The organism is Chryseobacterium sp. GM_Chr_2 (assembly GCF_026540445.1).
In the GTDB taxonomy this organism is placed as follows: Bacteria; Bacteroidota; Bacteroidia; order Flavobacteriales; family Weeksellaceae; genus Chryseobacterium.
The window spans coordinates 57,672-173,014 of record NZ_JALNUD010000007.1 but is presented as its reverse complement, the minus strand read 5'-3'; the positions used below and the strand labels follow the sequence as shown (position 1 = coordinate 173,014).

Genomic DNA, 115,343 nt, shown 5'->3' with positions numbered 1-115,343 from the left:
TAAATAGATTCTTTTTTATTTTTGAAACACAGAAATGAAAGAAAAGATCATTAATTTTTTAGCATCATTCGAGAAGGAAGATATTGAAAATTCATTTCCTTTAGGTTGCTGTCTGCCCGTTTATCATTGCGTTTCGGATGATAATTTAGCGCACATCAACAAAGTTATCCAATACAAAAATGTAAAGCAGTTTGAAGAAGATATCGATTATCTTTCGAAGCATTTTCAGTTTATTAATTGGAGTGAGTTTAAAGATGTCGTGAATGGAAATTTTAAACCCAAAAAGAAAATTGCCTTATTAACTTTCGATGACGGTTTCAGAGAGTTTTATGACATCGTAGTTCCGATTTTAGAAAGAAAAGGAATTTATGCCATCAATTTTATTAATCCTGCATTTGTTGATAATCAGGGCTTGATGTATCGATGTAAAGCAAGTTTAATTATTAATGAACTTGAGAAAAATAAAAATATTGATCCTAAAATCTATTCGATTCTTTCTTCCAATGAAGATCTACAACAGCAGGTTTTAAAAATTAAATATGCTCAAACGGATATTTTAAACCAATTGGGAGAAATCCTTGAAATTAATTTCAATTCTTATCTAAGAGAACAAAATCCTTATTTAACCACCCATCAGTTAAATAATTTAACTCAAAAAGGATTCGGAATTTCATCTCACAGTTGGGATCATCCCCTGTATAATCAATTGTCACTATCTGAACAACTTGAAACCACGAACAAAACCTTTGAATATTTAAAGGAAAACAATTTTCTGTATGAAAGTTTTGCATTTCCGTTTACCGATTTTGGTGTGAATAAAGATTTTTTTGATGCCTTGCAAAGCAATAAAGAACTTTTTTGTACGTTCGGAAGTGCAGGAATTAAATTTGACAGTACAGAAAAACATTTTCACAGAATCCCAATGGAAATGGGCGAATCTGCAGAAAAATTACTAAAAAAAGAATTGGCTTACTTCAAATTGAAGAACCTCATTAATAAAAATAAAATTGTGAGAAAATGATACATCTTAAAACCTTACATAAAAAACAGCTTGCAGAATTTATTTCCAGCGGCGATTTCAAGAAGTATGATTTTCTTCCGATTACTGAGCACAGAGCAAAATCTCATATTGAAAATCCGAAAGCAGATGAAGATCAAACCTTACTAATTTTGGCTTTTGATGACGATGAATTGGCAGGATATTTAGGATGTTTTCCTGATCATTTCATGATTGAAGGAAAAAAATTCAATTATGCATGGCTGAGCACTTTATTTATCAGTAATAAATTTCGTGGAAAAAGAATTGCTCAAAGTTTATTAAACAGAGCTTTTGAAGAATATAAAGGGGAAATTGCCATCACTGAATTTACGAAAGAAGCAGAAAGTTTGTATAATAAAATTGGACTGTTTCAATACATTCAACCTAAAAATGGAAAACGTTACTATTTCCAAACAGATTTTGCGAATATTATTCCAACAAAAAAACCAAATACTCAATCTCTAAAACCGGTTTTCAGTATTGCAGATTCAGTCGCTAATTCATTGATCTCTGTAAAAAACTGTTTCATTAAAAAACCTGATTTCAGATTTGAAGTTATTAATAAAATAGATGCTGAAAGCTATGTTTTTCTAGCCCAATTTGAAAGCAACAGAAATGCTTATGAAATCAATTGGCTGATTGAAAATCCTTGGGTTTTGGAGGGCAAAATCAAAGATGAAAAATATTTATTTTCAAGCTATTCGAAAGAATTTAAATATTTCTGGATAAAAATTTACGATAACAATAATCAATTGATAACCTGTTCGCTTTTACTTTTAAGAGACGGGCATTTAAAAATTCCTTACTTATTTTCAAAAACCGATTTGGAGAAATTTATTGATTTTTTAAGTTATTTTATTGTAAAAAATAAAGTCATCACCTTAACCAATTATCAAAATGATTTAAACCAAACAATTGAATTGGTTAAAAATTTTCCAAAAATCCACGAACGAATTATCGAAAGACGATATATGTTTCATAAAGAGCTTATCCAAAAGCTTCCTGAAAATTTTAATCCTAACTTTCAGGATGGCGACGGCGATTGTGCAATGACCTAATTTACAATAACTCAGACAGCGCTTTGATAGCTTCTTCTAAACTTTCCTTAGGAAGCGAACCATAGCTTAAGCGCAAACCATTGATTTGATTATCAAAACTAAAACTATTGGGATTGAGAATTTTAATACTCTTCTTTTGAAGTTCACGATCTATATGATCCCAATCTATTTTATTTTTAGGAACGATCCAAAACGCCATACCGCCTTCTGGCATTGAATAATCAGCTTTGTCTTTTAAGAATTCCTGAAGTTTTTGTGCTGTAAAATCCCGCTTAGATTTGTAATAATTTAGGGCTTTTTTTAGATGCCTTTTAATCGTTCCGTCTTGAATAAGCTGTAAAACCGCCTGCTCCATAATGGTATCGCCCTGCACATCGATAATCTTTCTGAGATCGCCTATTTTTTCAATAAAATCCTGATTATTGCTGATCAGATAACCAATTCTCAAAGCCGGAGCCACCACTTTGCTCATTGTGCCAATATACACATAGTTCTGTAGTTCTGTAAAACTAGCCAAAGGCAATACAGGACGGTATCCAAAGTGAAATTCATTATCATAATCGTCCTCAATAATCGTGAATCCATATTCGTTGGAAAGCTTTATCAGCTCCAGACGACGCTGTAAGCTTAGCGTTACCGTGGTTGGATATTGATGATGTGGTGTGGTGTAAATCGCTTTGATATTTTTATGAATTTTCAAATAGTGGATAACATCTTCGATCATCAATCCATCCTCATCTACACGCACCGGCAAAAGAGTTGCTCCAGCCTTTTCAAAGGCCTTCCAAGCCGGACGATACCCCGGGTTTTCAACCAATACAACATCATTTTTTTTAATCAGAGACTGAGCAGTAAGATACATCCCCATCTGGCTTCCGCGGGTAATGCACATAGAATTTTCATAAGTATAAAGCCCTCGGTGATGATTCAGCATTTGGACGATTGCTTTTCGAAATTCCAAATCGCCATATTCACTGGTATAGCCCATCAATTGCCACTTTGCCTTTCTGTTAAAAATTTGTCGGTAAGCCCTCGCCAATTCAGTAACCGGCGCAATGGCACTATCGGGATATCCATCGTCAAAATTAATTCTGAAAAGTTGTTTTTGTGGCTGTTCATTATTCTTTTTTTGATGAGAAACAGTTCCTTTTATCGTTGGTAAATTTTCAGCAACAAAAGTTCCTTTTCTTTCTAAAGACACCAGCCAGCCTTCATTCAGTAACACATTCAAAGCTTCAATAATCGTATTTCGGTTCACTTTTAAATCTTCAGCCAGTTTCCGACTTCCGGGCAAGGCTGTTCCTTTTTTCAATCTACCGGATTGAATATCATCAATCAAAGCATCTGCAATTTGTAAATAAACTGCTTTTTCTGAATTATAATTGATCTGAATTTCTACTTTCCAAGGTCTTAGCATCTGGACTACCTATTTTTATTAAAACTGCAATATATAAACAGTCCAAAGTTACTCTAATTTTGTCGTGCAATAATGCAGTAAACAATAAATATTTAATAACATGTCAAATACAGAAAACGGTACACAAGGTACTGACAAAAAACAATTTAGTTCAAAAGATTTTCATCAGACTTTTGCGAGACCAGAATACAAAAAACCTTCGCATTTAATTCATAAAAATGTAGAAAATACAGGTGAACACAACCAGTTTTCAACAGAAAGAAAACATCCCGTATTCTTTGTAGATCTTCCCAGTAAAAATGTAAGCATGACCATCGGAGGGCTATTACCAGGACAAAGAACGAACCGTCACAGACACACTTACGAAACCGTTTTATACGTGATTGAAGGTAAAGGCTGGACGGAAGTTGAGGACGAGCGCATAGAATGGGAAGCGGGAGATGCTGTATACATCCCGTCTTGGGCGTGGCACAGACATCAAAATACAAGCGATACCGAATCTGCCAAATACATCGCTTGCGAAAATGCACCACAGTTACAAAATTTGGGTGTTGCTCTAAGAGAAGAAGAAGGCAGAGATTTATAATTTTAATTTAAACTGAGAAAAATATGAAAAATGTACCATTGAAAGGAGTGATCTCCTACCCTATCACGCCTTTTGACGAAGCGGAAAAAGTAGACATCCCTTTATTTAAAAAATTAACGGAACGTTTGATCAGTTCTGGTTCTCATGCCATCGCTCCACTAGGAAGCACCGGAGTTTTACCTTATCTGAGTGATGAAGAAAAAGAAGCCATCACAGAGGCTACCATTCAACAGGTCAACGGAAGAATTCCAACGTTGATTGGAGTTTCTAATCTGACGACCGAGAAAACGGTTTATCATGCTAAATTTGCTGAAAAAGCAGGCGCTACAGCCGTAATGATCATTCCGATGAGCTATTGGAAACTAACCGATGACGAAATCATCAAGCATTATGATACAGTAGCTTCTCAAATATCAATCCCGATTATGGCTTACAATAATCCCGTAACGGGAGGTGTGGATATGTTGCCATCTTTATTAAAAAAGCTCCTTCAAATTCCGAATGTGACGATGATTAAGGAAAGTACGGGAGATATTCAGAGGATGCATTACCTGAAGAAAGAACTGGGGGAAGAGGTGGCTTTTTACAACGGTTCAAATCCTTTGGCACTGGCTGCTTTTTCTGCAGGAGCAACGGGTTGGTGCACGGCCGCTCCCAATCTTATCCCTGAATTGAATATTGCTTTGTATGATGCCGTTCAAAATAATAATATTGAAAAAGCACAGAAAATTTTTTATAAACAATTTAATTTGTTGAAATATATTGTTGAAAAAGGTTTGCCAAGAGCCGTTAAAGCAGGTTTACATATTTTAGGGGAAAATGGTGGAAAATTAAGATCACCTTTACAACCCTTAACAGAAAAGGAAATTTCAGATCTGGAACTCATATTATCGAAGGTAAAAAGTTCAACTTTATCAGCGTAAAAAATTTTCATTAATTTGTTAAAAATTTAGAGGCTGTTTAAATTTTATTGCCAAAAATTTTTATAGCTATTTTGAAATGGATTTTTTGCTTCGTGTTTGCAGATTTAGCGGGCTAAATCAAAAATAGGAAGTGAAAAATACGCTCAAAAGAGCATCAAAATGGAGCAAAGATCAACTTCATTAAGGATAATAAATAAAACGGTAAAATTTTAAACAGGCTCTAAGATTAATTTATCATTTTAAATTCTCAAAATGAATATCCATTTTATACAACATGAAAACTTCGAAGCTCCGGGCGCTTATCTGAATTGGGCGAATGAAAGAAATTATACTTCTACCTTTTCAAAAGTGTATGAAAATAATCCTTTGCCTGAAAGCGTTGATTCTATTGATGTTTTAATTATTTTGGGCGGACCTCAGGATCCTTCCACCACAAAAAATGAATGCCCGCACTTTGATGCTCAGGCAGAAATTACATTGATACAAAAAGCAGTAAATTCAGGAAAAGCCGTTGTAGGAACTTGTCTTGGTGCGCAACTGATCGGAGAATCTTTGGGGGCAACATTTAGAAACAGTCCGGAAAAAGAAATCGGTGTATTTCCTATTCAATTAACGGAAAATGGTGTAAAAGATGATAAAATCAATCATTTTGGTGAAATAATTTCCGTTGGACATTGGCATAATGATATGCCGGGACTTAACGAAAATGCTCAAATTCTGGCGACAAGTAAGGGCTGCCCGAGACAGATTGTTAAATATTCTGATCTTGTCTACGGATTTCAATGTCACTTGGAATTCACTCCTGAAGTTATTGATTTAATGATAGAAACAGATCGTGAATTTTTAATTAATAATACGGAAAATCAATTCGTTCAAACACCTGATCAAATCAGAAGTTTTGATTTTAAAGAAATGAATGAAAAGCTGTATACCTTTCTGGACAAGCTGGTTAAAGCTTACCAAACCATTAATTATTAAAATAAAATTGTCGAAAAAAAAATAGGCTGTCTCAATTGAAACAGCCTATTTTTTTAATGTCCGAAAATATCTTTAATACTTACTTCGGTGAAGGTTCCCATTTGGTTTACCGCCTCCATATTCAGATTTTCTTTTTTACCGATAATCGCGGTATTAAAGTGAATCGGCTTAACTTCCGTCTGATAAAACTCCTTAACATCTTCAAATTTCAGTTGTTCAATTTGCTGATAAATATCTTTCCTAAAATCGTGAGAAATGTTTAATTTTTTCAACTTTAAAGTATTGAAGAAAATATTCGTTCTCGTAATTCTAGTTGAAGCAATTTGTTTTAACGCTGCATTTCTAGCATTCTCAAACTGATTGGTAACCTCCGGAAGTTCATTCATCAGATCATCCATCGTATCCACGGCAATTTGTAGTTTATCCGGCTGAGTTCCGATATAAGTTGTAATATAATCAGGGTGTTCCAATTCTGAATTGGCAGCATAAGAAACGTAAGCAGAATACGCTAAACTCTTACTCTCACGAATTTCTTGGAAAACAATGGAAGATAAACCTCTTCCAAAATATTCATTAAAAACATTGATTTTTCCAAAATTCCCTGTATTTACAAAATGTCCTCTTCCCACTTTGCTCATCTCCATCTGCACCATATCATAATCCGTAAAGTACACATTTCCTTTGGTTTCAGGTTCTGGGTAATATTTAGGTTCAGGAATTTGAAGACTTACATTTTCAATCGAATTGCCGATATATGATTTAAAATTTTCAAAATTCCTACCATAGAAAAAGACCTGATAAGGAAAACTGAACAGCTTTTTCATTCTGTCTGTAAAAACCTCAACATTCGAATTTTCAAGATCTTCTTTTGAAATGATATCTCTGTAACGCGAATCAGAACCTAGTTTTGTATAATTTACCAGCGCTTTCATAATGCTGTTTTTATCTTTTCGCATCGCCGCACGATTTTCAAGAACCGTTTCTACAAATTGCTGATAAACTTCCTGATCCGGCTTTACATCATTCATCCAATGCTGAAGCAGCTCAATTCCTTTTTCAATATTTTCTTCCAGACCACTCAATGAAATGATGATTTGGTCATTGTTTATTTTAAAGGCATTGTTTACTCCGATTTTAAAGAATTCTTTTTTCAGATCTTCAGGCGAAAATTGGCTCGTTCCCAAATATTCCAAAATCTGAGTAGAAATTCCTAAATCTCTGTCGTGATCTGTCCCAAAAGGAAAAATAAAATAGACCTGAGCAATATCGTTGTATTTATTTTTAACGAAACTTACTTTTTTATCTTTAATGAAATCACTCTGAATTTCTTTATCATAATCGATAAATTCAGGCTGAATATCTTCTGTTTTTTCGTCTAAAATCTCCTTTAAAAATTCAGATTGCACCTCACGATTGATTTTGATCGGCGTAATTCCGGGATTATCAACCCTTAATAATTTATCGTTAATTCCCTTTTCTTTATAAACAATGGCATAATTATCTTTAAAAAACTCGTTGGCAAAATCTACCACATCCTGTTTTGTGAACTGTGAATATTCATCCATTTCATTCAGTTCCTGCTGCCAAGTTCTGCCTTTAATATAGGTGTCGTAAAGGTTAGTCGCCAACCCATCTGCCGTTTCCAATGCTTTCATACGTTGTAATTTGAAATCATTGATGATCGCAGGGAGCATCCAGTCTGGGAACTCTCCTTTTTTCACTAATTCGATTTGTTCCAACACCAAATCTTTAGCTTCATCCAAAGTCTGTGTTTCCTTCGGAACAGCAAAAAGTGAAAAATATCCGTATTGCTTTAAGCCTACTGAAAAAGCCTGTCCCCAAAGCAATTTCTGAGTCTGATTGATGTTCAGATCCATCAATCCCGCTTCTCCTCTATTGCTTAAAATATTCACCACAATATCCGCCAGCATAGCCTCTTTCGTTCCATAACTGTCGGTTCTCCAAGCCAGCTGAATCCTAGCCGTAGTCGGACTTTTAACTGTTCTTTCTACAATTTCCGTCATCGGTTTCTCAACAACAGCAGTTTTTGCAGGTAACTCTCTGTAAGGAATCGTTCCAAAATACTGATCGACCAACTGAATTGTTTCATCAAACTCCAGATCTCCCACCAAAACCATTGCATAATTATTAGGAACATAATACTCATCAAAATACTTATGAATGGCTTTCATAGAAGGATTTCTCAAATGTTCAGCTTTTCCTAAAGTCGTTTGCTGACCGTTGGGATGTGTTGGAAAAAGTGCATCCATCAACTCATAATTCACCAATCGCGTGTCATTATCCTGTGCTCGGTTGAACTCTTCATAAACCGATTCCAACTCGGTATGAAAAAGTCTCAAAGTCAATTCAGAAAAACGTTCTTTTTCAACTTTCAGCCATTTTTCAAGCTCATTGTTTGGAACATTATTTTTGTAAACCGTCTCATCAAACCAGGTATGAGCGTTTGTTCCCGTTGCTCCCAATGACGAAATCGCTTTATCATATTCGTTAGCAATCGCAAATTGGCTCGCTTCCTGAGAAACCTCATCTATTTTTTTGTAGATCTCTTTCTTTTTCTCAGTATCCTGTTCGGCTTTATGAGCCTCATACAAATCAGAAATCTGGTTTAATAATTCACTTTCCTTTTCCCAGTTCTGAGTTCCCATTTTAGATGTTCCTTTAAACATCATATGCTCAAGATAATGCGCCAAACCCGTATTATCAGAAGGATCATTATTACTTCCCGTTCTCACAGGAATATAGGTCTGAATTCTCGGAGCATCGAAATTCTGCGCAAGAAAAACCTTTAAACCGTTCTTTAAAGTATAAATTCTTACCTTGTTTTCGTCGTTGGAAATGGTGATATATTCGTAATTATTTTTATCGGTATGAAGTGTTTCGTCGTATCTTTTATCCGTCATAAATAAACTCATTTTCATTCTTACAATTCAGAATGTATACAAATGTAAGGATTCAGAAAAGAACAAATCAAAATTTCCTTATTATTGCATCTATAGTTTTAATTTACAGTAAATAAAATTATAAATCAACACCGATTTATTCTCATAAAAAATGAACATTCAATATCGAAAATTACAATCCGGAGAAAGTAAACTCTACCGAAATATCAGACTGGAAAGCTTACAAAAATTCCCTGAATCTTTTGGCGTGAGCTATGAAGAAGCCACAAAAAATGAAAAATTAAGAATTGAATTCGATATTGAAAATCAGACAAAAGAAAGATTTGTGGTCGGAGCTTTTCATGAAAAACAATTAATTGGAATCTGTACTTTTATTAAAGATGAAAACGATAAAGGAAATATTTATCAAATGTACGTACAATCGGCATTTCAAGGCAATAATATTGGAGCCTGTTTAATAAAAAAAACGATTGAAGAAACAAATAAAAATTTTGGAGTTATTGACATTTTTCTTGAAGTGAAAGTGACCAATCTGAAAGCCTATCATCTTTATAAAAAAATTGGTTTTATAGAAATAAATGAAAATGCAGAAAGTGAAAATAATTCCGTAATCTTAATGAAATATTCTCCAACCCATCAACCCTAGAAACCCACACCCCCCTACAACTCTAAAACACTCCAACCTTATTTATCCAAAATAATTCTCTAAGTTTGCAGAAGTTTTCCAAAATATTACACCATGCACGGAAACATACTGATCATCGATGACGAGATCAAGCTCCTAAAATTATTAGGAATGATCCTTTCCCAAGAAAATTTTAACGTAAAAGAAGCCTCAACCGCACGTTCTGCAATGACGATGCTCGAACAATACGAATTTGATGTTGTTTTGAGCGACGTTCGACTTCCTGATGCATTCGGCGTTGATCTTATAAAATCTATTAAAACAAAACATCCTCATTTGGAAATCATTTTAATGACTGCTTTCGGAAATATTACCGATGCAGTTCAGGCTATGAAAAATGGAGCTTACGATTATTTAGTAAAAGGTGACGATAACGAGAAAATTATTCCGTTGGTGTATAAAGCTTTGGAAAAAGTAAAGGATAATAAATCTAAAATTGTTCAGAAAAGCTCTTATCAAAAAGGATTTGAAACCATTATCGGAAATTCCCCGTTAATTCTTCAGGCTAAAAAACTCGCTGAAAAAGTCGCTTTAACCGATGCAACCGTCCTTTTGACCGGCGAAACAGGAACCGGAAAAGAAGTTTTTGCGAACGCTATTCATGAAGGAAGCGAAAGAAAGAAAAATAATTTTGTGGCAATCAACTGTTCTGCTTTTAGTAAAGAAATTTTGGAAAGCGAACTTTTCGGACATAAAGCCGGAGCCTTTACGGGAGCTATAAAAGACAAAAAAGGTTTGATAGAAGAAGCCAATGGCGGAACTTTATTTTTAGATGAAATTGGTGAAATGCCAATAGAACTTCAGGCAAAATTATTACGGGTTTTAGAAACCAAAGAGTTCATCAAAATGGGTGAAACCAAAGTTTCAAGATCAGATTTCAGGTTAATTGCTGCAACAAACCGTGATCTGGAAGAAGAAATTAAACAAGGGCATTTTCGTGAAGATCTTTATTTTAGATTAAATATTTTTGAAATCCGGCTTCCTGCGCTTCGTGAAAGGAAAGAAGATTTGAAGGCTTTGGCTAAAAATTTCGTTGATGTTTTCTCACAAAAACTGCATATTTCCAATGTTAATGTAACGCCGGAATATTATAAAACCTTAGAAAAAAACGACTGGAAAGGAAATATTCGTGAGCTTAGAAATACGGTTGAAAGAAGTTTAATCTTAATGAATGACAGTATTTTAGACATTGAAAGTTTACCTCATTATACTGAAAAAATTTCTACAGAAAAAGATTCTTTAAGTATAAAATCCTTAGAAAGAGAACATATTTTAAAAGTTTTACAATATACAAAAGGCAACAAAGCAGAAGCGGCAAGATTGCTTGAAATCGGGATTGCAACATTGTATCGCAAATTGGAAGAATATGATTTGAGATAAATTTTAAAATCAAACCATTAAGGTTTATTTAAGAAGTTAAGTTTTATTAAGCTTTAATAAATTCAGTTTTTACTTAAAGCGAAGCTCATTTTAAATATTCTAAACTCCTTAAATAAAAACTTAACGGTTTAAAAATACAATCCTATCATTTTAATAACGAGCCTATCATTTTGATAGGCTTTTCTATTTTCTGGCATAACATCAAAAACCCATAACTAACTATTACAAAATTACTTACACTACAAATTAACAAATTGGACTTTCTTTTGGCATTATCGATTTAGAATAAAATATTTTAAAAATGTCAATTTCAAGAAAAACGTTCAAAAAACGTGAGCACTCAAAGCTGAGCTTGCTGATGATTTCGTATGTAATCTTCACTGTGTTAACCTTAATCGTTGCGTTATGATGTTGGTAAGTTTAATCCTTCTATGTGTCGTATTATTTTGGATGTTATACAAATCCGTTGAATTTTTTGATAAAATATAAAAAATTATGTGGAGTTTATTTTTCCTTTCGATACTCGCCTTTGTGTACATCTGCTATGTTTTAATGAAACCTGAAAAATTTTAATCAAAAATCATGAATACAGAAATTTTAGGCATTATCACAATGTTCGCCATTACATTGGTTATTGGTATTTTCTTAGGAAAATATATTGCTAATATTTATGGTTATAAAAAGACTTTTTTAGATAAAATTTTTCAGCCCGTTGAAAATTTCATTTATAAAATCTCAGGTATCAACCCCAACAGACAAATGACCTGGAAGCAGAATATGTTTGCGATGTTAACCATTAATATTGTTTGGTTTATCATCGGATTTTTTATTTTGTTAAATCAATCCTGGCTTCCTTTAAACCCCGATGGAAACCCGAATATGTCGCCTGATTTGGCTTTTAATACATCAATTTCTTTCTTGGTAAATTGTAATTTACAGCATTATTCGGGAGAAACAGGCGTTTCTTATTTAAGTCAATTATATTTAATGTTTTTGCAATTCGTAACCGCGGCCACAGGAATGGCTGCAATGGCGGTGCTTTTCAAAGCATTTAAAGATAAAACAACGACAGAATTAGGCAATTTTTACGATTTTTTCACCAAATCAATGATCAGAATTTTGGTTCCGATCAGTATTGTTGTTGCCTTTATTCTTTCTTCTAATGGAAGTCCGATGACTTTTGAAGGCAAAGATCATATCACGACTTTGGAAGGTCAGAAAGTTGATGTTTCCAGAGGTCCGGCGGCGGCTTTTATTGCGATTAAGCATTTAGGAACAAACGGAGGCGGATTTTTCGGAACTAACTCGGCTCATCCGCTTGAAAATCCGAATTATCTGACGAATATGACCGAAATGGTTACTCAAATGATTATTCCGTTTGCATTGGTTTTTGCACTTGGATTTTATCTAAAGAAAAGAAAACTCTCATGGACAATTTTTACAGTAATGACCATCGGTTTTCTTGCATTAACCATTCCGAATATCATTAATGAAACTCATGGAAATCCATTAATTACTCAAATGGGAACCGACCCTCATCTTGGTGCAATGGAAGGCAAAGAAATCCGTTTCGGAAGTGCAGCTTCAGCGTATTGGAGCATTGCTACAACAGTGATTTCAACAGGCTCCGTAAATGCAATGCACGACAGCACCATGCCACTTTCAGGAATGAATGAACTTTTAGCCATGATGATCAACTGTTTTTACGGAGGTTGCGGAGTCGGAATTTTAAATTATTTCATTTTCATCATTTTGGCCGTATTTATCAGTGGTTTGATGGTCGGAAGAACGCCTGAATTTTTAGGTAAAAAAATTGAAGCCAAGGAAATGAAAATTGCGATGATCGTCGCTTTATTTCACCCGTTCCTAATTCTTGTTGGAACTGCTTTAACAGCTTATTTTCCTGAATTTGGAACAAAAACCTTGAATAATCCCGGCTTTCATGGCTTCAGTGAAATGTTATATGAATTTACTTCATCTTCCGCCAACAACGGTTCCGGATTTGAAGGCTTGGGCGACAATACGCCTTGGTGGAATATTTCGACAGGAATTGTTTTGCTGTTATCAAGATTTATCCCGATCATCGGTCCGGTTGCGATTGCAGGATTATTAGCCCAGAAAAAATACATTCCGGAAAGTTCGGGAACACTGAAAACAGACACGGCAACTTTTGGATTCATGACTTTAGCTGTGATTCTTTTGATTGCTGCATTGTCTTTCTTCCCAGCGTTGACTTTAGGGCCAATTGCGGAACAGCTTCAATATTTTTCTAAATAAAATTAAATAATTAACCATTAAGGAGATTTAAGAAGTTAAGAATATTAAACTAATCAAATTATTAAGTTTAAAATATTCTTTGAATATTTTCTTAATTCAAGCTTAACTCCTTAAATAAATCTTAATGGTTTAGAAAATAATTCAAATCAAAAAAAAGATGCTTCGACAAGCTCAGCATGACATCGCTAATACTATTTGGTAATGATTATGACTAAGCTTAGCATAAATGAAATTTTCCAAACAATTAAAAATCAATAGTAAACCATTAAGCAAATTAGATTAAGAAACAGCATCACTTTTCATACTCTAATAATATTATCCATTTAATACTTCAAAATTTAGTTTGTCTTAATGGTCATATTGATTTCCAATGATATAACTCTTTCAAAAAATGAAAAATCAATCCCAGACATTGTTTCAAAAAGATTTGGTAAACGAAGCGATTAAACAGTCTTTTGTAAAACTGAATCCGAAAATCATGTTTAAAAATCCTGTCATGTTCTTGGTAGAAATCGGAACAGTGGTGATGTTTATCGTAAGCTTATTCAGCTTAACCGGTGATAAATCACAAGGCAGCTTCAGTTATAATTTTTTAGTATTTATCATCTTATTTTTCACCGTTTTATTTGCAAATTTTGCCGAAGCTATCGCTGAAGCAAGAGGAAAAGCACAAGCAGACACATTAAGAAAAACCCGTGAAGAAACGCCCGCAAAAGTAGTTGTAGACAACAAACAGGGATTTCAGGTAGAAACAGTTTTAAAAAAATCTGCCGACATGAAACTGGGCGATATTTTTCTTTGCGAAGCAGGTGATCAAATCCCTATGGATGGGGAAATTATTGAAGGTTTAGCAACGATTGACGAATCTGCCATCACAGGAGAAAGCGCACCCGTAATCCGTGAAGCGGGAGGCGATAAAAGTTCGGTAACTGGCGGTACAAAAGTACTTTCCGACAGAATAAAAGTGAAAGTGACTACCAAACCCGGAGAATCTTTCTTAGATAAAATGATTGCCCTTGTAGAAGGTGCTTCAAGACAAAAAACACCCAACGAAATCGCATTAACCATACTTTTAGCAGGGTTTACCCTTACATTCATAATCGTTACAGTTACTTTAAAACCCTTTGCAGACTATGCGCAGACGCCAATTACCATTGCGGCATTTATATCACTTTTCGTTTGTTTGATTCCCACAACGATTGGCGGTCTGCTTTCTGCAATCGGAATCGCAGGAATGGACAGAGCCTTGAGAGCCAACGTCATCACAAAAAGCGGTAAAGCTGTTGAAACAGCGGGAGACATCGATGTTTTGCTTCTTGACAAAACAGGAACTATTACGATTGGAAACCGTAAAGCAACCCAATTTCATCCTTCCAACGGAATTCAGCTTGATGAATTTATAAAAGCTTCGGCATTGAGTTCTGTTGCCGATGAAACACCGGAAGGAAAATCCATTATAGAATTAAGCCAGCTAAAATCCGAAGATTTACTCGTTCCCAATCCGGTTTATATCGATTTTACGGCTGAAACCAGAACTTCAGGTATTGATTTTGAAAACACAAGAATCCGAAAAGGAGCCTATGATACGATTAAAAAGCTAACAGAAAAAGCCGGAAATATTTTCCCTCCAGAAACTCAGGAAGCCACGACTAAAATTTCTGAAAATGGCGGAACTCCATTAGTGGTTTCCGTAAATGAGCAGGTTTGGGGCGTGATTGAACTTCAGGATATCATCAAAACAGGAATTCAGGAACGTTTTCAAAGACTGAGAAAAATGGGTGTGAAAACCGTGATGGTGACGGGCGATAATCCTTTAACCGCAAAATTTATTGCAGAAAAAGCCGGTGTTGATGATTTTATTGCCGAAGCCAAACCTGAAGATAAAATGAATTACATCAAAAAAGAGCAACAGGAAGGAAAATTGGTGGCGATGATGGGCGACGGAACGAATGATGCTCCTGCTCTAGCCCAAGCTGATGTCGGCGTTGCAATGAACAGCGGAACTCAGGCTGCCAAAGAAGCCGGAAATATGGTGGATTTGGATAATGATCCGACGAAATTAATTGAAATCGTAGAAATCGGGAAACAGTTATTAATGACTCGCGGAACGTTGACAACTTTTAGTATTGCGAATGATGTTGCTAAATATTTTGCCATAATTCCGGCATTGTTTATCACATTTATTCCCGCACTTCAAAAGCTGAATATCATGAATCTTCACAGTCCGGAATCTGCAATTTTATCGGCGATTATTTTTAATGCGATTATTATTCCTTTTCTAATTCCATTAGCATTGAAAGGCGTTGCTTACAAACCGATCGGAGCAAGTGCATTGTTAAGAAGAAATCTTTTGATTTACGGTTTAGGCGGAATTATTGTTCCATTCATCGGAATAAAATTGATCGACTTGTTTATCAGTTTGTTCTTTTAAAAGCTGGGAGTTTGAAGCTGGAGGCTGGAAGTTGATAACGTAATATTTTAACTTCCATCATCCCTCTCCCATCTTCCATCCAATTAATTCAAAAATTTACTCAAAATGAAAAATCATATTCTATCAGCATTAAGATTGACACTTGTTATGCTTGTTATCGTTGGAATTTATTTAGGTATTGTTTACGCAGGTTCTAAAGTTTTACCAACACAGGGAAATGCTGAAATCATCAATTATAAAGGGCAGAAATTCTACGCAAACATTGGACAGAGTTTTACTTCTCCAAAATATTTTCACGGTCGCCCTTCTGCAGTGAATTACAACGCCGCAGGAAGTGCAGGAAGCAATAAAGGCCCCAGCAATGAAGAATATTTGCAAATTGTTCAAAAGAGAATTGACACTTTACGAATTCAAAATCCAAAAATGCAAAATGTAAAAGTTCCCGTAGAATTGGTAACGGCAAGCGGAAGCGGTCTCGACCCAGACATTTCTCCGGAAGGTGCTTTATATCAAATTAAAAGAGTTTCAAAAATTAGAAATATTTCTATAGAAAAATTAGAAAATTTAATTAAAAATCAAACGGAAACTTCTGTTTTTGGGCCATCTAAAGTGAATGTCTTGAAATTGAATATTGCTTTGGATCAACTTCGATAATTTCTTTTGTCTTAAAACAAAAGAAACAAAAGTTCAAGACTTGGATTTGTCGGCTAAAAATTATTTCTGTTCTCTAAAAATTCTAAAACTCGCGCGGATTCAACATTTCGTTTATTAATAATTTTTTGTCCCGCGCTCAAACAGTAGAATTTTCTTAACGTTCACAGAATTAATTTTCTTAACGCCTCCAACTCCTAAGTCGATTGCATAACGCTTTAAAATTTAACTGTTATCAATATTTATATAATGAAATCAACAACTATTCAGGCTATTTGTTTATTCGGATTATTTGCTTTAAATCCTATCAAAGCTCAGGAAATCAAACAAGATTCTATTTCCCTGCAACCTAAAGATTCTTTAAAAACAAATGATTCTAAAATCCCTTTTGACGGATACGATTTGACTTGGATTAATGGTCAAAATCGCCAGACAGATTTTCCTTTAACTCTAAAAGATAAAGACGGAGAAACGATTTTAACGGGTGTAACTTATGTCGATGCCTATTACAACTACGATTTCCGAAATCCGAAAGATAATACACACACAGTTTCTTCCGCGATTGGACGTTCGAATGAATTCACCATCAATATGGCAAGTATCGGATTAGAAACGAATTACAAAAACATGATTGGTCGTTTGTGGCTTCAGTTCGGACAGATGGGTTCTATCGTTCAGGATTTGGATGGAACGGTGAATCATGGTAAAAATACGAATGTAAATAATTTAAAAAACATCAGAGAAGCGGCGGCTGGTTATCATTTCAACGTAATGCACGGTTTGAATGTCGAAGCCGGAATTTTTATGAGTTATATCGGTTTGGAAAGCTATGTTTTAGGTGAAAACTGGAATTATCAGAGAAGTTTGCCGTGCGATTTTACGCCTTTCTATTTTCAGGGAGCGAGAGTTCAAGCTTATCCTTCGAAAAAATATAAGGTTGAACTTTGGGTGTTGAACGGATGGCAAACCTACAATTCATGGAATAAAGGTCTTGGATTAGGGGTTTCTAATTATTACCGCCCGAATGAAAATCTACAATTGGTTGCGAATTTTTATTTAAATGGAAAAGACACGAGAAACAATCCTGATGTTCGTCGTTTTCACCATGACCACAGCATTGTTGCAAGATATTACCACAATAAGGAAAGTAACGGATTGTCACAAGCGGCGTTTAGTATCAACAACCATTACGGATTTCAGAGTGGTGGCGGCTTGAAGGCAAAAGACAATTATATGATCGGAACTTCGATTGCCAACAGACTTTGGTTCCATCATAACAAAATTGCTCTGACATTGAGAGGAGATGCGGTTTCAAATCCGGGAGCTTATCTTGCGTTCTCCCCTTCTCCTGTTGCTAATAATGATTTTAATGATGCTTTAGCAAAAGGCGAAAAATTAAAAATGTTTCAAGGAACTGCAACCGTTGATTTAATGCCCAATCAATTCGTAACTTTCAGATTGGAATATGGATTCAGAAAAAGTAATATTCCTTATTTCGCAGGACCTGGAGGAACGACAAGTCCGGATGGATGGATCGACACGCCTGTTGATTCCTGGAGACCGGATTTGAGAAAATCGGACAGCAGATTGACTTTGGCTGTGATGTTTAGATTATAGTTAGATTAAAAATTGATCATTTTCTTTTGTCTTAAAACAAAAGAAACAAAAGTTCAAGACTTGGAAACGAAAGGCTAAAAATAATAATACTCTCTAAAAATTCTAAAACTCGCGCGGATTTAACACTGATTTATTAATAAATTTTTGTCCCGCGCTCAAACAGTAGAATTTTCTTAACGTTCGCATCATTTATTTTCTTAACGCTTTCGTTTCCTATGTCGTTTTAGCCTTTGCTGAGTGAAACGCCTTTGCTAACCTAAAAACAGCATATTTGTCAAAAGAGAATCTTTGAGCTCTTTGCGTTTAAAAAATATGAATTCAGAAAAAAAAGAAGCAGAACATTTTTTAAAACTCATTCAGAAATCTCGGAAGGGAAAGTTCAAAATTTACATCGGAATGAGTGCAGGTGTAGGAAAAACTTTTCGTATGCTTCAGGAAGCTCATGCTTTGTTACGGAATGGAATTGATGTAAAAATCGGTTACATTGAAACCCATAAAAGAGAAGAAACCGAAGCTTTGGTTGAAGGAATTCCTGAAATTTCGAGACGGTCTTCTTTTTATAAAGGTAAAAATCTGGAGGAAATGGATCTTCAAGCCATTATCAATATTCATCCCGAAGTTGTTCTCGTGGATGAATTGGCGCATTCTAACATCGAAGGTTCAAAAAATAAAAAACGATGGCAGGATGTTCTGGAAATTCTGGATAACGGAATCAATGTCATCAGTGCGATGAATATTCAGCATATTGAAAGTTTAAATGAAGAAGTTAAAAAAATAACAGGAATTGAAGTTTCTGAACGTGTTCCCGATAAAATTTTAGCCATAGCCGATGAAGTAGTGAATATTGATTTGACCGCCGATGAACTTTTAACACGATTGAAAGAAGGTAAAATTTACAAAAAGGAAAAAATTCAGACTGCTTTAAATAATTTCTTCCAAAGCGGACATATTTTACAGCTTCGTGAACTGGCTTTAAAAGAAGTCGCCACTCACGTTGAACGAAAAGTTGAAACAGAAATCAAAACGGAAAATTTTAAACCTATAAAATTTCTCGCCTGTATAAGCAGTAATGAAAAAATAGCGAAAAATATTATCCGAAAAACAGCAAGATTAGCAAGTTATTACAACAGTCCGTGGACGGTATTATACATTCAGAAGCCCTCTGAAAATCCTGAAAAAATTGCATTGAACAAGCAACGTTTCTTAATTAATAATTTTAATTTAGCACAAGAATTGGGAGCAAAAGTAATTCGATTGAAGGAAAACAGCATCCATAAAGGAATTTTGGATTATGTGATCGAACACAATATCACAACCGTTTGTATCGGAAAACCTCATGCTCATATTTTGCAGAGAATTTTTGGCTATAGCTGGATTTACACCTTAATGAACCGATTGAATGAAAGACAAATCGACATTATTATTTTATCTTAAAACACAATGAAATTAAAAACAAAACTCACACTCGGAGTAGGTCTTTTATTTGTGCTGATCGTTTTACTGTCGGTGATTGGCTCTGTGTACATCAACAAATTAAAATCTGATACCGAAAAAATTCTTACCGCCAATTACAACAGTCTGGAATTCTCCCAAAATATGCTTTTGGCTTTAGATAAAATAAAAACCGACAGTGCCATTGCGATTAAAGATTTTAAGAAAAATAATATTTTACAGGAAAAAAATTTAACTGAATTTGGAGAGAAAGAAGCTACTCAAAATTTAAACCTACATTTCAACAGTTATCTCCAACAACCTTCACCTGAAAAAGAAAAACTAATTCGTGAAGATTTGGTTAAAATTATGTCGTTGAACATGAAAGGCATCGAGCGAAAAAGTGACATCGCCATCATCACCGCCGAAAATGCAACTTTCTGGATTGCCTGTTTGGGAACGATCTGCTTTTTGATTGCTGTTACTTTGCTGTTTAATCTTCCTCAAACGATTGCAGAACCAATCAATCAACTGACTTTCAGTATACGGCAAATTGCGAATAAAAATTACAACGAAAGGGTTCATTTTAAAGGAAGTGAAGAATTTAATGACCTTGCAAATTCCTTCAACGTAATGGCCGAAAAGCTTCAGGAATACGAAAGCAGTACACTTTCCAAGCAATTGATGGATAAAAAACGCATCGAAACTTTGGTGAACAATATGCACGATGCCGTGATTGGCTTAGACGAAAATCATTTCATTTACATGATTAATGATGAGGCTTTGAAAATTACCAATTTAAATAAAGACGAAATTATAGGAAAAACAGTTCATGAAGTTGCTGTAAATAATGATTTGGTAAGGGAATTATTGAAAAATATCGACCATCCTCAAAAAGATCCTATTAAGATTGTTTCAGAAAATAAAGAAAATTATTTCGAGCAGGATATCATTCCGATTAATATTGTAAAGACAGGAGAAAAAGAAAAAAAATACATCGGAAAAGTAATTTTGCTTAGAAATATTACCCCTTTCAAAGAGCTTGATTTTGCGAAAACCAATTTTATTGCTACGATTTCTCATGAATTAAAAACGCCAATTTCGTCAATGAAAATGGGTGTTCAGTTATTAGGAAATCAAAAATTTGGAACATTGAACGAGCAGCAATTGGAATTATTAAACAGCATCAATGAAGACGGGCAGCGTTTATTGGATATAACAGGAGAATTGCTAAATTTATCTCAAGTTGAAACAGGAAATATCCGTTTGAATATTGAAAATTGTTCACCAAAAGATATTGTTCAGACTGCCGTAAAAAATATTGAAAAACTCGCCGAACAGAAAAATATTTCAATCAATACTCAAATTTTGTTGAATGATAACGATTTTGTTTCAGCAGATTTTGACAAAACCGTTTGGGTAATGAATAATTTCCTAAGCAACGCCATAAAACATTCTTTTCAGGATGAAAATATTCAAATTTTAGTTGAGAAAATTGATTCAAAAATAAAATTTAGCATTACAGATACAGGAAAAGGGATTGATGAAAAATATCACCGTCAGATTTTTGACCGTTATTTTCAGGTTCCCGGTGAACATCAGAACGGAACAGGTTTAGGTTTAGCAATTTCCAAAAATTTTATTGAAAAACAACATGGCGAAATTGGAGTAAAAAGTTCGCCGAATCTGGGAAGTACATTTTATTTTGTGTTGCCAATCGCTTAGTTATTTGTTAATCTTGAATTATTAACTCAAAATAGAGATTTAGAAAATTCTTTTGATGGTAAAGTTCCGAAGAATGAGATAGTCAAATTAAAAAACACCATTCAGCCCAATCATATTAGGAGACATATTCAGTTTCCATGCAATTTTTCCGGGTGCTTTATCTTTTTTTCTATGCATATATTTATAAGTTCCTTCTACCACAAAATAGCTGATTGCAGCACTTAGAAACACATCAGAGAAAAAATGAGCGCCATCCCAAACTCTGGATAAAGGCGTAATTATTCCAACGCTGTAAATACCTGCTTTTACCCAAGGATTTGAAAACTGTTTTGCCAATGAAAACATGGTCGTTGCCACCAAAACCGTATGCCCAGACGGAAAAGATCTGTAATCGGCATCACCACTGAAGGGTTTGAAGTAAAATTTTCCCTTCTCCGTTCCCGGTCTTGCTCTTCCAACTAATGTTTTTGAAAAAGTTTGTAACAGTCCCGCTGTAGTTGCCGAAGAAATCATTAAAACACCCGTATCCCGGATTTTATCATTCTTAGTAAAAAGTCCGGTAAGGTAAATGGCACTTGTTATTCCATAATTATTTTGCGGGCCACCAAAATAGTCACCGAATTTTTGGATCACATTAGGAACTTTGTCCCTTCTTTCCCTAAAAAATTTACTGGTATCATGATCCACAGAATAAAAAATAACGGTTCCTAAAGCCACACCGCCCAAATCTACCCAGTTTTTCTTTTCCCAAGAAAGAGGGCTCAGATAACTTTGGGCAATATTATTCACGATTTGTTTTCCATCTACTACCAGCTGTCTTCCAATGCTATTTTTTTTCGGTAAAGCCACAGAATCTTCCACAATAAGAGTATCAACTTCTATACTGTCTAGTTCCTGCGAAAAAAATAAATTAGAAATAAAGAATAACATCAAGGTCAAAATCTGCTTCATTAGGTATTTTTCTTTTAGAATCCACAAATTTACAAATTAAGTACACTTACTTTTTAAGTTTTAATTAAAAAAATAATGATTTCAATTTTACAAGATTTTCACTTTTTTTATTGATTACCTCAAAATTTATTATCTTTAAAAGATGACATCAATCCAAACCATTTATCAGGAAACCATCAAGTTTGCAGCCCAAAAGCATACCGATAAAAATCAGACAATTCCGGGAACCAACCTACCTTATGTTGTTCATATAAGCAATGTTGCGATGGAAATTTTGGTCGCTTTCGAGAAGTCACCTCATTTTAATCTTGAATTTGCAATACAGCTTGCCTTGCTTCATGATTGTTTGGAAGATACCAATACAACATTGGAAGAACTTCAACATCATTTTGGAAAACAGGTGGCTGAAGGAGTTTTAGCTTTAACAAAAAATTCAGACCTTAAAAAAGATGAAAAAATGATGGACAGCCTGCAAAGAATCAAACAACAACCTTCAGAAGTGTGGGCTGTAAAATTGGCAGATCGAATTACCAATCTTCAACCTCCTCCTCTTCACTGGTCTGAGGAAAAAATAAAAAATTATAAAGCAGAAGCTATTATTATTTTAAATGAACTTCGTGGTGGAAACGAATATTTGGAAAACAGATTGAAAGAAAAAATAAAAAATTATGCCCAATAATCAACAGACCGCCAATTTTTTTGAAACACCGGAAAAATTCAGAAAATGGCTTGAGAAAAATCATCATCTTGAAAAGGAATTGCTGGTTGGTTTTTATAAAGTGGGAAGCGGAAAACCTTCTATGAATTGGTCGCAATCTGTCGATCAGGCTTTATGTTTTGGCTGGATTGACGGTGTGAGAAAGTCTATCGATCATGAAAGTTACAGCATCCGTTTCACACCAAGAAAATCAACGAGCATTTGGAGTGCCGTCAATATCAAAAAAATGGAAGAACTCACAAAATCCGGATTGATGAGACCTGAAGGTTTGAAAGCTTTTGAATTAAGAAACCCTGAGAGATCTGCCATTTATTCTCATGAAAAAGAGTTGGCTACGCTTTATCCTAACTACGAAAAGCAATTTAAAGCCAATGAAAAAGCATGGGAATTTTTCAATAGTCAGGCACCGTCTTATAAAAAGGTCATTTTACATTGGATTACGAGTGCAAAACAGGAAAAAACGAGGTTGTCAAGGTTGGAAAAAACGATTAAGGAAAGTGAATTGGGAAAGAGAATTTCATTTTATGGTTGATTCTTAACTTTCATTATTTCTGCATATAGTCAAAAAACATGAATCGCCTTTTATTTACTTTAATCTTATTATTCCTTGTATCTTGCGCAAAACAAGAAAATATTTCATTGAACAAATTTGAGGTTGGAAAAGTAAAATTTGAATATTCTTCCGATTGGAAATTTACAAAATTGAAGGGCATAGATTCTTATTTTTCTTATCTTTCAAAAGATGGGGATACCATTTGGATTGAATATGGAATGTACAATCCAAAAATATACAAGCAATCCATACAAAATAATCTCTTCAAACAAGTTACCATCAATGAAAGAGAAGTTATTTTGGAAGTTTCTAAAGATCCGAAAGTTGGTTTTGCTTCAATGTACATTCCAAAAGTAGACTCCACAAATGGATTGTATATATTTAATAAGAAAGGAAATATTCAAGAGGTTTTGGATATCTATAAAACGATCCAACTAGGAAATTCTACACGAAAATCTTCATTTGAATTTAATTTTAAAGAATTTACAAACAAAAATCATCCACCTGGAATTGTTGCTTATGAAAATAACTGTTTGAGCTGCCATTCTGAATTTCGTTATGAAATAGGTCCACCACTCGATCAAAAATTTCTTCATTTACAAGGTAAATCTTGGCTTGAAAATTATATTTACTCTAAGAAAAAATCTGGCGAATATAATATTGAATGCACTCAGATTTCAAAAAAAGAATCAGAGTCAGTAAATGAAATTTTGAAATATTTATTTCAAAAATAGTTCAATGTATTTTGTTTTTTAGCTTAAAATATTATTATACCTTTGATTTTTCAATAAAGTTTAAAATAATTATGAATACAGGGATATTAGATTTTTGGGTAGGAAATTTCAACAGTGAAGAAGATTTTTATGATTTTGTGGAAGAGGATGAAAAATTTTATCTCGAAGAAGATTCTGATGATGTTTTTGTATCAAAATTTGCAGAAACACAGGATACTATTTGGTTTGATCAGGATTTAATAGAATATGGTTTTGAAGATGGCAATGTGAGTATTTATGAAAAATTTGCCAACTATTCTTTTGCAGAGCAATGGTTGCCCATCTTGATTAACAGATTGAATGAAATTAATCCTGATTTTGATATTAATTCTTTAGTATTTGTAAGCGGCGGACAAGTTCCTAAGCCTGTTTCCGTAGAAAATGATTTCTTCTCGCTGACCTATATTGGCGGGATTGAATATGAATTTTAAATGAAAATATACTCTACAATACAAATTGGTGATTATCATACCAATCAATGTGAAGATGCTTTAGTAATAAAAAATGTTGGAAACGACAGGATTATAATGGCGGTTATGGACGGATGTACGACCGCTATGGAAAGTCATTTTGCATCAACATTGGTCTGTAAAATTTTAAGAAAAATTGCAACAGAAATAAGTTACAGAGAATTATACGAAAAGTCTCTAATAAATTTTAACGCAGATCTTGAACTTCAGGAAATTTTAAAAAGTCTTTTTAAAGAACTCGTTTTGGTAAAAAATCAACTTTTACTGGATGAAAAAGAATTACTAACAACGCTAATCATTGTGCTTTATCACAAGAAAAAAAAGCAAGGTATTGCAATTACGATTGGCGACGGAATAGTATCTATTGACGGAGAAATATTTGATTTTAATCAAGATAACAAACCCGATTATTTAGGATTTCATTTAAAAGAAAATTTTGATGGTTGGTATAATAATCAGACTCAAAAAATATTTTTTAATGATATTAAAGACCTTTCTATTTCAACAGATGGAATATTGACTTTTTCGAAAATAAAAAGGACTGATCATGAAGATTCGATTGATCCGTTACATGATTTATTGATTGACAAAGCGAATAATTCTTCTTATGAAATGCTGAATATGAAAGTAAAAAAACTTGAAAATCATTATGGTTTGAAGCCAACCGATGATATTGCAATAATTCGAATGATCGAAGAATAAAAATGTAAAAACTTCCGCCTTTCAGCGGAAGTTTTCTTGTAAAACCAATATGTTCCTTCAACTATAAAGGAATATGTTCTACGGTCAGTTTTTGTCCATTCACCGTAATGGAATAGATAAAAAGTGACGGCGTTAATGTAACGATATCTACAATTCGCGTAAAAATAATTTCACCCGAACCATTTGTATTTTTTCCAACTAAAATTCTTCTTTTACCATCTGCAGTTATCGACCAATCGCCAATTGATCTCACCGAACCATCAAAATTGGTGATGATATAGGTTCCATCCATCTTATATTCCGCATTACCTACAAAACTCATATTGGATGCCGTAACATCGGCGCCATTAGCATCTTTTACAATGGTTGTTTTCCATTTTTTTGATGCCAAAGTTTGGGAGGGTGTGGTTTCAGAAACATACACAGTATCAGTTCCATTGCATGCAACAATTAAGGAACAAATCGCTGAAAGTGAAAGCACCAGAAACAGTGCGAGTTTAATTATTCTCATCAGTTTTATTTTACGTGTTTTTTTTACAAACTTAAGATTAATTTTTTAACCTCCAAATAACACCAACAAAATGAAAACCAAACTCTTACTCTCGATTTAAATCTACAATCTTAAAATCAAAAATATTTTTTATTAAAACTAAATATTTCTTTTATAAAAGCATATATTATTTATCTTTCAATGAAAAATTTATCTTGAAAATTATTTTTATTTTTTTGAATTGAATTACTTTTACATAAAAAATGCAAAAACTCGCTTTATTCTTACTCTTATTTTCCAATTTACTGATCGCACAAAATGATGGTTGGAATAAAATTAAAGAAGATATCTATCAAAAAACAGTTAAAGAGAATTCTAAAGAGACGGTAAAAGCCCCTGATATTGTTGCATTTACCACTTATGGTTTTGCAAAAGGCGAAACTATTCAGTTGGATCCGGCAAAGCAAATAACCTCTGTACAGACCAGCTTTGAGGATTTAAAAAGCTTCATTAAAAGTGATTTAGACCTTAAAAAAGATTCTAAATATCTCGTTAAAATTCAAATGAAAGAACCTGAAAGTTATAAATACAATATCTTTCTTTTAGATAAAATAACGAAACAAGATAAAGAGAAACTGGAACATTATCTTAAGAAAAATTATGATTTGACAAGCATCCAATATATTTCTAAAGAAGACGCAAAAAATAATGCAAAAAAAGAATTAGGAGTTGAGGAAGGCGATCTATTTGAAGAAGATGTTTTTCCTGCAAGTTTTCAGCTTTACTCTAAAACACCTCTCCAATTAGAACCTATAACAAAGCTTTTTCCAAAAATAGTTGAAGATACGATTGATAATAATCAATTACCTCATTTCATTGTTTTTGATGTAAAGACATAAAAAAACTTCCACCTTTCGTGGAAGTTTTTTCGTTATTGTGAATAAATTATTCTTTTTTGATTTGATAGGATTGGCATCCTATCCTGATATAAGTCTCCACTTCGTGGCTCTCTTAATTTCTAATGCGCTTCCAGCCAGTTATTTCCTACTCCAACTTCCACTAAAAGCGGAACTTGTGTTTCAACAGCATTTTCCATTTCTGTTTTGATGATATTTTTTGCCACTTCAACCTCATCGATTGGGGCTTCAAAAATTAATTCGTCATGCACCTGAAGCAACATTTTGGTCTGTAATTTTTCTTTTTCAAGCTCTTTCTGAATTTTAATCATCGCCATTTTCACCACATCTGCTGCACTTCCTTGAACCGGGGCATTTACGGCATTTCTTTCCGCGTGACCTCTCACGACGAAATTATTAGAATTGATATCTTTCAAATGACGTTTTCTGCCTAATAATGTTTCTACATAGCCTTGCTGACGGGCTTTTTGTACCTGCTCCGCCATGTATTCCTTTAGTTTAGGATAAGTCTCAAAATATGCTTCGATCATCTGTTTGGCTTCCGTCCTCGATAATCCGGTTTGTTCTGCCAATGCAAAAGCTCCCTGTCCGTAAATAATTCCGAAGTTGACCGTTTTTGCCTGACTTCTCTGTGTTTTGGAAACTTCTTCCAACGGAATTTTAAACAATTTCGCCGCCGTAGAAGCGTGAATATCTTCACCTTGCTGGAAGGCTTTAATCATATTATCTTCACCGGAAATTTCAGCAATCAAACGAAGTTCGATCTGTGAATAATCGGCAGAAATAATTTTCTTTCCTTCACCCGAAACAAATGCTCCACGAATTTGCTGACCTCTTAATGTACGGATCGGAATATTCTGCAAATTCGGATTTACACTCGCCAAACGACCTGTTGCTGCCGTAGTTTGTGAAAAGTTGGTATGAACGCGATTATCCGTTTTTTCAATCTGAGAAGGCAATGCATCAACGTAAGTAGATTTCAACTTTTGATACGTTCTGTATTCCAGAATATGTTGGATGATTTCGTGTTTTGAAGCTAATTTTTGCAACACATCTTCCGAAGTCGCGTACTGCCCTGTTTTGGTTTTTTTCGCCTTCGGGTCAAGTTGCATTTTATCAAACAAAATATCTCCCAACTGCCTTGGCGAGTTCATATTAAATTCTTCACCGGAAAGTTCGAATATTTTAGATTCCAATTGTTTTAAATCATTCTCTAAATCAATACTTTCCTGAGCCAGCCATTTTTCATCCAGAGAAATTCCTGAAAGTTCCATTTTAGCTAAAACTTCCATCAATGGCATTTCAATATTGAAGAATAATTCTTCTAAATTTTCTTTTTTCAACTGAGGTGCAAACAGCTCATACAACTGAAAAGTTACGTCTGCATCTTCGGCAGCATAATCGGTTTGGGTTCTCAGATCTGCGTCTCTGAAATTCCCCTGTTTTTTTCCTTTTTTGCCGATAATAGTTTCGATGGAAACTGGCTTATAATTTAAATATACTTCTGAAAGATAATCCATCCCGTGTCTGCCATCCGGATTTAAAAGGTAATGCGCAATCATGGTGTCGAACATTGCTCCTTTCACCGTGATATTATATTTCTGAAGGACTTTATAATCATATTTTAAATTGTGGGCGATCTTCAGCAAGTCTTCTTTTTCGAAAAAAGGTCTGAAAATTTCCAACGTCTGCAATACTTCACCCTGATCTTCCGGTAAGGGAATATAATACGCCAATCCTTTTTTATATGAAAAACTCATTCCTACCAATTCTGCTTCCAGCTCATTTAAAGAAGTGGTTTCTGTATCAAAACAAACGGCTCTTTGCTGCAATAAATTCTGAACTAATATTTTCTGAGCTTTTGGATTATCCACGAACTGATACAAATGATCGTTCTTTTCAATCGTTGATTTTGTGGAAGTTGCCTGATCTAATTCTTCATAGGTCGCAAAAAGATCGAGCTGGCCAACAGCCTGTGCTACTTTCTGCTGAGGAGTAGTTTCCGTAACTGCTACTTCTGCTTCTGTTGCCACAACTTTGGTAACAGCCGGAGCAAAAGCTCGGTAAAGATTTTCATATAATCGGGTGAATTCTATTTCATCGAAAACTTTCTTAGCCTGTTCAAAATCAGGAGTTTCCAGATCATATTGTTCTTGGTGGAATTCAATAGGAGCATCACAGATAATAGTGGCTAATTTTTTAGATAAAATTCCGCGTTCTGCAGAAGCTTCTACTTTTTCTTTTAGTTTTCCTTTTAATTTATCGGTATTGGCTAAAAGATTTTCGATACTTCCGAATTCTTTCAGGAATTTCATCGCCGTTTTTTCACCAACTCCATCTAATCCCGGGATATTATCGACTGCATCTCCCATCATTGCTAAATAATCGATCACCTGTTTCGGATCATCAATTTCATATTTAGCCTTCACTTCTTCTACGCCTAAAATTTCAATATCGCCACCTTTTAAGCCCGGTTTATACATTTTGATTTTATCGGTCACCAATTGGGCAAAATCCTTATCCGGAGTTACCATAAACGTAGTATAGCCTTCTTTTTCAGCTTTGCAGGCAATGGTTCCGATAACATCATCCGCTTCATAGCCTTCAACACCCAAATACGGAATGTGCATTGCCTCCAAAATTCTGTGAATATATGGAACGGCAATCTTGATAGCTTCCGGAGTTTCGCTTCTGTTGGCTTTGTATTCTGCAAAATCTTCAGTTCTTACACTCGCCTGCCCGACATCAAAAACAACAGCCAAATGCGTGGGTCTTTCTCTTCTGATCAATTCAATCAAAGAATTGGTAAAACCAAATATTGCAGATGTGTCTATTCCTGTACTCGTTATCCTCGGACTTCTGATTAATGCATAATATCCTCTGAAAATCATCGCATAAGCATCGATGAGAAACAGTCTTTTATCTTGTATTGCCTCCATATTTTCCATAAGGAACAAATATAAGGATTCTATCTTTTTCTTTTGTGTCGAATTAAAAATTCAGGATTTAATAATAGTTTGAATTGTCATTCTGAAAGAATCTAATCTTCAATTCTAATTAAATATTTTTCTTTTGTCTTGAAACAAAAGAAACAAAAATTCAAGACTTGGAAACTTTCGCTAAAAATTAGTTTTGTTCTCTAAAAATTCTAAACTTGCGCGAATTCAAAATTTGTTCTTCGGTTCGGTAATTGGCTCGCGCTTCAAACACTAGAATTTTTTTGACGTTCACAAAACTATTTCTCTTAATGCTCCATTTTCCGAAGTCGTTTTTGAAGTTTTGGGTTGCCATTTTGATGAAGGAAGAGCCTATAAGAGTATATTTTGGCGAAAGCCTAGTTCTATTGATGTGGATGGATATTTTTTTTCTTTATTTGTGAAAATATTTGTGTGATTTGTGTTTAAAAAGAAAAAGACCCCGAAATCGAGGTCTTCCAATATTTCTTCAAATAAAATTTTAATCTAATTCTGCTCTGGAAAATAAATCCTGAATGGCTAATTCGTCTTCACAGATATTTTTAAAATCTAACACAAATTCTTTTAATTTTTCCGGATTGGTGGAATAGGCGCAGAACATATCTGCTTCGGGATCAAATTTTATTTCATCAGCAATTTCCGGTTTCTTTTCGTTTAAGAAAACTTTTGCCAAAGATGCCCAATCGTAGCCGTTTCCTTCAAAACCTTCATCTTTTCTCCAATCGAAAATATCCGGTTTGTAACTTCCTGCATTTAAACATACTGAAAAAGTTTTTTCTGAGGCTACCCAAAAAAAGGGCTTAATGGTTGTTTCAAAATTGTATGCTTCCATATTTTTTGGTGATTAAAAAATGAAAACTAAAGATAGGTATTTCCTAAAAGTAAGCCACAGATTGAATGCTTAAAAAAGTGTTAAAATAACTTCAAAAATTCTTTAATCTCTTGTATCAAAATTCAAATTATTGAAAGAATTAATCATAATTTGAAGGCATCTTCTGTTCACTTCCCAAAAGTTATTCTGCAAATTAGGTTTTGGACCAATACATTCAAAATAGTACCATCCGATATTTGTTTTAATAATCACAGCAATAAAATTGGCATGGAAGTTTTCACTTTCAGAATCTAAATTTCCAGAAATATCATGTAAATTTTCAATGTGAGGATTTTGAATTTCGTGGGTTTCCAACGCATTAATTTCAGATAAATTAATTTCTAAATCATTAATAATTGTGAAACGACTAATCTGTGAGTTTATTAAATCTTCTACATTTTGGAAGGCATCTACTCTGTAAAAAAAGGAATTGATAGCTCCTTTATTTTTTCCATCTATAGTGTGTTCAAAAATATAATTAACAAAATTGTGATCAGAATTATTATTAAACTTGGCATCCCAGGATTGAGGAACGAAAAATTTTACAGGCTCTATATGCTCATCCATAAAAGGTGTGAGAAGTTCTGCCATTTGCCAGTCTGATTTATTGATTAAATCCCAATTGGTAACAATCTGCAAGATGGTGTGGCTCAATTCTTCATAATCATTTGCTTCACAGGTTGCTTTTATACAAAAATAGTTTGCACCTCCTTTTCTATTATTATAATCCTTCAAAACGGTATAGCGGGAAACAATATCATTTCCTCCAATTTCTCTTTTGCAAAGAACATCTATATAATTACCCGTACTTTTTCCTTTTATAATTCTTTCTGCAACAATTTCTTCTCCCATGATTGCTAGCTTCTTCTTCAACCAGTCTGAAGCATTCATTTCAAACTCATAATGTTCGTAAGCTACCTGAACCTCAAGATAAGGCCCCTCTTTTTCACGAACATACTGACCGATATTCGTTAATGAGAGGTCATTTATTGTAAAAGGTTCCAGCTTATTGGGTTTCACATTATTTGGAAGAATAACCCAATAATGCAAGTTTTCTTCACCATGGGTATAGAGACATTTCCAGAAATTTCCCTGAAGATAATCTTTTGCATACGTTTGTTCTACAGGAAAACTGTAATTAATATTTTTATCAATCATTTTACTTTACATTATAATTCGGATAACAGTAATATTAATATCGCTACAGTAGCTAAAATACCAAAAAAAATAAAAATAAAGGCATTTATCAGTAAAGAATACTTCGACAAAAGGTTATATGGAGACTGATTTTGCTGCCCTCTTACAACTGATTTAGAAATAATAAAATCAAAGATATAAGATACTCCAAAAGTTGTCCATAAATAACCGAATAAGATAATCAGTGGCAGTTGTATTTTCAACAGTGTTTCAGTATCATTCAAAATAAAAACCATTAAGATCGATAATATGGAAAGTATAAAGAAAATAATGGCTAAAATTAATTTACCTCTCATATTATTTTTATTTATTGGAGCCTATCCAAATTCCATAAAACGGTAAGCACTGGCCAAGCACAAAGAAGACTATTTTGGCGATGGTAAGTATTTTTGATCTGTTTTCTACAGCAAATCTCACAGGGTTTCTGCCCAAATTAGCTTGATTATTATTTTGGTGAAAACCGGTAAGGAAATTAATGATATTTTCTACCACGAGAAATACAAACAAATTAAGAAAGAACAGACATAAAAATGATAAAAACAAGGATTTCAATATCTTATCTATTGAATTGATATCTACAGATACCATTTTCGAAACTCCGTAAACAATGGCTGGGCTAATAATAAATAATAGAATGGTAAGACCAATGCCCACACCACAAAAAATGATGATTTTTTTCTTTTCAAAAGTTTCTGATGATTTAAACATGAGAAAAAATGATAACACGATAAAAAAAACTAAAAATATTATTTTCATATAATTAAAATTAACCTATAAATACTGTGGGACAACCCGTTAATATAACACCTTCTACAATGGGAGGAAAAAAGTAATCTTTGATGGAGGTATAAAGATTAACGATTGGTTTTCCGCTAAGGGTAACTTCTACATCGGCCTTTATCCCTATTAAAGCAGCAATTTTACCCCCAACATTGGCACTGATTTCATAATCATCGGTATCCAGATAAAAGCCAGCTTTCCCACCAATCGCAGCCGAGCCACCAGATAAACCTACTTTTGCTTTTGTTTTTAAAATGCCTAAGAAATCTGACTGCCCTTCATAATCAGCCTTTGCAGCCCCCAAATCCCCTGAAAGTTCGCCCTGAAAGCCATATCTGTTATCTGAACCTCCGGTAAACACCTTGGCTTCTGCTTTGCCTTCAATATACGCAATATCTCCCTTTAATTCACTTTTATTATACCAGATTCCTTCTTTACCTATATGTCCTTCCGCATTACCAGACATCATTGAAGCTTTCCCTTCACCTTCAAGGCCATACAATCCGTTGCTTCCATATAAGCCGCCTTTCAATTCTCCTTTATATTTTGAAAAACCTGCACTTCCGCCAACTCCTCCATTCCCTTTTCCTAAAGGCTCATAATCGCCTTTTACATTCATTTCAAAAACACTGAATCCTAATGTTCCATAATCATAATTTCCGTCCTTCGTTTTATCTTCCCGATTGGCATACGCTTCAAAAACTTTTAAAGACAGATTATCTTCTAATTTATGATCTATAGTACCATCACTATTCAATTTATCATTAGGGATAATGCTCCAAAAATTATTATCTACAGGAGCACCGACAGGTCCCGCAGGAGCCGGCTGAGGAGGAGTTCCGCAACTTGTTTTATCTCCCATTCTTGCCGCAGCAATTCCGTTTATAAAAACAGACGAAGATCCTTCTACAATGCTTGCGACCCCGTGAGATGAACAAGTAACAGGATCTCCTTTTCGGGCTGCAGGTTTACCTCCGATAAGTACATTGAAACTTCCTGAAGTAATGGGTCCTGTATGAGCAGCCTGGTCTATAAGTGCTCTTGCCGCCAGTTTTCCCATGATTAACTATTTATTTTTGTTACCGCTGCTTTCAGTTCTGCCAGAAAACTTCCGAAAAGTTTCAAAGTCATTCCTGTAACTCTTGTAAGCATACCGCCTCCTATTTCCGTATTATTTGTTCCTTTAAAAGTAGAATCCATAGAAGTTATCTCAAAGGTATCTGTGCTTTCCATTTTTACATTTTTACCATTCAGGGTAATGGTTCCATCGGCAAGAATTTTTACAATACTTTCACCAATCGTAATTGTGAAACTGGAAGTTCCGTCCAACGTAATATTTCCGGCACTATCCATTTCAAGAATACATTGTGGTGGTGTATCTTTTTTAGCTCCTACATTAATACTATTTTTGCTCCCTGCATTTACAGTATGATTGCTATTGGCATTCGTTGTTGCATTTCCTGCTCCGTCAAATTTCATATTCGCACCGCCCTGATCCGTTAAAAATACAGAACCTTCACCATCATTTAATTCTAATTTGTTTCCACTTCGGCTGCTTAAACTTTTAATATTATTCCCAGATCCTCCTCCGGCTCCGATTGCTCCGTGAAACATTCCTCCCATTACAAAAGGTCTGTCAGGATGCTGATGAACGAAACTTACGATTACCTGATCTCCAATCTCCGGAACAGCCATAAATCCGCGGTTTTTATTCACTTTATTGCTGCTTCCGGCATCGGGAGTCATCACACGGATAAATTCTGTGGTATCCTGACCTTTTTGCCAATCAAACTGTACCTGAACTCTTCCCTGATTCATCGGATCTTTATTAGAGATCACTTTAGCAAACTGTGGTTCGGCTTTAGGCATTAAAAATTCCGGACGGGGAATGAATCCTGTATCTGAGGCGATCGCTTCAAAAGTGCCGTCGTAATAACCGCGGGCATCTACTTCATGAATGACTTCCGTAATCATCAATTTTGTAAAATAAGAAGTATCGTTGGTTTCCGTCTTACGCATCTCGATATCTGCAATACATCCCGGATATAAAAACGGAACAGTGGTGCTTCCGGAAGTTACAAAAACGCCAGCCGCTTTACTGCCTGCCGTTCCTTTTTGGGATGCATCAATATCCATAAATGAAGCCGCCTTTATCGGGGCAACTCTTAAAGAAGGTGTCAGAAATGTTTTTTCTGAAATTTCATAGGCTCTTTTAGCAATATCAGAAGTATGATTTATTTTAGAATTTCCGGTGGTTAGTTTTTCATTTTTACTGCTGTTGTATCCGTAAAAAGTAGGATTCACGTGTTGTGCTTTCATTTTAATTTTAACATCATTCACGCTGCTTCCATAAGTAAGGTTGACTGGTTTTTCCTGCGGAGGAAGTTTTCCGAAATGTAAAACTTCACCATCATAATAAAATTGCTCGCCATACGCTTCTGCTATTCTGGCCAAATAATTATAATGCGTTTCTTCGTATTGCGAACTGTAAGAAACGTTTCCGTGTTGGGAGTCTACTCTGTAATCAAATGTATTTTGTCCTAAACCTTCTTTAATCACCTCATTTGCAATACTATTCAGGCTAATTTGCTGCTTTCCTCCAAAACTTTGAATATGCGGAGCGGCATCTAAAAGAATAGTTGGGCTAAAACCTGTAAGAACTATATTTCCTAAACTTCCTTTTTCCTGACTGAAACCAACTTCCGTAATTACGCCTACAAAATTTCTTTCGGGGCCTTCTTCTACATCTTTATATTTAAAAATGACTGTTATGCGTTTTCCTAAAAAATTTTGAGCTTCCTGAAGATTATGATTTTCGGCATTTCCTAAGCTGTCATAGGCCAACATCAGACTGAATTCATGATGTTTTACCGCACTTTGGGTAAGCTTAAAATGTTTAAAGTGGGTAATTGTTTTTCCTTCGATAACGATTTCCAGCTTCACGACACGATTGATGCCCATAATCTGACTTTGTGGAATCGCCGCGGCATTGTGTATTTTAGAAGTCGGTTGCTTAGACCATACTTTTTCTTTCAAAATGGAAGAGTTATCGTTTCCGGAAATCTGATTCATGAACATATCATGTGTATTCTTCCCTTTTTCCAAATAAGCCTGCTGAGCTGCTGTTGCAGCTGTTTGTTTTAGTTTTCCTACCTCTCCATTTACCTGCTGCAGCCTTTCCTCGGTTGCTTTCACAACTTTCTCTTGTGCCTCACTCTGTACATTCTTCAGAGAATCATTAATATGATTATTTTTTATAGGCGGTAATTTTTTATCCTGAAACATGGATCCTTGTGTTTGTGTTTATTTTTATTATCATTTTCCATTAATAATCCAACAACATATTCACAGCCAACATTTCATTTAATATAAAAATGAATTTACATTAGAAATTTATTAATCCTAAAAAGAACTAATTTCTTAAACAGAAAAACAGAATAGTCAACTCTGAAAAGAGCAACTATTCTGCTTACCAATTTTATTTTTACTAAGATGATTGTAGGTTTTAGTTCCCCGGCCAGATACCTTCGTAAGCAGAATTACCATAATTGATTTTCTCTGCACTGATAATAAAGCTAATCAGCATACTATTTTCATCTACCGCGTCGAAGTCTACTTCGTGTTGAATTACATATCCGTTTTCCCAGTTTAGCGTAATTAAAGTACCTTCTTCGTGAGATTTGTTGAATGTAATTTCACCTTGTGTAGGCTTGTATTTTCCGTTCAATAAACTTTCAAGGATGTCTGATTTTTCAGTAGCTTCTACAGTAAGCTTGATGATTGCATTAGATGGATCTGATGCTACACGTCCTGAAACGTCTGTAGATCTTGATACACTGTAGTTTAGCTTCAATAATTTTTGACCTTCTCCGCCGTTGAATTTTAAGATTCCTCTTGAATTTGCTGCCATGTTTTGTAAATTTTAATCGTTAATATTTTGTGATTTGGTAATAATTTGTGATTTGATTGTGAAACAAAGATATGGTTGATAATTTTATCTGAAAAGCTTTTAAAAGTGAATTTTATTTTTTGTAGTAATTCTACGATTTGGTGTAGTAATTCTACGATATTAGATTTAATTAAAAATATTACTACCTGAAAATCAATATTTTATTACAATAAAATTCAATTTAAAAACAATTAATTTTAACACCATAATGAGAAATATTAAGATTAAATTAAGTTAATTTTAAACTTTCTTAACATATCTTAATTTAATTTTTTGAACATAAAAAAATCTGAAAATTGATATTCTCAGATTTATATTTATTAAATGATTTTTTCTTTTTGAATGCGAAGGGGTTTTACGATCCGCCATTCTTTTTATATAAAGCCAAACATTGCGCTTCATAATCAAAACACAACGCATCACTGAAGTTTTCAAGATATGTTTTCGGAAAAACCATTTTTGATTTAATAGTTGGAATTTTCTGCAATTTTCCTCCCGAAACTTTATAAAAATCGCCCAAATATTCATTGGTTAAAAGATTGATGCTCGATTTTCCTTTGGCTTTTTCACCAAAATCTAAGCGTAAAATATCATCTACTCTTCGCATTTTCACCAGTTGTATTTTCTTTGCTTTCGGATCATATTCGAAAACGCATTGAAAGCCCGATCTGTCGAAATCATTCCAGAATTCAAAACCTTTTTTTGTAGAAACAAGCATGTTTCCAAAATTTAGCTTTTGGATTTTTCCACTTTGGATTTTTTTAAATTTCTGCGTAGATAAAAGGCAAATTAATGTTTTTGAATCGCTGTCGATTCGAATGGTATCTTTTATTAAATCTCCGTCTAAATCTTTTACCAACTTTTGAACCGATTGCCCAAAAACTACCACAGATAAAAAAGCGAAAACTAAAAAGGTTATTTTTTTCATTACAATCAATTTAATTATAATTTACTTTTAACATTCAGAAATTAAGAGTATTGAGCTTAAAAAACTTAATAAAATCAATTTATTGATTCTTAATTGAATACATCTTAATTAACTAAAGTCCTTAATGTTAGGAAAAGAATAAACAAAGTTTATTTTAATTTAGAAAATTAAGAAAGAACTATCAAATTTATTTACAATTCCATGAAATATTTCACAAAAGAATTGGGATTATCAAGCTGATAAAACACCATATTTAAAGTCAATATACAAACAAAAGCAAGGTAAAAAACCATTAAAACAACGATTAAAAAAGATCGGAAACCATTATCTTTTACTGTTCTTATGCAAAGGGTAATGAGCAAATAAATGACCGTTGTTACAATACCGCTGATTAATCCAACTTCTACAATAATCTTGTTAATATTTTTCAAACTAAATTCCTGAGAAAGATGCAGTGCAAAGTATCCACATGTAGAAACAATGACTGATACTATAAAAATGATGAGACTGGATATTATTAATCTAAATTTACTTTTCATATACTATTTTTTCATGTATCCCGGATTTTTCCCCGAGCTGAACGAATTTTTTAATCCAGATTCTACTTCCGGCCAAAACTGAGTGTGACTTAAACTATGAGAAGCCATGGCTAGATAAGGGATTGTTCCTGGGCGCGTCATCATATCTTTATTGGTATCTGCTTCATCTTCGGGAGTCACCAAATCGGCAAAATACTGTTGAACCAACACATGATATCTTTCGAAATTTCCTCTTAAAATTTTAAGCTGTGCATCCAAATTCCCTGTCAGAATATACTCTGCATTGTTAATATAATCAATATATTGCGCCAATTGATCGGGTTTGATGAACTGACTTAGCAACCTCATCAAAACCTCTTCTAGATTATTATTGTGAACCGCAGACGATGCTCCGGAAATGAATTTTTTACAGTTCGCTCTTTTATTTCTGCTGTGATACGGATCTTTATCAAATATCGGAACATGAAGAATCGGCAAACCTTTGGTCTGCTTTTCCGGGCTCCATGAAGTGACTTCAATAGTATCTGTAATTCCTGCATTCGCCTTAAAAACTTTTGCTAATGAACTCAGAATATAACTGTCTTTAACCCCGGATTTTATATCAAACAAAACATTTAAAACTCTCAATCCCTGTGTCAGATTCAGGTTTTTTGCCCATGTTAAACGGCTGTAGCTTCCGCCTTGGATATAATTTCGGTGAACCCCATCCGTCCATTGTAAAAAGCTGTTCAGCAAGGTGATAAATTCACTTTTTTCTTTTGCTAAATTAGAATTCTCAAGTTTTACAGAATTAAGATATTTGATGAATTCGGCGGTAATCATCTTAACGGCTAAAAACGCCTTCGCCATTTCCGCAAAAGCAGCTATTCCTTTCTGTTTTGAAGGTAAACCTTTCAGATATTTCATAATAACATCTCCTTTCACACTTTTTAGAAGGTTAATTCCTCGTTCAAATTCATCCATCTTCAAAGCTTTTATCAACCCTTCAAGATTCACCAAACTGAAATCGGCAATCAGCTGTTGCGTTAAATCATATTCATTATGAACGTTAATGATTTGGCATTGCTTGTGTAATTTAGTATGATTCAGCTGATGTTTATGTTGAAAAAAAGGAGTCGATAAATACGTAATACTCTTTATTTTCCAAGCTTTTGGATATTTAGAATCGGTCGCGATCAATTCTGTAAACTGATTGATAACATTTCCGCCATGTGAATGCCCGATCAGGTGAATATGAACCTCCTGATTTTGCCAGAATTTATACACTCTTAAAAATAAATCTAACAACCTTGTTGCGGCGAGGTTTCTTTCTTTGGTATCATTGTCTCCCGACCAGCTGAAAAAACTTCCTTCGATATGAAGATTCAGAAACTGAGGTTTTAATTCCTTTATTTTGTTCCAAAAATTATCTTTACTCGCCTGCCAGTAATCTGTGTTTGCCTGATGTTTTTCGCCCGTAGTATTAACGGGATCGGTGGTTCCCGCCACAAACATCACTACATCATAAATCTTGTTATTTTTGGGAGGACTTCCCTGCATACCGTACGTCACACCCGTTTCTTTACCTTTCTGAATGACCTGACTTCCGCTATTTTCAATAATATCTTTAGCGTAAGAAAGATTATTTCCTCCGGTAGTTTCCACAATATTTCCTCCTACGAATGTCTGTTTCATAGCCCATTAATAGTTTTTGGATTTCTCTCCGGAATTATTTTGTACTTCTTTATCAGAATGCTGTTCGTAGTTCCCCGTACTTTGGGTGGTAATTTTCCCGTTGCTGGTGCTTACCCTGTCTTTATCAGTATGAGATTCTTTATTTCCCTGAATATATTCTACCATTTCACCCGTAACATTCGTGATAAAATTGGTGCCGACATTTAAAGTATTCAACATGCCGACACTGCCGCTTCTGTTCATGCCTGCAATTTCAGAAATATTCATTCCTACGTTGGTATTCATATTTTCACCTACGTTGATGTTCATATTTTTACAATTCAACGTCATTGTTTCGGGAGCAGTAATCGTAATGTTGCTTCCGGTGGTGTCTAAATGAATTTCATTGCCTGATTTATCGGTAATAATAATGCTTTCGTCTTCCGTAAAAACAACACGGTGACCACTTCTTGTCTGAATCGATTTCACGCGGTTATCCGTTCCGCCACCTAAACCAACGCCGCCATGAAACATTCCGCCCATGACGAAAGGTCTGTCGGGATGGCTGTGCACGAAATTCACCATCACCTGATCTCCAACTTCAGGAATCGCAACATACCCTCTGTTTTGAGTAATTTGATCGGTTCCACCAGCATCGGGGCTCATCATTCGGATAAAGTGGGTCGTATCATTGGTTTGCCAGTCGAATCTTACCTGAACTCTTCCCTGCCCTTCCGGGTCGGTATTTGAAATAACAGTTGCAATTTGAGGTTCGGCTTTTGGCGTTTTAAATTCAGGTTTTGGTAAAAACCCGGTGTCGGAGGCAATGCCTTCAAAACTTCCTGAATATCGACCTATGGTATCAATCTCATGGGAAACTTCGGTCACCATAATTTTTGTGAAATAAGATGATTCGTTGCTGTCTAATTTTCTCATCTGAACGTCTGCAACGCAACCCGGATGAAGAAACGGAACCGTCGTATTTCCCGAAATTGAAAAAACATTCACCGCTTCACTTCCTGATGCACTTTTTTGAGAATATTCAACATCAAGATGAGTGGCAGCCTTTATCGGAGCTACCTGAAGCGCAGGTGTTTTATAAATTTTATCGTTGTGAGAATATGCAGTTTTAGCCAAATCGCCAATATGCTGAATCGGAGTTTCTCCCGACCGTAATTTTTCGTTTTTATTACTGTTGTAGCCGTAAAACTGAGGTTTGGTATGAACCGCTTTTAATTCTACTTTTACATCATTCACATTACTTCCGTAGATTAACTTAATTGGTTTATTCTGAGCCGGAAGTTTCCCGAAATGAAGCACTTCCCCATCATAATAAAACTGCTCGCCATAAGCTTCTGCCATTCTCGCCAGATAATTGTAATGGGTCTCATCATACTGGCTGCTGTAGATGATTTGAGAATAATCATTGGTATCAATTCTTACATCAAATCTACCTTTATCGATTCCCTGTTTGATAACTTCTTCAGCAATAATTCCCATATTTACAGGCTGGCTTCCGCCAAAACTCTGAATATGAGGTGCGCCATCAAGCAAAACTGTAGGACTATAACCTGAAAGGACAATATTTCCCAACGTCATTTGCTCCTGACTAAAACCAACGCCTGTAATCACTCCAACGAATGTTCTTTCCGGGCTGCTTTCAATATCTTTATAAGAAATAACGGCTGTTAAACGTTTTCCTAAAAATTTATTCGCCTCTTCCAAAGAATGCGTCTGACGATCTCCCAAAGCATCGTGCGCCAGGGTGAGAGAAAACTCGTGATGTCGTTTTGCGCTTTGTGTCAGCTTAAAATGCTTGTAATAGCTGATAACTTTTCCTTCGATCACCAAAGATAATTTCACCAAACGATTGATTCCTGTGTGATGACTTTGAGAAACTCCGTCGGCATTCTGTGACGGACGGAACGAAGGGCTTTTCAATATATTTTGTGATTCTGTATTCATATTACCTGTGATTTGGATAGGTTAAACATGAGTGCTTAGTGTTATAATTATTTTATTCCTTCCTTTACAGAGCGGGAAAGAATTTTATTTTTTCTTAATAAAAAGTCGGGCATCAGATCTGTCGGAAGATACAACGTGCTTTCGCCTTTGCTTTGAAGTTCTTCATTAATTCCGGGATTCCAAGACATTAATTTTTCTACTTCTACATCCAATTCATCGGCAATGATATTTAAATTAAATCCTGCATTAATTTCCGTTTCCGACAGATTAGAACCGTGTGTTTTCGCTCCCGAACCTGCCAGAAATACGGTATTCATTCTCGATGAATTATAGTTACTTAAAACCGTTGGCAATTCTCCGGTTGCATAACACGCATTGAGGTATTTTTTAACATGATTAATGGTTTCTAAAGGCAAAAATTTAGAAAAAACATGATATTGAGAAGATCCTGCCGCAGCCATTGCTTTGGCAATATTTCCTTCGCCACAGTTATAAGCCGCCACCACCGTTACCCAATTATTATATTTTTTATACAGATTGGTAAGGGAAACCACGGCCGTTTTGGTACTTTTATACAAATCATTTCTGTTTTGCTGTGAAAGCCCATATTGATTGGCGTGAGAGGTCATAAATTGCCAAACGCCCACTGCGCCGGCTCCTGAAGTGATATTTCTGTTGAAATGAGATTCTATTAATGCTAAATTTCTCAAGTGTCGGGGCAGCCCTTTTTCAGCAAGAGAATATTCAATAAAATCTACAATTTCTTTATTAGCATTAATGATGCGCTGATACTTTTTCACACTGCTTTCCGAAGTATCGGAAGCATCGAGAAACTGTGCATTCATAAGGCATGAACACGATAGTAAAACCAGCGTTAGTACAATATTTCTGAAATTTGGTGTCATCGTTTTTATTTTTTAAGCGAATGAGCAAATTAAAATTTCCCCATTCGCTTTCTTTGCATTTACTCTACTTTCCAGCTCAGTTTTTCCTCTTCAGCATTCCAGTCTACATGGATTGTCTGTCCGGATTTTACTTCTTCTCTCACAATCATTTTCGAAATCGGTCTTGCCAACTGAGATCTAATCACTCCGGAAATCTGTCTTGCTCCATATTTACTGCTGAATCCGCCTAATGCTAAGTTTTTCACCGCTTCATCAGAAATTTTTAAACTCATTCCTAATCTCGTTAAAGAATTATGAAGTGATTTTAACTGAATATTAAAAATTCTCTCCGCAATAGATTCTGTAATTGGTGCAAAAGGAATAATTTCCGTGATTCTTGCCAAAAATTCTGGTCTGAAACGTCCTGAATTCGACATGATTTGCATTAACGATTTCGATTCCGGAATTTTACCTTCTTCAAACTGCTTTACAATTTCCTCACTTCCTATATTTGACGTAAACAAAATTAAGGCATTACTGAAATCTCCTTCTTTTCCAAGCTTATCATGAACTTTTCCTTCGTCCATGATCTGTAAAAAGACATCAAAAACCGAGTGATGCGCTTTTTCAATTTCATCAAACAAAACCACTGTGTAAGGCTGTTGACGGATTTTATTCACCAACATACCACCTTCTTCATATCCGACATATCCCGGAGGCGCTCCGTATAAAAGTGCCGCTGAATGTTCTTCTTTAAACTCTGACATATCAAAACGAACCATTGCCTTTTCATCATTGAAAAGTAATTCTGCCATAGATTTTGCCAACTCTGTTTTCCCTGTTCCTGTTGGACCAAGAAGGAAGAATGAACCAATTGGCTGTCCCGGTTTGTTTAATCCACTTCGGTTTTCAACAATCGCATCAGAAAGGATTTTCAAGGCATGATCTTGTCCGACAACTCGGTTCATCAAAAGACCTTCCATATTCAGCAATTTTTCTTTTTCCTGAGCCTGAATTTTCCCGATCGGAATGTTTGTTTTTGCAGCCATTACAGCTGCCAACTCCAAGCGATCTACCTTTTCTCTCTTTATCGCTGCGTGCTGTAAAAGCTCTGCGTAAGTATCTTCAATAATCTTCTGAATAGCATCTACAGGCATTGAATTGTCAATTTGCGGTTGCTCGCTCAAAGAGCCCCACAAAATTGGACTGATTTTATCTCTCAATAAATTATAATTCCAGATCAGTTCGTCTGCTTTATCTTTTTCATCCAAATATTCTTCAGCCTGTAATACTTCATAAGTTGTTTTCCAGCTTTCCAGTTCTTTTTCTGAAAGTTCGTCCAACATTTTGATAGCAGCCATCGTTCTGTCTAACAAATCAATAGCTGCATCAGGTAATTTTTTACCTTTCGCATATCTTTTAGCCAAACGAACACATTCCGGAAGTGCCGCTTTTTCAACTTCAATTCCATGGTGTTTTTTGTAACCGTCTAATAAAACATCTATCATTTTCACGCACGTTTTTTCGTCCGGTTCGTTCACCGTTAAAACTTCAAAACGACGGTTGAAAGCCTGTTCCGGTTCGATAATTTTTCTGTATTCTTCCTGAGTTGTCGCTCCGATTACGGTGATTTCACCTCGTGCTAATTCAGGTTTAAGCAAATTCGCAACGTTTCCGATGCTTCCTTTTGGGTCTAAAAGGGTATGAATTTCATCAATGAAAAGAATCGCTTTTTCAATCTTTTTACATTCGTTGATTACTTTTTTCAAACGGTCTTCAATTTCGCCTTTATAAGAAGTTCCGGCTAACAGAGCTCCAGTGTCGAGCTCTAAAAGTGTTCCGTTTTTCAACATTTCAGGAACATTTCCTTTGGTAATTTCGATGGCAAAACCTTCTACTAAAGCTGTTTTCCCAACTCCCGGTTCTCCAATGATAATAACATTTGGTTTACTTCTTCGACAAAGAATTTCAACCAACATTCTCAGTTCTTTATCTCTTCCGATAATGTTTTCCAAATCTCCTTTTCTTGCCTGAGCTGTTCTATCTACACAATAGTTTTTAATGGAAGGAAAAGAGTTATCTGAATACTCTGAACCGTTTGAAAAAATTGAATTGAATTCTCCATTATCTGAAATTTCGTACGGAGTATCTTTTCTGTATAAATTGAAAATCTCATGTTCTCTAAGAGGCAGAGATTTAAGTTGTTGTAAAGAAAAAGCAACCTGAGGTTTTACAATCGCCGTTAAAATACAAATTGGAGTAATTTCGTCTAAACCTAATTTTAAACGAATATCATCCGCTTCTTCCATAAGAGTATCTACCACATCATCTTCGCCTACTTCATCCGGAAGATGTGTCGTTTTAGGATAATCTTCAATTCGCACATCTGCCCATTCGTAGAAATATCCGGGGTCTTTATCAATGCCTTTTAAAAACTCATTAAGACCAATATCTTTGTGCATTAAAGCCCGTAAAATGTGTGGCCCGCCATATGTTGCATTATAATTCTCCCTCGCAATAGACTGTGCGATGTGAAATAGTTGTTTTACAGTTTCGTTGGTTACCAGTACTCCCATTTATAATTTTCTTATATTAATAAATTGTGTTTGTGATTGTTCTATTTCTATAGCAAAAAACAGGCTAAATTTCTTTAATAAGAAAATTCCTGTGTTAATGCTTTTTTATTTTTATCTGTTATTTCTTTTTTAATCGGTCTTTGTGATGAATCCAAAGTGAATTTTATACTCTCAGTATCTAAAACTTCTTTATTTTGTTCAGTTTTACCATTCTTCACTCTATTGGAAAAATTGTATTGAGTTTTTACAATCTCAATTTGTCCCGATTGATAATTATATTTGCTTTCAATAGCTGACAAAGGCAATTCTGATTGTTCATTAAGCTTTTTCAAGGCTAATTTTCTTTGTTCTTCGATACCGATAGGATTCCATTTTTTATCAACCAAAACAGAAGCATTTACGATATTGTATTCATACTCTTTTTCTTCGGAAATATGATTATTGCTATAAGCATACGTTTTTTTAACAAAATGGTTAATCAGTTTTTTTGAATCTGACTGATCTGTTTTCCCTGAATATTCAATTGAGCATAAACATCATCGGGAAAAGCAAATTCGTATGCTGATGATTTCAGATCGATGGTTAACATTTTATTTCCGGATGGTTTATAAAAAATTACTTGACCGTTTATTTTTTCAAAAGCCGTTTTATTGTTGGGAAATTTATTTTTGGAACTAAAACTATTTATAGCAATATTCGTTTCATTGGTATACTTTTTTGATTGACATGAAATTACAATCAAACTTAATAGCAAAAAAAGTGAGATGATATTTTTACATTTAATTGTCATTAATTATTTATTATAGTTCTTTCACCTCTCCTGTTTCACCATTAATAATATAAGTAACCGGAACAAATGCCGGAGGTTCACCAATCCCAAATTCGGGATTTTTATTAGGTTTTCCTTCTTGTATTGTCACCATATACTCTTTCTTATTCTCATCAAATTTAACTGTAAAAGCTTCTGTACCATTTTCGCTAAACCTCCCTTCTCCAGTTGAAATATTAATTAATTTCTTTTTATCTAAAATTTTCAAAACATCGGAAGGCTTTATTTTTCCAAATTTTGCATCTTCATCTTTTGTTTTCAAATTTCCTTTTTCATCATAATATTCAGAAACACCGACATTTGTATACTGCCCAAATTTAATTTCTTTCTTTTTAATAAAACCATCTGCGTAAAACTCTTTATACACAGAAAAAAAAGAAGGTGCAGATTCTCTTTCATATTGTAGCCCTACCGAATTCCCTTTTGGATTTTCCATCATATAAATTTCATTTCCGTTTGGAAGCTTATATAAAAAATCTGAATCTTTTTCAAACTTTAAAGCTAGCTCTCTGTCTATTTTTTCTCTCATAACTCTTTTTTCCGGATCATTTTTTTTTCCATGACTTTGCCCGTCACAAGAAAGAAATATTGATAATAATACAATAACCAAATATCTCATAATGTTTAATTAATCTTATTATTTAAAATTTTCCAGTGCCAATAATAGGAACAAAATCGCTCAATACCTGCTAAATGGCTATAATCCATAATATTATTTGTTTTTTTTGCCTGATAAGTAAATTTTGCAGGCATCGTTCCTTGTGATATACTCGCAAAAGTATGTGGTAAATTCATTGCATGCATTGTTTCATGGGCTATAGTTGCTTTATTATGCGTTTTAAAATATACCCCAAATTTAGAATTTCCATATGCAAAACCATTCCAATTACCACTTTCTCCAATAAAATAAAGTCTGTAATGATTGTCATATTTATTTCCAAACTGGCTTTTAACTTTATCTTCTAAATATTCTCGCAAGCCATTACTTTTAGTTACCGTAAAAACACCTCCAATATTTGTGCAAAAATTACTTTTAAATTTATTAAAGAAAAAATTCCCTGTACAATCTAAAATTTCTTCCGTCATAGAGACTGAAACCAAGGCTTGTGACATACATTGAGAAAAAAAAGTTTTGCCTCCCGCTGCAGGCTTTCCAATAACAGCAACATTATTAGCATCGGTTTTTACTTTAACAATAACTACATCTATTTTTTTTACAACACCAACATCATTAGGATGAATTCTCAGCGCACCACAAACCTCATCATCTGCTTTTACATAGAGAATTTGTTCTTTGGAAAAGGATTCTTTACATGTAATTTTCAAATAATTGTATTTATCATACTTCCCTTTTTTAACATCTCCTATTTCCTTTACATTTAAACTGAGATATTTTTCAGCATCTTTTTCTTTAAATTCAAACGTTAATTTCTTCGGTTTTTCCTGAATTTCAATTTTAAGTGTGAGTAATGCAGATTTTCCTTTAAACAAAGTTAAAGTCGGAATTGGATATAGATATGGTTTTTTATTAACTTTTTTCCAAACCACCGAAAAGCTTTTATAACTTTTTAGTTTTTTGTCATACATACTCAACTCTTTTTTGAAATAACCATCCGGATTATTTATGGTATCTCTTGACCAACCATTTGTATTCTGAAATGGTGTAACGAAAGTACTTTCTTCAAAATATCTTCCCATGATAGACCCAAACCATTCATCCCCTTTTTGACCAGAATCTCCTTGACGAAGCCAATCAAATCCAAAATCAGGAGTATTCATATATTTATCATGTGGTCTGAACTGCACCAAACATTTAGCCTTAATATCTCCCGCTGAAGGCTTCGAAGGAGTACCATAGCTAACCCCTTTCTGCGATCCTTTTTCTGAAACCACTTCTGCAGAACTATAAATAATATCACTTTCAGAATATATATTGTAATCTTGTTCTATGGTTTCAAAAATTTTACCTCTTACTATTCTTGTCCTGCTCATACATCAACAATTAATAGTTTTTACTTCTTTGTCCACTGTTATTTTGTACTTCATTTTGTGCATGCTTCGTAATGGATGCATTTGAAGTAGTCTCTATTCCTTGATCAGAATTTACGACTGTTTTTCCCTTTTTCACTTCACTCTCTACATCTCCTTCAATGATTTCTGTAAGTTTTCCAGTGATATAGGTACTCGCATTGCCTATAACAGAAGTTATTTTCATCGCTCCTACACTTTCTGTGTTATTCCTACCAATTGTATTCGATTTGTTGACACCTACTGTAGTAGCCATATTTTCACTAACATCAATATTAAAATTTTTACATTTTATATTAATCGTTTCCGGCGCTGTAATGTTGATATTGCTCCCCGTCGTATCCAGATGAATTTCATTGCCTGATTTATCTGTAATGATGATACTTTCATCTTCCGTAAAAATAACACGGTGACCACTTCTGGTCTGAATAGATTTAACGCGGTTATCCGTGCCGCCACCTAAACCAACGCCGCCATGAAACATTCCGCCCATCACGAAAGGTCTGTCGGGATGACTGTGCACGAAATTCACCATCACATGATCCCCAACTTCAGGAATCGCCACATAGCCTCTGTTTTGAGTAATTTGATCGGTTCCTCCCGCATCTGGACTCATCATTCGGATGAAATGTGTCGTATCATTGGTTTGCCAGTCGAATCTCACCTGAACTCTTCCCTGTCCTTCCGGATCAGTATTTGAAATGACTGTTGCGATTTGAGGTTCGGCTTTTGGTAAGGAAAATTCAGGTTTCGGTAAAAATCCGGTATCTGAAGCGATTCCTTCAAAACTTCCTGAATAATGTCCGATTGTATCTATTTCATGAGTCGTTTCCGTAATCATGATCTTGGTAAAATAAGAAGACTCGTTGCTGTCTAATTTTCTCATTTGAACATCTGCAACGCAACCCGGATGAAGAAACGGAACCGTTGTATTTCCCGAAATTGAAAAAACATTCACCGCTTCACTTCCTGATGCACTTTTTTGAGAATATTCAACATCCAAATGCGTAGAAGCCTTTATCGGAGCCACCTGAAGCGCTGGAGTTTTATAAATTTTATCGTTAAGTGAATACGCTGTTTTAGCCAAGTCTCCAACATGCTGAACCGGCGTTTCAGAAGAACTTAATCTTTCATTTCTACTGCTATTGTAACCGTAAAATTGTGGTTTGGTATGAACTGCCTTTAATTCAACTTTAATATCATTCGCACTGCTTCCGTAAATTAATTTTATCGGTTTGTTCTGTGTAGGAAGCTTCCCGAAATGAAGTACTTCCCCATCATAATAAAACTGTTCGCCATAGGCTTCCGCCATTCTGGCTAAGTAGTTGTAATGTGTTTCGTTATATTGACTGCTATAAATAATTTGAGAATAATCATTCGTATCAATTCTTACATCAAATCGGCTTTTATCAAGACCTTGCTTAATGACATCATCTGCAATAATTCCCATATTTACGGGTTGTCCGCCGCCAAAACTCTGAATATGAGGAGCCCCATCCAACAAAATAGTCGGGCTGTAACCTGACAAAACAATATTTCCAAGGCTCATTTTTTCCTGACTGAAACCCACTCCCGTGATTACCCCAACAAACGTTCTTTCGGGGCTGCTTTCAATATCTTTATAGGAAATAACGGCTGTTAATCTTTTCCCGAGAAACTTATTGGCTTCATCAAGCGTATGACTCTGGCGATCGCCTAGAGCATCGTGAGCCAGCGTAAGAGAAAATTCGTGATGTCGTTTTGCGCTTTGTGTAAGCTTAAAATGCTTGTAATACCTGATGACCTGGCCTTCGATAACCAAAGATAACTTTACCAGACGATTGATCCCGGTGTGATGATTATCTGATACTCCGTCTGCATTTTGAGTGGGACGAAAATTCGTTCCGCGCATATTTTCAGGTGTCGTTGACATAATTGTGTGATTGTGGTAAGGTTAAAGGTAAAAAAAATTATCCAAACAATTGTTTTTAGTGAAAACATTACATATCGAAATAATATGCAATGAATACCTTATGCAAGATTATTAAAACCAAAACTAGCTAGGCAAAAAAGACCGTCTTTTGGGGACAGTCTTTCTCTTATAAATGTTGATAAAAGTAATCTTAAGATGACGGCCATAAACCTTCATAAGCAGAATTACCATAGTTAATTTTTTCTGCGCTGATAACGAAGCTGATCAACATACTGTTTTCGTCAACAGCGTCGAAGTCTACCTCATGCTGAATTACATATCCGTTTTCCCAGTTTAGAGTAATTAAAGTACCTTCTTCATGAGACTTGTTGAATGTAATTTCACCTTGCGTAGGCTTGTATTTTCCATTTAGTAAACTTTCCAGGATGTCTGATTTTTCAGTAGCTTCCACTGTAAGTTTAATGATTGCATTAGATGGGTCTGATGCTACTCTACCAGATACGTCTGTAGATCTTGAAACGCTGTAATTCAGCTTTAATAATTTTTGACCCTCGCCCCCGTTGAATTTTAAAATTCCTCTAGAATTTGCTGCCATGATTTGTAAATTTTAATCGTTAATAATATTTTGTGATTCAGTGATTGTGATACAAATATAAAACGGTTAAAATTTTTCTGAAAACATTTTAAAACAATTTTTAAATTTTGTCGTAATTCTACGATTTGATGTAGTAATTCTACGACTTTGGATTTAAAAATTTAATATAAACTTAATCCTAACAGTATTTTAAGACAATTCATCAAAAGAAAAAAAAGTAGAATATTTTACCCCGTAAAGAGATATATCATAATATAAATCTACTTTTTTTACAATTCCCGTTTTGGTGTAAAGTGTATATTTCCCGTTAAAATCTGCTTCTGAAATCGAAAAAACATTCTGCAAAAGAACAATTTCTGAAGTATAATTTAAATCTTCTACTTTTTGCTGAACCGTTATTACTTTATCTTCGATTTTTTGATCATAAAAAGACTTTCCATTGGTAAATGAACTTCTAACTGGCGCAAAATAATTCTTAATAAAAGGATCATCTTGCATTCTTTCATTAAATAATTCCTGATTTAAAACCGCAATTTCAAACTCTTTGATATACATTTCAGCATATTGATCCGGAAAAAGATCGAGCAAACGTTCTTTTATTTTATTAAAATTTTTAATCGTTTCCTCTTTTAAGCTTACATTCATTAACTTTCCTTTCAGGTCGGTTTTAATAATTAAAGGATTTAATGACCGAATGCTTTCCATAGCCAAATCTGCCATTTTGCTGGACTGTCCATCGGTAAAATTATTTTTATAAAGGTAAAATGTATGCTGATTGCCAATGGTTTCAACCCACTTTACTGAAGCTGTGTAAGTAAGTGTATTGTCTTTTGTTTCACCGTCTTTTTCCTTTTCTTCGGTAATTCTCACAAAATAAATTTTGCTGAAATTTTTAGGCTCAAAATTTAAAACAGGATTGAGTTCCGGACTTTTGAATGGCGCATCATTCAACAGATTAAAATTTCTGATTTCCTCTATATTGGGTACAAAAAGTCGCTTTCCGGGAATGAGATTTTCATGAATATAATCATGAGCAGAACATCTTTGATTGTGATATTCTTTAAGATGCTTCGGATTTTCGAGATGTATTTTTTCAGATATACTTTCCAACGTTTCGCCGGAAAGAATAAAATGAATAATCATAGTTTTGTTTTTTGGCGTAAACCAAATTAGTTTAAAAATTTTATTTATCAAAATCTATGATTTGCATAATATCTTACAGAATGACAAATCACAATGATGGTTCACATTTAAATTCATAAAAAAAGCATCCAAAAATTTGAATGCTTTTAAAATTTTAAAACGATATCGTGTTGTTATTTGATGAAATTAAGGTATTTGTCGGCACACTGCCCAAAATGATCAAACTCGTTCATTGAATTTCCATAATTTTGGATGACCAAGGTATCTCCCTTCAAAAGACCTCCCATTGCGCCAAGGGAAATATCAAATTCATTCTTGTTTGCAGATTTAGCAATATTTGCTCTTCCCGAGGCGATTACTTTTTTGCTGTCGTAGATTTTGTATCCTACTTTTTTCCCGTCTTTATTGGTTAATTCTATTGAAAATCTTCCGTTTTCACATGTTTTTGCATTGTATTTTCCTTCTAATGCCTGAATTTCTTTGGCATTAAGAGAATCAATTACAGAAGTTTTTACTTCTTTTATTGAGTCGGTTTTAGGAGGAACAACCTTTTTAGAAGAATTGGTTTTAGGAACATGATTTTCAGTATTAGTAGCTGCCGCCACAGTCTCCGTTTGTTTGCAGGAGTAAAGGCATAAAGAAGCTAAAACACTTAAGCTAATAAAGTTTTTTCGAATCATAAGATTTAACATTTGTTAACATCTCATTAGCAATTTTAATACCAAATCTTAAATTTTTCTAAACATTTGTAAACTTAAAAGAACTTAAAAATTCAGTTGAAATAAAAAAAGCTGCACAATCTCGTACAGCTTCTGATATTTTGATTAAATTAATTTTACGTTAAATTGATTTTATTCTTGTTTTATGAACATATCCTTCTTTGCCAGTTTTCGTTTTAACCAAAAACCAATCTCCATAATTGTCTACCACATCAACATTTTGTCCGGAATTTATTTTATCTAAAATCTGCGAAGTTGTGGTTTTATCCTTCCTTAAGTTGGTAAATCCATCCGGATCCTGAATGTGATTTTTTGAATATGAAGTTGTAATAAATGCTAAAATCTGATCAATTTTTGAAAATGCAGGATCGTAATATTCTTCAGTATCAAGCTTGCCATGCAATCCATCTTTATACACTTTCTTTTCTTTAGCCTGTTCAATTTCTTTTTGAGAGAAAATATAGTTTTTGCTTAAAATTTTAACAGCAGAAAGATCTTCCTGAGCAATGGCTAAATTCATCAATTTATCTGTAATAGGACGTTTGAAAGGATATTTATTCATGAAATACTCCAGCCACGAACTATTGACAAATCGCTCATTATTGCTGAACGTTTCGTTATTAATAAGCAATGACAAATCATCAAAATCAAAATCTGAAGGCTCTGGGTTTGAAGCTTCAAATGCAGACAACTTCGATTTGAAAGCATTTATTTCAGGAGTATTTTTAGAAAGGTCTGCGGGCGTAAAATCTATATTACTTCCTTCATCAAAAAGATCAGCAAAAGAAGCTGTTTTTGTATCTGTTGTATTATCGTTGGTCATTTTTGGCTTTTTTTTATTTAAATTTCTCCATTGCTCCAGCGAAATAATATTTCCTGAAACAACATCATCTACTAAAACATCACTGCAATTGTTTTTATCTACATAAAAAATCGTGTAAGTTTCCCACCTCATTGGCCCGTCAAATCCTGTTTTCACTCTGTAAAACGGCTTATTTTTCACTATTAAAGAATCTACCATGAAAGACAAATGTTGCTTACCTTTTGAAAGAGAATCTACATATTTACTTTGTTTTTTTACTTCCGGTAAAGCATTTACAGTATTCATTGCTTCATCGCTATTGCAGTTTTTAGGCTTCGTTTTTTGTCCGTCGCAACTGTAAAATAGCAGACATAGTAAAAAAAGAACTAATTTATTTTTAAAATACATATTAGATTTATTTAAGTTTATTCAAAAGCTCAATGTCTTTTTTAATTTTAGTTTTCTCATCTTCTTTCTTTTCACGGCACAATTTATATTCCAAAATTGCTTTATAATCTTTCACTACTCCATTAAAAATTCCTTTAATTAAAGTTTTGTAATTAGGATCTGTAGCATACGCACCCAATCTTCCGTTATCCTGCATGCCATTCAGGAAGTCATCTACCGTTTTTGTATCATCTAAAATCGCATTATAGGCATCATTATAATTTTTATCCAATAACGAAAGATAGCCTTCAAACCCTTTTTCAACAGTAGAGAAATTGGCAAAACCGTCTGTTAAATTTACTTTTTTACCATTTTCGTACTCATGCGTTTTTAAAGGAGAAGATCCTAAATCTCCGCTCCCCTTAATATTCATCGGATTATTATTTGGTACAGCCAATTTGAAGCCATTTTCCTGTCTTCTTTGAGCCACCATATAAAGTCCCTTAAATTTATTAGATTTTCCTTTACTTTCAACCAAATCTATCGCTGCCGTTCCGAATTCTTTATAAAACTCTTCCCTTCCGTCTTTTTTAAGATTTAATTTACAAGCACTTAATTCCGGAAGCGGATCTACCAATACAAAAACTTTTATTTCTTCTTCATACGTTGAAGCCGCCACTGCTACCTTTCCATCACTGGAATAGCCTCTTCTTCCATACACTCCTTTTAGTTCCGGAACAATACCTTCAAGATAATTATTTAAAGCATGATAAATAAACTTGTAGTTGGCGGCATCCTGATTAGGATATTCTTTGGCGCAGCTAGAATGTGTTTCGCCATCAGAATTTCTGATACCTACACAGCCGATAAGCCCCGAAGACCTCCAAGGATCTATAGAAATTGAACTTCTACTTCCCAAAGTCATTGCACCGCTGGAAACTTCTTTTTTTACATCGGTTACAGGTTTCAGATTGGTTGTATTATCGGTAACGATTCTATATCTGAAACTTTCTTTTTTAGCATGATTCCAAGCTTGCATATATCGAATTCTATACAATGAATCAACCGTATTTGGTGGCAATGGCCCACTTTTCCCGTAATCTTTATTATTGGTTTGAGCATGTCTGGCCACTGTTAAAACTTCAGATTCAGCATTTTCATGAGTTTTAAATTCCAAATCCTGCTTTAGCTTTTTTACAGCTTCTCCAATCGTACTTCCTCGATAAATATACATTTTATAAAGCGGAAAGGCACTTCTGGTGTTAGAAACTTTTTTGCTATACAATTTATTATTTTCTTTGTATTCTTCCATGCCGTTGTAACCTCCGTAGTCTGGATATGATTCCAACTTACCTGCTTTATCCAGTTTAATTTCCGTAGCAATTTCGCTTGAAATATAAATAACAGCTTCTTTTCCTAAGCCCACCACTTTTTTAAAGGTTTCCTTTTTTACATTTCCAACCTGGCTAACGGTTTTACCTTCAGGTTTTTGCACAGTAGGCTTTTGTTGAGGCTTTACCACGCCTGGAGATTCCCACCAGTCCCAAAGTTCGCCCAATTTATTTTTAACAGACTCCGTTGCTCTGTCGATGATACCTTTTTCTTCTTTTTTAGATTCAGGCTTTTGGGCAGCCGGAGAGCCCGCAGCTTTAGGAGTTTTAGCAGCTGGCGGAGGTGAAGCCGGAGCTTTGGATTTTGGAGGTGGAGCAGGTTTAGGTGTTGCTACAGGTGGTTTGTAATCTGGATTTTTAACATCAAAATTATTTGTTGCATGTTTTTTATTCTTGTAATATTCTACGGTAACATAAAACTCGAGTTCTTTTGCATCCACCTCACCTTTCGCAGCTTTTTGCATTAAAGCTTTCGTTAAAACAAATTCTGCGGTTGCCACGCCATTTCGCTCCACGGTAACTTGCTTGCTATCAACAAATAAATTATTAGAATTGTGCCCATCTCCTGCTGCATCATCTTCCCAAAGGGTAAACAACAATTTTTCGCCTGAAAGATTGACGCATTGTGCTTTGGCAACCAATTTTTCGGTATAGCTAAAAGTATTTCCTTTAGAGTCATCCACATAATGCAAATCCACTTTATTGATCTTTGGAATCGCAGTCTGCTGAGGATTGATGTCAATGGTTGTTGGTCCACTTCCTTCAGGTTGATGAAGATAAGCTTCTAAACGGTATGTATTTTTGTGCGCAACTTCACCAAAAGTAAAACTGCTGTCGCCTACTTTTTTAATATTGGTTGAGGTAAACTTACCGTCTGAACGTTTTTTGAATAATTCCCAGGTTACCCTTGCAGGATTTTTCTGATCCTGTGGCGTTGCAGGATACCAGGAATCTATTTTGTATACAATTTTCTCTCCTACTTTGGGAGAGGCATTTCCTGAAATTTTTGAAACTCCTTGTTTAGACATATCAGAAAGTGTTTTTAAGGTTAATAAGCATCTATTTCACTTTCTTCAACAGCTTCTTTGAAGTCATCCATTTTCACAAGCGGATTAATGTTCTGCACCGTTTTACTGTCTGCATTTTTCACATTCTTCTTGCTCATTTCTCCACGTTGTCCGTGGTCTTTTATCGTGATTTTTCCGCCGGTAGTACATTGCAGTTCAGAAACTTCGGTAACTATTTTTTTGCCCATTACCTTTACATTTTCATACGTTTTCTGCCATTTCCCAGCAGGAGCATACGCACAAGGCAAATAACCTCCCGGAGTAGGTTTAAGCAAACATTTTCCGAAACTGGGACCTTGAGGATTAAACTGTAAATCGTCTTCTGTAACGGCAAGGTAATCTGCGCTACCTCCAGAATCATTCCAGTAGTGATGCTCGTGAACAGTCACTTTATATTGAGGGAACTGATCACCCTTGTCGCATTGCGCCTTACCTTTTTGAACGACAAAGTGTTTGCCTTCATGAGGTGATGATTGATCTGACATAATATTTATATGATTTGGGTAGTGTAAAGATAAAAATTTTACATCAAAAAAGAAAAAAGCAGAAATAATTTTCTGCTTTTTATTATTCTTAACATATTAATGCTTAGTATATTCTGGCTCTTCCACAGGCATCATGGTTGGCATAAAGTATTCATTCAGCCAATAAAATTCCTGTCCGTTCTGCTTGATCTTCACTGCAGGATCATTTCTGTGCGTTAACATTCTTTCTGCCAGGTTTTTATAGCTTGCGAAATATGTTTTTACCGTTTCATTGGTAATGATGTCAGATTTTTTCCAGCCTTTTAAGTTGTATTTAGCCATTAATTCTTCTTCAGAATTATCAAAACCAGTACTTACTCCAACGGTATAAGCCATCGGCTGTTGGTATAATTCACCTTTATCCATAAATTTCAGGGTAGGATTATACTTTTTCAAAAGTTTAATATATTCTCTGATTGCTCTCGACTGGCTGAAATCTGTTCTTCCTGCACCTGTATTTTCATAAACTTCTGTATAGAAAGCTTTCAAATTATCATATTCAGTTTCAGAAATTAAAATACCTTTTTCTAAGCCCGGCTTGTAATCCTTCAGATCTTTTGGAATATAACCTTTCACCAAAAACGGACTTCCGTAATTGATCAACTGAGCAGCAATCCCCGCCGGAACCGGATTCGTAAGCCCCGGATAAAGATATTTGTACTTGATATCAACATCTGTTTTCCCAGCTCCAACTGAAGAGTGGAAATAATCATTCAACGATTTATCAATGGTTGAATTGTCTAAAGTTACCTGAGCAATTAGGCTGTCCACAGATTTTTTCAGGAATCCCGGAGTGCCAATATCTCCTTTTTTAGGAAAAATCACAAACCCCTGAGACATACTTTGTTTTGGATAATCTAATGAGAAGAAGCCGGCTTCACCCTCTTTTAAGCTAAAATTATTTTTAGTTAAAACATCATTTTGATTAATTATTTTCTGTTTTTTCAGTTCAGCAATATTTTTAGCGGTATTGGTTACAACATTTTCAGCCATCAACACATAATCATTGTAAGTATCTGATGATCTAGCACTTGTCTGAAACATAATTAATCTTGCCTGAGCCTGAGTAAGCGAATTGATAACGCCATACATATTTCCGCTTTGGTTAGCAGAAGTTCCTACTCCGATCACGATATTCGTTTCATCAGGAAAATTAGAAAGAAGATTTCCTGCCGCCATCAAGCCTTCGTTTACCGGTTGATAGCCGTTATTACTTGGGCAGTTCATTTCGTTTGTTTTCTGATCGATAAATGTTGTGATTTTGCTATAATCTGTGCTTAAAGGAGAAACAGCGACATTATCTCCACAAGAATTATTTTTATACAACACCACTCCATATTTTACCTGATTAAAGTAAGACGGTTTTTCAAATCTAAGCTGTAAATCCTGCAATAAAGACTTTACGATAGGCGCATACGGAGCATTTGGAGCACTGATATCCAATGCAAAAACAATATTTGCCCGTTTGTTTTTCTCTGTAATTTCGCGATAGCGATCAAAATAGATCGGCTCACCTAAAACATTGAAAACATAATTTTTACTATAATCTAAAATATTTGTAAAATATTTCGTTTTAGAATCTGGTGTTTCTTTTTCGTTTAAAGCTAAAGTAATTGGGAAAATATTATCCAAAGGCGTTCTTTTGTTAACATCGGTCAACAAAACGGCAGTTTTATTTTCGCTATCCGGCATTCCGGGAGCACCTTCATGAATTCCCAATGAAGATTCTTTCACGCCTGTCGTATTTTTCATTTTTACCGCAGAACGCTCTCCCCAAGCAGAAATTACGTTGGAACTTACCCATCCGTATAAGCTTGAATTAATACTATCGATATCTACGCTAGGTTTTTTCCCAACTAAAAATCGTTTGTTGTTTTCTGCCTGTTTGTACACATAAACCATTTGTCCGTTCGGGATTTTCACATTCGCCTGCTCGATAAGACTTGGAGAATTGAAAACCATAATGGAATCGTTTTTATAATATCTTTCGGCACTTCGAATTACATCACTATTACTCGGAACAACTGCGACTCTCACAGGAAAGCCTGTCTTTTCGCTTTTCAAAGAATTGTTCCACAAAAGGAGATCAGATTCTGGAATCCATCCGTACGTTTTAATCTGTTTAGACGAAACCTTTTTCATTAAAGCATCCGGAATATATTCGGCTACTTTCACCATTCCGTCACGATGTTTTAAAACCATTAAAGGCTCTAAAAATTTCACTTCTTTATATGATTTTTCATCACTTTTATCTAAATAAGCCGTATTTCGTGATCGGTCTGAAATAGCAATCCACGGTGTAGCCTTTTTCGGATAACCGTTAATTACTGAAGAATTATCTATTTGACCATACTGCGAAGGCTCGGGAGTTCTTTTCGAAGGTAATTTTACCTGACAGCTCGTTAACAACACTGAAACTCCTATGTAATATGCTGCTAGAGGAAATTTATTTTTCATCCTAATTTTCTTTTATGATTGGCTTGCCCGAAAAAAATCCGGGCCTAGTTTTTATTTGCTTTGGTTGATGTCTACTTTGGTTACACAATTTTGCGCATCATCGAAGTTTACCTTCACGGTTTGGATCACGTTGTTTTTATCAAACTGAAGCCCGGCGCAGTACATGTAGAAATTATTCTGCTTGCTGTCGTTTACTTTCACAACCGTATTTTCGTTGTTACACAGGTATTTTTGAAGCAAATAATTGTAATGGGTATTGAAGCTGTTGCCGTTGGCAATTTGCTGTAAATGATATTTAAAATCGTTATCAATTTTAGCATAAGAATCTTCCACCGTTACTTCTTCATCGTCTAAAGGATTGTAAGCCTGAAGAATTTTGATATGATGCAAAATAGGTTCAGCGTTTTCGTCTGTATACAAAGTCACGGTGTAATCTCCCGGTTTTTTGTAAGAATAAATCGCCAGTTTTTCTTTAGAATCGATATTTCCTGTTTCCCCGAATTTCCATGTAAACTGTTTAGCATCAGAAATCGCACGGAATTGTACGTTTTCAAACTGCATCGCCTGAGTTTGCGCATCAATGCTTGTGGTAGATTTTATGCTGTCTTTAGGCTTAGGAATCCCTCTTGCGGATACCAAAACGGGAAAAGATTTAGAATATTTATTATCGATAATCAACGTTACCTGATAATATCCCGGTTTATTGTAAAAGTGAAACCCTTTGCTCTTATCGGAAGTCGCGCCATCTCCAAAATCCCATTTCTTGAATTTCGCAAATTTAGTCTTATCTTCAAAGGAAAGCGTATCTCCTACCGCCACTGAAGATGGGTACACAACGCCTACAATGTCATCCGCAGAATGGATAACCTTTTTCTGCAGCCACAAAGCCACCAATGCGGCTATAAGCAGGGTTGCGATAACACCAATGATAATGTTCTTTTTGTTCTTTTGAAAATAATTCATAGTTAATAATTGTGATGTATTGTGTGATGTTTCTAAGGTGTTGGTCTTTATTCGTTTCTTGATTTTAAAGCATTATCGCGCTGAAGAAGCTGATCTTTTTTCTCTTTAAAGCCAATAGAACAGTCCTGAAACTGCTTTTCGAATATTTTAATGTTTTCAGATTTTTTTGAGATCAGTTTTTTATCATCAAAGTACATTTTGTAAAACTGCGCAATCTGCGGATATCCCTGTTTACGAAGATCTGTAACGCCTGCATTTTCGAAAGAATTGGCAATATCATTAATTCCGTATCGAATATTGTTTTCTTCAAAAGGCTGCGGCGCCTCATCCGTCAGTTTACTGATTTGCGTAAAAGTACTGTCTAATAATGGCTGAACGATCTTCTGCTGCTGATCGAACTTCGATTTCTGATCCAACGTCTGAATAGAGATCATATCTGAAGATGAAAAAGGTGATTCAAAACCTTTCAGAAAAATAATTCCTAAAAATATCAACGCTGCCAAAAGCATCAGTACCAGATATAAAAACTGATAGTGTCTTTCTTTTTTTGATAGTGTAATTTGTCCTTGCATAGCTTGTGTTTTTATCTTCTTTTTCTACTTCCGGTAAACTTTCTGGTAGGGTCTACGCGCAGCTCGCTGTTTACACGCACCACTTTCCCCATACATTCATTAAGATCTCTCAGGGCAGTCTGCTCTTTATTCGAAATATTAATGATCTGTGTTTTTAAAGCCAACATAGGTTCAAGATGTTTCAGCAAAACAGAATAATGCTTAAAATTTTTCGCACTATCTGCTCCCATGATGTTTTTGGCATCACGTACGTTATCCATGATATAATTTCTCAGAAAGATATCATTCTCTACTTTATTGATGTCTAGCAGAGTCATTCTGTAGTGTATACTATCGATTTGAATTTTGAGGAGCTCGTTGCGGCTCAGTAGGTTTTTGTACTCGTCTACCTCCTTCTGAATACCTTTTCGTTGCAGATCATAGCTTTTAAAAAAGAAAAATACAGCCATGAAGGATACGGCCGACAATGCTATAAATGACAGAACGAATTTCCAAATGCCCGCTCTGACGTCTGACTTGTTTAATTTTTTCTCCCTGTTCGAAGACATAATAATTGTGATTTGTTTGGGATGGTGAATTTATAAAAAAAATAATTTATGCACAAAATTTATCTTTTTTAGTAAAATAATGAAGCTTTGTTAATTAATTTAAGATTAATTTTCACATTCATCAGATTTTCATAACTTAGACCACCAAAAATTTTATATATCTACACCAAATCGATATTAAAGTGAGCAAACTTTTAAGCAATACTGTACGGTTTTCAATAGCAGACAGCGATTTTTATTTCAAAAAAATAATGATCAAAACGCTGCAGGAAAATCCTTTCTATATGCTTCTGAATGACTGTAATAACGGCCACGAGCTGGTAAGCAGAATCTACAGAAGGCAGGAAGATGTGTTTATTGTAGAACTATTCATGCCTGTTCTAAGTGGCATTGAAGCCATAAAATACATCCGAAAAAACAATAGCGAAACTCCAATTATTACTTATTCCGGAACATATCAGGAAGATATGGCGGAAATTCTTTCAAAAATCCCAAATATTTATTACTGTCAGAAAAAAAGTAATGTCATTAAAGATATTATTAAGGGTAAAATAGCTTCCGACACCTTCGATTTTGAAAAATATTCTAAAGAATGGGAACAACAACCACTTGCTGTAACAGAGTATATGGAACGTCAGAAAAAAAGCCAGGAAGAGCTTTCTTCCACCGAGATTCAGCTAATGAAATTCTGCTACGAAGGCTTCAGCAATAAAGAGATCGGAGAAAAGCTAAACCTCAGTACAAGGACGATTGACACGTATATCAACAGACTTACAGAGAAGCTGGGGCTGAAGACAAAACTACACCTCATCCGCTTCTGCGTGGAACATGGATATTACAATTCCAGCATGTAAATCGGATGCGTAAAGGTGAGTTAATATAATATTAATAGAAACTAAACATTCAAATCTCAACTTTTCAGGTAAAAATAATTTGTCACTAATTTGCTAGTATTCAATTTTTTTAACTAAATTTGCACACCTAAAATTTAAAATTAAAAAAGGAAATGACAAAGGCAGAATTGGTAAACACCATCTCAAATAAGTTGGGAACAGAAAAGAATGAAACACAGAAAGTTGTAGAAGCTTTTATGCAGGAGATCAGAACTTCTATGTATAATGGGGATAACGTTTATCTAAGAGGTTTCGGTTCTTTTATCATTAAAACGAGAGCTGCTAAAACAGGAAGAAATATTTCTAAAAACACTGCAATTGAGATTCCTGCTCATAACATTCCTGCTTTCAAACCTTCAAAATCTTTTGTAGAGAAAGTAAAAACAAAAGTTGCAGTAAAATAAGACATTAACTGAATATTAACTAGTTACTAAAAAATTAAAATTATGCCAAGCGGAAAGAAAAGAAAAAGACACAAGGTTGCAACTCACAAGAGAAAGAAAAGAGCAAGAGCAAACAGACATAAGAAGAAAAAATAATCTCTTTTTCTCGAGATTTACAATATAATAATATAGTTGGTGATTTTAATATTTTAAAACCTCACCGACTATATTTTGTTTTGCAACTATTAAGATTATAAAGAAAAAGCGGGATGATTTTTTATGCTTGTAATACTATTTTTGAATCTGAGATTATTCTTATATTTAAAAACAGTTTATTATAACTAAAAAGGCTTAATTCCTATGATCTTACAAAATTATTTACCTTAATAAAATGAAGAAAGAACTAATAGTTTCGCATGAGGATGATCTTACAAAGATTGCATTGCTGGAAGACGGAAGACTATGTGAACTTCATGAGCAAGAGGACAAAAGTGATTTTATAGTTGGGGATTTATTTGTAGGAAAAGTAAAAAAACTGGCACCGAACCTGAATGCCGCCTTTGTAAACATCGGCTACGAAAAAGATGCTTTTTTGCATTATCAGGATCTTGGGCCACAATATCTTACCTATAGAAAGTTTTTGCGAGACACGATCTCTAAAAAACAAAGCACTTCAAGCTTAAAAAATTTCGAGATACAACCCGAAATTGACAAAAACGGAACTGTAGACAAAGTAATCGCGAAAGACGACGTTGTTTTGCTACAGATCACCAAAGAACCTATTTCCACAAAAGGACCAAGAATTTCTACGCAAATCTCTTTAACGGGGCGTTTCTTAGTTCTTATACCTTTCGACAACAAAGTTTCGATTTCCAAAAAAGTGAAAAGCTTTGAGGAAAAAGAAAGACTGAGAACCCTTATTGAAAGCATAAAACCAGAAGGTTTTGGTGTGATCATAAGAACAGTGGCGGAAGGAAAAAAAGTAGCAGACCTTCATAATGACATGAATCAACTGATTCAGAAATGGGAAAGTACTTTTAAAAACATTCAGAAAAACAAGGTTCCGTCAAGAGTTTTAAGCGAAGACGATAAAGCTTCAGCTATTTTAAGGGATAATTTCAACCAGGATTTCGTAAGCATTACTTGTGACGACGAACAAATGGTTGATGAAATGAAGAATTATCTGGAGGTAATTGCTCCGGAAAGAAAAAACATCGTTCATTTCTATAATTCCCACATTCCTCTTCTCGAATATTATAACGTAGAAAAACAGCTTAAACAAAGCTTTGGAAAACACGTAAATATTCCAAGTTCAAAAGGTGCTTATCTTGTGATAGAACACACAGAGGCACTACACGTAGTAGACGTGAACTCCGGGAACAACATTACTACCGGAACTGCTGTCAATAAAGAACACGCTTTGAAAGTGAACAAAATGGCAGCTACAGAAATTGCAAGACAACTTCGCCTCAGAGATATGGGCGGTATTATCGTAATCGATTTTATTGATATGCCAAATCCTGAACATAGAAGAGATTTGTTCGAGCATCTAAAGGAAGAAATGAAGCGTGATAAAGCACGTCATAAGATTCTTCCGCCAAGTAAATTTGGTTTGATACAGATTACCAGACAGAGAAACCGTCCGGAAAAACAAATTGAAACCAAAGAAGAAAACCCTAATAAGGACGGAGAAATTGTAGCTCCGATCGTTATTGTTGAAAGAATGGGTGAAACCCTTAGAACCATTATGCAAAAAGAAAAAGGGAAATTGTACCTTCACGTACATCCTTTTGTGGAAGCTTACCTTACCAAAGGCATCAAAAGTATCCAGATGAAATGGTTTATTAAGTATAAAAAATGGGTAACCGTGATCCCAAGAGATTCTTTCAAGTATTTAGAATACAGAATTTACAATTCTAACAAAGAAGAATTGATTGGATATTCTAATTAAAAAAAAATTTCAACCTCTGGACTTTGTCTGGAGGTTTTTTGTCTAATAAATTTAAATCATAAAATATAAAAATGAACAAAGAACACCACTACAAAACCACGATTGAATGGACAGGCAACCAAGGAACCGGAACCGATAATTACAGAAACTACGAACGCAGCCATACCATTTCGGTAGAAAATAAGCCGATAATTGAAGGTTCATCTGATCCCGCTTTTCGAGGTGATAAAACAAAGCATAATCCTGAAGATATGCTACTCTCTTCCCTATCCTCCTGCCACATGCTTTGGTATCTTCATTTTTGCTCTGTAGAAGGCGTTATCGTGACCGCATATACAGACAATGCAACCGGAATTATGGTTGAAGAAACCAACGGAAGTGGTCATTTTTCAGAAGTAACATTAAACCCAACGGTAACTGTTTCTGATGAAAGCATGATTGAAAAAGCAAAAGAGCTTCATTATAAAGCAAATGAATTTTGTTTCATCGCGAAGTCGGTAAATTTTCCGGTGAAACATATCCCAGTTGTGTTAGTTAAATAAAAAATTAATTATTTTAAAATCTTTAAAACACCTATCAATATTATATTTTAACAATAATAACTCTAATTTTAACACTCAAAACTCCACCCAAAGGGATTTATTTAGTAAAAAACCAATTAAAACTTAAATTAATTATCAATAATTATTATATTAATTGAATATTTTTAAACATTTTTCATCAATTATAAAGTTTTTTTCCTATTTTTATATCAATTAAAACTATCCATGATGAAGCCAAGATTGACCATCTTTGATGAACCGATGTTATATACAGAAGGCTTATCAAAACTCCTTGCTCAGAGTAAAATTTTTAATTCAATTGATATCTGCAATTCTCAGGAAAAGCTTTCACAACAATTACAGGAAGAAGCTCCGGAATTCCTCATGATAAGCTCAAACATGCTGATGCTTACGGAACTTTGCAAATCTGTCGAGAGCATTACATCAAAGCATAAAAATATTAAAATCATCATTTTTGGGAACAGCTACGATGTGATAGACATTAGAAAATTATTCAACAAAGGCATTAAAAGTTATCTGGATAAAAGCAGCAATTACGAAGAGTTTTTAAGATCAATCCAATGTCTGATGGCCGATGAGGTGTATATTTGTGATAATGCAAAGAATAAAATGATAAGCTTCATCAGTAGTGATCAGAGTCAACAAAAGCTTCATATTAAAGATCCATTAACCAAACGCGAAATGGAAATCCTAAAACTCATTTGCGATGGGCTCAGCAGTAAAGATATCTGCGAAAAACTTTTCATCAGCATCAACACGGTGGAAACACATCGAAAAAGAATTCTTTTAAAATTAAACGTAAAAAATTCGGTTGGTGTGGTAAAATACGCGTTGGAAAATCATATTATAGACTAATATTAACTAAATAATTGACCCAAAAGAAATTCCAAACTTATGCGCAAGTTTGGAATTCTTTTTGAAAATGATTCTCAGGTTAATTTGATATTATTCATAATCGGGCATTTCTGCATTATTGAAAAGATTTGCCCGTGTAAGATCGGTTAAAGAGCTGCTCAGGTCGATTACCATCACATTTCTTTGAGAAATATTATCATTTGAAGTATTCATAAAAACAATCTGTGCATTGTTGGGTGAAAATCGAGGATCGAGATCATTTGTTCCCAATACTTTATCGCTTTCCACCGAAATATCGTGATTAACATTAGTCGTTAAATCATACATAAAAATATGCGAATCTAACTGTCTGTAATTGGCATCTTCATGCCCCGAAACATCACGAGTGTACAAAAGATATTGCCCGTTAACTGAAAAATTCAGTCCGCCAACTGCTCCCGGCATTCCGGAAAGAATAGATTTCACTACATTTCCCATCATATCAATAATATAAATTTTAGTATTATATCCGTTGAAATTATTGGTCTTAATCGCAATCTGGCTGCTGTCGTAGCTCCAATCACATTCGGAAATCATACTTCCGTCGGGAGTTGTGTAAACCAATGTGAGGCCGCTTCCGTCTTTATTAATTCTGTATAATTTATCAAAATTGGCATATAAAAGTTCTTTTCCGTTGGTGCTCCACGCAAAATCCATTTCATAATTATTAAAACCTGCAACAGGAACGGTGGTTACTTTAAACACATTAGAACCATCAGGATTTGCAGTGAATAAATGCGTATTTCCGCCTTCTGTACGTAGAAAAGCAATCAAACCTGCATTATTATTTTTTCGCGGACGCCAGCTGTTGTAAGACGAATTGGTAAACTGAAAATTATTCCCAGCTTCATCACTCGAAATAATCACCATATTCCCGTTTTGCTTTTGGGCATAATGATAACGGTTGGCGGGAACAGTATTTGTAGTAAACTTACTCGTAGCGCTTAAAACCGCGGGATGAATACCATCTGAAACAGAAACCTGCCAGAAATAACTCACTCCAAATTTCAGATTAGAAAGTGTATAATGATTCGTCTGTAAATCATTCACCTGAATAACATCTGTGGTTAAATTATTTTTTACGGTTATGTTGTATTTTAAAACATCATCTTTATCGGGATCCGTGGAACTCCAAGTTAATTCAACACTTAAAGGCTGATTGACCGAATTATCTGTCGGGCTCAATAATTGTGGTGTTGTAGGCGGTGAATTCAAAGAAGTATCGTCATCCATTTCAAAAACTACCGTCACCAATTGATTTTGATTTTGAATATTGACCCCTTGAAAATTCGTCACATATTCCGACAATTCGGCTTTTACAGAATAATTTCCTATCGGCATATCTTTAATTTCAAAAGTTCCGTCTTCAGCCGTGAAAACAGTTTGAGTAGTTGGCGCTGTAAAAATTTTCACATTTGCAATCGCTGTATTTGTTCCTCTTTTTACTACTTTCCCTTTTATTGAGCCTGTTTGCGCCTGATCTACCAATTCTTCACTGCATGAAAAGAAGCAGGCGAAAAGTAAAATAATGCTGAATATTTTAATTAAAGTTTTCATAGTTTAGGTTTTTATTTGTTTCCGATGTAAAAATTAAGTCCCAACGAAAATCGTAATGCCTGATCTTTTCTTTTTCCATTAATCAAGCCTTCCCAATCATCTTTAAACCCAAGATCATATTGCGAAGAAGCTCGCACAGCAACATTTTTACTCACCAGATATTCTAATCCGCCACCAAACTGACCTTTGTATTGAGGTTTAAACTTAGAATACATCGCCCCAAAACCACCGTAGAGGTAAGGACTGAATTTATATTTCGGAAAAAGCAGATATTCAACATTCACTTCTGGAATTAGATAACTGCGTTTCACAATATTTTCGTTTTCCAAAGTGAAATAACTTCCGCTGAATTCTATGTTGAAGTTTTCATTTAGGAAAAATTTCATTCCTAATTTTCCACCAATATTCATTTTAGGATTTACATAATCATCACGCACTTTTTGAGCTTCCACATTGGCAAAAAAAGAAAGTTGCTGTCTGTTGTTATGGGGAAATCGGTTTCCTATCACACGGTCTTTATTCTTTGTCTGTTCTCTTTCATATTCATCCAAAACTGCCTGATAATTATTCATCGCATCAACAGATTTTCCCCAGATCTTATCCCGAATTCCTTCAACGATTAAAGATTTTACCGCTTTTTCAATAGCTTCGGTTACTGCCAGTTGCACGGGCTCATTTTGGGTAAGCCCAACTTCGGCTTCCAACAATCTTTCGGTATCAATATATCTGAAAAAACTGCCGTTAACACTGGTTGAAAGAATAGTTTTAGAAGTATAAACGGTTTTTAAAATCTCACCATTTAACGTAGAAATCGCGCGAAGATAAACGGTAATTCTATCCTGTCTGTATTGCGTAGAAGCCCCGATCCCGAAATATCGCGCCCCGAGACCGCCCGTCATAATATTGCTGTCGTAGGAAATAACGCCACCTTCCAATAAAATTCCGGCATATAAAAGTGGCGGCAACGTTTGAGAATTTTTATCCACGTCTTTTAAATATTCCTGTCTTGTAGAGCGGATAATTTGTCTTTCATTCAAAAGATTAGCGATATTTTCTCTTTCAATCGGGGTAAACCATCGGCTGTCTTCCAGTGCTTTGATAAGAATGGTTGTTGTACCTTGTGGAACGGCTGTGCTCCAGTTATTACCATTTTCTGAAGGTTTGTACTGCCCTGTTTGATCCCGGAATTTATACACACCAATGGCGATTTTTTCTTTAGGCAAAGGTAATTTTTTCAAATCGGTGGTATAAGAAGTATACTCGCCCATCGTAGATTTTTCGGGTGAAGACGGCAATCCGAAAACGGAACCACAACCTTGTGCAAAGCAGATGAGCACAACACAGAACAATATTCTGGTGTAATGATATAGTTTCATGATTAGTTGAGTTTTTAATTTTTATTTCGGAATTACAATTTCGGACTGATCTCCTGTTCCCGTATCCAAAATATTGATCAGCAACCCCTGAGATGTGTTGGTAACCTGCAGATACAACGAACCAAAAAGATAATTTCCGGGTTGAATGCTTTCGCCATCACCAAACTGATCCTGAAACAATTTTCTTGATAATTCGCTTAAAATCTGTCGATTTAAACTTTGACTAAAACTGTCGATTGAATTTAAATTGCCAAGCAAATCGCTGTAATTATCTTTGCTGTCGAACTGGTTTTGCGCATTTGCCGAGCTCAGCAGCCATTGATAATTAAAAGTATCGCCTCCGAAAGCCGGATTTATCGGTTTATAGACAAGTTGTTGAGATTTACCCAAAAACATCCCTGTAATGAATAATAATAACAAAGTAAATGTTTTCATGAGTGGTCGTTTTAATATATAAATTCATTTTTAATCAAATTTTTCTTCGCATTGAACTCTTTGATGTATTTAAAAGTATTTGTCACCTGATCTTTAAGATAATCTTCACTCGGATTAGTCATAAAACTGTAAATAATTTTATCATCAATTTGAATATTAATCTGTCCGTTTGTTCCACGTCCGGGAAGTTCTGAAACCGTGATCGCAGAATTACTTTTATCAGGTTGCTGACTGTATTGAATATAAAATAAGTCGTAAAAATCTTTTCCTACTTTGCTTTTGGTTTCATCAATCGTTAACCCTTTTAATTCAAAAACAACATCTTCTTCCACTTTACTCACTTTTCGCCTGAACAGATCATGATTGATTTCCAGGCTGTCTTTTGTAATCAGCTTTTGTGTTTCTTCATCTTTTATATATAGAAAAGCTTTTAAGGCTGAATTTTTTTCATAATTGATATTAATCTCAGAAAGTGTTTTAACCTCACTCGGATTGATAGAAAATTTTCCACTTTGCTGATTGTTGGATAAATTACCGCTGCTTGTTTTTTTAATGGAAACTAAAAGATAATTCAGCTCTTTGTAAATGGGCGTATTATTGGTGACAACGGCTTTTAGCTTAATTTGATTTTCAACAATTTCGTTCTCTATCTTCGCAGTTACTTTTTTATCTTCCTGCCCGTAAAGAAAAACCGACAGGAAAATAAAAAGTAAGCACAATTTCAAGGAATATAGATTTTTCATTTCAATTCAAGTTCAATAGTTACGCATGAAAATCGTCATATTATCACCTTTTACATTCATTTTCATTCCGTCTGAAATACTGTTACTTCCTGTAACATCTACGATATTATTATAGCCTTGTGTAGTGATAGAAGTTTTTACTTCAACATCAGAAAAAGAATTGATAAAATACAGTGAATTGTAATCACCAAACTGTTTCACAGAAATATCTGTTTTGGCATTTAATGATAATTCTGCTGTATTACAATCACCCATTTGAAGGATATTGGAATAAGACATTGCCTGTTCGGAATTCTGATTGGAAATGACATTAAAAACAGTATTACTATTGATGTTTTCCCAATCAATCTGCTGTGATTTCACAGAAACGAAAGCTAAAAGTGTAATGACACTCCACCCCAACTTATACATGGTTTCATTAATTTTAATTAAAGTTACATCATTGAAAAACAGGATAAAACACGAGCATTTGGTATAAAATTAAAATCACGGTTTTCGGGTATTTCCTTACGTATTTTCACTTAATATTTTAAGCCGAAAAAAGGAGAAGAAAGACCTCTCCTTTTGTTCAGATTGCATTTATAATAGTCTTAATTAGATTGAGTAACCATCATAGAATTGTTATTTCCAACCTGCGCTCCCCAATGAATGTGCCCATCGCCGTATTGGCTGATCGCAGCTACGTTTCCGTTACCTAATTGGGCATCCAAAGCAGTGTTGCCATCACCAAGCTGAAGCTGGATCAATAGGTTATCGGAACCCACCTGAGCGCCCATAGCCATATTGTCGTTTCCTACCTGAAGTGCGGCAGCAATGTTATCGTCCCCTATTTGATAGTTGGTTGCACTGTTGTCATTACCTTCCTGATATTGTACTAAAAGGTTTCCGCTTCCGAATTGAGTACCTTCCGCCGAGTTTCTTCTTCCAATCTGGAACTGAGCGGCAATATTATCATCGCCCCATTGAAGAGAAGAAGCTTCGTTTCTTCTACCATCCTGCATTTGAACGGCTGAGTTACCACTTCCCAGCTGAGTTGAGGATACTTCATTTCTTCGGCCTACCTGCGTTTGCTCTGTAGAGTTGAAAAATCCTACCTGCCATGTGCTTGAAACATTTCGGTTTCCGGTTTGGCTGGTTTCGTTGGAGTTTCCAACACCTGTTTGGTCTACAGTGATTGAGTTTCTGTTTCCTATACTTTCTGCATCGTTTGTGTTAAAAGCACCCACCTGATCGATGTTGGCCGTATTTCGGTTTCCATCCTGATTCAAGGTGTTCATGTTCAATAGACCTGTTTGATCTACAGTTGCTACGTTCCAGTTTCCTGTTTGAGTTGTTACGTCAATATTTGCTTGTGCAAATGTGAAACCCATGGCCATTAGTGTACATACACCGGTAAGAAAGTTTTTCATTTTAGTAAAAATTAATTGGTTAATTAGTGAGACAAAGATAGAAGTTGAAGAAAATGGAGAAAACACTATAAAAGTGTAAATGTTGAAAATCACGGTTTCCGGTATTATGGCTACCCATTTTTGGTTATATGTGGTAATAGGTAGAAATACGGTGAGTTGTGAGTGGGAGGATTTTGAGAGTTGGAGGGTGGGAGGGTTTGAGAGTTTGAGAGTTTTAGGGTTGATGTGTTTTTCAATTGTGTAGATTAGATTTCTCCTTCACCGAAATGACAGAAAAATCATTTCTTTTTAATTGATTCTTCTATTCTATTTGAATATGATTAAAAAGCGTTGCAAACTTTTATAAGTGAAACGGCTTTGTGAAACCAAAAAAGATTAGGAATTAAAAAATCTTTGTGCACTTTGCGTTAAAATTAAATAATATAATTAATAATCTGTATTCAAATAGCTTATAACTTTTTAAACATACTTTACAATTTTTACTCTCTAGATTTCACCTTTTACCATTAATTAACATATTTCCCTCTTCTTTTCTTCAAGATATATTGCTAAATTTGAAGTATGAGTTTTGGAAAAGATTTATTAAGAAAAATAAAAACCGCAGAATTACCGGGAATAGGGGCACACGGCGTATTCTCACCACCTTATCGTCCTGTTTTTACGTATGACGAGATTTTAGAGAAAAATCCGAAATTTGCAGCTGTAAATATTGTGTTATATCTAAAGAATGACGAGTGGCACTTTCCGTTAATTCAGAGAACCATCAACGAACACGACAGACATAGCGGACAAATTTCTTTACCTGGCGGAAAACGTGAAGAAATGGATCAGGATTTTGCACAAACTGCCGTGCGCGAGACTTCCGAGGAAATTGGGATTGAAAAACATTATGTAAGAATTATCAGAGAAATGTCTCCGATCTATATCCCGCCAAGCAATTTTTATGTATATCCCTATATCTCGTACACGAAAAAAAATCCGGAATTTATCTTACAGCAAACCGAAGCAGTTGAAGTGATAGAATTTCCTATAACTTCGTTTTTAGAACTTCCCGATCAGCCAGAAATTATGGCATTACCAAGCGCGGGAGGTAAAGAGGTACCGGTTATAAATTTTAACGGATACATCATCTGGGGTGCTACAGCAATGATATTAAGTGAATTCAGCCAGTTGCTGAAAAAAATGTAACTTTGCACAACCGTGTTTAATTGAGAGATGGCGAAGAAAAATATTTTCACCGACGCGTTCGGAACTCCTTATTTTTTAAAAAGGTTTATCATTTTTATTTTAGGTATTGTTTCTTACAGAAGATTCAATGGTTTTAATAAATTGAAGATAACCGGTACAGAATATCTTGTGGATCTTCCGGATTCTAATGTGCTTTTTGTATCAAACCATCAAACTTATTTTGCAGACGTGGCCGCTATGTATCACGCTTTCTGCTCTGTAAACAACGGATATTTAAATACAATAAAAAACCCGATCTATCTATTAAACCCAAAGATCGATTTTTACTATGTAGCAGCCGAAGAAACCATGAATAAAGGTATTCTTCCGAAAATTTTTAAAATTGCAGGGGCTGTTACAGTAAAAAGAACATGGAGGGCTGAAGGCAAAAACGTCAACAGAATAGTAGATATGAGCGAGGTGGATAATATTATGAAAGCCTTAGACAACGGCTGGGTAGCTACTTTCCCTCAAGGTACTACTTCGGCTTTTGCGCAAGGAAGAAGAGGAACGGCAAAACTGGTAAAAAATCAACGTCCTATTGTGATTCCTATTAAAATTAATGGATTTCGAAGAGCGTTTGATAAAAAAGGTCTCCGCGTGAAGGTTACAGGCGTAAAACCTACGATGGAGTTTAAAGCTCCTCTTGAAATTGATTATGATAAAGAGAATGCTCAGGAGATTTTGTATAAAATCATGACGGCTATTGAGCAGACTGAAGATTTCAACTTACTACACAATTATGATGAAGAACTTAAAGCTAAAAAATTAGAACAAAAGAACTCAGATAATTAAAGTTGATTAAAAAATTATGAAAAGAATAATAGGGACCTTATTCGCAATCATAGTATTAGTTTCATGCAACAGCCAAAAAGTTTATTCAGATTTTGATGTAAGCTATTCTAAAAGCGGAGGCTATGCTCCAATTTATGAAAATATGCTCATTAGAGAAAATAAGGCACACTACTCTTTTGAGGGGCAGGGAAAGAAATATAAGCAGGATTTTAAATTATCCAACGAAGATTTAAAAAAACTGGAAAATGTACTTTCTCAAAATAATTTTAGAAGAATACAGGAAGATCACAAAAAGATCTACGACAATGTAACGACTTCTATTAATGTAAAAAAAGGTCCGAACGAAGGCAGCAAAACAGATGCAAGTTCAATAATGCCAAATTATAAAACAAATTGGACGAACATTACCAATGCCTTTCAGGAGATCATTAATAATAACGTAAAAAAACAGTAAATACAAATTGAAAAACCACTTCATTGCTATCGGCGGGAGCGCCATGCATAATCTTGCTATTGCGTTAAAAGACAAAGGATATCAGGTTACAGGCTCAGATGATGCTATTTTTGAACCTTCAAAATCGAGGCTTGAAAAGAAAGGGATTTTACCCGAAGAATTGGGTTGGTTTCCTGAGAAAATTACGTCTGATATTGATGCTGTAATTCTTGGAATGCATGCTCATCAGGACAATCCTGAACTGGCAAGAGCAAAAGAACTGGGTTTAAAAATTTATTCTTATCCTGAATTTTTGTACGAACAGTCTAAAAATAAAACAAGAGTTGTAATTGCCGGATCTCACGGTAAAACCACCATTACTTCGATGATTCTTCATGTGCTGAATTTCCATGAGAAAGATGTAGATTTTATGGTGGGAGCTCAGCTTGAAGGGTTCGACTGCATGGTTAAACTAACTCAAGATAACGATTTTATGGTGTTGGAAGGTGATGAATACCTTTCCTCTCCTATCGATCTTCGTTCAAAATTTTTACTGTATCAGCCAAATATTGCGTTACTAAGCGGAATTGCGTGGGACCACATCAACGTTTTTACAACTTTTGATGATTATATCGAGCAATTCAGAAAATTTGTAGCAAGCATTACTCCCGGTGGAATTTTAGTCTATAACGAAGAAGATGCTGAAGTCGTAAAAGTGGTGGAAGCAGCAGAAAATTATTTCAGAAAAATACCTTATAAAACTCCGGAATACAAAATCACCAACGGTAAAGTTCATTTAAAAACAGAAATGGGAGAAGTTCCGCTATCTGTTTTTGGGGCGCATAATTTACTGAATTTGGAAGGAGCAAGACATATTTGCCATACTTTGGGCATTATGGATGAAGATTTCTATGAAGCAATTATGAGCTTCAAAGGAGCTTCTAAACGTCTGGAAAAAGTAGAAAGAAATGATAAAGGAACGCTCTACAAAGATTTTGCACACGCCCCAAGTAAAGTAAAAGCGGCGGTAAAAGCTTTTAATGAGCAATTTAAAAACGATAAAAAATATGGTTTCCTTGAATTACATACCTATTCCAGCTTGAATCCTGTATTTTTAGAACAATACGATCATGCGATGGATGGTTTGGATGAAGCCATTGTTTTCTATTCTGAAGATGCTTTAAAAATCAAAAGAATGGAGCCTATTTCTCCTGAATTGATTAAGGAAAAATTTAAAAATGAAAATCTAAAAGTCTTCACCAATGCTGAAGAACTTCACGCTTATTGGGATTTGTTGGACAAAACGCAAGGTATTTTTCTGATGATGAGCTCCGGCAACTTTGGCGGATTAGATTTAACAAAATAATTCCTTTTTACATAACACAAAAACTCCTTTCAGATTGAAAGGAGTTTTGCTTTTATATTCATTATTTCTCTTTTGATTTACCATCAGATTCTTTATCATCCGGATTATCTTCCGAATTTTCAGAACTTGTTGAGTTTTCCGCTTCTTCAGCGTGTGTGATGTGCTGGTAAATACTCTCCAATGTCTCCGCCGAGACTTCCTCTTTTACACTTTCGTCGATTAAGTTTTCATTTCTACTTGGGTCCATAACTTTAATTTTTGAGATTCAGTTCTTTAAAGTTAAGATTTATTTTTTAAACGACTTTTAGGCAAAATTCATAAAAAAAGAAGCAATAAATTATCACTTCTTTCGTATAAAATTATCTAATAGATTAGGTTGATGATGCGTAATCTGTTTAATCTGCGAGGAATAAATATTTTAATCAAAATTAAATATCAGCCACAGAATTCAGCATTTTTTCTTCCCAAGAAGGATCTTTAGGATCGAAAAATAATCTTTTACTGGTGTCTAGCGAACGAACAACATTCATTTCATCTTCTGATAATTCAAAATCAAAAACATTGAAATTTTCTTCAATTCTGGAAGGCGTTACAGATTTCGGAATCACACAGAAACCTTCTTGCAAATGCCATCTTAAAATCACCTGAGCTACCGTTTTATTATATTTTGAAGCAATATTTTTCAATTCTGAATTATCTAGCAAACCTGCATTTCCGTTCCCAAGTGGGCTCCAAGGTTGTGTAACAATATTATTTTCTCTATCGTAAACCTGAAGCTCTTTTTGCTGGAAAATAGGATGCAATTCAATTTGATTAATCACAGGAAGAACTGTTGAATTCGCCTTTAATTCCTCCATTTTCTCCACTGTAAAGTTACAAACTCCGATCGCTTTTATTTTTCCTTCCTGATATAATTCTTCCATAGCCTTCCAAGCTCCGTTAAAATCTGAATACGGCCAATGAATAAGATACATATCTAAATAATCAAGCTGTAATCTGTCTAAAGTTCTTTGGAAAGCGGCCTTTGCCTTATCATACGTTGTATCCTGAACCCAAAGTTTTGAAGTCACAAACAAATCTTCTCTGTTTACTCCACTTTTTTTGATGGCATTTCCTACCGCCGTTTCGTTTTGATAAATAGAAGCTGTGTCGATCATTCTGTAACCCGTTTCAATTGCCTTGATAACAGCATTTTCACACTGCTGCAAATCTTCCATCTGCCAAACTCCGAAACCTAAAGCCGGAATATCAACTCCGTTATTTAATGTAATCACAGGTTGCCCCGGATATGTTTTTTGTTGCATAATATTTAGTTTAATTTTATTTGAATATAAACAAATTTGCGATAAAATTTTGAAATTTTCGGTTACCAATTTTACTTGAATTTTAATTTTTGCTGAAAAAAACTATTTTTGTGAAAATTTTAATCCAATGTCACATTCAACAAGGATCGCAACATCCGAAGACTATACAAGAATTATGGAAATCTGGGAATCTGCCGTGAAAGCAACTCACCATTTTCTTGCCGAAGAAGATTTTAATTATTTTAAAGAAGCGATTCCAAGAGATTATTTGCCCAATCTTGAAGTCTATGTAATTATCGAAAATGAAAAACCGCAAGGTTTCGCATCTGTTTCTGAAGGAAATTTAGAAATGCTTTTTATTCATAATGATAAACGTGGAAATGGTTTAGGTAAAGCATTATATCAATTTATGAAAGAAAAAACCGGCTTAATAAAAGTTGATGTGAACGAACAAAACCTACAAGCCATAGGGTTTTATGAAAAACTAGGATTTAAACAAATCGGAAGATCGGAAAAAGATGGTTCGGGTAAAGATTACCCCATTATTCATATGAGTTTGTAAATGAATTTTACCATAATGTTTGCCATTCTGCCGAAGGAAGAATCTCAACATAAATTAGAGATTCTTCAATCTGCTTTGCTTGTTTATAATGACAAATCCTACAAAATTTTAAATAATCAAGTTTTCCTCTTTACTCATCATTTTTCTGAACAAACCTTTAATATGATCGATTTCTTCTGCATAATTCGTTTTTTTTCTGCATCCAAAATATAATGTATTTTCAAGTTTCTTTTCACCTTCCCAAATTAGTTTGACTTCTCCGTTTTCAATCGCATCTTTGCATAAAAAATCAGGAACAACAGCCAATCCCGTGCCTCCTTTCAGACAACGAACAATTGAGTTTAAGTTGGGAACAATATAATTCGGACGAAAATTTGGTTTATGCCCAAAATTCAGGATCCAAAACTGAAAAAGATGCTCCATATCTCCAGTCGTTCCGTACCATTTTTCCTGTTTCAGCCATTCTTCCACGTGTTCTAAACCTTTTGTAGCAACCACTTCATTAAAACTTTCTGTATCAACATTTTTTCCGCCTACTAAAATAATTTGCTCGGAAGAAAATGGTTCATGTAAAATATTAGGCGAAGTTCCTTTTTTCGGTGTAATAATTAAATCTAAAATCCCTTTATCCAGTTGATCCAACATTTCAGGATATTCTCCAAAACTGATAATTAAATTAAAAGGCAAAGTTGAAACATACTGCTCTAAAGTCGTCTGAAAAGTCTCAAAACACATTCCCACACTTATTGTCGGCGTATGTTTTTCGGTAGATTTTTGAAAGTTTTTTTCAACATCTTCCAATTTCGTCAAAGGTTCAGAAATCGCGTTGAACAAGACTTTTCCTCTTTCCGTCGGAATCATTTTTCTTCCCGTTCTGTCGAATAATTTATACCCGACATACGCTTCCAAAGAGCTCAAATGTAAACTCACTCCCGGCTGCGAAATAAACAGAGAATCTGCCGCTCCCGTCAATGTTCCGGTTTTATAAATTGCTTTAAAGGTTCTATACCATTCTAGATTTACCATAATCTTATAAAGTTGTGAATTGTAAAATTGCTCCGCAGTGAATTGTGAAGTTTTAAATAAATTGTCAAACAAAGCGAATTGACTATTCACAATTCCCTATCACTTTTCTGATACAAAATTACAAAATAATCAGATTACTGATAATTTTTCATTTCTCAAAAACGAAGCATAATAATTGGGAATCTCACTTTTCTCGATTTCAAGAGCAACTTCTTCAAGCGGATAATCTAACTGAATGATTTCGGGAGTAATTTTTTCTTCATCTAAAGTCAGGATTACATAAGAAGCCAATCGATTTTCTTCTCTCGAACGCCCGACAGAACCTCCATTTATTGCCCACTTTCCATCAAAATATTTTGTAAAAGACATGTGGGTATGCCCCATCAAAATAGCATCAGACTGAGATTCTTCCAACATATTTAGGAAAACCTCATCGTGTTCATTTTCATACAAATACGTATCATTACTTTCCAGACTGGAATGCACCAACTGAATATTCCAATGTTTTTTACCTACTTTATAATTTAACTTTAAATGAAAAGGTAATTCAGATAAATAGTTTTTATTCTCCTGAGTAATATATTTTTTAGAATGGTCGATTGCTAAAAACCTTGCAGCCGTTTCCTTTTCAGAATGTTTACTTAAAGGAATTACAGGAATGTCAAAAGCTATTCTTTCATCATGATTTCCCATAATACAAGGAATATTTTGGCTCCTTATTTTTTCAATTACTTCATTTCCCCAAGGTGCAAAATCCACAAGATCACCCAAACAGAACTTCTGCTGTATTCCTCTTTCTTCAATATTATTCAACACCACTTCCAATGCAGGAAGATTTCCGTGCACATCGCTAAAAACCGCAATCTGTATCATTTATCCTTCAATTTTAATAACAAATTTAGGAGACAGAAAATTATTCAGTTTAAAATGTAGTATGATTTTTGAACATATAACGGAGATTTAATAATGGCGAAAAGATGGAAGCTCGGAGCTCGGAGTTGGAAGTTATAACAATTAAAATTTCAGCCCAATCAAGCTTCCATCTTCCAGCATCCAACTTCCAAACCAAACAATCTATCATTTTTATAATACTTAAGTATAATTCATATTATTTTTATTATACAATACACCAACCTAACTTTGCATCATAAAATTTAAACAATCATACAACAATGAAAAAAGTATTAATCATCAACGGTGGACAAAATTTCGGACATTCCGGAGGAAAATATAATCAGACAATTGCAGAAAATACATTAGAAGTTTTAAAAAGCTTTGGAAATGTAGAAGTTAAAATCACAAACGTAAGCGAAAACTATGATAAACATGAAGAGGTTCAAAAGTTTGTTTGGGCAGATTATATTATTTATCACACGCCAATTTGGTGGTTTCAGTTACCGAATGGTTTGAAAAAATATATCGATGAAGTTTTCACAGCAGGTCATGCAAAAGGAATTTATATGAGTGACGGTAGAAAAGCAGATAATCCTACCATTAATTACGGAACCGGAGGAATGCTTGGTGGAAGAAAATATATGGTAACCACAAGCTGGAACGCTCCTGAAACTGCTTTCACGCTTCCCGGAGAATTTTTTAATGAAACAAGTGTAGATAACGGACCGTTATTTGGTTTCCACAGAATGAATGCCTTTGTTTCTTTAGAAAAAATGGAAAGTTTTCACTTTCATGATGTAGAGAAAAATGCGAATATTGCACGTGATATGAAGCTTTACAGAGAACATCTTACTACCGTTTTTGAAAAAGAATTAAAACCACAATTAGCCTAATGAAAATTTATTTAACAGCTATAATTAAGGCAAAAGAAGAGCACAGAAACGAAGTTTTAGAGGTTCTTCAAAACATGGTAAAAGAAACCGTAAAAGAAGAAGCTAACGAATTGTACACGCTTCACCAAGGAATTGAAGACAAAAACCAATTTATTTTTTATGAAATCTGGAAAAATAAAGAAGGCTTGGAGCAACACAATCAACAACCTTATATCCAAGCTTTTGGAGCTTTGGTTGATGAAAAGTTACAGGAAAAACCTCAGATTTATTTAACAGAAATTATTTAATTTTTACCGCAAAAGGCATAAAAGAACTGATTGAAAACAAAATTGCAAAAGTTTGCAAAACTTAAGTTTCAAGCTTTATTTGCTTTTGAAATTCTTAAACCAAATTAAAATCTTTTGATTCTTTTGCGGTAAAATATAAACATTCAAAATCATGAAAAAATTAGCATTTCTATTATTAGCCATCTTCACCATTGGATTTGTTCATGCACAAACCAAAAAATCTAAAAATATTAAAAAGAAAATCTTATTCGTTGTGACAAGTCATGACAAGAAAGGTGATACAGGCGAAGAAACCGGATATTATCTTGGCGAGGTTTCGCACCCGTGGGAAGTTCTTCACAAAGCAGGTTACGAAATCGATTTTGTAAGTCCGAAAGGAGGAACTCCTCCAGTTGACGGATTCGATTTGAAAGATCCTGTCAATAAAGAATTCTGGGAAAATAAAGAATACAAAAACAAAATCGATCATTCTTTGAAACCTTCGGAAGTTAATCCCAACAACTATTCTACCATATTTTATGCAGGAGGTCACGGTGCGATGTGGGATTTTGCAGACAACACAGAATTGTCGGCGATTGCTTCAAAAATTTACGAAAACGGAGGAATTGTAGCCGGAGTTTGTCACGGTCCCGCCGGTTTAGTGAATATCAAATTGAACAACGGTAAGTATCTCGTTGATGGTAAAAAAATCAACGCGTTTACCAATGAAGAAGAATCGGAAGTGAAACTAACGCACGTTGTCCTTTTCCTTTTGGAAGATAAATTGAAGGAAAGAGGAGCAAAATTTGAAAAATCAGGGCTTTGGCAGAATCATGTAGTGAGTGATCAAAGAGTGATTATGGGACAAAATCCTCAGTCTGCAAAAAGTGTTGGGGAAGCTATTTTAAAAGAATTAAATAAATAGAATCAAAATTTTTAACCGAATAAAATACAATGTCTTGTCTTTCTGAATGGAACAAAATGGAATGAAGAATCTTTAATAAAACAGCATAGATTCTTCCTTCGTTAGAATGACAAATACACTGCATATTACACAAATATTGAGAATATTTTTCAACAATTCTAAAATTAAAAATTTCAATTAAAAAAAATAAGACAAAAATAAAATGGAATATAGAAAATTAGGAAACACTGATCTTGAACTTTCAGTGATTACACACGGAGCGTTTGCCATCGGTGGAAATATGTGGGGAGGAAATGAAAAGCAAGATTCCATCAACTCAATCCATGCTTCTTTGGATAATGGCGTAACTTCAATTGATACTGCACCTTTTTATGGTTTCGGATTAAGTGAAGAGATGATCGGGGAAGCCATTAAAGGAAAAGATCGTTCAAAAATACAGTTGCTTACTAAATTCGGATTGGTTTGGGACGGAAGCAATAACGGAAAAGGAGAATTTTTCTTCGATGCAGAGGAAAATGGTAAAAAAATTCCTGTTTATAAATTTGCTTCAAAAGAGAATATCATCAAGGAAGTTGAGGAAAGTTTAAAAAGATTGGGAACAGATTATATCGATCTTTTACAATTGCACTGGCCGGATGCAACAACTCCAATCAGTGAAACGATGGAAGCTTTGGAATTGCTGATTCAACAAGGAAAAATCAGAACCGCAGGTGTGAGCAATTATTCTGTTGAACAAATGGAAGAAGCGAATAAAACATTGAAATTGGCGAGTAATCAAGTTTCATACAGTATGCTGAACCGTGTAATTGAAAATGATTTGGTTCCTTATTCTTTGGAAAACAATTCCGGAATTATTGTATATAGCCCGATGGAAAGAGGATTGTTGACCGGAAAATATTTTAAAGACAATAAACTAAAAGAAGACGATCACAGAAACGGATATTTTTCGCAGTTTGATTTGAATAAAGTAAAAAATTTCTTAGACAAAATAGAACCGATTGCTCAGGAAAAAGGAGCTACTCTGTCTCAGTTAGTTTTACGCTGGACAACTCTACAACCAGCCATCACAGTGGTTTTAGCAGGAGCAAGAAACGCTCAACAGGCCATTGAAAATGCCAAAGCAATATATTTCGACTTATCTCAGGAAGAGCTGAATTTTATTACGACAGAGTTAGCACAACTTTAATATTTTTAAAATTTGTCATCATCATGACATTATAATAAGGTAAAACGCTTCTCAATATTGAGAAGCGTTTTCGTTAATAACTTTAAAATAAATAGAAGGATTATTTTGCAATCGGCATATGAGTGCTTATTGCAATTCTGTTCCATGAATTAATCGTGATAATAGCCATGATGATTTGGGCAATTTGGCTTTCATCAAACAATTGTTTTGCTTTTTGAAAAGTTTCTTCTGTTAATCCTTTTTGGCTGATCAACGTAATTTCTTCTGTCATCGCCAATAAAACCTGTTCTTCTTCAGTATACAGCTCCGAAGCCTCTCTCCACGCGTTCAAAAGGTAAATTCTCTGTGGCGTTTCACCATATTTTACCGCATCTTTCGTGTGCATATCCAGACAGAAAGCACATCCGTTGATCTGTGACGCTCTGATCTTAATTAATTCTTTCTGAGTATGGTTTAATGAAGTCGTTTGGAGGTAACCTTCCAATCCAAACATAGCTTTATATGCAGCTTTATCAATAGCCGCCATATCAAATCTTGCGCTCATAATATTTTATATTTTTAGTTAATTTGTTACGATCTATTATCTATCAGTCTATGATCTATCATCTAAAGAAAAAGAATATTTTTCCTGACTCGCCAATAAAAATGCTCCTGCACTTCCCACCCAAACCGAATAATCCAAAGGCGCTTTCACTCCTAATGCCATCGTCATCGATAAAGCGAAAATGAGTAATAAAAATCCGGCGCCGTAGGCAGCAATTTTAGTTTTAAAACCTAAAATCAACATCAACGGAATAAGAATTTCCAGGAAAGTTGCGACATACGCTGAAACAGTTCCTAAATTTTCAGGAAGAAAAAAAGTTAATTGTTTTGTATATTTTTCAAAATTCTCCCAGTTTCCCCAGGCAGAATTTTTGCCCCAAAATCCGAATCGGTCAGCAACTGCAGAAAGCATCGTTACAGAGATGGCAAGTCTTAAAAATAATTGCGGGAATAGAACCTTTTTGTCTGTCATGATACTGGCTTTTAATTACATGACAAAGTTCTGAATTATAAATCGTAAAAATCTTAAACTGGTTTAAGAACGTAATTTTGCTCTGATTTCACTTAAATATTCTGGAGTAAAACCTAAAAAAGAAGCAATTAAATATTGAGGAATGCGTTGAATAAACCACGGATACAGTGTACTGAAATGTACGTACAACTCTTCTCTCGTCATTTCATACAAATAACGGATTCGTCTTTCTGAAGCTGCATAAGCCCTTTGGTAAATCATTCTGAAATATCGTTCCATCACAGGATGTTTTCGCAACAATTCTTCCTGAGTTGACAAATCAATCTCCAAAACAATAGATTTTTCAACTGCCTGAATGCAAAAATCAGATTTAAATTGCCTTTCATAAGCAAAAGTATCGGTGATCCACCAATTTTCGATGGCAAATTCCGTAGTTTGCTCAGTTCCTTTTTCATTGACAAAAAACTTTCTCAGGCACCCCTTCACAACAAAATACATAGATTTACAAATTTCACCATCTATCATAAAATTATGTTTCTTTTTAACTTCTACCACTCGGAAAAAAGTTAGAATTGAAGCAAACTCTTCGTCATTAATGCTAATAAACTTGTCCAGATGCGCTTTGAAAGATTCCATTATTTTTGAAAATTGTGTAACCAAACTTAACTTTATTTTTTTAGTTTTACAATGACAAAACAGTACATCATGGAAATTGTAGCCAAAATTCTTATCGCCGTTGTAGCCATCGAACATCTTTATATTCTCTGGATGGAAATGTTTGCGTGGGAAACCAAAGGGAAAGAAGTTTTCAAAGCAGCTTTACCTGCGGAAATGTTCAAACCGACTAAAGGTTTGGCTGCTAATCAGGGGCTTTATAATGGCTTTTTGTCCGCCGGATTAATCTGGTCTTTCTTCATTGAAGACCCGAAATGGCAAACCAATATTGCCCTATTCTTCTTAAGTTGCGTTGCCATTGCCGGAATTTATGGTGCTGTTTCTGCCACTAAAAAGATATTTTTTGTTCAGGCACTTCCTGCTATTTTAGCAATTATTGCCGTTTTGCTGAAATAATTTAGATTTCATTTTACTCAATATAGAAGCTACTTACACTTTTATTTAAAGCTAATTTCAAGTTCTTCGCTTTGATGATCTATTTAAGCATTGTTAAAATTTCACAACGTTTGTCATCCTGTAAGGATCTCAACGTGAATCTTTTTATTGTAATTTCTAATACTATGCTTAGATCCCTACGGGATGACAAAATTACGGGAAATAAACAGTAGTTTTCATAGCTTTCAAATCAAATTCAAACATAATATATATTTTTATTTACAAATTTTCTTGATTTTTGATTAAAATTAACATCAAAATCCAACTTACTATTTACCATTGATATTCAGTATTTTACAGCCTTAAAAATTCATTTAATATTAAATTCGTAAATTTGCATCGCTAATAAAAAATGAGAGCATTGCTTTTTACTATTGGCCTGCATTTTGATAAAATGTAGAAATTCAAGTTGTTCAGTACAAATACCTGTTTAATTATCTTTATTGATAATTTATTTTTGAAAATCTATTTAAAAGACTTTCTTTTTTCATGATATGCTCTTCTTCAAGAGTAAAATCTGTATGAAATATAAATGTCGCATCAGACTTCTGGTCTTTTGCCGATTTTTATTTTTCATATATCATTTTTAATTAAAACTCAATACAGGACGGTACTTTTCGACATTGTATAAGAATATAGATTATACGTTTAATCTGTATTTTAAATTATTTGTAAATTGAAGTCAATCACATGCAAAAAAACTCTGATATGGATAAAATTGAAAATAACAGAAAAGTAAAACTGAAAGTCGAAGATCTCACGATTATTTTCGGTAAACAAAAAGAGAAAGCAATGGAACTTCTCGATAAAGGCTTTTCTAAAAAAGAAATCCTTGAAAAAACAGGTTGTACCGTCGGAATCAACAAAGCCAATTTTGAAATCTATGAAGGCGAATTCTTCGTCATCATGGGACTTTCCGGAAGTGGAAAATCTACGTTGTTACGTTGCCTAAACAGATTAAACGAACCTACTTCGGGAAAAGTTTACATTAACGACGATAATATTACCGATAAAAATAACAAAGACCTGCTGGAAGTAAGAAGAACGGAAATGAGCATGGTTTTCCAGAAATTCGGACTCCTTCCCCATCACACTGTTTTAAGCAATGCTGCTTTCGGACTGGAAATCCGTGGTGAAGATAAAGCTTCGCGTGAAGAAAAAGCACAGAAAGCATTAGATATTGTCGGATTAAATGGTTTTGAAAATCAGTATCCTTCTCAATTGTCCGGTGGGATGCAGCAGAGAGTTGGTTTGGCAAGAGCTTTGGCCAATGATCCTGAAGTTCTGCTGATGGATGAAGCTTTTTCAGCACTCGACCCACTGATAAAATCTGAAATGCAGGATCAAATGCTTGAGCTTCAAGATACGCTGCAAAAAACTATTGTTTTTATCACCCATGATTTGGATGAAGCCATCAAAATCGGCGATCGAATCGTTATTATGAAAGATGGAGTCATTGAGCAAATTGGTACTGCGGAAGATATTTTAACCAATCCGGCAAGTGATTATGTGAAAGCTTTCGTGGAAAAAGTAGATCGTAAAACGATTATCACCGCCAAATCTTTAATGTTTGATAAACCAACGGTTGTACGTTTCAGAAAAGACGGTCCCGAAGGTGCTTTGAGAAAAATGAGAGCAACAGGTCTGGAAACTTTACCCGTTGTTGATTTTCAGAATAAATTTCTCGGCTTTGTAACCCTCGGCGATATTATGATGATTGCCCGAAGGAAAGAACCTACTGTGGAATCTGTGATTAACAGTAACGTTCCTTCTGTACTTAAAGATGCCACCGTTGAAGAAATGCTGCCATTGATTTCAGGAAGTAAATCTGCGATTGCCGTTGTAGACGAAAACAATAAATTCCTGGGCTTGGTAACGCAATTATCTTTGGTGATAGAAGCCACAAAGTTTAACGAAGAAGAAATTATTGAATTAAAAGAAATCGCAAACAACCAATAAGATGAATAAAATTATAGATATAGGCCAATATGTAGAAACTGGTATAAATTGGCTCACAAAACACGGAAAACCTGTATTTGATGTTATAAAAAACGTAGGGAACTCTTCTATTTTAGGAATAGAATGGGTTTTGGTAAACACTCCTTTTTATGTTATAATTCTACTTTTTACCTTACTAGCCTTATGGAAAGCCGGAAAAGGAACCGCTATAATGACGGCCGCCGGACTTACCCTGATCTTTTTAATGGGATTTTGGAAAGAAACCATGGAAACCCTGGCGCTTATTTTTGTATCAACACTTACCGCACTGATATTGTCCGTTCCGTTGGGAATCTGGGCCGCAAAAAATAAATTTGCCGCGAAAATTATTCGTCCGATGTTGGATTTAATGCAAACCATGCCTGCATTCGTTTATCTGATTCCTGCCGTATTATTTTTCAGTATCGGTAAAGTTCCGGGAGCATTTGCCACAATTATTTTTGCAATGCCGCCCGCAGTTCGTTTAACGACATTAGGAATTGATGCCGTTCCGAAAGATATTGTAGAAGCCGCAAGAGCATTTGGAGCTACCAACCGACAAATTTTGTTTAAAGTTGAACTTCCTTTAGCCACAAAAACCATTTTGGCAGGAGTCAATCAAACCATATTATTATCATTGTCCATGGTGGTAATCGCCGGAATGATCGCCGCAGGAGGGTTGGGTGAAAAAGTATTGGAAGGAATTAATAATCTGGATATCGGATTAGGGTTTGAAAGTGGTTTATCTGTCGTGATTTTAGCCATTATTCTCGACCGTATTACCCAAGGATTTGTAAAGAAAAAACAATAATATGAAAAAAATAAAATACCTGATATTGGCTTTATTGATCGCTGTTTTAGGATTATTTAATTCATGTGAAAAATTAAAAAATTCTAAATACATCACCATCGGAATGGTAGATGGCTGGGCAGAAGATGTAGCCATGACGCACGTTGCCAAAGCTATTTTGGATGAACAAGGTTATCACGTGATCATTCAGAAAGCATCAACAGATATGATCTTAGCTTCGATGAATAATGAAGACACCGATCTTTTCATGGGTGTATGGCTTCCGTTTACGCACGCCGCAAAAGTGGCGAAGTTTCCTGAATTAAAACCTTTGGGAACCAATTATAACGGCGGAAAAATAGGTTTGGTGGTTCCTGATTATGTTCCGATACACTCTATTGAAGAACTGAAGGCGCATAAAGATCAATTCAGACACCGAATTATAGGAATTGAAAAAGGAGCAGGAATGACATCGGCAACCGATAAAGTTATTATCGATTATAAACTGGATTATCAACAGATCAACTCTTCTACGATTGCTATGATCACCGAGCTTCAGAATGCCATTAAACGTAAAGAATGGATTGTAGTCGCTGGATGGCAGCCGCATTGGATGTTTGGAAAGATGAAACTTAAATTTCTGGAAGACCCGAAAAAAACATACGGTGAAGCTGAACAAATTAAAACCTACAGTCGAAAAAGCTTTGGTAAAGATCATCCTGAATTAGCAGCTTTCTTTTCTAAAGTGCATTTTGATGATGCCAATATGACTGATCTTTTAACCAAAATGGAAGACAGTAAAGATAAAGAAGCCACTGCAAAAAAATGGGTGGAAGATCATCCTCAACTTATAAAAAGTTGGTTAGATAAAAATTAATTTTAAAATTTCTCTCGCAGATTTTGCGGATAACGCAGATTTTTGAAAAACCATCTGTTACATTAGCTTAATCTGCGAGAGATTTTATTTTTAAATCAAAAAACTAATCATCAGGAACCCATCGAATCTTTAATTTTTTCTCTGTGAATCAAGCCCCAATTCACCAAAGTTTCGGTGACAGGAAAAACAGATTTTCCATATTCCGTCACGGCATACGTAACTGTAATTGGTTTTGTATCCTGAATCGTTCTTGTAATTAAAAGATTCATTTCTAATTCTTTCAGCTCTTTACTTAACATTTTTGCGGAAATCCCCTCAATGCCACGCTGCAATTTTTTAAAATGAATTTGCTGATCGGTTCTGTTGGTTAAATATCTTAAGATCATCAGTTTCCACTTTCCGCCTAAAACATCCAGACTGTCGCGCATCGCAAACAATTCTTCGGTACAGGTAGCCGGTCTTTCCACGCCATTTTCAATAATATTTGCCATGATAGTTACTTTAAAGTTACTAGTTACCAATAGTTAACTAGTAGCAAATATAAACTATTCACAGATTATTTTTGTTTCCTAAATTTTAATACATGAATACAATCCCCAGAAGAATTATCACCGGAATAAAAGACGGAAAATCGGTTATCGTTGAAGATGAAATCGTAAAAAATGCGGTAGAACATTTCCCGAATCTTATCATTTCTGATGTCTGGAACACCCAGCAAATGCCTGCAAGTTTAGATCTTGAAAGCCAGATTCCTAATACAGGATTTCCACAAACTCCGAAAAACGGAACGTATTTCAGACATGTTTCTATTCCGCCTGATAAAGATTTAGGAGTAGAAGTGAAAACCGGAGAACCTCATCCGATGATGCACAAAACGCAGACATTAGATTATATCATTATCCTTTCCGGAGAATTATATCTGATCATGGAAGAAGGCGAAACGCTGTTGAAACCAGGAGATATTGTCATTCAAAGAGGAACTAATCATGCATGGAGCAACCGTGCAGATGAACCTTGCATTCAATTAGCTGTTTTAATTGATGCTGAAAAATAATATTCTCGCAGATTCGGCCGATTGTGAAGATGATCCTTCCTAAAAATCTGCGTGATCTGCAAAATCTGCGAGCACTAAAGATTTAAAATATCACTCAGCTTTTGCTTCAGATCTTTTGCTTTAAGCTGTCCTTCATGATAATCAATCAGGTTTTGATTTTTATCTAAAATAATCCACAACGGATAAACAGGCTGATTTTTATTTTTTGATAAAGCCAAAGCCAATTCGTGAATTCCGGAATTTCCGTTTGAAAGATAATTGAATTCTTTTCCCTGAAAATAGATTTTATCTTTTGTTTTTTCAGCTTCAAAATTGATAAAGTCAAAATTTTCATTGATGAGTTTAACCAAATCTTTATCCTTATTTAATTGGAAAAACTCAATCTTACAAATCGAACACCAGCTTGTATATAAATGAATAATGATCGGTTTAGGATTTTCTTTTTGCTGAATCTCCAAATCCGAAAAAGTGCCTGTTTTTATCTGTGAAAGACAAAAACATGGCACTAACATTAAAAATAAAAATATTGTTACAATTTTCATTTTGTATCATTTTTTCTACCACAAAAGATTTTCGAAACCTTTTTTCTAATCATTTCTTTTTCTATCTTTTACTTTAAATTATTATTTCAAAGTATATCTAAATCCCATAAATCCTCGGATTTTCTGCATCGGAGCATACCCGTAAGCCGTATCAAAAGTATAGTGATTCGGATTATTGATGGGATCATCAACATGTTTATCAAACGGATCAAACGGTCGCATTAGCGGATCTTTCGGGGTAAAATTGAACAGGTTTTTAATTCCGCAGTACACTTCAAATCCTGATTTGAAACTCTTTGAAACCTGAATATTGGCCAAAGTATAAAAAGGTGAATATTCCGGTCGGAAATCATTCTCTAAAACTGGCAAACGCATCGGTCCGTAAAATTGTCCTGTAAAATCTATCGTTAAATTATTCCTGAATTTGTATGTCAGATTGTATGTTCCACTCCATTTCGGCGCGTGAAGTTGTTGAACTTTACCTTCTTCCCCATCAAATTTCTGATAAACATCCAGATAAGTAACGCCTAAATTGATATTTAACGGAAAACTGAAACTGTAATCAAGATTCAGAGAAGCACCTCTTGAAATCCCGTAGCCATGAAGATTATCGTAAATAATTTTTTGAGGATCTGTATCAAAATCACCGACAATCTTATTACTGAAATAAGTATAAAAAGCAGAAGCATCCAAATTAATCAATCGGTCTCCTGCAGGGATTTTCCAGACATAATTCAAGTTTCCGTTAATCGATCTTTCAGGTTTTAAATTATCTTTAATCACCACATCACGCGAACCTGTCAACGCCGCATGATCTTCAGTAAATAAATTCACCACACGAAAACCTGTTCCGAAATTAAACCTCAGCGTATGATAAGGATTCGGGGAAAATTTCCATGCAAAACGAGGTGAATGAACAGCATGATGAATTCTGTCATAATCAAATCTGTAACCGAGCAATAACGTATTTTTCTCGTTAATTTCCCATTGATCCTGAACAAAAGCACCCCAAATCGGAGATTTCATAGGCTCATTGGTCAATCCGTCAGACGATAAAGTTCCCGGTGTGTTGTCATCATAAAAAGTTCTTTTAAGAGTTAAACCTACGATCAAATCATGATTTCCTAATTTTTTATCCCAATAAGTCTGTGCAAAACCTACTTTTTGAGTCGCGGTAAAAGGATTGGTTCCATAAAACGAATTCTGATCATGGAAATTATATGAAAACTGGGTCACAATATTCTCTTTCATCGGCCATTGATAGACCCCGAAAGCCTCTACCCTATTCGTATAAATACTTTCGCCATATACTTCATCGCTTCCTCGATAGGATTTATTCCATTGCATTTCACCTCCGAAACGGTCCTCATACAGATACCTCAAAGCAAAACTTGCCTGTCGGTTTTCCTTTCGTTTAAAATTCCATTTATTAAAAACTGAGATCCTGTTTTGCAAAGTGGCATCGGTAAAATTATCTTTATTTTCATCAAATCTCTTTTCAAAACTAAAGTAATTTAAACTCAATAAAGATGCTACATTTTTGCCTAAATTAAATTTCGTGGAAAGATCAATATTATTTTCGCTCCAGGTACTTGTCATCACATCAACGCTTAATTTGGGAGCCGTCAAGGCATTTTTAGTGATGATATTAATGACTCCGCCCATCGCTTCGGAGCCATAAATTGAAGAAGCCGGACCTTTTACCACTTCAATTCTATCAACCAAACTGTTCGGAATTCCACTTAAGCCGTAGACTGTAGAAAGTGAACTTACAATAGGCATTCCATCAATTAAAATCATCGTGTAAGGTCCTTCCAGTCCGTTGATGTGAATATCTCCTGTATTACAAACCGAACAATTCAGCTGAGGTTTCACTCCATTCACCATCGAAATCGCTTCAAAAATACTCGGAGTCGGATTTTTCTGAAAGAATTTCTGGCTGTAAATCTCCACAGCCACAGGACTTTTCGACTTGCTTACAGGTTTTATCGTTCCTGTGATTACCACATCATCAATCAATTTGGTTTTGACTTCCTTCTTGTTTACAGTTTTTACCGAATCCTGTTTTATGGATTGATTTAAACTTAAACTATACGTTTCCTGAGAAAAACAGTAAGTGGATAAAAAGACAACAGAAAATAATATTCGCTTCATGAAATTAAAATTGTTAGACAAAACTAACAATTATTTTTAGAACGACAAAACTCAATGAAAAAATGTTTTTTATTTGAATTCATCAAAAAATATTAAATTTGAGAGTCAACATATAAAAGTAAAATGAGATATCATCAGTCGGGAAATATCCCACCAAAAAGACATACGATTTTCAAATCTCCTGAAGACAAATTTTACTATGAACAACTTTTCGGAACTGAAGGTTTTCATGGGATTTCTTCTTTATTATATCACATTCACCGTCCGACACAGATAAAATCTATTGGCGAACCAAAGGATGTGACCCCGAAAATCGTTGTTGAAAAGAATGTAACGCCTAGAATGTTTAAGGGAATGAATGTAACTCCCGAGGACGATTTTATGGATAGCCGAAAGTTTTTGATGGTAAATAACGACCTGAAAATGGGATTGTCGAAGCCAAGAAAATCGATGGATTATTTCTACAAAAATGCTGAATGTGACGAACTTTTATACGCGCACAGCGGAAGCGGAATTCTAAAAACTTTTGTGGGGAATTTAGAATTTTCGGTTGGTGATTATTTAATTATTCCGAGAGGAACGATCTATCAGGTGGAATTACGTTCTGATGATACTGTTTTCTTCGTGGTAGAAAGCCATTCGCCAATTTACACACCGAAAAGATACAGAAACGAATTCGGACAGTTATTAGAACATTCACCTTTCTGCGAAAGAGATATCATTGCCCCTACTTTTGTGGAGCCAAAAGATGAAAAAGGCGAATTTTTAATTAAAGTAAAAAAAGAAAACCAGATCACAGATTTCATTTATGCAACGCATCCATTCGATGTTGTAGGCTGGGACGGTTACTTTTATCCTTATAAATTCAATATCAAAAACTTTGAACCGATCACAGGAAGAATTCACCAACCGCCACCGGTTCATCAAACTTTTGAGGCACATAATTTTGTGGTTTGTTCGTTCTGTGCAAGAATGTACGATTATCATCCACAAGCCATTCCGGCACCTTACAATCATTCAAATATTGATTCTGATGAAGTTTTATTCTACACAGAAGGTGATTTTATGAGCCGTAACCACATTGATTTAATGGATTTTACCCTTCACCCTGGAGGAATCGTTCACGGACCGCATCCAGGAGCAATGGAAAGAAGTATCGGTAAAAAATTCACTGAAGAATATGCCGTGATGGTTGATCCTTTCCGCCCATTGAAATTAACGGAAGAAGCTTTGAAAGTAGAAGATCCTTCGTATAAAACTTCTTGGTTGGAAGAATAGAAATATCAGTTTAATCAACAACGAAAATTTATCATTAAAAATAATAGAAAAGATGCTTTAAATGCTTTATTTAGAGCATCTTTTTCCGTATTTTTGTAACATACGGTTAACATTTAATCATCATTATTTAAATGAAAAAAATATGTAGTTAATGATGGTTAAAATTAAATCAAAATTACATGTTAGAAAGAATCAGATTAGAAAGTCTCCGCCAGAAAGTTACGACTGTGGAAGACGCTGTTAAGATTATTAAAGACGGTATGACAGTTGGCTCCAGCGGATTTACAAAGGCGGGCGACAGCAAGGCAATTTTACCCGCACTGGCAGAAAGAGGTAAAACCGAAGATATCAAGATTACGTTGATGACAGGTGCTTCTCTTGGGCACGGAACCGATGGAAAGTTAGCAGAAGCCAATGTTTTAAAAAAGAGAATGCCTTTTCAGGTAGATCCTATTTTAAGAAACAAGATCAACAATGGTGAAATCCTTTTCATCGATCAGCATTTGAGCGAAAGTGCAGAGCTTCTTCACACCAAAAACCTACAAAGCATAGATGTTGCCGTGATTGAAGCGGCTTATATCGAAAGAGACGGAAGTATTGTTCCGACAACTTCGGTAGGAAATTCGGTGACTTTTGCAGCGATGGCTAAAAAAGTGATTATCGAGATCAATACGGAAGTTCCTGAGGAAGTTTATGGTATTCACGATATTTATCAGGCAGAAGATTATCCTTTCAGAAATGTGATCCCGATTGTGGCTCCGTGGAACAAAATCGGAAGAAAAAGTATACCTGTAGATCCTAATAAGATTGAAGCTATTGTTTTCACCAACCGTAAAGACAGTCCTGCCGATATTGCAGAACCGGATCAAAAAACAACTGCCATTGCCAAACATCTTCTTGCCTTCTTTGAAAATGAAGTGCAGTTAGGTCGTCTTACCGACAGACTTCTTCCGCTTCAAGCAGGTATCGGAAAAGTAGCCAATGCTGTTCTTACTGGCTTTAAAGACAGTAATTTCTATGATTTAACGATGTTTTCAGAAGTGCTTCAGGACAGCACATTTGATTTAATTGATTCTGGAAAATTGAGCTTTGCCTCGGCATCATCCATCACCGTTTCTCAGGAATGCTATGAAAGAGTTTTAGGAAATCTTTCAAAATATAAAGAAAAGTTTGTTTTAAGGCCTCAAAATATTTCCAATACTCCGGGATTGATCAGAAGATTGGGAGTCATTGCCATCAATACGGCGATAGAATTTGATATTTATGGAAACGTAAATTCAACCCACATCGGAGGAACAAAAATCATGAACGGAATCGGAGGTTCGGGAGATTTTGCGAGAAATGCTTACCTAAGTATTTTTGTGACTCAGGCAGCTTCGAAAGGAAATAATATTTCTCACGTTCTTCCAATGGTTTCCCACACCGATCATACGGAACATGATGTTGATATTTTGGTAACCGATGTTGGTTTAGCCGATTTGAGAGGTTTAGCACCAAGAGAAAGAGCTCAGAAGATCATTGATAATTGCGTTCATCCAGAATACCGAGAAGAATTGCAATCGTATTTCGACAGAGCTTGTGAAAGAGGCGGTCATACGCCACATTTGCTGGAAGAATCTTTCAGCTGGCATTTAAGATTTTCAGAAACCGGCAGCATGAAAAAACAGGTCGCTTCTGAAGTTTTATAATTAAAAATCAATTGTACGTTGACGATATAAAAGGACTGAGTGTAATGCACTTGGTCCTTTCTCATAATTAAACTGAGAAATTAAAACCTTCGAAAAAGAACTTAAGAACTCATAAGTATTGCGCATCCTGATGACAGAGAAATGTCGGAAAAAGCAGCTTACGAAAGATTTAAAAATTAATTTTTGATCTTTCCGTTTGTGATTTAACGGTATCAGAATTTAGAATTTTGGCAGTATTTTTGATCTATTGCTTCATAAACACAGAAATTGAAGACGATATACAATTCGATAAGAGATGAAGTTATACAACATTCTAAAGTAAAAAATTCGGTTTTGGGAAGAGTAACAGAATGGAAAAGAAGCCATTATATTATTCTTTCAGAGATTATTAAGGATGAATTATCTAAAGCTGACGAGCTGAAGGGAGGAAAAAAATTTGAGATTGGAAGTACTATTTCTCACGTTACTTTACAACGATTTTTCGAGAACGATTATCAGGATAAAACCCACAACGATTTACGATTTTTAAAAACCTTAGATAAAATCTGTATTTTTTTAGGCTATAAAGACCTAAACTCTTACATACAATTTGTAAAAGAGAAAAAATTATTTAACGAGCAGGAAAATGATCAAAAATTTTATCAGATGGTTTACGATTATTGTGCTACCGTGTTTGAGTTTTATAAAGAATTTCCGAATCATAAAACTGGGATTTTTAAGAATTTAGTTTTTGATGAATCTCCATTTTTAGAGAGAGTTTCACAATTTAGTAAAGAGCTTTGTGAAAGAGATTTTCATTTGGTGACGAAAAATAACCGCTCTAATTATGAAGTTTTTGATCTTCATTTGGTAACCGATGAGCCGGATAAAAAAATCATAGAATCACAGGAATTCTGGAATTTATTGTTCAAAGTAGGTGAAAGTGACGAGGAACATTTTGTGAATCAATTAAACACTCAGATTTATTTCATCCGAAAAATAAATGGTGAATGGAAAATTTGGGACAATTACAACCCGGATGCGGGAAGATTAAATAAGAAATAAACCCAATATACAAAAGAAAGCCGCGGAAATTCTGCGGCTTTCTGGTTTCGAAATATTTTTTTTCTTGCGTTTTTAGTATTACAAAAGTATACATCTTAAGCATTCTACCATAAACTTAAGAATACTTAAATGAACTTTTCTTACTGCTTACTATTTAGCTTTACTAACGATTGTTTGTTTATATTTTTCGTATTTGCCGGAAATTTGTAATTTGCATCCTAGAATAAAAGTAAAAATAGAAAATATGTCAACACTTACATTTGCCGAAAAAATTGCTCAAGCAGAGAATTTTTTACCGATCAACGGTACAGATTATATTGAGTTTTATGTAGGAAATGCAAAACAGGCTGCTCATTATTACAAAACCGCTTTTGGTTTCCAATCTGTAGCTTATGCAGGGCCTGAAACGGGCGTTAGAGATCGTGCTTCTTATGTTCTTCAACAGGGAAAAATAAGATTGATCCTTACGACTGGTCTTAAATCTGATTCACCTATCAGCGAGCATGTAAAAAAACATGGTGATGGAGTGAAAATTTTGGCACTTTGGGTAGACGATGCGTATGCGGCTTTCGAAGAAACTACTAAAAGAGGCGGAAAACCTTATTTAGAGCCTGTAACACTTACTGATGAGCATGGTGAAGTAAAAATGTCTGGTATTTATACATACGGAGAAACCGTTCACATGTTTATCGAAAGAAAAAATTATAACGGTGCTTTCATGCCTGGTTATGAAAAATGGGAAAGCGATTACAAGCCTGAAGAAGCTGGTTTATTGTATGTTGACCACTGTGTAGGAAATGTAGACTGGGACAGAATGATCCCAACTGTTGAGTGGTACGAAAAAGTAATGGGATTTGTAAACATCCTATCTTTTGACGACAAACAGATCAACACAGAATATTCTGCTTTGATGTCTAAAGTAATGTCAAACGGAAACGGATATGCAAAATTCCCTATCAACGAGCCTGCAGAAGGTAAAAAGAAATCTCAGGTAGAAGAATATCTTGATTTCTACGAAGGCGAAGGTGTACAGCACATCGCAGTTGCTACAAAAGATATTATCCACACCGTAACTGAATTGAAAAAACGTGGTGTAGAATTCCTATCTGCTCCGCCGGAAGCTTATTATGACATGGTTCCTGAAAGAGTGGGCCATATTGACGAAGATCTTAAGAAACTTCAGGATTTAGGTATACTTATTGATCATGATGAGGAAGGATATTTGTTACAAATCTTTACAAAACCTGTAGAAGACCGCCCTACTCTATTCTTCGAAATCATTGAAAGACATGGAGCTCAGAGTTTTGGGGCAGGTAATTTCAAAGCATTGTTCGAAGCATTAGAAAGAGAGCAAGAGAGAAGAGGAAATCTTTAATTTAAATAAAAATAGTATGTTTTGTCAGGATGATGAGTCTTGACAAAACTTTTTGTATAAAACACAGAATTATGAGAAAATTTTTCGTTGGAATTTTATTTATTGGAGCTACTTTAGGTGTAAAAGCACAATATGGTACACTAGATCAAATTCTTACCAGACTTGAAGAAAGAAAAGGGGTAAATCAACATTTGGAAAATGTAAATATAGACAATAAAAAGTTTGTTTACATAAAAGATGAGGCAGACCATACGGAAAGAGATTTTATTATAATCAAAGGGAATAAAGCTACTTACGTTGAGGTTTTTGATGATAAAGCGACCGGAGAAAGCAGCTCGAATGTATTTTCCGGAGATATTGTAAGAAACAAGAAAAACATCATCTCTCTACGGGCAGATATGCTTGAAAATAAAAAGGTTCCTATTCCGGTTACCAAAACTTTGCTATTGACGCAGCAGGATGATATTTTATATCTGATTGACATCAATACCAGAGCCAGATGGATCGATGAAGCCTCTTATTCAAAGGTGAAAAAATAATCAAATTAAAATTCGGGAACTTAAAAAATCCTGAATTTCATCAATTAAATTCTAAACTTATGAAATCATTTGTAGAATATTCATCAAATTCAGACTTTTCAATACATAATATTCCGTTTGGAGTTGCAGTTTTCAACAAAGAATATATCGGATGTTGTACAAGAATCGGAGATCAGGTGATTGATCTTGCGACTTTGTTCGACCTTGGATATTTTGAAGAAATCGAAGGGCTTGACGATAATATCTTTGAAGCATATACCATCAACGAATTTATAGAACTGGGAAAACCGGTGACGAATGCTGTTCGTTTAAAAATTCAGGAATTATTGCAGGAAGGTTCCACATTGTCAAAAGACGAAAAAACCATCGAAGAAGCATTCTACGATTTGGATCAGGTAAAAATGATGATGCCCTTGCACATCCCGAATTATACCGATTTTTACAGCAGCATTGAGCACGCAACCAACGTTGGAAAAATGTTCAGAGATCCTGCCAATGCCTTATTACCAAACTGGAAACATCTTCCGGTAGGTTATCACGGAAGAGCTTCATCTATCGTAGTTTCGGGAACGGAAATCAACCGTCCAAAAGGTCAGATGAAACCTGCAGATGCTGACAAACCGGTTTTCGGACCATGTAAACAATTAGACTTCGAATTGGAAATGGCGTTCGTCATCAACAAAAACACGGAGATGGGCGAAAGCATTTCTACAAAAGATGCCGAAGACGCAATTTTCGGAATGGTTGTTTTCAACGACTGGTCGGCTAGAGATATCCAGTCTTGGGAATATGTTCCACTTGGACCATTTTTAGCTAAAAATTTCGGTTCTTCTATTTCTCCTTGGGTTGTTACCTTGGAAGCTTTAGAGCCATTCAAAACTACTTCTCCTACACAAGATCCTGAAGTTTTAGATTATCTGAAATTTGAAGGAGATAAAAATTACGACATCAATCTTGAAGTATATTTGCAACCTGAAAATGGTGAGCAAAATCTAATTTCTGAAAGTAATTACAAGCATATGTACTGGAATATGACACAGCAATTGGCGCATCATACTGTAAATGGTTGTAATGTAGAAGTTGGGGATTTATACGCTAGCGGAACGATTTCAGGAAGCGATCCAAAATCTTTCGGCTCTATGCTTGAGTTGACATGGAGAGGGCAAAATCCTATCCAATTAAGCAACGGACAGGAAAGAAAATTTATCGACGACAACGATACCGTAACCATGAAAGCTTGGGCTGAAAAAGACGGTGTGAGAGTAGGTTTTGGTGAAGTTTCAGGTAAAATTATTCCTACAAAATAATTACAATTTTAAACAAATCATAGAGATGCTTCGACTTCGCTCAGCATGACATCGATATAAATTAACTGCTAAAACATTACGTTTATCACAGTTAGTATTAGAAATGTCATGCTGGGTCTGTCGAAGCATTTTTTTAAATATATATACTTTTTTAGTATTAAATAAAACATGAAAACAGTAACCCCATCCGAAATAACTCCCGTACAACTTCAGCTTATCATGCAAACTGCCGTTTCACCACGTCCGATTGCATTGGCTTCAACGGTTGACAAAAATGGAACGATAAATTTATCTCCATTCAGTTTTTTCAATATGTTCAGTACGGTTCCTCCGATTTTGATTTTTTCACCTTCGAGAAGAGTTCGTGATAATACCACAAAACATACTTTAGAAAACGTTTTAGAAGTTCCGGAAGTAGTGATCGGAACTGTGAATTTCCCGATTGTACAACAGATTTCTTTAGCATCAACAGAATATGGAGACGGCGTAAATGAATTTATTAAGTCTGGTTTAACTATGAAAGACGCTGATTTCGTTCAGCCAAAATTAATTGAGGAATGTCCTGTAAATTTTGAATGTAAAGTTTTAGAAGTAAAACCTTTGGGAGATGAGGGCGGTGCCGGAAATTTAGTGATTTGTGAAGTTCAGAAAATCCACATTAGAGAAGAATATCTTAACGAACAGGAAAATCTGGATCAGGCAAAACTAGATATGGTGGCTCGTTTGGGAGGAAATTGGTATTCGAGAAATAATGAAGCAAATCTATTCGAAGTTCCGAAACCATTGGTAACCAAAGGTATCGGTTTCGATCTTCTTCCTGACGAAATTAAACTCAGTAAAATCTTTACAGGAAACGATTTGGGAATGTTAGCGAATGTTGAGGTTTTACCTTCCGGAGAATATCATTCAGACGAAAATATTCATCAGGATGCTCAAAAATTACTTCTAGAAAGCAGAATTGAAGAGGCTTGGAAAGTTTTAATTAAATAATTTATGGCGGGAAGTCAGGAGCGGGAAGATGGAAGTTTTAAAACTGTAAAAAATAGCCAGTATAATTTAAACCTCCAGCTTCCATCCTCCAGCCATTACTCATTCACAATTTTTTCATTGATAAATTCCACACATTTATCAACAACTTCATTCAGATCTTTCGGCATTTCATTCTCTTCCCAAGGTTCTTTAGCTCCAAAAGTATGATTGGCATTTTCAATGAGATACAATTCAGAATTTGGGTTTAAAATATGAAGATGTTCGGCATTTTTTACACTTACCGATTCATCATTTGTCCCGTGAATAATTAAAACGTGAGCTTTTGCCATTTCCGTGGCTCTTTCAACATCAAAACGATGCTCATCTTTTTCAAAATCTTGATAAAACTGATAATAATGAGGCATTTCCTGCTTCGTCCTTCCATTCACCACATAATAAACACCTGCTTCTTTCCATTTTTCAAAAGCTTCATTTTTTGGAAAACGTTCTAAAGTATCGACACTTGCCAAGGTAATCAATCCATTAATTCTTTCATCCTCATACGTTTTAATAATAGAAATCCCTCCTCCCCGACTGTGACCAATCAAAATTATTTTCTGATCATCAACTTTTTCATCAGCGACAAAATAATCTATCACAGCGCCTAAATCTGACAATTCTTTAGAGTAATTATTATTTCCGAAAGCTTCAAGATCAGCAAAATTGTGAGGATCTTCAATCGTTGTTCCGTTGTGGGAAAAATTAAATGTAACAAAGAAAAATCCGGCTTCTGCAAAATTTTCTGCCATTAAGTCCCAAGCTCCCCAATCTTTATAGCCTTTGTAACCATGTACAAAAATGACTAGCGGTAATTTTTCATTGGTTCCCGGATAATAAGCATCTGCAAGGAAATCTCTTGTTTCAGGGTTGGAAATGATGATATTTTCTCTTTTTATGATCTGCATATCTTTTTGTTTTGTTGATTTTTTATCTCTCGCAGATTACGCAGATCTTTTTAATGCATAAACATCTGCGTAATCCGCTAAATCTGCGAGATGAATTAATTCAATTAAATTTTATTTTAAACTTAAAAATAGCATAAATAGAAATAAACACAAAGGAAAAACCTTACTTTTGCATCATGTTGGATTTAAGAACGGTAACCGTCATGCGTTACATTCTGCCGCTTCGTGAAGGAGGTTCGCTTCCCGCTTTGGCAGAGGCTGATGATGATTTTAAATATGTTTTGAAATTCCGTGGCGCAGGTCATGGAGTGAAAATGTTGATTTCCGAATTATTAGGTGGAAAAATCACTGAATTATTAGGATTAAAAATTCCGGAACTGGTTTTCATCAATCTTGATGTCGATTTCGGAAGAACGGAAGCAGATGAAGAAATTCAGGATCTGTTGAAAAATTCTGAAGGTTTAAATCTAGGACTGCACTATCTTTCAGAAGCAATCACGTATGATCCGAGCGTGCAGGTTGATCCTCTTCTTGCCTCAAAAATCGTTTGGCTGGATGCCTTTATCACCAATATCGACCGTACTTTCAGGAATACGAATATGTTGATGTGGCACAAAGAATTGTGGGTTATCGACAATGGTGCGTCTTTCTATTTTCACCATTCATGGCAGAATTTTGATACGGCGGCAAAAACGCCTTTTAAATATGTAAAAGATCACGTACTCCTTCCAAAAGCTTCAAAGTTGGACGAAGCAAACAAATTTGCTAAAGAAGTATTGAATGAAAAAGTTTTCAGAGAAATTGTTGATATGATTCCTGAAGATTGGTTGCATTGGAACGACGCGGAAGAATCGCCGGAGGAAATCCGTGACATCTATTTCAACTTTTTGAAAACCAGATTAGAACATTCTGAAATCTTTTTAAACGAAGCCAAAAATGCAAGAGGATAAAATTTACGAATATGCGGTAATCCGCTTGGTTCCGAAGGTTGAGAGAGAAGAATTTTTCAACATCGGATTGGTGATGTTTTCTAAAAGAGAGAAGTTTATTAAGGTGGAATTTTATTTATGTCCTGATAAATTTAAACTGATGCACAGCAAACTGGATTACGATGATGTGATTCAAAATCTGGAAAGCTTCAAAAAAATTGCAGAAGGAAAAAAAGATGGCGGTCCAATCGCACAGCTCGAAATTCCTGAACGTTTTCGTTGGCTGACGGCAGTTCGAAGTGCTGTTGTGCAGACTTCCAGACCTCATCCTGGAAAATCCAAAGATCTTGAAAAGACGTTTGGTAAACTTTTTGAGGAGTTAGTAAAATAATACTCTTCAAAATAATATTCTATGAAATCATTCAATCACAATATAATTTACAGGTTTTCTTTAAACCTGTTTTTTGTTTTATGCATCACCTTATTCAATGCTGCCTATTCTCAACCGCCACTTGAGCCGCCAGCTTCTCCAAGCGTTCTCCTGCCTGAAAAAACAGACTTTCAGAAAGATATTCCTTATAAAAATGATGATTCAGGAAAACCTTTACTTTTAGATATTTATAAGCCTAAAAATTCGACATTAGAAAAACTTCCGGTGGTGGTATATGTACACGGTGGTGCATGGGCAAAAGGTGATAAAACAGTAAGAGCCGAAAGCTATATTGAAAGTTTTATTTTAAAATTAATAGAAAAAAACTATGCAGTTATAAGCATTGACAATACGTTGGTGAATGAAACCGTGCATTTTCCTTTACCGATTCAGGATACGAAAGATGCCGTAAGATGGGTAAGGAAAAATGCTGAAAAATATCACTTTGATGATAACAATATTGGTTTTTACGGGGCTTCCTCAGGTGCCCATTTATCGATGTTATCAGCTTATACAAACGATAACGAATATGTTGGAAGTCCTGAACTTTCTTCTTATTCCGGAAAGGTGAATTATGTGGTCAGTAATTTTGGTCCGACCGATTTAAACAAACTTTTACATACCCGATTAGGCAAAATTCCTGTGACGATTGTGGGTTGGTTTTTTAAGCCTATTGTGGAAATCAGACAAAAATTGGTCATGGGAATTTCAGGATACGATATTCAAACCGAAAAAAGAAAAGCCATAGACTATCTCGAAACAGTATCTCCTATAAATGATGTTGAAAATGCCGTTCCAACCTTTATTCTTCATGGGAATAAAGATCGTGTGGCGCCGATAAATCAATCAAAAAAATTGGTTCGAAAACTTAAAAAACAAAATATTGAAACTTCTTTAGTTGTTGTAAAAGACGGAATTCACGGTTTTGGAACTACAGATAAAATATACATGGATCAGCTGAATGATCAAATGGTTAATTTCATTATTTCTCATACTAAATAGAATATTTTACAATTTATTAAACATTATTTTAAAACCATCAATACAAATTTGCTAAATTAATATACATATCATTATTTTTATATCTAAATTAATTAACTTGGCTTTTGTTTAGATTATTTAAATCAAAACAAATAAAAAATTTAATTATTTACTTATAAAAAACTTAACTGATATGGATTTCCTAAATAACATCAACGCACTTACTCTGGTATTTGTTTCAGTGCTTATCTTCGCCATTGCTTATCGTTTCTACGGAATTTTCATGGCAAATAAAGTATTAAAACTAAATGACAGCCATACCACTCCCGCGGTAGAATTCGCTGACGGAAAAGATTATGTGGCGACTAATAAAAATGTACTCTTTGGGCATCACTTTGCAGCTATTGCGGCGGCAGGACCTTTGGTCGGACCGGTTTTAGCAGCCCAATTCGGTTATCTTCCGGGAGCTTTATGGATTTTAATAGGCTGCGTTTTGGGAGGCGGTGTGCATGATATGGTTGTTCTCTTCGCTTCGGTTCGTCATAAAGGACAAAGTCTAGCAACCATTGCTTCCAAAGAAATCGGGAAAACAACAGGAACCGTAGCTGGTTTTGCCATTTTATTTATCCTCATTCTTACACTTGCCGGATTGTCTCTTGCTTGCATTAATGCGATGCACGAGGCTTCTTGGTCATTATTTACCGTTGTGATTACAATGCCGATTGCCATTATTATGGGACTGATCATGCGTTACAGAAAAAATTCAGTGACTTTTGCGAGTATTTTGGGCGGAATTCTATTAATCGCAGGAATTATCGGCGGACATAATCTGATGCAGAATGAAACCATGAACAATCTGTTTTCGTGGGATATTACAACGATTTCCATTGCCATTCCTTTGTATGGATTTTTGGCTTCAGTTTTACCGGTTTGGTTGCTTTTGGTACCGAGAGATTATCTTTCAACTTATTTAAAAATCGGAACTATTATTATGTTGGCGATTGGAGTTATCGTGATTCATCCAACCGTTCAAATGCCGGCTTTAACACAATTTGTAAATGGTGGCGGTCCCGTAATCGGCGGTCCCGTTTTACCTTTTATATTTATTGTAATTGCCTGTGGAGCGATTTCTGGATTTCATGCGGTTATTGCGACGGGTACCACTCCAAAAATGCTGAACAGAGAAAGAGAAATTCTTTTTGTGGGCTATGGAGCGATGCTGGTAGAAGGTTTTGTAGCTTTGATGGCCTTGATTGCGGCTTGTACCTTAATGCCAGGCGATTATTTTGCCATCAATACACCAAAAGATTCGTATGATGCTTTTCTTGCAGCTCATCCATCCTTACATGGTGTTGATATCGATTATTTTTCTCAAAAGATAGGAATTGACCTTCACGGAAGAACAGGAGGAGCCGTTTCCTTAGCTGTGGGGATGGCTCATATTTTCAATAAAATCCCTTACATGGATCAGTTGATGGCCTATTGGTATAACTTCGCCATTATGTTTGAAGCGGTGTTTATTCTGACTGCGATTGATGCAGGAACGAGAGTTGGAAGATTTTTCCTTCAGGAAATGTTAGGTTCTGTCATTCCGAAATTCAATGATAAAAACTGGATGCCTGGAATTATCCTCAGCAGTCTCCTTTTCACTTTTGCCTGGGGATATTTGGTTTTTACAGGAAATGTAAGCAGCATCTGGCCATTATTCGGAATTAGTAATCAACTGTTGGCAGCGTGCGGACTGATTGTCTGTACCACCATGCTGATTCGTTTGAATAGAGGAAAATACGCCTTATGTTCAGCCATTCCAGGGATTTTTATGGCAATCATTACTTTTTGGGCAGGTTATATTCAGGTGACTACGATTTACATTCCGAAAGAACAATATTTATTGGCAATATTAGCCGTTGTTGCAATGGTATTAATGTTGATCGTCTTCATCGGAGCTTTTCGAAAATGGTATCAGCTTTTAAAAATTGATAAAACAGAGATTGATTTCTACGGAGAATCGGTGAAAGAACTTGTAGAGAGATAATTTTAAAGTGAATAGTGAATCTGCTTCGCAGTCAATTGTGAATTTTTTTAATTAAAATTATTCTTAATCCTATAAAATTCACTGCGAAGCAAATTGACCATTCACCACTCACCTTTTAGTTCATAGGCTCCTCGTACAGCTGGCTTCCCCAAAACTGAATATCTCTTTCCGGTAAATTGGAATGGAAATAAATCTCTTTCATTTCTTCAATGATTTTCGCCACAGCCTCCGGATCAGTAGTCCGGATTCTTGTTTCGTGATTATCTTTTACACCACTTCCGGTAAAATTGAGTGAGCCGAGATACGCAACTTCATCATCAATAATATATATTTTACTGTGAATAAAAGTTTTATTGGAAGAATTGCTGCTATTGGGTGAAACAAAAACCTTGAAAGGAAAAAGCTGTTTATACGTATAATGATACACTTTTGTTCTCCTGATTTTTTTAACGACAGAATCTCTAATCAGAAATAGTAAAATAACAACTGCAAAACCATAAGCGAACTTAAAATTGTTTAAAAGATACATCAACGGCAGCAAAACTACGCCTAAACCAATCATGGCAAAAAGCAATGTTCCGGATAAACTTTTAAGATTGTCTCTTGTTTCTTTTGCTTTCTCATCGGTATGTCTGTGTTGAATGATTAACTTATGAATATTCTTGTCATGCCCATAAAAATCTTCGATTTCATCGCTGGTGATAAGCCTGATTTTAATTCCTCTTGAATGAAGATGAATCAGTTCTTTAATTAAAAAAGGAGAAAGATAAGGCGAAACAATTTTCACATTTTTTTGTGCATTTCTGATGTCTTGCATCATTTTCCCACCAGCACCTTTTCCTATATAAATATCGCAAACCGCATTGTTGTAAAACATACCCATCGTTCGAAATCAATTTTATTTTCACACCAAAGAAATAAAAATAAAAAAACTTTGCAAAATTATTGGGCTGGAAGTTAGAAGAGGGAAGCTGGAGGTTTAAAAATGATATGCACATTTTTTGACATCAAACTTCCTTCTTCCAACCTCCAGCAATTCAACATTTACTTTTTCAGCTTCTCTATTCTTTTGATTTCGTTGAGTAATAATGGAAATGCAGGATGCGCCATTCCACCGTGATCGAAGCCCTGAAGTTCATATAAGGTCGTTTCTTTATGACCTTTCAGTTTCATCATTCGTGCCATGTAAGCGTTTTCTTCGTATCTCCCCAACAATTCTTTTTCGCGATCGCCTGTGATTAACAATAAAGGTGGGGCATCGGCTCTGATAAAATGAAGCGGTGCAAAATCATCAATTCTCGCATCCAATTCATCAATTCCTTTTTCTTTTCTTGCTGTAAAATGTGAAATCATTTGTCCGCTGAAAGGAATAATTCCAGCCAATTTATTTGCATCAATTCCGTACTTTTCTAAATACATTTTGTTCAAACCAACCATTATTGCCAAATATCCTCCCGCCGAATGTCCGGAAATAAAGATCTTATTTTCGTCACCTCCATAATTTTTAATATTCTTAAAAACCCAAGCTGAAGCAGCGGCTGCATCTTCAATATATTTCGGAGCATTTACTTTGGGAGAAAGTCTGTAATTTACGCCAATAACAGCAACTCCTTTATTCTTTAATTCTTCTGGAATTTCTTTTTGTCCGCCTGTTAATCCTCCGCCATGAAACCAAATTACAGTCGGGAAGTTTTTAATATTTTTCGGAATGTAGATATCTAAAATACATCGTTCATTAATGTAAGCATCCGATTTATTGGTTTGTTCATCATAGTAATGAATATTATTCTCTAAACGATATTCCTGAGAAAATATAGGAATAGAAAATATAGTTACAATGAAAATAATCAAAATTTTACGCATCATAAAAACTTTTTAAAGCCTAAATATACGAATTTCACATTGTCTCAATTTGAGAAATAATTAAATTTTATCTAAATCAGAATTTGAATTATTTAATTTTTTAATGAAATCAAATACTTCACCAATAATTATTAATTTAAATTAAAATACATCAATTAATTATTTAATATTCAACCATATCTATTTATATTTACACAATAAAACATAAACACAATGATAAAACTCAATTTACTTGAAGAGACTCGCTTTGAAAAACTTCCGGTGAGCGTTTTCGAAACTAATAAAATCGCATCCATTACTATTGCGCACAGAATTGCATCCATTATCCAAAAAAAACAATCTGAAAATACTTTTGCCGTCTTAGGATTAGCAACCGGGGCAACACCTGTTTTGGTTTATGCAGAATTAGTAAGACTCCATAAAGAAGAAGGTTTAAGTTTTAAGAATGTAATTACCTTTAATCTGGATGAATATTACCCCATGCAGCCGAATGCAGTTCAAAGTTATGTCACTTTTATGAACGAAAACCTTTTCAATCATATTGATATTGAAAGAGAAAATATTCATATTCCAGACGGCACCTTAACATTAGAAGAAATTCCATCTTTTTGCCTTGAATACGAAAAGAAAATTGAACGTTTAGGCGGTTTGGATATTCAGATTTTAGGAATCGGAAGAACAGGACATATCGGTTTTAATGAACCGGGGTCTGCGCCCAATTCAGGAACGCGATTAGTAACGTTGGATGATCTGACAATAAGAGATGCCGCGAAAGATTTCGGTGGAAAAAGCTTTGTTCCCACAAAAGCAATTACGATGGGAATCGGAACTATTTTTAAGGCTAAAGAAATTATTCTCATGGCCTGGAGCCGTAAAAAAGCTTCCATCATCAAAAAAGCGGTAGAAGGCAATATTTCGGGAGAAGTTCCTGCAACGTATCTTCAACTTTCCAATAATGTAGAATTTATTTTGGATCAGGATGCCGCTTCGGAGCTTACACGATTTGATACCCCCTGGCTGGTAAAAGATTGTATCTGGACGGATGATCTGATTCACAAAGCGGTTATTTGGTTAGCCAATACATTAGATAAACCTGTTTTAAAACTGACCGAAGACGATTACAATAACAATGGAATGGCGCAGTTGGCAACAGAAAAAGGCCCTGTTTATAATATTAATATTCAAATTTTTAATAAACTTCAACATACCATTACCGGTTGGCCCGGCGGAAAACCGAACGCCGATGATTCTCAACGACCGGAAAGAGCTGAACCTGCGAAGAAAAGGGTGATTATATTTTCACCTCATCCCGATGATGATGTAATTTCAATGGGAGGAACGTTCATTAGATTGGTTGATCAGAAACATGATGTGCACGTAGCATATCAAACATCAGGAAATACTGCAGTTTGGGATGATGATGTTCTTCGTTTTGTTGAATTCAATATCGATTTCACTGAAAAAATGGGAATTGATAATGCTAAACTGAAAACGCTTTATCAGGATATGCGGACTTTTTTCAGTAAAAAGCAACCCAATGAAACAGATACTCCCGAAATTCAAACTATTAAAGGATTAATTCGGAAAGGAGAAGCTATTGCCGGAGCGAGATATTGCGGTTTGGATGATGAACACATTCATTTTCAGTCGTTACCGTTTTATGAAATTCGGAAATATCAAAAAAATTCAGATACTCAGAAAGACGTTGAATTAACGATAGATTTGATGAAGAAAATTAAACCTCATCAGGTTTTTGCGGCAGGAGATTTTGAAGATCCACACGGAACGCATCTGGTTTGTTTTAATATTATTCTGGAAGCGTTAAAAGAATTACGAAAAACCGAAGACTGGGCAAAAGATTGCTGGTTGTGGATGTATCGCGGCGCATGGCATGAATTTGAAACTCATGAAATTGAAATGGCGGTTCCGATAAGTCCACAAGAATTGGAACGTAAAAAACAGGCCATTTTTAAACATCAAAGTCAGAAAGATAAAGCCGTTTTTCCGGGAGATGATTCCAGAGAATTTTGGCAGCGCGCTGAAGACAGGAATCGTGAGACAGCGAAAGCTTATGATAAACTTGGTCTGGCAGAATATGAAGCAATGGAAGCCTTTGTACGTTGGAAGTTTTAATGATGACTGTATAACAATTTTTAATTTTTTAGCCTGTTTCTTTTTTTGGAAGCAGGCTTTTTTATAAAACAAAACGGATTCAAATTTATTTGAATCCGTTCCGAAGAAATTTTTAAAACATGTTTAAAAATTAAAGTTCAGTCTTGAAAAGACATATCTTCCGTTTTGTCCAAACTGCGATGTAGAACGCGAATAGATAAACTGATCGTTATTTGTAGAAGCCGGTAAATTTTTCGTTGGATAAATATCAAAAAGATTATTAACCCCAAGCGTAAGACCAACATTTTTTGTAAACTGATAGGCTACGGAAACATCAGTAATGATTTTTGCAGTAATCTGCTGATGCTCATTAGCTCCGATAATTCCATCGCCATTGGCATCGATGATATCCGCTCCAGTTACTTTTCCAAAGTAGGTATTTCTAAGATAAAAAGTTGCACCTCTCCAAGCTAGATTATGAGATAAACTCGCTTTTACACGCGGAACCGCTTCTTCCAGATACACTCTTGATTTTTCAGAGAAATAGGTATTTTGCAATCCTGCATTTCTCAATTTATCAGTTGCCATTATTTCGCCAACTTTTCTTGTCTGATTAAGATTTAATCCAAAATCATTGGTTAGTTTAAATTCACCTGTTCTGAAATTATGGCTAATCACAATATCTAAACCTTTAGTCTCCGTATTAATTGAGTTTGAGAAAAATTGAGCTGCATTTACTTCAGCCTCATCAAAACTCTCTTGTATTGGCGCCAGGTTGGGATTTGCTTCAACCTGTACATCTGTAGGTCTTGTAAATTGATCTGTTAGTACCACTCTATTATCAATTCTGATGAAGTAAGCATCCGCAGTAATATTCAAATTTAATGATGGTATTTTATAGGTAAATCCTGCACTCACAGATTTTGATGTTTCCTGTTTTAATTTAGGAATTCCCAATAATCCGGCAATTTTTGAATCATTACTAAAAGTTCCTACTTCCAATAACTGATTATTGGTAAATAACGTGGAAGTTACATTATAATAAATCTGGTGAATAGAAGGTGCTCTGAAACCTGTAGAACCTGCAAATCTAAAGTTCAAATTATCAGCTAGTTTAATTCTCGAAGCTAATTTATAATTAAATGTAGACCCGAAATCCGAATAATTTTCATATCTAGCCGCAGCGTCTACCAATAACCAATCCGTAAAATTAAATTCTACATCTGCATATGCTGCAACAGATTGTCTGTTTCTATTCACTGCATTTTCAGGTCTGAAACCTGCAAAAACCTGCGAACTTCCTGGTCTTACGTTTCCGAAAAAGTCGGTTGGCCTCATAGAAATACCATCCCAAACATTTCCATTTACATCATAAGTTGTATATGAAGCTTCTTCACCTGGGGTGATCTTGAAATTTTCATAACGATGTTCTGCCCCGAATGCCACATTAATTCCATTCCAGACATCATATTTTCTAGAAAAATCTAAATTAATTGTATTCTGAGAAAATCTTAAACCACCAGCTTTAAATTCGTTAGCCGAAGCAAAAAGTAAAGACGTATTTCCTGTATTTCCTATGGTGTAATCAAAAGAGTTTTGTCCGAAAGTATTACTAAAATCGATATTCCATCCCAGCCAGTTTCCTTTAATTCCGGTTGAAAGTGACAAATCCTGAATATCTGTTTCTATTTGTGGCAAATATCCATTGATGTATTGGCCCGTAAATGTTCGGGCTTCATTTGGCCTTCTGTAAAACCCTCCAGAAGTTCCGTGTCGGAAGCTATATCCTCCAAAAGTATACACTTTCCAATCATCATTAATAGGAATTTCTATATTGGCAAAAAGCTGATGGTTATTCAATTTAGACTGCCCAACCTGCATGTTGAAGTCTTTTCTTGACAATCCTCTTGCATCTAATTCCTGATTTGTTACGTCTTCTTTTAAGATTCCCTGTAAAGCAGAAATAGTATTTGCTCCCTGAATTTGATTTTGAAAATTTTGTGAAAAATAATTTACACCTTGAGCATATTGATGAATATAATTCACCAACTGCGTCTCATTAGGAGTTGAACCAATATTTGTATATAATGAAGAAAGGTTTACACCATCGTTCAATGCACGTTGCTCAATAGCATTATAGGCATTAAATAATTTTCCGCTTTCTGTTCCTGCTCTATAGGTTGGATTTCTGAATTGAGACGTCCAGGTAATATTATAAAAACCACCTTTTTTCCCAATTTTATTTCCGTAATTTAAATCAACCTGAATATTTTGCCCGTCAAAATCTCCCGTGTGATCATTCGCTGTCGGCGTAAGATTTCCACCATAAGAAACCTGTCCTGCCAGTTTTCCGGTGTCTCTTTTCAATTCTAAATTGATCACCCCGGCGATCGCATCAGAACCATATTGTGCAGAGGCTCCATCTCTTAAAACTTCGATTCTGTTCAGTGCAAAAGAAGGAATCGCATTCAAATCTGTTCCTACCGTTCCTCTTCCCGGTGAACCGTTTACATTCACTAATGCCGAAGTATGACGTCTTTTACCATTCACCAAAACCAAAACCTGATCCGGCCCCAAACCTCTTAGCTGGGCAGGATCCAAATGATCCGTACCGTCTGCATTGGTTTGAATGGTTGAAGTAAACGAAGGCGCTACCGCATTTAAAATTTGAGAAATATTGGTTTGAGGTAAAACTACCGAAGATTCTTTAAGATTGAAAACATCCACAGGAACCGGACTGTCTGTCTTAGACCTTGCCCCGCCTCGTGAACCTAAAATTACCACTTCTTCTACATTGGCCGTCTTCACCGTATCTTTTTGCACAGGTTCTTTTTCCTGAGCATAGGCATAAGTTCCTAAGAAAAATAAGACTGAAGCCGAAAAAACTGTCTTTCTATTGAGCATACATTTTCCAGTTAAATTAATTGATTTGTATTTTTTTAAGTGGACAAATGTAAAGCATATTTACAAGTCTACAAAATTAATAGACTAATAAATTATAAAAAGTGTTAATAGTTTAATTCTATTTTTAAGAAAAATTTAGCGGTTAGAAGCTAGGGGTCGGAAGATGGAGGTATGTAAGAGCATAAAAATCAAAATTTTCTTTGTCTTTAAATTTTATCATCATATAGTAAATGAAGAACTCAATGAACTTCTAGCCTCCCTCTTCCGTCTTCCAGCCAAACCCCAAACTCATGTTAAATTTTGGTAAGTTTCGCGAATTTTAAGATCAGATTTTTTTCGCCTTCATGCTGGAAAAAAACTTTAGCCTTAATATTCTGAGGATCTGTTCCGTCTAGGAAAGTGACTTCACCAATCCCGAATCTGTCATGGCGTACTCTGTCTCCAACAATAATATCCTGCGAAGAAGCTCCGCTTGGATTGATAATTTTTGCGGTTCCGACGGGTTTTAATTTTCTAGGTTCTGCAATCGGTTTAGAGTTTTCACCTCTTTCAATGGTCTTCTTTTCTACTTTTTTGAAGCTTCTCATTTCGGAAGGATGCTCATCGAAAATATTAGACTTCACTCCGGAATTGTTAATGAAACGCTTCTCGATTGCCGGATTTACAAATTCGATATATTGTTCATCAATTTCACTTAAAAATCGTGAAGGTTCAGCATCGGTAATTTTTCCCCACTGAAAACGGGAAACGGCATACGAAAAGAAAACCTGCTTTTCAGCTCTCGTTAAAGCCACATAAAACAGACGTCTTTCTTCTTCCAAATCTTCTCTGGTTGTGGAACTCATGAAACTCGGGAAAAGATTTTCTTCCAAACCAACCAGATTCACAACCGGAAATTCCAAACCTTTTGAAAGGTGAATCGTCATCAAAGAAACCATATCATCTTCATCATCTTTCTTCTGAGTATCTGCAGAAAGTGCGATGTTTTCAAGGAAATTCGGTAAGCTTGGATCTCCGTCCTCCAGCTGCATCTGTTCTTCGATGAACCCCTGCATCGAGTTCATCAATTCCTGAACGTTTTCAACACGGGAAATACCTTCCGGCGTCTGGTCGTCTTTTAAAAATTTGATTAAACCACTTCGCTTTGCCACTTCCATCGCTACATTATAAGCCGTTTCAGTTTTTAATAATACCTGAAATGCTTTAATCATCGACCAGAAATCATTCAATTTATTTAAAACTCCATTATTGAAACCTAATTGTGGAGCATAAATCGGAAGGCTATCCAATACTTTAGAAACAGGAAGATTTTGAGAATCTGCAAAAACAATCAGTTTATTCTGCGTTGTCTCTCCAATTCCTCTTGTCGGATAGTTGATGATTCTCATTAATGCTTCAGAATCATTTTCATTTACCAAAAGACGTAAATATCCGATTAAATCTTTAACCTCCTTTCTTTGGTAAAAAGATAAACCTCCATACACTTTGTACGGAATATTTTTACGTCTCAACGCATCTTCAAAAGCACGAGTCTGAGAGTTTGTTCTGTATAAAATTGCAAAATCGCTGTACTTTCTCTGCTCACGATTTCTGATTTCCCAAATATTTCCGGCAACGAAATTGGCTTCATCTGCATCAGACATTGAGCGATATACCTTTATCTTTTCGCCTTCTTCATTTTCACTGAAAACATTTTTCTTAAACTGCTGAAGGTTTTTGGCGATTACTACATTGGCTGCGTTTACGATATTCTGTGTAGAACGATAATTTTGCTCCAAAGAAACCGTAACAGCATCAGGATAATCTTTTTTAAAGTTGAGGATATTATAAATATTTGCGCCACGGAAAGAGTAAATGGACTGTGCATCATCTCCTACCACACAAATATTTTCGAATTTTGAAGCTAATGCTTTTACAATTAAATACTGCGAGTGGTTCGTATCCTGGTACTCATCTACCAAAATATATCTGAATCTGTCCTGATATTTGGCTAAAACTTCCGGAAAACGCGTCAGTAATTCATTGGTTTTTAACAAAAGATCATCAAAATCCATGGAACCGTTTTTGAAACATTGCTCAACATATTTTTGATAAATCTGCCCGATGAATTTCATGTTGGCTTTTTCATCAGCTTCCATTAATTCGGGATTGTTGTAATACGCTTTTACCGTGATCAGATTATTTTTATAAGTCGAAATTCTTGCCTGAACTTTTTTAGGTTTATACAAATCAGCATCAATATTCATGTCTTTCAACACTTTTTTGATGACATTCAAAGCATCCTGCTGATCGTAAATGGTAAAATTGGAAGGATAGCCTAAATAATGCGCCTCACTTCTCAGAATTCTTGCAAAAACGGAGTGAAAAGTTCCCATCCAAAGGCTTCTCGCATTGCTTTGCCCTACGACTTTGGCAATACGTTCCTTCATTTCTTTTGCCGCCTTATTGGTAAAGGTAAGTGCCAGAATATTGAAAGGATCGATCCCGTTTGTAATTAAATGAGCAATACGCATTGTTAAAACACGCGTTTTCCCAGAACCGGCTCCCGCAAGCACCATCAATGGTCCCTGTAATGTGGTAACGGCTTCAAATTGTGATTCATTCAGTCCTTTCAAGTAATCCTCCATGCTGCAAAAAAATTTAGGAACACAAAATTAGTGTATTATATGGAGAATTCAAATTTTAGATGTCGATAGAAAATTTATACTCATCATTCAACTAAGATTTAGCAATAAAAAAATATCAATTCTTTGTAACAAATCATCAATAATCAACACTAATTGGTAAACAATTTCTATTTTATGAAAAAACGACTTATTTCTGCTGCTGCAGTTGCTTTCTTCGGAATGGCTTTAAATGCTCAGCAAATCAAATTCGAAGAATATGATCTTCCAAACGGGTTACACGTAATTCTTCATCAGGACAATTCTGCGCCGGTAGTTACTACAGGGGTAATGTACCATGTTGGAGCAAAAGATGAAGTAAAAGGAAGAACAGGTTTTGCTCACTTCTTCGAGCACCTTTTGTTTGAAGGAACTCCGAACATCAAAAGAGGTGATTGGTTTAAAATCGTTTCATCAAACGGAGGACAAAACAATGCCAATACAACGAACGACAGAACATATTATTACGAAACTTTCCCGTCTAACAACGAACAATTGGGACTTTGGATGGAATCTGAAAGAATGCGTCACGCAGTAATCAACCAAATTGGTGTAGATACGCAGAGAGAGGTTGTAAAAGAAGAAAAAAGATTGAGAATGGATAACCAGCCTTATGGTAATTTATTCTCCACAATTCAGAAAAATTTATTCACGAATCATCCATACAACTGGCCTACGATTGGGTCTATGGAAGATTTGAACTCAGCAAAATTA

The 115,343-nt window shown here is 34.9% G+C and carries 104 protein-coding genes (1 of these 104 only partly in view); 51 read left to right on the top strand and 53 right to left on the bottom strand.

Annotated elements, in window-relative coordinates; translation table 11 throughout:
• Positions 1 to 34: 34 nt before the first annotated feature.
• Both OXQ85_RS12695 and OXQ85_RS12690 read left to right on the top strand, forming a co-directional pair.
• Positions 35 to 1,021: a polysaccharide deacetylase family protein gene (locus OXQ85_RS12695; RefSeq protein ID WP_267405045.1), complete on the top strand. Its 987-nt coding sequence runs from the start codon at positions 35 to 37 to the stop codon at positions 1,019 to 1,021.
• The gene (locus OXQ85_RS12690; RefSeq protein WP_267405044.1) at positions 1,018 to 2,097 is read left to right on the top strand and encodes a GNAT family N-acetyltransferase; all 1,080 of its coding nucleotides are present in this window, start codon (positions 1,018 to 1,020) and stop codon (positions 2,095 to 2,097) included. Before OXQ85_RS12695 ends, OXQ85_RS12690 begins: the two co-directional genes overlap by 4 nt.
• 1 nt (position 2,098) lies before the next feature.
• On the opposite strand, the gene OXQ85_RS12685 is transcribed toward OXQ85_RS12690, so the two are convergent.
• Positions 2,099 to 3,514, bottom strand: a complete 1,416-nt coding sequence (locus OXQ85_RS12685; protein WP_267405043.1) for a PLP-dependent aminotransferase family protein — start codon at positions 3,512 to 3,514, stop codon at positions 2,099 to 2,101.
• A gap of 100 nt (positions 3,515 to 3,614) precedes the next feature.
• Between OXQ85_RS12685 and OXQ85_RS12680 the strand changes: the two genes are divergently transcribed.
• The 3 genes from OXQ85_RS12680 (at position 3,615) to OXQ85_RS12670 (ending at position 6,001) form a co-directional block, all read left to right on the top strand.
• Positions 3,615 to 4,100, top strand: a complete 486-nt coding sequence (locus OXQ85_RS12680) for a cupin domain-containing protein (protein ID WP_267405042.1) — start codon at positions 3,615 to 3,617, stop codon at positions 4,098 to 4,100.
• 23 nt (positions 4,101 to 4,123) lie between these two features.
• Positions 4,124 to 5,023, top strand: coding sequence for a dihydrodipicolinate synthase family protein (locus tag OXQ85_RS12675; protein ID WP_267405041.1), 900 nt, complete (start codon positions 4,124 to 4,126; stop codon positions 5,021 to 5,023).
• Between the two features lie 252 nt (positions 5,024 to 5,275).
• Entirely contained in the window at positions 5,276 to 6,001 is a 726-nt protein-coding gene (locus tag OXQ85_RS12670; protein ID WP_267405040.1) for a gamma-glutamyl-gamma-aminobutyrate hydrolase family protein, read from the top strand.
• Between the two features lie 53 nt (positions 6,002 to 6,054).
• On the opposite strand, the gene OXQ85_RS12665 is transcribed toward OXQ85_RS12670, so the two are convergent.
• Positions 6,055 to 8,922 carry a M16 family metallopeptidase gene (locus OXQ85_RS12665; RefSeq protein ID WP_267405039.1) on the bottom strand — a complete coding sequence of 956 codons (2,868 nt, stop codon included), beginning with the start codon at positions 8,920 to 8,922 and terminating at the stop codon, positions 6,055 to 6,057.
• Positions 8,923 to 9,073: 151 nt separating this feature from the next.
• Here OXQ85_RS12665 and OXQ85_RS12660 point away from each other — a divergent pair, with 151 nt between their 5' ends.
• The 8 genes from OXQ85_RS12660 to OXQ85_RS12625 all read left to right on the top strand — a co-directional run bounded on the left by OXQ85_RS12660 (position 9,074) and on the right by OXQ85_RS12625 (position 21,119).
• The gene (locus tag OXQ85_RS12660) at positions 9,074 to 9,568 is read left to right on the top strand and encodes a GNAT family N-acetyltransferase (protein ID WP_267405038.1); all 495 of its coding nucleotides are present in this window, start codon (positions 9,074 to 9,076) and stop codon (positions 9,566 to 9,568) included.
• Positions 9,569 to 9,661: 93 nt separating this feature from the next.
• Complete coding sequence (locus OXQ85_RS12655) at positions 9,662 to 10,987, top strand: sigma-54 dependent transcriptional regulator (RefSeq protein ID WP_267405037.1); 1,326 nt, start codon at positions 9,662 to 9,664, stop codon at positions 10,985 to 10,987.
• A 582-nt stretch (positions 10,988 to 11,569) separates the two neighbouring features.
• Positions 11,570 to 13,264 carry a potassium-transporting ATPase subunit KdpA gene (kdpA, locus tag OXQ85_RS12650; protein ID WP_267405036.1) on the top strand — a complete coding sequence of 565 codons (1,695 nt, stop codon included), beginning with the start codon at positions 11,570 to 11,572 and terminating at the stop codon, positions 13,262 to 13,264.
• 391 nt (positions 13,265 to 13,655) lie between these two features.
• On the top strand, positions 13,656 to 15,695 hold the full coding sequence (kdpB, locus tag OXQ85_RS12645) for a potassium-transporting ATPase subunit KdpB (protein ID WP_267405035.1): 2,040 nt from the start codon (positions 13,656 to 13,658) through the stop codon (positions 15,693 to 15,695).
• Positions 15,696 to 15,800: 105 nt separating this feature from the next.
• Positions 15,801 to 16,349, top strand: a complete 549-nt coding sequence (gene kdpC, locus OXQ85_RS12640; RefSeq protein ID WP_267405034.1) for a K(+)-transporting ATPase subunit C — start codon at positions 15,801 to 15,803, stop codon at positions 16,347 to 16,349.
• A gap of 246 nt (positions 16,350 to 16,595) precedes the next feature.
• A complete protein-coding gene (locus tag OXQ85_RS12635; protein ID WP_267405033.1) occupies positions 16,596 to 17,963 on the top strand; it encodes an outer membrane beta-barrel protein in 1,368 nt (455 codons plus the stop codon).
• 312 nt (positions 17,964 to 18,275) lie between these two features.
• On the top strand, positions 18,276 to 19,397 hold the full coding sequence (locus tag OXQ85_RS12630; RefSeq protein WP_267405032.1) for a sensor protein KdpD: 1,122 nt from the start codon (positions 18,276 to 18,278) through the stop codon (positions 19,395 to 19,397).
• A gap of 6 nt (positions 19,398 to 19,403) precedes the next feature.
• Positions 19,404 to 21,119 carry an ATP-binding protein gene (locus OXQ85_RS12625; RefSeq protein ID WP_267405031.1) on the top strand — a complete coding sequence of 572 codons (1,716 nt, stop codon included), beginning with the start codon at positions 19,404 to 19,406 and terminating at the stop codon, positions 21,117 to 21,119.
• 87 nt (positions 21,120 to 21,206) lie between these two features.
• On the opposite strand, the gene OXQ85_RS12620 is transcribed toward OXQ85_RS12625, so the two are convergent.
• Complete coding sequence (locus tag OXQ85_RS12620) at positions 21,207 to 22,070, bottom strand: phosphatase PAP2 family protein (RefSeq protein WP_267405030.1); 864 nt, start codon at positions 22,068 to 22,070, stop codon at positions 21,207 to 21,209.
• A 142-nt stretch (positions 22,071 to 22,212) separates the two neighbouring features.
• Here OXQ85_RS12620 and OXQ85_RS12615 point away from each other — a divergent pair, with 142 nt between their 5' ends.
• From OXQ85_RS12615 to OXQ85_RS12595, 5 genes are all read left to right on the top strand, one after another.
• On the top strand, positions 22,213 to 22,749 hold the full coding sequence (locus OXQ85_RS12615; protein WP_267405029.1) for an HD domain-containing protein: 537 nt from the start codon (positions 22,213 to 22,215) through the stop codon (positions 22,747 to 22,749).
• Complete coding sequence (locus tag OXQ85_RS12610; protein ID WP_267405028.1) at positions 22,739 to 23,320, top strand: YdeI/OmpD-associated family protein; 582 nt, start codon at positions 22,739 to 22,741, stop codon at positions 23,318 to 23,320. The genes OXQ85_RS12615 and OXQ85_RS12610 overlap by 11 nt, the downstream gene beginning before the upstream one ends.
• A gap of 107 nt (positions 23,321 to 23,427) precedes the next feature.
• On the top strand, positions 23,428 to 24,075 hold the full coding sequence (locus tag OXQ85_RS12605; protein WP_267405027.1) for a hypothetical protein: 648 nt from the start codon (positions 23,428 to 23,430) through the stop codon (positions 24,073 to 24,075).
• A 71-nt stretch (positions 24,076 to 24,146) separates the two neighbouring features.
• The gene (locus OXQ85_RS12600; RefSeq protein WP_267405026.1) at positions 24,147 to 24,545 is read left to right on the top strand and encodes an immunity 22 family protein; all 399 of its coding nucleotides are present in this window, start codon (positions 24,147 to 24,149) and stop codon (positions 24,543 to 24,545) included.
• A complete protein-coding gene (locus OXQ85_RS12595) occupies positions 24,546 to 25,286 on the top strand; it encodes a protein phosphatase 2C domain-containing protein (protein WP_267405025.1) in 741 nt (246 codons plus the stop codon).
• 61 nt (positions 25,287 to 25,347) lie between these two features.
• Here the strand turns inward: OXQ85_RS12595 and OXQ85_RS12590 are convergent, their stop codons facing one another.
• Positions 25,348 to 25,797 carry a DUF4822 domain-containing protein gene (locus OXQ85_RS12590; protein WP_267405024.1) on the bottom strand — a complete coding sequence of 150 codons (450 nt, stop codon included), beginning with the start codon at positions 25,795 to 25,797 and terminating at the stop codon, positions 25,348 to 25,350.
• Between the two features lie 242 nt (positions 25,798 to 26,039).
• On the opposite strand from OXQ85_RS12590, the gene OXQ85_RS12585 reads away from it, so the two are divergent.
• Positions 26,040 to 26,675, top strand: a complete 636-nt coding sequence (locus OXQ85_RS12585; protein ID WP_267405023.1) for a permease-like cell division protein FtsX — start codon at positions 26,040 to 26,042, stop codon at positions 26,673 to 26,675.
• Between the two features lie 119 nt (positions 26,676 to 26,794).
• Here OXQ85_RS12585 and polA read toward each other — a convergent pair whose 3' ends face one another.
• The 28 genes from polA to tssO all read right to left on the bottom strand — a co-directional run bounded on the left by polA (position 26,795) and on the right by tssO (position 60,947).
• Positions 26,795 to 29,632 (bottom strand): DNA polymerase I, encoded by a 2,838-nt coding sequence (gene polA / locus OXQ85_RS12580; RefSeq protein WP_267405022.1) that lies wholly within the window; start codon positions 29,630 to 29,632, stop codon positions 26,795 to 26,797.
• Between the two features lie 517 nt (positions 29,633 to 30,149).
• Complete coding sequence (locus tag OXQ85_RS12575) at positions 30,150 to 30,500, bottom strand: immunity 51 family protein (protein ID WP_267405021.1); 351 nt, start codon at positions 30,498 to 30,500, stop codon at positions 30,150 to 30,152.
• Positions 30,501 to 30,602: 102 nt separating this feature from the next.
• Positions 30,603 to 31,697: a hypothetical protein gene (locus OXQ85_RS12570; RefSeq protein ID WP_267405020.1), complete on the bottom strand. Its 1,095-nt coding sequence runs from the start codon at positions 31,695 to 31,697 to the stop codon at positions 30,603 to 30,605.
• An 11-nt stretch (positions 31,698 to 31,708) separates the two neighbouring features.
• Positions 31,709 to 32,032, bottom strand: a complete 324-nt coding sequence (locus OXQ85_RS12565) for a hypothetical protein (protein WP_267405019.1) — start codon at positions 32,030 to 32,032, stop codon at positions 31,709 to 31,711.
• A gap of 7 nt (positions 32,033 to 32,039) precedes the next feature.
• Positions 32,040 to 32,492 (bottom strand): hypothetical protein, encoded by a 453-nt coding sequence (locus OXQ85_RS12560; RefSeq protein WP_267405018.1) that lies wholly within the window; start codon positions 32,490 to 32,492, stop codon positions 32,040 to 32,042.
• 10 nt (positions 32,493 to 32,502) lie between these two features.
• Positions 32,503 to 33,576, bottom strand: a complete 1,074-nt coding sequence (locus OXQ85_RS12555; RefSeq protein ID WP_267405017.1) for a PAAR domain-containing protein — start codon at positions 33,574 to 33,576, stop codon at positions 32,503 to 32,505.
• Positions 33,577 to 33,578: 2 nt separating this feature from the next.
• Positions 33,579 to 35,801, bottom strand: coding sequence for a phage baseplate assembly protein V (locus tag OXQ85_RS12550; RefSeq protein WP_267405016.1), 2,223 nt, complete (start codon positions 35,799 to 35,801; stop codon positions 33,579 to 33,581).
• A 220-nt stretch (positions 35,802 to 36,021) separates the two neighbouring features.
• Positions 36,022 to 36,426: a type VI secretion system tube protein TssD gene (gene tssD, locus OXQ85_RS12545; RefSeq protein WP_267405015.1), complete on the bottom strand. Its 405-nt coding sequence runs from the start codon at positions 36,424 to 36,426 to the stop codon at positions 36,022 to 36,024.
• A 394-nt stretch (positions 36,427 to 36,820) separates the two neighbouring features.
• Positions 36,821 to 37,393: a hypothetical protein gene (locus OXQ85_RS12540; protein ID WP_267405014.1), complete on the bottom strand. Its 573-nt coding sequence runs from the start codon at positions 37,391 to 37,393 to the stop codon at positions 36,821 to 36,823.
• A gap of 191 nt (positions 37,394 to 37,584) precedes the next feature.
• Positions 37,585 to 37,932, bottom strand: a complete 348-nt coding sequence (locus tag OXQ85_RS12535) for a hypothetical protein (protein WP_267405013.1) — start codon at positions 37,930 to 37,932, stop codon at positions 37,585 to 37,587.
• Positions 37,933 to 37,935: 3 nt separating this feature from the next.
• Positions 37,936 to 39,606 carry a hypothetical protein gene (locus tag OXQ85_RS12530; RefSeq protein ID WP_267405012.1) on the bottom strand — a complete coding sequence of 557 codons (1,671 nt, stop codon included), beginning with the start codon at positions 39,604 to 39,606 and terminating at the stop codon, positions 37,936 to 37,938.
• A 6-nt stretch (positions 39,607 to 39,612) separates the two neighbouring features.
• Positions 39,613 to 41,550, bottom strand: a complete 1,938-nt coding sequence (locus tag OXQ85_RS12525) for a phage baseplate assembly protein V (RefSeq protein WP_267405011.1) — start codon at positions 41,548 to 41,550, stop codon at positions 39,613 to 39,615.
• Between the two features lie 47 nt (positions 41,551 to 41,597).
• Positions 41,598 to 42,455, bottom strand: coding sequence for a lytic transglycosylase domain-containing protein (locus OXQ85_RS12520; protein WP_267405010.1), 858 nt, complete (start codon positions 42,453 to 42,455; stop codon positions 41,598 to 41,600).
• 59 nt (positions 42,456 to 42,514) lie between these two features.
• A complete protein-coding gene (locus OXQ85_RS12515) occupies positions 42,515 to 45,010 on the bottom strand; it encodes an ATP-dependent Clp protease ATP-binding subunit (protein ID WP_267405009.1) in 2,496 nt (831 codons plus the stop codon).
• A gap of 74 nt (positions 45,011 to 45,084) precedes the next feature.
• Entirely contained in the window at positions 45,085 to 45,396 is a 312-nt protein-coding gene (locus OXQ85_RS12510; protein ID WP_267405008.1) for a hypothetical protein, read from the bottom strand.
• A gap of 414 nt (positions 45,397 to 45,810) precedes the next feature.
• Positions 45,811 to 46,368 carry a hypothetical protein gene (locus OXQ85_RS12505; protein WP_267405007.1) on the bottom strand — a complete coding sequence of 186 codons (558 nt, stop codon included), beginning with the start codon at positions 46,366 to 46,368 and terminating at the stop codon, positions 45,811 to 45,813.
• A 95-nt stretch (positions 46,369 to 46,463) separates the two neighbouring features.
• Positions 46,464 to 47,831: a hypothetical protein gene (locus OXQ85_RS12500; RefSeq protein WP_267405006.1), complete on the bottom strand. Its 1,368-nt coding sequence runs from the start codon at positions 47,829 to 47,831 to the stop codon at positions 46,464 to 46,466.
• Positions 47,832 to 47,841: 10 nt separating this feature from the next.
• Complete coding sequence (locus tag OXQ85_RS12495) at positions 47,842 to 49,779, bottom strand: phage baseplate assembly protein V (protein WP_267405005.1); 1,938 nt, start codon at positions 49,777 to 49,779, stop codon at positions 47,842 to 47,844.
• A gap of 190 nt (positions 49,780 to 49,969) precedes the next feature.
• Positions 49,970 to 50,374 carry a type VI secretion system tube protein TssD gene (gene tssD, locus OXQ85_RS12490; RefSeq protein WP_267405004.1) on the bottom strand — a complete coding sequence of 135 codons (405 nt, stop codon included), beginning with the start codon at positions 50,372 to 50,374 and terminating at the stop codon, positions 49,970 to 49,972.
• A 189-nt stretch (positions 50,375 to 50,563) separates the two neighbouring features.
• Positions 50,564 to 51,517, bottom strand: coding sequence for a hypothetical protein (locus tag OXQ85_RS12485; protein WP_267405003.1), 954 nt, complete (start codon positions 51,515 to 51,517; stop codon positions 50,564 to 50,566).
• Positions 51,518 to 51,690: 173 nt separating this feature from the next.
• Entirely contained in the window at positions 51,691 to 52,197 is a 507-nt protein-coding gene (locus OXQ85_RS12480; RefSeq protein ID WP_267405002.1) for a hypothetical protein, read from the bottom strand.
• Between the two features lie 160 nt (positions 52,198 to 52,357).
• Positions 52,358 to 53,446, bottom strand: a complete 1,089-nt coding sequence (locus OXQ85_RS12475) for an SH3 domain-containing protein (RefSeq protein WP_267405001.1) — start codon at positions 53,444 to 53,446, stop codon at positions 52,358 to 52,360.
• Positions 53,447 to 53,453: 7 nt separating this feature from the next.
• Positions 53,454 to 55,844 carry a glucosaminidase domain-containing protein gene (locus tag OXQ85_RS12470; protein ID WP_267405000.1) on the bottom strand — a complete coding sequence of 797 codons (2,391 nt, stop codon included), beginning with the start codon at positions 55,842 to 55,844 and terminating at the stop codon, positions 53,454 to 53,456.
• 20 nt (positions 55,845 to 55,864) lie between these two features.
• Positions 55,865 to 56,368, bottom strand: a complete 504-nt coding sequence (locus OXQ85_RS12465) for a DUF4280 domain-containing protein (protein ID WP_267404999.1) — start codon at positions 56,366 to 56,368, stop codon at positions 55,865 to 55,867.
• A gap of 96 nt (positions 56,369 to 56,464) precedes the next feature.
• Positions 56,465 to 58,864, bottom strand: coding sequence for a type VI secretion system protein TssR domain-containing protein (gene tssR, locus OXQ85_RS12460; RefSeq protein WP_267404998.1), 2,400 nt, complete (start codon positions 58,862 to 58,864; stop codon positions 56,465 to 56,467).
• A gap of 51 nt (positions 58,865 to 58,915) precedes the next feature.
• A complete protein-coding gene (locus tag OXQ85_RS12455; RefSeq protein WP_267404997.1) occupies positions 58,916 to 59,827 on the bottom strand; it encodes a PKD domain-containing protein in 912 nt (303 codons plus the stop codon).
• A 47-nt stretch (positions 59,828 to 59,874) separates the two neighbouring features.
• A complete protein-coding gene (locus tag OXQ85_RS12450) occupies positions 59,875 to 60,399 on the bottom strand; it encodes a type VI secretion system transmembrane protein TssO (protein ID WP_267404996.1) in 525 nt (174 codons plus the stop codon).
• Between the two features lie 11 nt (positions 60,400 to 60,410).
• The gene (tssO, locus tag OXQ85_RS12445; RefSeq protein ID WP_267404995.1) at positions 60,411 to 60,947 is read right to left on the bottom strand and encodes a type VI secretion system TssO; all 537 of its coding nucleotides are present in this window, start codon (positions 60,945 to 60,947) and stop codon (positions 60,411 to 60,413) included.
• Between the two features lie 182 nt (positions 60,948 to 61,129).
• Here tssO and OXQ85_RS20720 point away from each other — a divergent pair, with 182 nt between their 5' ends.
• From OXQ85_RS20720 to OXQ85_RS12420, 5 genes are all read left to right on the top strand, one after another.
• On the top strand, positions 61,130 to 61,801 hold the full coding sequence (locus OXQ85_RS20720) for a response regulator transcription factor (RefSeq protein WP_267404994.1): 672 nt from the start codon (positions 61,130 to 61,132) through the stop codon (positions 61,799 to 61,801).
• 152 nt (positions 61,802 to 61,953) lie between these two features.
• Complete coding sequence (locus OXQ85_RS12435) at positions 61,954 to 62,244, top strand: HU family DNA-binding protein (protein WP_002984212.1); 291 nt, start codon at positions 61,954 to 61,956, stop codon at positions 62,242 to 62,244.
• Positions 62,245 to 62,614: 370 nt separating this feature from the next.
• Positions 62,615 to 64,174, top strand: a complete 1,560-nt coding sequence (locus tag OXQ85_RS12430; protein WP_267404993.1) for a ribonuclease E/G — start codon at positions 62,615 to 62,617, stop codon at positions 64,172 to 64,174.
• A 71-nt stretch (positions 64,175 to 64,245) separates the two neighbouring features.
• Complete coding sequence (locus OXQ85_RS12425; RefSeq protein ID WP_267404992.1) at positions 64,246 to 64,716, top strand: OsmC family protein; 471 nt, start codon at positions 64,246 to 64,248, stop codon at positions 64,714 to 64,716.
• Positions 64,717 to 64,944: 228 nt separating this feature from the next.
• The gene (locus OXQ85_RS12420; protein WP_267404991.1) at positions 64,945 to 65,592 is read left to right on the top strand and encodes a response regulator transcription factor; all 648 of its coding nucleotides are present in this window, start codon (positions 64,945 to 64,947) and stop codon (positions 65,590 to 65,592) included.
• Positions 65,593 to 65,682: 90 nt separating this feature from the next.
• Here the strand turns inward: OXQ85_RS12420 and OXQ85_RS12415 are convergent, their stop codons facing one another.
• The 6 genes from OXQ85_RS12415 to OXQ85_RS12390 all read right to left on the bottom strand — a co-directional run bounded on the left by OXQ85_RS12415 (position 65,683) and on the right by OXQ85_RS12390 (position 71,151).
• A complete protein-coding gene (locus tag OXQ85_RS12415) occupies positions 65,683 to 67,188 on the bottom strand; it encodes a carboxypeptidase-like regulatory domain-containing protein (RefSeq protein WP_267404990.1) in 1,506 nt (501 codons plus the stop codon).
• A gap of 11 nt (positions 67,189 to 67,199) precedes the next feature.
• On the bottom strand, positions 67,200 to 68,564 hold the full coding sequence (locus OXQ85_RS12410; protein ID WP_267404989.1) for a CsgG/HfaB family protein: 1,365 nt from the start codon (positions 68,562 to 68,564) through the stop codon (positions 67,200 to 67,202).
• 21 nt (positions 68,565 to 68,585) lie between these two features.
• Complete coding sequence (locus OXQ85_RS12405) at positions 68,586 to 68,999, bottom strand: curli assembly protein CsgF (RefSeq protein WP_267404988.1); 414 nt, start codon at positions 68,997 to 68,999, stop codon at positions 68,586 to 68,588.
• A gap of 11 nt (positions 69,000 to 69,010) precedes the next feature.
• Positions 69,011 to 69,742, bottom strand: coding sequence for a CsgE family curli-type amyloid fiber assembly protein (locus OXQ85_RS12400; protein WP_267404987.1), 732 nt, complete (start codon positions 69,740 to 69,742; stop codon positions 69,011 to 69,013).
• A 12-nt stretch (positions 69,743 to 69,754) separates the two neighbouring features.
• Positions 69,755 to 70,153 carry a hypothetical protein gene (locus tag OXQ85_RS12395; protein WP_267404986.1) on the bottom strand — a complete coding sequence of 133 codons (399 nt, stop codon included), beginning with the start codon at positions 70,151 to 70,153 and terminating at the stop codon, positions 69,755 to 69,757.
• Between the two features lie 179 nt (positions 70,154 to 70,332).
• The gene (locus tag OXQ85_RS12390) at positions 70,333 to 71,151 is read right to left on the bottom strand and encodes a hypothetical protein (protein ID WP_267404985.1); all 819 of its coding nucleotides are present in this window, start codon (positions 71,149 to 71,151) and stop codon (positions 70,333 to 70,335) included.
• A gap of 561 nt (positions 71,152 to 71,712) precedes the next feature.
• On the opposite strand from OXQ85_RS12390, the gene OXQ85_RS12385 reads away from it, so the two are divergent.
• From OXQ85_RS12385 to OXQ85_RS12370, 4 genes are read left to right on the top strand one after another with little or no spacing between them, the layout of a single operon-like run.
• Positions 71,713 to 72,339: a CoA pyrophosphatase gene (locus OXQ85_RS12385; RefSeq protein ID WP_267404984.1), complete on the top strand. Its 627-nt coding sequence runs from the start codon at positions 71,713 to 71,715 to the stop codon at positions 72,337 to 72,339.
• 27 nt (positions 72,340 to 72,366) lie between these two features.
• The gene (locus OXQ85_RS12380; RefSeq protein ID WP_267404983.1) at positions 72,367 to 73,173 is read left to right on the top strand and encodes a lysophospholipid acyltransferase family protein; all 807 of its coding nucleotides are present in this window, start codon (positions 72,367 to 72,369) and stop codon (positions 73,171 to 73,173) included.
• A 16-nt stretch (positions 73,174 to 73,189) separates the two neighbouring features.
• A complete protein-coding gene (locus tag OXQ85_RS12375) occupies positions 73,190 to 73,627 on the top strand; it encodes a hypothetical protein (RefSeq protein ID WP_267404982.1) in 438 nt (145 codons plus the stop codon).
• A gap of 7 nt (positions 73,628 to 73,634) precedes the next feature.
• On the top strand, positions 73,635 to 74,972 hold the full coding sequence (locus tag OXQ85_RS12370) for a Mur ligase family protein (RefSeq protein WP_267404980.1): 1,338 nt from the start codon (positions 73,635 to 73,637) through the stop codon (positions 74,970 to 74,972).
• 61 nt (positions 74,973 to 75,033) lie between these two features.
• Here OXQ85_RS12370 and OXQ85_RS12365 read toward each other — a convergent pair whose 3' ends face one another.
• Complete coding sequence (locus OXQ85_RS12365; RefSeq protein ID WP_267404978.1) at positions 75,034 to 75,219, bottom strand: hypothetical protein; 186 nt, start codon at positions 75,217 to 75,219, stop codon at positions 75,034 to 75,036.
• A gap of 181 nt (positions 75,220 to 75,400) precedes the next feature.
• Positions 75,401 to 76,276, bottom strand: coding sequence for an aldo/keto reductase (locus OXQ85_RS12360; RefSeq protein WP_267404976.1), 876 nt, complete (start codon positions 76,274 to 76,276; stop codon positions 75,401 to 75,403).
• Positions 76,277 to 76,403: 127 nt separating this feature from the next.
• On the opposite strand from OXQ85_RS12360, the gene OXQ85_RS12355 reads away from it, so the two are divergent.
• Positions 76,404 to 76,838: a GNAT family N-acetyltransferase gene (locus tag OXQ85_RS12355; protein ID WP_267404974.1), complete on the top strand. Its 435-nt coding sequence runs from the start codon at positions 76,404 to 76,406 to the stop codon at positions 76,836 to 76,838.
• A gap of 108 nt (positions 76,839 to 76,946) precedes the next feature.
• On the opposite strand, the gene OXQ85_RS12350 is transcribed toward OXQ85_RS12355, so the two are convergent.
• Positions 76,947 to 77,864: a LysR family transcriptional regulator gene (locus OXQ85_RS12350; protein ID WP_267404972.1), complete on the bottom strand. Its 918-nt coding sequence runs from the start codon at positions 77,862 to 77,864 to the stop codon at positions 76,947 to 76,949.
• Between the two features lie 129 nt (positions 77,865 to 77,993).
• Positions 77,994 to 78,737 carry a metallophosphoesterase gene (locus OXQ85_RS12345; RefSeq protein ID WP_267404970.1) on the bottom strand — a complete coding sequence of 248 codons (744 nt, stop codon included), beginning with the start codon at positions 78,735 to 78,737 and terminating at the stop codon, positions 77,994 to 77,996.
• 299 nt (positions 78,738 to 79,036) lie between these two features.
• Between OXQ85_RS12345 and OXQ85_RS12340 the strand changes: the two genes are divergently transcribed.
• The 4 genes from OXQ85_RS12340 to OXQ85_RS12325 all read left to right on the top strand — a co-directional run bounded on the left by OXQ85_RS12340 (position 79,037) and on the right by OXQ85_RS12325 (position 82,028).
• Positions 79,037 to 79,651: an NAD(P)H-dependent oxidoreductase gene (locus OXQ85_RS12340; protein WP_267404968.1), complete on the top strand. Its 615-nt coding sequence runs from the start codon at positions 79,037 to 79,039 to the stop codon at positions 79,649 to 79,651.
• The gene (locus OXQ85_RS12335; protein ID WP_267404966.1) at positions 79,651 to 79,938 is read left to right on the top strand and encodes a putative quinol monooxygenase; all 288 of its coding nucleotides are present in this window, start codon (positions 79,651 to 79,653) and stop codon (positions 79,936 to 79,938) included. Before OXQ85_RS12340 ends, OXQ85_RS12335 begins: the two co-directional genes overlap by 1 nt.
• Before the next feature lie 151 nt (positions 79,939 to 80,089).
• Positions 80,090 to 80,842, top strand: coding sequence for a type 1 glutamine amidotransferase domain-containing protein (locus OXQ85_RS12330; protein WP_267404965.1), 753 nt, complete (start codon positions 80,090 to 80,092; stop codon positions 80,840 to 80,842).
• Positions 80,843 to 81,044: 202 nt separating this feature from the next.
• Positions 81,045 to 82,028 carry an aldo/keto reductase gene (locus OXQ85_RS12325; RefSeq protein WP_267404963.1) on the top strand — a complete coding sequence of 328 codons (984 nt, stop codon included), beginning with the start codon at positions 81,045 to 81,047 and terminating at the stop codon, positions 82,026 to 82,028.
• Positions 82,029 to 82,128: 100 nt separating this feature from the next.
• Here OXQ85_RS12325 and OXQ85_RS12320 read toward each other — a convergent pair whose 3' ends face one another.
• The 3 genes from OXQ85_RS12320 to OXQ85_RS12310 form a co-directional block, all read right to left on the bottom strand.
• Complete coding sequence (locus OXQ85_RS12320) at positions 82,129 to 82,572, bottom strand: carboxymuconolactone decarboxylase family protein (protein ID WP_267404961.1); 444 nt, start codon at positions 82,570 to 82,572, stop codon at positions 82,129 to 82,131.
• Between the two features lie 48 nt (positions 82,573 to 82,620).
• Positions 82,621 to 83,043 (bottom strand): DoxX family protein, encoded by a 423-nt coding sequence (locus OXQ85_RS12315; protein WP_267404959.1) that lies wholly within the window; start codon positions 83,041 to 83,043, stop codon positions 82,621 to 82,623.
• Between the two features lie 63 nt (positions 83,044 to 83,106).
• Complete coding sequence (locus OXQ85_RS12310; protein ID WP_267404957.1) at positions 83,107 to 83,679, bottom strand: Crp/Fnr family transcriptional regulator; 573 nt, start codon at positions 83,677 to 83,679, stop codon at positions 83,107 to 83,109.
• A gap of 69 nt (positions 83,680 to 83,748) precedes the next feature.
• Between OXQ85_RS12310 and OXQ85_RS12305 the strand changes: the two genes are divergently transcribed.
• From OXQ85_RS12305 to OXQ85_RS12290, 4 genes are all read left to right on the top strand, one after another.
• On the top strand, positions 83,749 to 84,114 hold the full coding sequence (locus tag OXQ85_RS12305; protein WP_267405084.1) for a DUF1304 domain-containing protein: 366 nt from the start codon (positions 83,749 to 83,751) through the stop codon (positions 84,112 to 84,114).
• Positions 84,115 to 84,861: 747 nt separating this feature from the next.
• Positions 84,862 to 86,112 (top strand): glycine betaine/L-proline ABC transporter ATP-binding protein, encoded by a 1,251-nt coding sequence (locus OXQ85_RS12300; RefSeq protein WP_267404956.1) that lies wholly within the window; start codon positions 84,862 to 84,864, stop codon positions 86,110 to 86,112.
• A 1-nt stretch (position 86,113) separates the two neighbouring features.
• Positions 86,114 to 86,941 (top strand): proline/glycine betaine ABC transporter permease, encoded by an 828-nt coding sequence (locus tag OXQ85_RS12295; RefSeq protein WP_267404954.1) that lies wholly within the window; start codon positions 86,114 to 86,116, stop codon positions 86,939 to 86,941.
• Between the two features lies 1 nt (position 86,942).
• Positions 86,943 to 87,797 carry a glycine betaine ABC transporter substrate-binding protein gene (locus OXQ85_RS12290; protein ID WP_267404952.1) on the top strand — a complete coding sequence of 285 codons (855 nt, stop codon included), beginning with the start codon at positions 86,943 to 86,945 and terminating at the stop codon, positions 87,795 to 87,797.
• A gap of 110 nt (positions 87,798 to 87,907) precedes the next feature.
• Here OXQ85_RS12290 and OXQ85_RS12285 read toward each other — a convergent pair whose 3' ends face one another.
• The gene (locus OXQ85_RS12285; RefSeq protein WP_267404950.1) at positions 87,908 to 88,288 is read right to left on the bottom strand and encodes a helix-turn-helix domain-containing protein; all 381 of its coding nucleotides are present in this window, start codon (positions 88,286 to 88,288) and stop codon (positions 87,908 to 87,910) included.
• A 92-nt stretch (positions 88,289 to 88,380) separates the two neighbouring features.
• On the opposite strand from OXQ85_RS12285, the gene OXQ85_RS12280 reads away from it, so the two are divergent.
• Positions 88,381 to 88,851, top strand: coding sequence for a cupin domain-containing protein (locus tag OXQ85_RS12280; RefSeq protein WP_267404948.1), 471 nt, complete (start codon positions 88,381 to 88,383; stop codon positions 88,849 to 88,851).
• A gap of 74 nt (positions 88,852 to 88,925) precedes the next feature.
• Here OXQ85_RS12280 and OXQ85_RS12275 read toward each other — a convergent pair whose 3' ends face one another.
• Positions 88,926 to 89,393 (bottom strand): thioredoxin fold domain-containing protein, encoded by a 468-nt coding sequence (locus OXQ85_RS12275; RefSeq protein WP_267404947.1) that lies wholly within the window; start codon positions 89,391 to 89,393, stop codon positions 88,926 to 88,928.
• An 81-nt stretch (positions 89,394 to 89,474) separates the two neighbouring features.
• The gene (locus tag OXQ85_RS12270) at positions 89,475 to 91,547 is read right to left on the bottom strand and encodes a TonB-dependent receptor (protein ID WP_267404946.1); all 2,073 of its coding nucleotides are present in this window, start codon (positions 91,545 to 91,547) and stop codon (positions 89,475 to 89,477) included.
• A 123-nt stretch (positions 91,548 to 91,670) separates the two neighbouring features.
• Between OXQ85_RS12270 and OXQ85_RS12265 the strand changes: the two genes are divergently transcribed.
• The 7 genes from OXQ85_RS12265 to OXQ85_RS12235 all read left to right on the top strand — a co-directional run bounded on the left by OXQ85_RS12265 (position 91,671) and on the right by OXQ85_RS12235 (position 99,768).
• A complete protein-coding gene (locus OXQ85_RS12265; protein ID WP_267404945.1) occupies positions 91,671 to 92,825 on the top strand; it encodes a homogentisate 1,2-dioxygenase in 1,155 nt (384 codons plus the stop codon).
• 179 nt (positions 92,826 to 93,004) lie between these two features.
• A complete protein-coding gene (locus OXQ85_RS12260; RefSeq protein ID WP_267404944.1) occupies positions 93,005 to 94,513 on the top strand; it encodes a succinate CoA transferase in 1,509 nt (502 codons plus the stop codon).
• Between the two features lie 267 nt (positions 94,514 to 94,780).
• A complete protein-coding gene (locus OXQ85_RS12255) occupies positions 94,781 to 95,557 on the top strand; it encodes a hypothetical protein (protein WP_267404942.1) in 777 nt (258 codons plus the stop codon).
• Positions 95,558 to 95,801: 244 nt separating this feature from the next.
• Entirely contained in the window at positions 95,802 to 96,932 is a 1,131-nt protein-coding gene (gene hppD, locus OXQ85_RS12250; RefSeq protein WP_267404940.1) for a 4-hydroxyphenylpyruvate dioxygenase, read from the top strand.
• A 71-nt stretch (positions 96,933 to 97,003) separates the two neighbouring features.
• The gene (locus tag OXQ85_RS12245) at positions 97,004 to 97,471 is read left to right on the top strand and encodes a hypothetical protein (RefSeq protein ID WP_267404938.1); all 468 of its coding nucleotides are present in this window, start codon (positions 97,004 to 97,006) and stop codon (positions 97,469 to 97,471) included.
• 59 nt (positions 97,472 to 97,530) lie between these two features.
• On the top strand, positions 97,531 to 98,778 hold the full coding sequence (gene fahA, locus OXQ85_RS12240) for a fumarylacetoacetase (RefSeq protein WP_267404936.1): 1,248 nt from the start codon (positions 97,531 to 97,533) through the stop codon (positions 98,776 to 98,778).
• A 168-nt stretch (positions 98,779 to 98,946) separates the two neighbouring features.
• Complete coding sequence (locus OXQ85_RS12235; protein ID WP_267404935.1) at positions 98,947 to 99,768, top strand: flavin reductase family protein; 822 nt, start codon at positions 98,947 to 98,949, stop codon at positions 99,766 to 99,768.
• Between the two features lie 95 nt (positions 99,769 to 99,863).
• Here OXQ85_RS12235 and OXQ85_RS12230 read toward each other — a convergent pair whose 3' ends face one another.
• Positions 99,864 to 100,712, bottom strand: coding sequence for an alpha/beta fold hydrolase (locus OXQ85_RS12230; RefSeq protein ID WP_267404933.1), 849 nt, complete (start codon positions 100,710 to 100,712; stop codon positions 99,864 to 99,866).
• 176 nt (positions 100,713 to 100,888) lie between these two features.
• On the opposite strand from OXQ85_RS12230, the gene OXQ85_RS12225 reads away from it, so the two are divergent.
• The 4 genes from OXQ85_RS12225 to OXQ85_RS12210 all read left to right on the top strand — a co-directional run bounded on the left by OXQ85_RS12225 (position 100,889) and on the right by OXQ85_RS12210 (position 105,087).
• Positions 100,889 to 101,662 carry a HipA family kinase gene (locus OXQ85_RS12225; protein ID WP_267404931.1) on the top strand — a complete coding sequence of 258 codons (774 nt, stop codon included), beginning with the start codon at positions 100,889 to 100,891 and terminating at the stop codon, positions 101,660 to 101,662.
• Entirely contained in the window at positions 101,649 to 102,032 is a 384-nt protein-coding gene (locus OXQ85_RS12220) for a DUF3037 domain-containing protein (protein ID WP_267404929.1), read from the top strand. Before OXQ85_RS12225 ends, OXQ85_RS12220 begins: the two co-directional genes overlap by 14 nt.
• 21 nt (positions 102,033 to 102,053) lie before the next feature.
• On the top strand, positions 102,054 to 103,073 hold the full coding sequence (locus OXQ85_RS12215) for an alpha/beta hydrolase (protein WP_267404927.1): 1,020 nt from the start codon (positions 102,054 to 102,056) through the stop codon (positions 103,071 to 103,073).
• Positions 103,074 to 103,245: 172 nt separating this feature from the next.
• A complete protein-coding gene (locus OXQ85_RS12210; protein ID WP_267404926.1) occupies positions 103,246 to 105,087 on the top strand; it encodes a carbon starvation protein A in 1,842 nt (613 codons plus the stop codon).
• 115 nt (positions 105,088 to 105,202) lie between these two features.
• On the opposite strand, the gene OXQ85_RS12205 is transcribed toward OXQ85_RS12210, so the two are convergent.
• Positions 105,203 to 105,964, bottom strand: a complete 762-nt coding sequence (locus tag OXQ85_RS12205; RefSeq protein WP_267404925.1) for a phospholipase D family protein — start codon at positions 105,962 to 105,964, stop codon at positions 105,203 to 105,205.
• Between the two features lie 167 nt (positions 105,965 to 106,131).
• Positions 106,132 to 106,950, bottom strand: a complete 819-nt coding sequence (locus OXQ85_RS12200; protein WP_267405083.1) for an alpha/beta hydrolase — start codon at positions 106,948 to 106,950, stop codon at positions 106,132 to 106,134.
• A 213-nt stretch (positions 106,951 to 107,163) separates the two neighbouring features.
• Here OXQ85_RS12200 and nagB point away from each other — a divergent pair, with 213 nt between their 5' ends.
• The gene (gene nagB / locus OXQ85_RS12195) at positions 107,164 to 109,083 is read left to right on the top strand and encodes a glucosamine-6-phosphate deaminase (RefSeq protein WP_267404924.1); all 1,920 of its coding nucleotides are present in this window, start codon (positions 107,164 to 107,166) and stop codon (positions 109,081 to 109,083) included.
• Positions 109,084 to 109,206: 123 nt separating this feature from the next.
• Here nagB and OXQ85_RS12190 read toward each other — a convergent pair whose 3' ends face one another.
• Positions 109,207 to 111,966 carry a TonB-dependent receptor gene (locus OXQ85_RS12190; protein ID WP_267404923.1) on the bottom strand — a complete coding sequence of 920 codons (2,760 nt, stop codon included), beginning with the start codon at positions 111,964 to 111,966 and terminating at the stop codon, positions 109,207 to 109,209.
• Positions 111,967 to 112,259: 293 nt separating this feature from the next.
• A complete protein-coding gene (locus OXQ85_RS12185) occupies positions 112,260 to 114,593 on the bottom strand; it encodes a UvrD-helicase domain-containing protein (RefSeq protein ID WP_267404921.1) in 2,334 nt (777 codons plus the stop codon).
• A 174-nt stretch (positions 114,594 to 114,767) separates the two neighbouring features.
• Here OXQ85_RS12185 and OXQ85_RS12180 point away from each other — a divergent pair, with 174 nt between their 5' ends.
• Positions 114,768 to 115,343 carry the 5' portion of a pitrilysin family protein gene (locus tag OXQ85_RS12180; protein ID WP_267404919.1) on the top strand. It continues 738 nt past the right edge of the window, so 576 of the gene's 1,314 nt are visible here — the first part of the coding sequence; it begins with the start codon at positions 114,768 to 114,770; its stop codon lies off the right edge, out of view.

Bases quoted from the DNA above. Each gene is read 5' to 3' on its own strand.
- OXQ85_RS12695 (WP_267405045.1), top strand. From the start codon at position 35: ATGAAAGAAAAGATCATTAATTTTTTAGCATCATTCGAGAAGGAAGAT.
- OXQ85_RS12690 (WP_267405044.1), top strand. From the start codon at position 1,018: ATGATACATCTTAAAACCTTACATAAAAAACAGCTTGCAGAATTTATT.
- OXQ85_RS12685 (WP_267405043.1), bottom strand. From the start codon at position 3,514: ATGCTAAGACCTTGGAAAGTAGAAATTCAGATCAATTATAATTCAGAA.
- OXQ85_RS12680 (WP_267405042.1), top strand. From the start codon at position 3,615: ATGTCAAATACAGAAAACGGTACACAAGGTACTGACAAAAAACAATTT.
- OXQ85_RS12675 (WP_267405041.1), top strand. From the start codon at position 4,124: ATGAAAAATGTACCATTGAAAGGAGTGATCTCCTACCCTATCACGCCT.
- OXQ85_RS12670 (WP_267405040.1), top strand. From the start codon at position 5,276: ATGAATATCCATTTTATACAACATGAAAACTTCGAAGCTCCGGGCGCT.
- OXQ85_RS12665 (WP_267405039.1), bottom strand. From the start codon at position 8,922: ATGACGGATAAAAGATACGACGAAACACTTCATACCGATAAAAATAAT.
- OXQ85_RS12660 (WP_267405038.1), top strand. From the start codon at position 9,074: ATGAACATTCAATATCGAAAATTACAATCCGGAGAAAGTAAACTCTAC.
- OXQ85_RS12655 (WP_267405037.1), top strand. From the start codon at position 9,662: ATGCACGGAAACATACTGATCATCGATGACGAGATCAAGCTCCTAAAA.
- kdpA (WP_267405036.1), top strand. From the start codon at position 11,570: ATGAATACAGAAATTTTAGGCATTATCACAATGTTCGCCATTACATTG.
- kdpB (WP_267405035.1), top strand. From the start codon at position 13,656: ATGAAAAATCAATCCCAGACATTGTTTCAAAAAGATTTGGTAAACGAA.
- kdpC (WP_267405034.1), top strand. From the start codon at position 15,801: ATGAAAAATCATATTCTATCAGCATTAAGATTGACACTTGTTATGCTT.
- OXQ85_RS12635 (WP_267405033.1), top strand. From the start codon at position 16,596: ATGAAATCAACAACTATTCAGGCTATTTGTTTATTCGGATTATTTGCT.
- OXQ85_RS12630 (WP_267405032.1), top strand. From the start codon at position 18,276: ATGAATTCAGAAAAAAAAGAAGCAGAACATTTTTTAAAACTCATTCAG.
- OXQ85_RS12625 (WP_267405031.1), top strand. From the start codon at position 19,404: ATGAAATTAAAAACAAAACTCACACTCGGAGTAGGTCTTTTATTTGTG.
- OXQ85_RS12620 (WP_267405030.1), bottom strand. From the start codon at position 22,070: ATGAAGCAGATTTTGACCTTGATGTTATTCTTTATTTCTAATTTATTT.
- OXQ85_RS12615 (WP_267405029.1), top strand. From the start codon at position 22,213: ATGACATCAATCCAAACCATTTATCAGGAAACCATCAAGTTTGCAGCC.
- OXQ85_RS12610 (WP_267405028.1), top strand. From the start codon at position 22,739: ATGCCCAATAATCAACAGACCGCCAATTTTTTTGAAACACCGGAAAAA.
- OXQ85_RS12600 (WP_267405026.1), top strand. From the start codon at position 24,147: ATGAATACAGGGATATTAGATTTTTGGGTAGGAAATTTCAACAGTGAA.
- OXQ85_RS12595 (WP_267405025.1), top strand. From the start codon at position 24,546: ATGAAAATATACTCTACAATACAAATTGGTGATTATCATACCAATCAA.
- OXQ85_RS12590 (WP_267405024.1), bottom strand. From the start codon at position 25,797: ATGAGAATAATTAAACTCGCACTGTTTCTGGTGCTTTCACTTTCAGCG.
- OXQ85_RS12585 (WP_267405023.1), top strand. From the start codon at position 26,040: ATGCAAAAACTCGCTTTATTCTTACTCTTATTTTCCAATTTACTGATC.
- polA (WP_267405022.1), bottom strand. From the start codon at position 29,632: ATGGAGGCAATACAAGATAAAAGACTGTTTCTCATCGATGCTTATGCG.
- OXQ85_RS12575 (WP_267405021.1), bottom strand. From the start codon at position 30,500: ATGGAAGCATACAATTTTGAAACAACCATTAAGCCCTTTTTTTGGGTA.
- OXQ85_RS12570 (WP_267405020.1), bottom strand. From the start codon at position 31,697: ATGATTGATAAAAATATTAATTACAGTTTTCCTGTAGAACAAACGTAT.
- OXQ85_RS12565 (WP_267405019.1), bottom strand. From the start codon at position 32,032: ATGAGAGGTAAATTAATTTTAGCCATTATTTTCTTTATACTTTCCATA.
- OXQ85_RS12560 (WP_267405018.1), bottom strand. From the start codon at position 32,492: ATGAAAATAATATTTTTAGTTTTTTTTATCGTGTTATCATTTTTTCTC.
- OXQ85_RS12555 (WP_267405017.1), bottom strand. From the start codon at position 33,576: ATGGGAAAACTGGCGGCAAGAGCACTTATAGACCAGGCTGCTCATACA.
- OXQ85_RS12550 (WP_267405016.1), bottom strand. From the start codon at position 35,801: ATGTTTCAGGATAAAAAATTACCGCCTATAAAAAATAATCATATTAAT.
- tssD (WP_267405015.1), bottom strand. From the start codon at position 36,426: ATGGCAGCAAATTCAAGAGGAATCTTAAAATTCAACGGCGGAGAAGGT.
- OXQ85_RS12540 (WP_267405014.1), bottom strand. From the start codon at position 37,393: ATGAAAAAAATAACCTTTTTAGTTTTCGCTTTTTTATCTGTGGTAGTT.
- OXQ85_RS12535 (WP_267405013.1), bottom strand. From the start codon at position 37,932: ATGAAAAGTAAATTTAGATTAATAATATCCAGTCTCATCATTTTTATA.
- OXQ85_RS12530 (WP_267405012.1), bottom strand. From the start codon at position 39,606: ATGAAACAGACATTCGTAGGAGGAAATATTGTGGAAACTACCGGAGGA.
- OXQ85_RS12525 (WP_267405011.1), bottom strand. From the start codon at position 41,550: ATGAATACAGAATCACAAAATATATTGAAAAGCCCTTCGTTCCGTCCG.
- OXQ85_RS12520 (WP_267405010.1), bottom strand. From the start codon at position 42,455: ATGACACCAAATTTCAGAAATATTGTACTAACGCTGGTTTTACTATCG.
- OXQ85_RS12515 (WP_267405009.1), bottom strand. From the start codon at position 45,010: ATGGGAGTACTGGTAACCAACGAAACTGTAAAACAACTATTTCACATC.
- OXQ85_RS12505 (WP_267405007.1), bottom strand. From the start codon at position 46,368: ATGAGAGAAAAAATAGACAGAGAGCTAGCTTTAAAGTTTGAAAAAGAT.
- OXQ85_RS12500 (WP_267405006.1), bottom strand. From the start codon at position 47,831: ATGAGCAGGACAAGAATAGTAAGAGGTAAAATTTTTGAAACCATAGAA.
- OXQ85_RS12495 (WP_267405005.1), bottom strand. From the start codon at position 49,779: ATGTCAACGACACCTGAAAATATGCGCGGAACGAATTTTCGTCCCACT.
- tssD (WP_267405004.1), bottom strand. From the start codon at position 50,374: ATGGCAGCAAATTCTAGAGGAATTTTAAAATTCAACGGGGGCGAGGGT.
- OXQ85_RS12485 (WP_267405003.1), bottom strand. From the start codon at position 51,517: ATGATTATTCATTTTATTCTTTCCGGCGAAACGTTGGAAAGTATATCT.
- OXQ85_RS12480 (WP_267405002.1), bottom strand. From the start codon at position 52,197: ATGATTCGAAAAAACTTTATTAGCTTAAGTGTTTTAGCTTCTTTATGC.
- OXQ85_RS12475 (WP_267405001.1), bottom strand. From the start codon at position 53,446: ATGTATTTTAAAAATAAATTAGTTCTTTTTTTACTATGTCTGCTATTT.
- OXQ85_RS12470 (WP_267405000.1), bottom strand. From the start codon at position 55,844: ATGTCTAAACAAGGAGTTTCAAAAATTTCAGGAAATGCCTCTCCCAAA.
- OXQ85_RS12465 (WP_267404999.1), bottom strand. From the start codon at position 56,368: ATGTCAGATCAATCATCACCTCATGAAGGCAAACACTTTGTCGTTCAA.
- tssR (WP_267404998.1), bottom strand. From the start codon at position 58,864: ATGAAAAATAAATTTCCTCTAGCAGCATATTACATAGGAGTTTCAGTG.
- OXQ85_RS12455 (WP_267404997.1), bottom strand. From the start codon at position 59,827: ATGAATTATTTTCAAAAGAACAAAAAGAACATTATCATTGGTGTTATC.
- OXQ85_RS12450 (WP_267404996.1), bottom strand. From the start codon at position 60,399: ATGCAAGGACAAATTACACTATCAAAAAAAGAAAGACACTATCAGTTT.
- tssO (WP_267404995.1), bottom strand. From the start codon at position 60,947: ATGTCTTCGAACAGGGAGAAAAAATTAAACAAGTCAGACGTCAGAGCG.
- OXQ85_RS12435 (WP_002984212.1), top strand. From the start codon at position 61,954: ATGACAAAGGCAGAATTGGTAAACACCATCTCAAATAAGTTGGGAACA.
- OXQ85_RS12430 (WP_267404993.1), top strand. From the start codon at position 62,615: ATGAAGAAAGAACTAATAGTTTCGCATGAGGATGATCTTACAAAGATT.
- OXQ85_RS12425 (WP_267404992.1), top strand. From the start codon at position 64,246: ATGAACAAAGAACACCACTACAAAACCACGATTGAATGGACAGGCAAC.
- OXQ85_RS12420 (WP_267404991.1), top strand. From the start codon at position 64,945: ATGAAGCCAAGATTGACCATCTTTGATGAACCGATGTTATATACAGAA.
- OXQ85_RS12415 (WP_267404990.1), bottom strand. From the start codon at position 67,188: ATGAAAACTTTAATTAAAATATTCAGCATTATTTTACTTTTCGCCTGC.
- OXQ85_RS12410 (WP_267404989.1), bottom strand. From the start codon at position 68,564: ATGAAACTATATCATTACACCAGAATATTGTTCTGTGTTGTGCTCATC.
- OXQ85_RS12405 (WP_267404988.1), bottom strand. From the start codon at position 68,999: ATGAAAACATTTACTTTGTTATTATTATTCATTACAGGGATGTTTTTG.
- OXQ85_RS12400 (WP_267404987.1), bottom strand. From the start codon at position 69,742: ATGAAAAATCTATATTCCTTGAAATTGTGCTTACTTTTTATTTTCCTG.
- OXQ85_RS12395 (WP_267404986.1), bottom strand. From the start codon at position 70,153: ATGTATAAGTTGGGGTGGAGTGTCATTACACTTTTAGCTTTCGTTTCT.
- OXQ85_RS12390 (WP_267404985.1), bottom strand. From the start codon at position 71,151: ATGAAAAACTTTCTTACCGGTGTATGTACACTAATGGCCATGGGTTTC.
- OXQ85_RS12385 (WP_267404984.1), top strand. From the start codon at position 71,713: ATGAGTTTTGGAAAAGATTTATTAAGAAAAATAAAAACCGCAGAATTA.
- OXQ85_RS12380 (WP_267404983.1), top strand. From the start codon at position 72,367: ATGGCGAAGAAAAATATTTTCACCGACGCGTTCGGAACTCCTTATTTT.
- OXQ85_RS12375 (WP_267404982.1), top strand. From the start codon at position 73,190: ATGAAAAGAATAATAGGGACCTTATTCGCAATCATAGTATTAGTTTCA.
- OXQ85_RS12365 (WP_267404978.1), bottom strand. From the start codon at position 75,219: ATGGACCCAAGTAGAAATGAAAACTTAATCGACGAAAGTGTAAAAGAG.
- OXQ85_RS12360 (WP_267404976.1), bottom strand. From the start codon at position 76,276: ATGCAACAAAAAACATATCCGGGGCAACCTGTGATTACATTAAATAAC.
- OXQ85_RS12355 (WP_267404974.1), top strand. From the start codon at position 76,404: ATGTCACATTCAACAAGGATCGCAACATCCGAAGACTATACAAGAATT.
- OXQ85_RS12350 (WP_267404972.1), bottom strand. From the start codon at position 77,864: ATGGTAAATCTAGAATGGTATAGAACCTTTAAAGCAATTTATAAAACC.
- OXQ85_RS12345 (WP_267404970.1), bottom strand. From the start codon at position 78,737: ATGATACAGATTGCGGTTTTTAGCGATGTGCACGGAAATCTTCCTGCA.
- OXQ85_RS12340 (WP_267404968.1), top strand. From the start codon at position 79,037: ATGAAAAAAGTATTAATCATCAACGGTGGACAAAATTTCGGACATTCC.
- OXQ85_RS12335 (WP_267404966.1), top strand. From the start codon at position 79,651: ATGAAAATTTATTTAACAGCTATAATTAAGGCAAAAGAAGAGCACAGA.
- OXQ85_RS12330 (WP_267404965.1), top strand. From the start codon at position 80,090: ATGAAAAAATTAGCATTTCTATTATTAGCCATCTTCACCATTGGATTT.
- OXQ85_RS12325 (WP_267404963.1), top strand. From the start codon at position 81,045: ATGGAATATAGAAAATTAGGAAACACTGATCTTGAACTTTCAGTGATT.
- OXQ85_RS12320 (WP_267404961.1), bottom strand. From the start codon at position 82,572: ATGAGCGCAAGATTTGATATGGCGGCTATTGATAAAGCTGCATATAAA.
- OXQ85_RS12315 (WP_267404959.1), bottom strand. From the start codon at position 83,043: ATGACAGACAAAAAGGTTCTATTCCCGCAATTATTTTTAAGACTTGCC.
- OXQ85_RS12310 (WP_267404957.1), bottom strand. From the start codon at position 83,679: ATGGAATCTTTCAAAGCGCATCTGGACAAGTTTATTAGCATTAATGAC.
- OXQ85_RS12305 (WP_267405084.1), top strand. From the start codon at position 83,749: ATGGAAATTGTAGCCAAAATTCTTATCGCCGTTGTAGCCATCGAACAT.
- OXQ85_RS12300 (WP_267404956.1), top strand. From the start codon at position 84,862: ATGGATAAAATTGAAAATAACAGAAAAGTAAAACTGAAAGTCGAAGAT.
- OXQ85_RS12295 (WP_267404954.1), top strand. From the start codon at position 86,114: ATGAATAAAATTATAGATATAGGCCAATATGTAGAAACTGGTATAAAT.
- OXQ85_RS12290 (WP_267404952.1), top strand. From the start codon at position 86,943: ATGAAAAAAATAAAATACCTGATATTGGCTTTATTGATCGCTGTTTTA.
- OXQ85_RS12285 (WP_267404950.1), bottom strand. From the start codon at position 88,288: ATGGCAAATATTATTGAAAATGGCGTGGAAAGACCGGCTACCTGTACC.
- OXQ85_RS12280 (WP_267404948.1), top strand. From the start codon at position 88,381: ATGAATACAATCCCCAGAAGAATTATCACCGGAATAAAAGACGGAAAA.
- OXQ85_RS12275 (WP_267404947.1), bottom strand. From the start codon at position 89,393: ATGAAAATTGTAACAATATTTTTATTTTTAATGTTAGTGCCATGTTTT.
- OXQ85_RS12270 (WP_267404946.1), bottom strand. From the start codon at position 91,547: ATGAAGCGAATATTATTTTCTGTTGTCTTTTTATCCACTTACTGTTTT.
- OXQ85_RS12265 (WP_267404945.1), top strand. From the start codon at position 91,671: ATGAGATATCATCAGTCGGGAAATATCCCACCAAAAAGACATACGATT.
- OXQ85_RS12260 (WP_267404944.1), top strand. From the start codon at position 93,005: ATGTTAGAAAGAATCAGATTAGAAAGTCTCCGCCAGAAAGTTACGACT.
- hppD (WP_267404940.1), top strand. From the start codon at position 95,802: ATGTCAACACTTACATTTGCCGAAAAAATTGCTCAAGCAGAGAATTTT.
- OXQ85_RS12245 (WP_267404938.1), top strand. From the start codon at position 97,004: ATGAGAAAATTTTTCGTTGGAATTTTATTTATTGGAGCTACTTTAGGT.
- fahA (WP_267404936.1), top strand. From the start codon at position 97,531: ATGAAATCATTTGTAGAATATTCATCAAATTCAGACTTTTCAATACAT.
- OXQ85_RS12235 (WP_267404935.1), top strand. From the start codon at position 98,947: ATGAAAACAGTAACCCCATCCGAAATAACTCCCGTACAACTTCAGCTT.
- OXQ85_RS12230 (WP_267404933.1), bottom strand. From the start codon at position 100,712: ATGCAGATCATAAAAAGAGAAAATATCATCATTTCCAACCCTGAAACA.
- OXQ85_RS12225 (WP_267404931.1), top strand. From the start codon at position 100,889: ATGTTGGATTTAAGAACGGTAACCGTCATGCGTTACATTCTGCCGCTT.
- OXQ85_RS12220 (WP_267404929.1), top strand. From the start codon at position 101,649: ATGCAAGAGGATAAAATTTACGAATATGCGGTAATCCGCTTGGTTCCG.
- OXQ85_RS12215 (WP_267404927.1), top strand. From the start codon at position 102,054: ATGAAATCATTCAATCACAATATAATTTACAGGTTTTCTTTAAACCTG.
- OXQ85_RS12210 (WP_267404926.1), top strand. From the start codon at position 103,246: ATGGATTTCCTAAATAACATCAACGCACTTACTCTGGTATTTGTTTCA.
- OXQ85_RS12205 (WP_267404925.1), bottom strand. From the start codon at position 105,964: ATGTTTTACAACAATGCGGTTTGCGATATTTATATAGGAAAAGGTGCT.
- OXQ85_RS12200 (WP_267405083.1), bottom strand. From the start codon at position 106,950: ATGCGTAAAATTTTGATTATTTTCATTGTAACTATATTTTCTATTCCT.
- nagB (WP_267404924.1), top strand. From the start codon at position 107,164: ATGATAAAACTCAATTTACTTGAAGAGACTCGCTTTGAAAAACTTCCG.
- OXQ85_RS12190 (WP_267404923.1), bottom strand. From the start codon at position 111,966: ATGCTCAATAGAAAGACAGTTTTTTCGGCTTCAGTCTTATTTTTCTTA.
- OXQ85_RS12185 (WP_267404921.1), bottom strand. From the start codon at position 114,593: ATGGAGGATTACTTGAAAGGACTGAATGAATCACAATTTGAAGCCGTT.